Below are 111,901 nucleotides of genomic sequence, written 5' to 3'. Positions count from 1 at the left end.
GTGGAAGAGCGACGCCGCCGGACGCGCCAGCGGTCTGCTGTTCCAGTTCGGCATCGACCTGTTCCGCGCCGCGGCGATGCTCACGGTGCTGTTCTCCGACCTGTCCATCGGCCAGATGCTGGCGGTGTTCAGCTACCTCTGGTTCATGATCGGCCCGGTTGAGCAACTGCTCAGCCTGCAGTACGCCTTCTATGCCGCCGGTGGCGCGCTCACCCGCATCAACGAGCTGCTGGCTCGCGCCGACGAGCCGCAGTACCCGCCGCGTCGCGATCCCTTTGCCGGACGCGACAACGTCGGCATCCAGGTGCGCGGCCTGAGTTTCGCCTATCGCGACGAACGGGTTCTCGACGGCATGGACCTGGATATCGCTCCCGGCGAGAAGGTCGCCATCGTCGGCGCCAGCGGCGGCGGCAAGAGCACCCTGGTGCAACTGTTGCTGGGCCTCTATCAGCCGCAGTCCGGCAGCATCCGCTATGGCGGCGTCGCACTGGAGGAGATCGGCCTGGAGTGCGTGCGCGAGCATGTCGCCGTGGTGCTGCAACATCCGGCGCTGTTCAACGACACGGTGCGCGCCAACCTGACGATGGGCCGCGAGCGCAGCGACGAAGCCTGCTGGCGAGCGCTGGAAGTGGCTCAACTGGCGGATACCATCCGCGCCCTGCCGCAGGGGCTGGACAGCGTGGTCGGGCGTTCCGGCGTGCGCCTATCCGGCGGCCAGCGGCAACGGTTGGCGATCGCTCGCATGGTATTGGCCGAGCCCAGCGTAGTGATCCTCGACGAGGCCACCTCGGCGCTGGACGCTGCCACCGAGTATGCGCTGCACCAGGCGCTTGGACGCTTCCTCGACGGTCGCACCACACTGATCATCGCCCACCGGCTTTCGGCGGTTAAGCAGGCGGACCGAGTGCTGGTGTTCGATGGCGGGCGCATCGCCGAAGACGGCGACCACCAGCAACTGATTGCCGAAGGCGGGCTCTACGCGCGCCTGTATGGCCACCTGCAGCAGAACTGATCAGCCGTATCGGGTGACTTCGAGGAAGGCCACGCAATTGCCCAGGTCGTGGAAGACCCGTGCGCTGCCGATGTCGTTGTAGGGGATGCCCAGCAGCAGATCGAGCAGCGCCGAGTCGCTGCGGTAGTGCGGCCGCCAGTCCAGCAACCCCTCCAGATAAGCGATGTCGGGTATGCCCGGCAGGAAGTTGCTCATCAGCAGACGCCCGCCCGGCTGCAGGCGGGCGAACAGGTTGCGTGTGAGGTCGCGGGCGTCCTGTTCGTCGAGCACCTCATAAAGGCCGGCGGAATAGATCAGGTCGAAGTGGCAGAGTTCGGCGCGACCATAGAACAGGTCATCGAGGCTGCACTTCACCGTCTGGATGCCGAGCGCGGCGTAGCAGGACTCCACCGTCTGCAAGGGCTGAGGCTGGGCATCGAGCGCCAGGAAATCGCGAAACTGCCCGTGCCGCAGGGCGCGCGAAATATCGGCCTCGCGCAGATGTCCGCAGCCCACGCAGAGGATGCGGGCCTGGCCGCCGAGCAGCTCGCAGGTACGGTCGATCTCCCGCGCCAGCAATTGCCGGCGCGAGCGCAATGCCCTGGGCGGGGCTGCCGTGCTGGCATAGCGGAACAGTTCGTCGGTCGGCCCGTCGGGCAGCATGGTGCGCAGCGTGCTGTCGATTCCATACAGGTAGTCGAGCAGCACCGCGTTGCAGGCTCCTTCGCCCATCGGCCGTTCGCGCCGCCGTGGGAAACGGACGACCCGTGGCGATGGCGGCGGTTCGGTGCCGATCCTGGCCAGTTCCATGAGATCGGGAGCGCTGTCCCGGATGCGGCGCAGTTGCCGTTCGAGCTGTTCGATGGCCTGGTTCAGCGAGTCCGGATTCTGTTGCGAGCGATTGTCCATTGCCGTCCACCTGGTATGCCGAATTCGTGGCCGGCCCGCCGGGCCGGTAATCCAGTCACCACGTTAGAGCGGGCAAATGTCCTGGCCATCATCTGAATGGATGATGCTGCTCGTCGGCTCAACGCTGCCCCAGCCGCACCAGCAGGCTCATCAGTTCCGCCTGCCGGTTGGTGCGGGTCTTGCGGAACAGGGCACGCAGTTGGCTGCGCACGGTGTTGATGGACGTGCCCAGTTGCTCGGAGCACTGCTCCGGCGTCAGGCCGCGTACCAGCAGGTCGCCCAGGCGCTGCTCGGCGGGTGTCAGGCCGAACAGGTCGCCGAGCAGGCGACTCTGGCGGTGCGCATCGAGCAGGGCGAGCAACGCCAGTGGGCGCTGGAACGGCTGATTGAAGCGGGCTTCGGCCGGCACCGGGGTGACCAGCAGCTCCAGTGCGCTGCCATCGCCCAGCGACAGCCAGCCGGCTTGCCCCTTGCCCTGGCGCGGAGTGGCCTGGCGCACCAGGGCTTGCAGCCGCGCGTCGTGCTGGCGGCAATGCAGGCGGCCGAATACTTCATGAAAACGCGGTTTCTTCTGCGTCAGTTGCTGCTGGGCAGCCTGGTTGGCGTAGAGCACACGGGTATCGCCGTCCAGCAGCCAGAGCGGTGTGGGATGATGGTCGAGCAGCAGGTCGCGCCGGGCCAGTTCCAGGCGCATGCCACTGACCCGTTCGAACATCCGCGCCGCCCGCACGAGATGCTGGCTGATCCGGCCCAGCAGGGCCTGCTCGGAAGCCTTCGGGTAGCGCGCACCCACGCTGGTGAGCACCGACAGGTAGATGCCGGCGCTGGCCTGTTCGTTGAGCTTGAGGCACGACACGTTGTGCATGCCGTTGGGTAGCTGGAACTCCTGGTAGTACGGGTCGCGGCGGATTTTCTCGGGACCGTATTCAAGCAGGTCGTGATACCAGTGGCCCACCGGGCGCCTGAGCATGAAGCGCTTGCATGGGTCCATGTTGCAGAACTCGCGGTTGTAGGTGTCGATGGCACCGGGATCGCACAGGTTGATCTCACTGGCCAGCGCGCCTTCCTCTGTCTGGTCCCAGAACAGCAGCACGCCCTGTTGCCGACCGGTGGCGTCGATCAGCCCGGAGAGCAGGGGCAGCCAAGCACCCTCGTCGAGTACACACTCATAGGAAAGCCCCAGCAGTTGGTCGTACTGCGCATCCATATCCCGACGAGGCATGGAATTCTCCAGACTTGCAGATTGCACGATTGGCTGAGGTATGGCACATGGCCTTTATTCCTGCAAGCAGTCTGAAGCCCGCGTCGTTGCTGGCCGTTGGTCGGATGTGGCGCTCCCGACGAAAGGCCGGTAAAGGCCGGTGAAGGCACGGTGCTACCAGTGTTTCGCCGTGTGCTGCCGGTTCCCGCCGGCCAGGCGCGATGTCCGGCGGTTTGAGGAATTGTCGTGATCGGCTATGAGTAAAGAATGGGGCGATCGAATGTGTCCCCCCTCGATCACAGCCGGCGCTGTCTGGGGCCAGGGACAAGAAGAAGGAATTCGAAGTACCTTATGGATGCCTTGGGACTTTTGCCTATCCGTCGACGAACCCGAATGCTGCGGCTGGTATGGCCGTTCATGGCGGTGGCGCTGTTGCAGGCGCTGATCGGTGGCGGCAGCCTGTTCATCCTCTCGGGCGTCCGTGCCTACGTCGGTGGCGAAAGCCTCTGGTCGAAAGGCCAGAAGGACGCCATCCACTATCTCCAGCGCTACGGGCAGACCTACGACCCGGAAGACTTCCGGCGCTATCAGACGGCGATTGCCATCCCGCAGGGCGACCGCCTGTTCCGCACGGCCCTCGACCAGAATCCGCCAGACATCGAAACGGCCAGGCGCGGTGCGCTGGCGGGTGGCAACCACCCGGATGACGTCGACAGCCTCATCTGGCTGTACCGCTACTTCCACGAGTACAGCTATTTCGACGAGGCGGTACGGCGCTGGATCGTCGGCGACGCCTACCTCGACCAACTTGAACACCTGGCCGGCGAGATGCACGCGCGCATCCAGGCCGGTGCGGTCAGCGCTGGCGACCTGAGCTACTGGGGCAGCCGCATCCAGGACATCAACGATGGCGTGACGCCGGCGGCGATGGCGTTCTCCGCTGCGCTCGGCGAGGGGTCGCGGGTGCTGATGCGGATACTGCTGGTCGCAAACTGCCTGGTCGGCCTGGCGCTGATCCTGCTGGCGGTGTGGCGCACCCGCAAGCTGCTGCGCCAGCAGCGCGCCTTCGAGAGCGCTCTGGATACCGAAAAGGAGCGCGCCCAGACCACCCTTGCGGCAATCGGCGATGGAGTAGTCACCCTCGATGCCCAGGAGTGCATTGCCTATTTCAATCCGGCCGCAGAACGCATGATCGGCTGGGACAGTGCGATGGCCGTCGGCTTGCCGCTGCGCTCGCTGCTGCGGGTGTTCGACGAGAACAGCCAGGAGGAAGGGTTGCCGCTGCTGGGGCAGATCCTGCGCGGGGAGGTGGATGGCGGCAGTGAGTCGAGCAAGCTGATCCAGCGCCTGGACGGCACTTCCGTCGCGGTGACGCTGATGGGAACACCGATCCATGCCGACGGCCGCGTCGTGGGCGTCGTGCTGGTGATGCACGACATGACCCGCGAGCGTCAGTACATGGCCAGCCTGTCCTGGCAGGCGACCCACGATGCGCTGACCGGCCTGACCAACCGCCGCGAGTTCGAATTCCGCCTCAAGCAGGCGCTGGAGCGCTCGGCGCACATGGATGATCGCCATGCGCTGATGTACCTGGACCTGGACCAGTTCAAGCTGGTCAACGATACCTGTGGGCACGCGGCGGGGGATGAGCTGTTGCGCCAGGTCTGCTCGGTGCTGCAGCAATGCCTGCGCGAAGGCGACACACTCGCGCGGCTGGGGGGCGACGAGTTCGGCATCCTGCTGGAGAACTGCCCGCCGGACATGGCGGAGCAGCTCGGCGAGCGTATCCGCCTGACTGTCCAGAGCCTGCATTTCATCTGGGAGGCCCGCCCGTTCAATATCACCGTCAGCATCGGTGTGGTGCACGTTTCGTCGATGCTGGTTTCGGTGGAAGAGGCACTGCGCTGCGCCGACATGGCCTGCTACATGGCCAAGGAAAAGGGCCGCAACCGCGCCCAGGTGTTCCGTCCGGACGATACTGAGCTGTCCACCCGCGTCGGCGAGATGGCCTGGGTCCAGCGCATTCGCCTGGCGCTGGAAGAGGAGCGCTTCTGTCTGTTCGCGCAATCGATCTACCCGGTCGACCCGCATGCCGACGAGGGCGCCCATGTCGAGCTGCTGCTGCGGCTGAACGACGAGAACGGACGCTTGGTGGCGCCGATCAACTTCATCCCGGCGGCCGAGCGCTACGGGCTGATGCCGGAGATCGACCGCTGGGTGGTCGAGAGCGCGTTCCGCACTCTGGCCGCTCGGGCGGCGGAGGGCGACTACGAGCCGATCCAGACCTGCGCCATCAACCTCTCCGGCGCAACCATCGGCGACGAAACATTCCTCGACTTCCTGCGCGAGATGCAGCCGCGCTACGGTATCGCGCCGGCCAGCATCTGCTTCGAGATCACCGAAACCAGCGCCATCGCCAACCTGGTCAACGCGACGCGCTTCATCCAGGAACTCAAGACCCTGGGCTATCGCTTCTCGCTCGACGACTTCTGTGCCGGCATGTCGTCCTTTGTCTACCTCAAGCATCTGCCGGTGGACTATCTGAAGATCGATGGCAGTTTCATCAAGGACATGCTCGACGACCCCATCGACCGGGCGATGGTCCAGGTGATCAACCAGATCGGTCACGTCATGGGGAAGCGCACGGTGGCGGAGTTCGTCGAGTCGCAGGAAATCCTCGGCGTGCTGCGCGAGATCGGCGTCGACTACGCCCAGGGCTATGGCCTGGCCAGGCCGCAGGCATTCAACCGGAGCTTCCTGCGCGATTCGGCAATGGCGACCGTTGAGTCGAACACAACCTCCGGACGGTGACGCCGCGCGTGGGTAGGGCTAACCTGAGGCCAGTCTTACCGGTGCTTGCATGGATCGACCGGCAACGGAGCCTTGGATGAACGACACCTTTGTTCGTAGTGGGCCGCTCAAGGAACTTTCCAGTTACCCCGTCTGGGCACAACGCCTCGTGCAGGACTGCGAGAGCAGCCGCCTGGCGGTGGTCGGCCATCCCCTCTACGCACGCATGCGTGACGGCCAACTGAGCCGGCAGACCATGCGCGCCTTCCTCATCGGCGGCTGGCAGGTGGTGGAGCAGTTCCCCCTGTACATGTCGCAGAACCTGCTCAAGACGCGCTTCGGGCGAAGCCCCGGGGAAGACATGGCGCGGCGCTGGCTGATGCGCAACATCCGCGTCGAACTCAATCACGCCGACTATTGGTTGCACTGGGCGGAGTCCTACGGAGTGACTCTGGCGGAGCTGAAGGCCCAGTTGGTGCCCGCCGAACTGCATGCTCTAGGGCACTGGTGCTGGCATACCTGCGCCACCGATGCACTGGCGCTGTCGATGGCGGCTACCAACTACGCCATCGAGGGCGCGACGGGCGACTGGTCGGCGATCGTCTGTTCCAGCGATGCCTACGAGCGTTCGCTGCCGGCGGGCTCCCGCAAGGAGGCGATGCGCTGGCTCAAGCTGCATGCCCGCTACGACGATGACCATCCGTGGGAAGCGCTGGAGATCATCTGCACCCTCAGCGGCCCACGGATGACCGCGCCTCGCTGCCTGGAGCTGCGCGAGGCGATCTGCAAGAGCTATGGCTACATGCGCCTGTTCCTCGACTACTGCATGGCGCTGGAGCAGGCGCAGGGCGGTTCGCGGCGGGAGCCGATGCAGGCTGCGGGCTAGCCCGCAGCCGCATGCCTGTCAGGGCAGCAGGATGATCTTCTCGCTGCTCCCTTCGTTGATTTCGTGGTAGCGCTGTACACCTTCGCTCAGCGGTACCTCGCACAGGCCGGAAGGCAGCGGCAGCCTGCCGTCGTCGAACCATTGGCCGAACTGGCGCAGCATCGCCGCGCAGGCGACGGCGTCGTACAGCAGCGAATTCACACCGACGACCGAGCCGCCACGGCGATACAGCGCCAGGGCAGGCAACTGCACGTGTCCGTCCACCGGCGCGGCGATGATCGCGATGCGGCCGAAAGTTGTCAGCGCGCTGACCGCGGCGGGAAGCCAGAAACCGGTGGTATCGAAGATCACCTCGGCGCCGCCGGGGAAGTGCTCTTCCACCTGCGCGGCCAGGGTTTCCGCGCCGCTCAGCAGGAGGGTCGGCACGCCCTGGGCCTGTAACCCTGCCTGGGCCTGCTCGCGCCGCACCGCGCCCAGCACCTGTGCGCCGCGGGCCTTGGCCAGCGAAATGGCGGCGGCGCCAACCGCGCCCAAGCCGATCACCAGCAGGCGGGTGCCCGTGCACACCTGGCTGCGCTCCAGTGCATCCCAGGCAGTGGTGAACGGCACGCCACAACTGGCGGCCTGGGCGAAGCTCATGCGCTCGGGCATCGGCGCCACGCCGCCCATCGGCACGCTCATCAATTGCGCATGGCTGCCGTTGCGGGTGAAGCCCAGGCCCTTGCCGGTGCCCCACACGGATTTTCCGACCAGCTCGGCCGGACCCTTGATCACCACGCCAGCGAAGTCGCGGCCCGGCACGCGGGGCAGGGTGGTGTAGGGGAAACGGCCGAGCACGTTCTTCACATCGCTGGGGTTGAGGCCGGCGGCGCGTACTTCCACCAGCACTTCGCCGGCGGCCGGAATCGGCTCGGCGATGTCGGTGAAGCTCAGGGCGGCGAGGTCGCCGGTACGGTCGAATTGCAGGGCTTTCATGGTGCAGGTCCTGGTGACGTGGGTGAAGAAAGGTTTCAGTGCAGCCAGCGGGTCAGCAGCGGCAGCGCGTTCTCGCCGATCTGCATGCCGAGCAGGCCGACCAGCGCCACCAGCGGGGGGGCCGGCGAGCGGAAGTCGAGGAAGTGATAAGCGAGGCCGACGGCGATGCCGATGGCCAGGGAAATCAGGTAGTTCATGGCACTCTCCGCGGCGCACCCGACGGTGGGAAATGGAGTGCCTGAAGTCTAGGGTGGCGTACCGGCTGGCGCCGGTCATCGACTTCGGAATATCGGACAGATGGCGGGCCGCGCCGGGGCCGCGCAGGCGCTACCGGGCGCAGTACTCCGACGGCGTAACGCCCAGTTCGCGCCGAAACATCTCGCTGAAGCTGCCTGGCTGGTAGCCCAGCGCATGGGCAACGGTGCTCACCGGAACGCCCTCGCTCAACTGCGCCACCGCCGTGGCCAATTGCACCTGGCGGCGCCATTGGGCGAAGCCCATGCCCAGGCTGCGCTGGAGCAGGCGGGCGAGGGTACGCACGCTGGCGCCGGCGTCGGCGGCGTGCTGCTCGAAGGAAATCTCCTGGGACGGCTCGGCCATCACTGCCTGGCACAGGTTCGACAGGCGGCGGTCGGACTCGTCCGGCAGCGGAACCCGCAGCAGCAGGCTGCGCGCTCGCTGCAGCTCCAGCACAGCGAGCCGCGACAGTGCCTGGTAGTAGTCGGTGTCCGGTTCGCTCTCGTGCTCGACCAGATGCAGGATCAGCTCGCGCAACAGGCCGCCCACCTCGAAGGCCTGCACCTGTTCGCCCAGCGAGTCAGCGGTTCCCGGCCGCAGGTAGATGTTGCGCATCTGCAGCTCGCTGACCACACGGATGCCGTGGGGCACGCGCGGCGGCAGCCAGACGGCGCGGTTGGGCGGCACCAGCAGCGCTTCGTGCGGCGTTTCCACCCACATCACCCCGGACATTGCGTACAGCACCTGGCCCCAATCGTGGGAATGCGGCTCGATGTGCAGCCCGCGCGGGTAGCTGCGGGCGAGGGCGCGAAGTGACGCGGTCGTGGCGTCGAAATCCGGAGGTGCGGCGCGGGCCATTGGCGAATTCGGCGAGGAAGATGTCGCGCATGGTAGCTAACCGGAGCGGCCGCTGGCGAGATGCGCCTGCTCGCGCTGGAAGGCTGTCGCACCACCTTGTCATGATTTCTTTACGGTGCGGCGGCTCGCCGCAGGGGGCGTCGGGGCGCGTAAGGATTTCTTGCCGCGCAGCCGGGCCGGGCCGCAGCCGGGCCTCGCCGCAGCGGCTTGTCCGCGGCGCCGCGCAGGGTTGAGATGAAGGCATTCCAGACGCCTGGACGGCCCCGCGCCGAGCCAGCCGATAACGACAAAGAGGAGGCCGGATGAACGCCGTGACCAAGATCGAGCAACACAACCCAATCGGCACCGACGGCTTCGAGTTCGTCGAATTCACCGCCCCCGACGCGCAGGGCATCGAGCAACTGCGCCAGTTGTTCACCGGCATGGGGTTCACCGAGACCGCCAAGCACCGCTCCAAGGAAGTCTTCCTGTTCCAGCAGAACGACATCAACATCGTGCTCAACGGCAGCCCCACCGGTCACGTTCACGAGTTCGCCAGGAAACACGGGCCGAGCGCCTGCGCGATGGCCTTCCGGGTGAAGAATGCAGCGCAGGCCGCCGCCTATGTCGAGTCCCAGGGCGCCAGGCTGGTTGGCAGCCACGCCAACTTCGGCGAGCTGAACATTCCGTGTGTCGAAGGTATCGGCGGCTCGTTGCTATATCTCGTCGACCGCTATGGCGACAAGAGCATCTACGACGTCGACTTCGAGTTCATCGAAGGCCGTACCGCCGGTGACAATGCCGTCGGCCTGCTGTGCATCGACCACCTGACCCATAACGTCAAGCGCGGACAGATGGACGTCTGGTCGGGCTTCTACGAGCGCATCGCCAATTTCCGCGAAATCCGCTACTTCGATATCGAAGGCAAGCTCACCGGCCTGTTCTCCCGCGCCATGACTGCGCCTTGCGGCAAGATCCGCATCCCGATCAACGAGTCGGCGGACGATACCTCGCAGATCGAGGAGTTCATCCGCGAGTACCACGGCGAAGGCATCCAGCACATCGCCCTGACTACCGACGATATCTATGCCACCGTGCGCAAGCTGCGCGCCAACGGCGTGGACTTCATGAGCACCCCGGACACCTACTACGAGAAGGTCGACAGCCGCGTCGCCGGCCACGGCGAACCGCTGGAGCAACTGCGCGAACTGAACATCCTGATCGACGGCGCGCCGGGTGACGACGGTATCCTGCTGCAGATCTTCACCAACACGGTGATCGGCCCGATCTTCTTCGAGATCATCCAGCGCAAGGGCAACCAGGGTTTCGGCGAGGGCAACTTCAAGGCCCTGTTCGAGTCCATCGAGGAAGATCAGATTCGCCGTGGCGTGATCTCCGACAAGTAGCTCGTTTGCCGGGCGGCCGCGCGAGGAGCGTGGCTGCCCCCGGAGTCCGCCATGCTCACCCTGTACTCCTACTGGCGTTCCAGCGCCGCCTACCGCGTGCGCATTGCCCTGGGCCTCAAGGGCCTGGCCTACCGTCAGGTGCCGGTGCACCTGGTGAAGGACGGCGGCCAGCAGCACGCTGCCGACTACAAGGCACTCAACCCGCAGGAACTGGTGCCGTTGCTGGTGGACGGCGATGCGCGCATCGCGCAGTCCCTGGCCATCCTCGAATACCTCGACGAAACCCATCCGCAACCGAGCCTGCTGCCGCGCGATGCGCTGCAGCGTGCCCAGGTTCGTGCGCTGGCCCTGCACATCGCCTGCGACATCCATCCGCTGAACAACCTGCGCGTACTGCAGTACCTCAGCGGCCCGCTGGGCGTGGCGGACGACGCGAAGAACGCCTGGATCCGACACTGGGTCGAAACCGGACTGCACGCGGTGGAACAGGGCGTTGCCGCCTGGACCGGCCCGCTGTCCCTGGGCGAACGCCCCGGTTATTTCGAAGCCTGCCTGGTTCCCCAGTTGTACAACGCGCGGCGCTTCGGCTGCGACCTTTCCGGTTGCCCGCGCCTGCTCGCCATCGCCGCGCGCTGCGAGCCCCTTGAAGCCTTCCAGCAAGCTGCCCCGGAGGTGCAGCCCGACGCCCAGTAAGCTCCGTTCTACCTTGCCCGCACCGCCCAGCCACGAGCCGGGCGGCCGATTCACGTCACAGATAAAAACAACAGGTGACGCATGACGCGTGAAACTCAACACGCAGGCCAGCTCCAGCGGGGCCTGAAGAATCGCCATATCCAGTTGATCGCCCTGGGCGGCGCCATCGGTACCGGGTTGTTCCTGGGCTCCGCCGGTGTACTCAAGTCCGCCGGGCCGTCGATGATCCTTGGCTATGCCATCGCCGGCTTCATTGCCTTCCTGATCATGCGCCAGCTCGGCGAGATGATCGTCGAGGAGCCCGTCGCAGGCTCCTTCAGCCACTTCGCGCACAAGTACTGGGGCGGTTTCGCCGGCTTCCTCTCGGGCTGGAACTGCTGGGTGCTGTACATCCTGGTGGGCATGTCGGAACTCACCGCGGTGGGCAAGTACATCCATTACTGGTGGCCGGACGTGCCGACCTGGGCCAGTGCCGCGCTGTTCTTCGTGGTGGTCAACGCCATCAACCTGTTCAACGTGAAGGCCTTCGGCGAGGCGGAGTTCTGGTTCGCCATCATCAAGGTTGCCGCCATCGTCGGCATGATCGCCCTGGGCTGCTACCTGCTGGCCAGCGGCAGCGGCGGCGAGCAGGCCACGGTCAGCAACCTGTGGGCGCATGGTGGCTTCTTCCCCAATGGCGTCAGCGGGCTGGTGATGGCAATGGCGATCATCATGTTCTCCTTCGGCGGGCTGGAGATGCTCGGTTTCACCGCCGCCGAGGCCGACAGGCCGAAGACCGTGATCCCCAAGGCGATCAACCAGGTCATCTACCGCATCCTCATCTTCTACATCGGCGCCCTCACCGTGCTGCTGTCGCTGACGCCCTGGGACAGCCTGCTGCAAACGCTGAACGCCTCCGGCGACTCCTACAGCGGCAGCCCGTTCGTGCAGATATTCTCGATGATCGGCAGCGGCACCGCGGCTCACGTGCTCAACTTCGTGGTGCTCACTGCCGCGCTCTCGGTCTACAACAGCGGCACCTACTGCAACGGCCGCATGCTGGTGGGCCTGGCGGAGCAGGGCGACGCTCCGCGCGCGCTGGCCAGGGTGGACAGCCGCGGCGTGCCGGTGCGCTCGCTGCTGGTCTCGGCGGCCGTGACCTTCCTTGCCGTGCTGGTGAACTACCTGATCCCGGCGCGCGCGCTGGAGTTGCTGATGTCGCTGGTGGTGGCTGCCCTGGTGATCAACTGGGCGATGATCAGCCTGGCGCACCTGAAGTTCCGTGCACGGATGGATGCGCAGGGCACCCGCACCGCCTTCCGCGCCGTGTGGTATCCGCTGGGCAACTGGCTGTGCCTGGGCTTCGTGCTGTTCATCCTCGGCGTCATGCTGTTCACCCCGGGCATTCAGGTGTCGGTCTATGCGATTCCGCTCTGGCTACTGGTGATGTACGGCTGCTATCGCCTGAAACGCCAGGGCCCGGTCCGTGGCGAGGCAAGGGCGGCCCTGGCGGAGTGAGCTACCCGACTTTATTCCGGGCCGCCCGCGATTGACCGTGTGGCCCCTTACTTCCTAGAGTGTCCGGGCCATTTTTCGTCAGAGGGATACTCATGAAAAAAGCACTTTGGCTGCTCGCTGCCGCCGTGCCCGTGATGCTGGTCGCCTGTGGTGGCGAAGAAAAGAAGGCGCCGCAGGTGGATGCACTGGTCCTGCCTGGCGACGCCAAGCTCGATTCGCGCAGCGTCTCGTACAAGTGCGAGGACGGCCGCAAGATCAGCGTGCAATACCTCAACAAGGGCGACAACAGCCTTGCCGTGGTGCCGGTGACGGATGCCTCCAGCCTGGTCTTCGCCAACGTCATTTCCGCCTCCGGCGCCAAGTACGCCGCCGGCCAGTACGTGTGGTGGACAAAGGGCGAGGACGCCACCTTGTACAAGGACTGGAAGGGTGGCGAGCCAGCAGACGGCGTGGCTTGCAAGGAAAAGTGAACGCTTTGCGCCACGATGAAAAAAGCCCGGCAAGTGCCGGGCTTTTTTCATGAGCGAATGCACGCTCCCGCAGAAACGGCCCCCATTGCGACGTCGAGGCCCTGGCAGGAGCGGACAGATGCAAAGCCCCATCCACAGCAGCACCTGCCAGGGCACGTCCGCAGGACGGGTAGAGCGAAGCTATACCCATCGGGTGCGGTATGTCCGCGTCGATGGTGTGCGCATGCGACCGGCTTCGCCTCCGGCAGGAAACGCTTTCGCAGGCGCGACGCTCACGTCAGAAGGTGAACTCCACGTTCACTGTCGGCGTCGAGGTACGGCTACCGCGTCCGCCGTCCACGCCGAACTTGTTGTGCCAGTACTCGTAGCCCACGCCTAGCCACAGGTTCGGCTGGCGCTTGGCGCCCGGCAGGGTGGCGAACATCAGCGAGGTGCGTATCAGCGTTTCCGGCGCGGTGTCGTTGTCGTTGTAGTCCTCGCCCTTCTCCCCGGTGTAGTTGAGGAAACCCTGGAACTTCGCACCGTGGTTGCCCAACTGGAAAGGCCGCAGCCAGGTCAGGTTGAGCATGTAGGTGGTGTCGAAGGTGTGGTCCGGGTGCTTCACGTTGGGGATGCCGGAGTGATTCTTCTCGCGGTAGTAGAACAGCGACAGGTCGAGCACGCCGGGCCCGTTGAACTTCACCGTGGGGCCGAACACCAGCGCGCGCTTCTTCGCCGAGGCGAGGTTGTTGTTGCGGCTGGCGTCGAAGCCGAAGGTCAGCGCGTGGTCCTTCACCAGGCCTTTGCCTTGCGGCAGGTCGAATACCCGCGAGGCGAACAGTTGGCTGCGGAACACTCCATAGACTTCGCTGCTGCCGTGGTCGGTGCCCTTGCGCGGGTCATCGCTGTCGGACTGCAGCACGTCGAGATGGAAGAAGTTGCTGCCGTAGCGGTAACCATCGGCGTGGCTGAAGCTGAAGATGCGCTTGGTGATGTCGTGGGGGTTGTTCGGGTTGGTGAAACCCTTGCCGTAGCGGAAGCCCAGCGTGTTGCTGGTCCACTCGAACAAACGGTCGTCGTCGGCTTGCGCCAGCCCCAGTGGGGCTGTGATCAGCGCGGCGCCGAGGGCGATCCGGCGGCCGGTGCTCAGGCGGCTGCGGGAGCGTGTTTGAGGGCGGGCGGCATCGATGGCCGCTGGCGCCAACACGGTTGGGAACATGCTGCACCTCGTCTTGTTTTTGTTATGGGGCCGACGTACCGCGGTGTGGGCTGCGGCCGGTGACAGCAGAGGGTTCTAATGGTGAATTGAGGACATTGCAAGAAAAACTTGTACACATATTCGTATACAAAAGTTGATCTGAAAGTCAGGAAAGCGCTCTGCCCGGCAATACGCCGGGGTTTGGCGACAGGCCGGCTGCCGCGCGATATGCTGTGGTCTTTCCGACTTTCACAACGGCCATGCTGCAGATATCCAACACCGTGCAGATTCCCGATGCCGAGATCGAGCTGAACGCCATTCGCGCCCAGGGTGCTGGCGGGCAGAACGTCAACAAGGTGTCGAGCGCCGTGCACCTGCGCTTCGACATCCGTGCCTCGTCGTTGCCGGAGTTCTACAAGGAGCGCCTGCTGGCGCTGAGAGACCAGCGCATCAGCAGCGATGGCGTAGTGGTGATCAAGGCTCAGCAGTACCGCACCCAGGAACAGAACCGCGACGACGCGCTGAACCGCCTGGCGGAATTGATCCGTGGTGTTGCCGCCGTGCAGAAGAAGCGCCGTCCCACCAGGCCGACGTTAGGCTCCAGAACGCGCCGCCTCGACGGCAAGAGCAAGCGCGGCGCGATCAAGGCCGGGCGCGGCAAGGTCGATTACTGAGCCCCGCGAGCCTTGCGCTCGCGCATCCCGGCCATCATCCGTTCGGCATTGGCCTGGCAGTCCATGCCGGCGGGCTTGTTCTCGATCCCGTCGATCACCGCCAGCAACTGCTCGCGGTTCTGTCGCAACTGGCGCTCCATCGCTTCGATTTCCGCCACCTTGCGCCGCAGGCCGGCGAGCAGTTCGTCGTGCCCTCGCTGCTGCGATGGATCGGAGTGGGGCAGCAGGTTGCGGATTTCTTCCAGGCTGAAGCCGGTCTGCTGGGCGCAGCGGATGATCTCCAGCAGGTCGAGGGTTTCCGCCGGATACTCGCGGTAGCCGTTGCTGCCGCGCCGCACCTGGGCGATCAGGCCGCTGGCTTCGTAGAAGCGGATGCGCGAGGGCGCCAGCCCGCTGAGGCTGGCCAGTTCACCGATTTTCATGGAGGGCTCCGAAAGGGGCTTGACCTTAAAGTGAACTTTAAACTTAACCTCGCTGGCACCACAACCACGGAGCCAGCCCATGTCCCCCTTCCAGCCCCTGCGCCTGCCCAACGGCGGCGAAATCCCCAACCGTATCGCCAAGGCCGCCATGGAAGAGAACATGGCCGATGCCGACCAGGCACCCTCGGCGGAACTGCTCCGCCTGTACCGGGCCTGGGCCGATGGCGGCGTTGGCCTGATCCTCAGCGGCAACGTGATGATCGACGGTCGCGCCATGACCGGCCCGGGCGGCGTGGTGCTGGAAAACGAGCGCCACCTGCAGCGCTTCCGCGAATGGGCACGCATCGGCCGTTCCGGCGGCGCACAGTTCTGGCTGCAACTGAACCATCCGGGCCGCCAGGTGCAGACCAACCTCGGCCAGGACGCCATCGCGCCGTCGGTGGTGCCGATGGAAATGGGCAGGTTCTCCAAGTTGTTTGTCGTCGCCCGCGAGATGACCGAAGACGACATCGCCGAGGTGATCCGCCGCTTCGTGCGCGCCGCCACCCTGGCCGAGCAGGCCGGCTTCAGCGGCGTGCAGATCCATGCGGCCCACGGCTACCTGCTCAGCCAGTTCCTTTCGCCCCTGGTCAACAAGCGCCAGGACCGCTGGGGCGGCTCCCTGGAGAACCGTGCGCGGCTGTTGCTGGAGGTGGTACGTGCGGTGCGAGCGGCGGTATCGCCTGGTTTCTGCGTGGGTGTGAAACTCAACTCGGCGGATTTCCAGCGCGGCGGCTTCGACGCCAGTGATGCGCGCCAGGTGGTCGAATGGCTGAACGCCGAGGCGGTCGACCTGGTGGAGCTCTCCGGCGGCAGCTACGAGGCACCGGCGATGCAGGGCGACGCCCGCGATGGCCGCACCCTGGCGCGGGAGGCGTACTTCCTTGAGTTCGCCCGCCAGATGCGCGAGGCCGCGCGGATGCCGCTGATGGTCACTGGCGGAATCCGCCGTCTGCCGGTGGCGCAGCAGGTGCTGGACAGCGGGCTCGATATGGTCGGCATTGGCACCGCCCTGGCGCTGGAGCCGCAACTGGTCCTGCACTGGCAGCGTGGCAGCCAGACCCAGCCGGAGCTGCCGGCGATTCGCTGGCGCTCCAAGCCACTTGCGGCGCTGGCCTACATGGCGCTGGTGAAGCTGCAACTGCACCGCATCGGCGCGCGTCGCACACCCAACCCACAGGCTTCGCCGCTGCGCACGCTGGTCATGGAGCAGTGGCGCACGTTGCGCCGGGCAAGGCAGTACCGGCGCTGGGCGGCGAGGCAGGCGGACTGACAAGTCGTCACCGATCGATTTCGTGGAGTGGCCTGGGCGATCTGCTCGTCGCTCCAGCGGGGGACGTGCCAGGCGGCGGGGCGGTGGCGAGGGGCATCCATGTCGATCTCGCGCGGATAGAGGCGCCGGCCTTGGTTGATGGGCTCACCGTCGCCGGTTCAGCGCTCGAAGCGGCAGCCGAGCCGCCCCAGCCCGTCGATCTCCAGCTCGAACTCATCACCCGGCGCAACGTGCGACATCGGCGCCAGCGCGCCGCACAGCAGCACGTCGCCGGCCTTCAGTGGCGCCCCAAGGCGTGCCATGCGCCGGGCCAGCCAGAGGGCGACGTCGAGCATCGCCGAGAGGGTCGTCTGGGTTGGCGGGAAGGCCGGTGCGCCGTTGCGTTGCAGTTGCACGCCCAGCCCACGGCCTTCCAGTTCTTCCAGCGGCAGTGGTCGTTCGCCGGTGAGGTAGAGGCCGGCGCAGAGGTTGTCGGCGACCGAGTCGAGCAGGCCGATCTGCCAGTTGGCCACCGCAGTGTCATTGATCTCGATGGCCGGGACTGCGCCGTCGAGGCAGGCGCGCAGGGTGGCCAGGTCCGGCTCGCCGGGGGGCAGGTCGCGGCCGACCAGCAGGGCGATCTCCGCCTCGATGCGCGGCTGCAACAGGCGCTCACGGGCGATGCTGGCGCCGGGCGGGCAGCGCAGGTCGGCGAGCAGGCGGCCATACACCGCTTCGCCGACCTTCAGCGCGGCCTGCATCATCGGCGAGATCAGCCCGGCCTTGGCGCCCGCCAGTCGCTGGCCGGCTGCCAGGGCCAGGTCGATGCCCAGCGCTTGCACTCGGTAGGCGTCGTCCAGGTCGACGAGGCCATAGTGGGCCGCCGGGGCGGCGATGGGCGTTCGGCTGGCCCGCGCGTTAGCCAGGGCGCGGGCGGCGTCGTGGAATCTGTCGTCGTTCATGGCGCGGTTCCTCAGCGGCTCGGTACGTCGCCGACCACCGTGGTGCGGAACATCTCGCGGCGCATGCCGTGGTAGTCCGATACCGGGTAGTGCCAGGTGCTGCGGTTATCCCAGATCGCCAGGGTGCCACGGGTCCAGCGCATACGGCAGGTGAAGGCCGGCTGGGTGGCGATGCTGAACAGGTAGTCGAGCAGCGGCTGCGATTCGGCGGGGCGCATGCCCTTGATGCCGCTGGTGTAGGCCGGGTTGACGAAGAGGATTTTCTTGCCGGTTTCCGGGTGGCGGATCACCAGCGGGTGGGAACGCACTTCGCCGTCGTGACTGCCGTAGCGCACCGCCATGTTCTCCATCAGGTCGTTGTGCTTGGCTTCGGCGCCGTAGGCACGTTCCGGGCTGTGGATGGCGTCGAGGCTTTCCAGTTGCGCGCGCAGCTTGGGCGACAGCCATTCGTAGGCCAGCGCCAGGTTGGCGTAGAGGGTGTCGCCGCCGAACGGCGGAATGTCATGGCCATAGAGCAGCGTGAAGGCCGGCGGCCGTTCCTGGAACGACCAGTCGGTGTGCCAGGCGCCGCCGAACACCACCGGCGTGCGCTCGTTGGCTTCCTTCACCACCCGCACCACATGTGGATGGCCGGGCATGCCTTCGACATAGGGCTCGCGGCCGAATTCGCCCAGGCGCAGGGTGATGGCTTCGAGGTCTTCCACGCTCAGCGACTGGTCGCGGATGAACAGCACCTTGTGCGCCAGCAGGGCCTGGCGCAGCTCGGCGAAACCGTCCTCGCCCAGCTTGGTCAGATCGACGCCGGTGACGTCAGCGCCGATGGCGCCGGTGGCGGGGACGATGCTGAAGGAGCGGTAGTCCGCCGCGCGGTTCTGGCTTGGCAAGGCATAGAAGAACTCGAACATGGGGGAAGCCTCTTGTGGGTGTTATTGGCCATTCAAGGATGGTCAGCGCGCCCGCTTTCTTCCATGATGATTTCCGCCAAAAATTGATCTTTTCCGCCAACGAATTCCACCAGGAGCCTGCGATGGATTGGCGTCAGGTCCGTGAGGTCACCGGGGTCCGCTATCTGCTCGAAACCGCCAGCGATGCGGGGCTGACGCCGGAGGAGTGCCTGGTCGGCAGCGCCATTGCCGTGGCCGACCTGCAGTCGCGCACGCTACGCATCCAGGCGTGGCAGGAGCTGGCGGTGATCCGCAACGTGCTGCAGCGCATCGGCGGCCCCGGCCTCGGCCTTGCCGCCGGCCAGCGCTACCACCTGACGTCTCTCGGCCATCTGGGCTTCACCATGCTTGCCAGCCGTACGCTGCAGGAGGCGTTCGAGACGTTCGGGCGCTTTCAGAGCCTGGCGCTGACCCTCTGCCCGGTGAGCAGCGAAGCGGAGCCGCGCGGCGTCTGGCTGATCTACGACGACACTGTGCTGCCCGAGGATGCCCGGCCCTTCGTGGTGGAGCGTGGCATCGCCGGCTGCCTGCAATTGTCGCGGGAGTTGCTGCAGCGGCCAGTGCGGCCGCTGGCGATCGAACTGAAGGCGACGGCCCCGGATGGCGTCGAGGCGTTCCGCGAGCTGTTCGCGCAGGTCCCGCGCTTCGCCGCACCGCGCAACGCCATGCTGTTCGCCACCGATGATCTGCTGGCAGCGCTGCCGCAGGCGCATATCAGCGCCCGTGACAGCGGTGAACAACTCTGCGAGCAGTTGTGCAACGAGCTATCGCTGACCCTTGCCGCCACCCCGACCGCACGCCTGGTGCAGCAACTGCTGCTGCGCGAGCCCGCCAGCCTGCTGGGCGCCAGCACCGTAGCCGGCCGCCTGGGGCTTTCGGAACGCACCCTGCAGCGCCGCCTGGCAGAGGAGGGGCAGAGCATGCAGGCGCTCAACGACGGCATCCGGCAGCGCCTAGCCGAACGCCTGCTGCGGGAGTCGCGCATGGATCTGCACGAAGTCGCGCAATGCCTTGGCTACGCCGAGGCGGCGAGTTTTTCCCGCGCATTCCAGCGCTGGACCGGGCAGTCGCCGGGGCGCTGGAAGCGGCATGCGGGATCGTTGCCGGCGAACTGAGTGCAAGCTTCGTCAGTAATCAGGCGCAGGCAAAAAAAGACCGGCGCACTGGCCGGTCGAGTGGGAAGAAAGCTGCGTCAGCGGCAGACGCTGGCGATGGCTGCCGCCAGGTCGCCCAGGCGATTGGCGTCCAGCCCTGCGACGTTGGCGCGGCCGCTGCCGACCATGTACACACTGTGCTCTTCGCGCAGGCGGCGCACCTGTTCGGGGGTGAGGCCGGTGTAGGAGAACATGCCGCGCTGGATGGCGATGTGCGCGAAGCGTTCGGCCAGGCCGTGGGGGCGCAGCGCCTCCACCAGGTCCAGGCGCAGCCCGGCGATGCGTGCGCGCATGGCGTCGAGTTCTTCCAGCCAGAGTGTCTTGAGGTCCGAGTCGCCGAGGATGGTGGCGACCACTTCGGCGCCGTGGGCCGGCGGAGTGGACCACAGGTTGCGGGCCATCAGTGCCAGTTGGCTGCGCACATCGGTGAGCTTGGCGGCGCTGCCGGCGCATACGATCAGCGCGCCGACACGGTCGCGGTAGAGGCCGAAGTTCTTCGAGCAGGAGCTGGTGATCAGCACTTCCGAAAGGCTGTCGGCGAACAGGCGCACGGCACGGGCGTCTTCCTCCAGGCCGTCGCCCAGGCCCTGGTAGGCGAAGTCGAGCAGCGGCAGCAGTTCGCGGCGGCGCACCACGTCGAGCACGCGTTGCCAGTCGTTGTAGGCCAGGTCGAAGCCGGTGGGGTTGTGGCAGCAGGCGTGCAGCAGCACTACGTCGCCACGAGGCACGCGCTCCAGGGCATCGAGCATGGTTTCGACGTCCAGGCGGTTGTCGGCGTCGACGTAGGGGTAGTGCGAAACGCGCACGCCGGCGGCGGCGAACAGGCTTTCGTGGATCGGCCAGGTCGGGTCGCTCAGCCAGATGCTCCTGCCGGGCAGGCAGCGGGCGATGAAGTCCGCCGCCAGGCGCAGTGCGCCGGTGCCGCCGGGTGTCTGGGTGGCGTCGGCGCGCTGGCTGGCCAGCAGCCGCGAGTCGGTGCCCAGCACCACTTCGCACAGCCGTGCGGCGAACAGTGCGTCACCGTGGCCGCCGACATAGCTCTTGGTGGTTTCACTCTCCACCAGGCGCTGCTCGGCGAGCTTCACCGCGCGCGGGATCGGTGTCAGGCCCTGGGCATCCTTGTAGACGCCCACGCCAAGGTCGAGCCGCGCCGGGTTCGGGTCGGCGCGATAGGCGTCGAGCAGGCCGAGGATCGGGTCGCCCGGCACACGGTTGACCTTGGAGAAATGACTCATTTGCGTCCCTCTGCCTTTGCCGCCAGTTCGTCGGTGCGGGCGGCCATGATGAAGTCGTTGCGGTGCAGGCCCTTCAACTCATGGCTCCACCAGGTGACGGTGACCTTGCCCCATTGGGTCAGCAGGTCGGGGTGGTGGCCTTCTTCCTCGGCGATGGCGCCCACGGCGTTGGTGAAGGCCAGGGCGTGGCGGAAGTTCCTGAACAGGAATACGCGCTCCAGCTCCATGTGGCCGTCACGTACCTCGATGTTCCAGTCGGGAATCTGGCGGATCAGTGTCGCCAGCTCTTCTTCGGAGACGTGCGGGGCGTCGGCGCGGCAGGCTTCGCAGTGGGCTTGGTTGAGAGCGGTCATGGGATTCTCCTGGTCGGGTCGTAGGAGCGGGCTCGTGAACCATCTTACGTTCGATGGCGAGCCCGATCCTAGGTACAGATTGGGGGTATTTGCAGCAGATCAGGCTGCTTGCCGGGGCGGGAATTTGGGGGCATGCAGGCCCAGGCGCATGGCTTCCCGGACCAGCGCCATGATGTCCTGGTGCGCCAGTTCGAACAGGCGCTTGAGTTCCGGCAGGACGAAGTACAGCGGTTGCAGGATGTCGATGCGATATGGTGTGCGCATCGCTTCCAGCGGGTCGAAGCTCTGGTGTTCGGGCGTATCGGAGAGGCTGTAGACGGTTTCCTTGGGCGAGGAAAGGATGCCGCCGCCATAGATGCGCAGGCCCTGCGAGGTATCGAGCAGGCCGAATTCGATGGTCATCCAGTAGAGGCGGGCGAGGAACACGCGCTCTTCCTTGCTGGCGGCCAGGCCGAGCTTGCCGTAGGTGTGGGTGAATTCGGCGAACCACGGATTGGTGAGCAGTGGGCAGTGGCCGAATATCTCGTGGAAGATGTCCGGCTCCTGCAGGTAGTCCAGCTCTTCCGGGGTGCGGATGAAGGTGGCCACCGGGAACTGCTGGCTGGCCAGCAGTTCGAAGAAGGTCTGGAAGGGGATCAGCGCTGGCACCCGCGCCACGCGCCAGCCTGTGCTGGACTGGAGGACCCTGTTGATCTCGTCCAGTTGCGGAATGCGGTCGTGCGGCAGGCCGAGCTGGTCGATGCCATCCAGGTACTCCTGGCATGCGCGGCCCTCGATCACTTTCAACTGGCGGGTGATCAGCGTGTTCCAGACCTGGTGCTCGGCTTCCGGGTAATGGATGAAACCGTTCTCGTCAGGTTGGCGGGCCACGTACTGCGTTGTCTTCATGGAGCCTCCGGCATCGGGCTTTGTTGTTCTGATGACCAACAATTAGCGCGAGTCGTGCCGCTGGACAGCCCCCGCATGGAAGCCTGGCGAACCTGCGCGGGCCTGATTTCGTAAAGAATTGATTACGCTTTTGCGGGTTATCGCTTCTTGTTGGCTTGAAGATGCGTCCTTGTGTCACATATTCTTGACGGAAATTTCCGGCCGCCTTGCGAAAGAAGGCCGCCGGAGCGCCCACCAGAACCACAATCACGGGCTCCCCATGCGCATAAAAGTGCACTGCCAGAATCGCGTCGGTATCCTGCGCGACATCCTCAATCTGCTGGTCGACTACGGCATCAACGTCAATCGCGGCGAGGTCGGCGGCGAGCAGGGCAACGCCATCTACCTGCTTTGTCCGAATCTCATCAATCTTCAGTTCCAGTCGCTCAAGCCCAAGCTCGAAGCAGTGCCCGGAGTGTTCGGCGTCAAGCGCGTCGGTCTGATGCCCAGCGAGCGTCGCCACCTGGAGCTGAATGCGCTGCTGGCGGCGCTGGAGTTCCCGGTGCTGTCCATCGATATGGCCGGGCAGATCGTCGCCGGCAACCGGGCGGCGGCGCAGTTGCTTGGCGTGCGCGTCGACGAGGTGCCAGGTATCCCGCTGTCGCGCTATGTCGAAGACCTCGACCTGCCGGAACTGGTGCGGGCCAACAAGGCGCGCATCAACGGCCTGCGGGTGAAGGTGAAGGGCGACGTATTCCTCGCCGACATCGCCCCGCTGCAGACCGAGCACGATGAAAGCGAGGCGCTGGCCGGTGCCGTGCTGACGCTGCACCGCGCCGACCGTGTCGGCGAACGCATCTACAACGTGCGGCGCCTGGAGCTGCGCGGCTTCGACAGTATCTTCCAGAGCTCGCGGGTGATGGCCGCCGTGGTGCGCGAGGCACGGCGCATGGCGCCCCTGGATGCGCCGCTGCTGATCGAGGGAGAGACCGGCACCGGCAAGGAACTGCTGGCCCGCGCCTGCCACCTGGCCAGCCCGCGCGGACAGTCGCCGTTCATGGCGCTGAACTGCGCCGGCCTGCCCGAGTCGATGGCCGAGACCGAGCTGTTCGGCTACGGTCCCGGCGCTTTCGAGGGCGCGCGCCCGGAAGGCAAGCTCGGGCTGCTGGAACTGACCGCCGGCGGCACGCTATTCCTCGATGGCGTCGGTGAGATGAGCCCGCGCCTGCAGGCCAAGCTGCTGCGCTTCCTGCAGGATGGCTGTTTCCGTCGGGTGGGCAGCGACGAGGAGGTGTATCTCGACGTGCGGGTGATCTGCGCCACCCAGGTCGATCTTTCCGAGCTTTGCGCCAAGGGCGAATTCCGCCAGGACCTCTATCACCGCCTGAACGTGCTGTCGCTGCATATCCCGCCGCTGCGCGAATGCCTCGATGGCCTGGAGCCGCTGGTCGAACACTTCCTTGACCAGGCCAGCCGGCAGATCGGCTGCCCGCTGCCCAGGCTGCTGCCGCAAGCCCTGGACCGCCTGGGCCGCTACCATTGGCCGGGCAATGTGCGGCAACTGGAGAACGTGCTGTTCCAGGCGGTTTCGCTGTGCGAGGGGGGCACCATCAAGCCCGAGCACATCCGCCTGCCGGACTACGGCGCACCGCACCCGTTGGGTGACTTCTCCCTTGAAGGCGGGCTGGACGTCATTGTCGGCCGCTTCGAGAAGGCCGTGCTGGAGCGCCTCTACCGCGAGCACCCGAGCAGCCGCCAGTTGGGCAAGCGCCTGGGAGTTTCGCACACCACCATTGCCAACAAGCTGCGCCAGCACGGCCTGGGGCAGAACGACGAGTCCTGATCTGGCGCCAGTTTCGCGGGCCTCCACGTTCACGCTCGGCGGTTTCGCCAAATGACTGGCGGGCTGTATGAGATTTGTACAGTTTTCTGGCGCTGGGCTATGTTGAGTCGTGGAGGTTCCGTCGATCGAACAGGGCTGATTCCCCGGCGGGGACGCGTAGGCAGTCACGCACAGCCCGGTGCATCCGGTCGGTCGGCCAGTGCCGAGTGGTTCGCTCGTCCCGTGGCCGGCAAGGGAAAGGGAGTAACCTCCAGCCCGAGTGCGGTTGTCCTGTTGGCGTGCGAGAGGCGATGGACCCGGCCCTGGCATGCGTAGCGACGCTCCCTGCCTGAGCCTTGAGGCATTGTTAACGGTCGGCCCGAGGTGTCGGGAGGGGCCATGGACAACAAGGACTCAGGGAGCAACTTCGCCCTCTGGATACCGGGCGGAGCGGTCATTCTCAGCCTGGTCGTTTCCACCTTCGCGCTGACTCGCGCGCCTTTTCTCGAACCTCGTCCTGTCGGCGGGCAATTCCAGGCACAGATGCCGATCGAGGCGCGGCTGTGGCAAGACCCGTTCGACGCGCTGGAGCGATATCGCAAGAAGCTCAAGGAGTCGCGCGAGCTCAACGGCGATGATCAGAAGATTGATCTGTGCACGAGCCAGGTGGCCCCTGAGCTTGTGACGCCCGGTACCAGGGTAATGGTCGCAGTGCTCGAAGGCGGTCCCTATGCCGATGAGGTAGAGCTGCGCCGCCGGGTGCGCTATGCGGTGCTGGCGGGATTCAAGAATGCGCACCTGGTGCCGGAGGACGAGCAGCACATTCGTTGCCTGAAACCTGAGCAAAAGCTGCCCGCCAGCGCCATGCGCGAGGAGATTCCCTACGAGTCGCTGGTTTCCAATCCGCTGGACCCGCCCAGGAATCTCATGGGCCAGCCACGGCCGAACGAGCGGACACTGCTGTTCTGGGTCAAGCAGGAGTACCTGGAGCCTGACCCGCTGGTACGGCTGCAGGACTTGCGTGGTTACCTCGCCAGGCAGGTATCGCCCGACGGGACGCAGGCCGAGCCGATGAAGGTCATCGGCCCGTCGACCTCTTCGCTGTTGCAGCAGATGTACCTGAATGCCCGTGACCGGAAGTACGCGGACCTCGAAATCTATTCGCCGCTGGCTACGGCCGAACGCAACCTTCTGCTGTGCGGCAAGGTAGTCCCAAGCCGCGAAATGAGGCGCTTGGGCTGCACTTCCCCGGTGGACAACAAGGCGACGCTCGAACAGGTGAACGAAAACATGAAGTTGCTGCGCACCGTCAGCGACGATGGACGTCTTTCCTCCCTGTTGCTGGACGAACTGCGCCTGCGCCATGTCGATCCGGTCAATGGCGTGCAGTGCAGCCGAGGGGTGTCGCTGCGCAGCGGCACCGAATGCCAGGCCGCCAATGCATTGTACGGCGGTGGGCGCATTGCGCTGATCTCGGAGTGGGACAGCTACTATTCGCGGGCATTGACCGAGAGCTTCAGGGCGCGGGTCGTGGACCGCGCACGGCTGAATGGCGAAGACCGCGACATGGTTGACGACTGGGTGTTGCGCTTCAGCTACCTGCGCGGCATCGATGGCCGCCTGCCGGAACAGGCCGGCAAGGCGCCCGACAAGGCGCCGGCCACGCCGGACAAGTCGACGAGCCAGGTGCACGGTGCGCTGGAAAGCGCCGATGGCGACACGCAGCTCGACTATCTGCGACGCCTGGCCGATCACATTGCCAGGCTGGACGAGAACTACCGGCGCAATGGCGAATACGGCATCAGCGCGATCGGTGTTCTGGGCACCGACGCCTACGACAAGCTGCTGGTGCTGCAGGCGCTCAAGGGACGCTTGCCGAACAAGCTGTATTTCTCCACCGACCTGGACGCGCGAATGCTGCAGGCCGGCCAGACGGAAACCACCCGCAATCTGGTCCTGGCTTCACCCTACGGCCTGACCCTGACCCAGGCGTTGCAGCAGGATGTACCGCCGTTCCGCGACAGCTTGCAGAGCGCAGTGTTCGTCGCGGTGCTGGCGGCGCTGTCCGAACGGGATTTCGCCTACAAGCAGGCGAAGTTCGATCCATCCGGGGCCAGTTTGTTGTCGCCGGGCATCTACGAAATCGGTGCCAGCGGGTTCATTCCCCTGGCAAGCAGGCTCCGCGCCGCGCGGGGGGCTTATTGCGAAGCGCCGAGGTCGCGGCGTTCCTGGGCGGCGGGCGAGGGCTTGCCGGCGAAGACGCAGGACATCATGGCCCTGTCCTGCCTGCAGGATGCGCCGCCACCGCCTTATCCACAGATCACCGATGCGCTGCAGGGGCGCCTGGATGCGGTGATGTCAATGTGGCGCGGCGGCTGGCTGGTTCTGCTGGTGGCTGCCCTGATGCTGTTCCTGGGCTGGTGGTGGGTCGACGAGTTGCAGGACCGCAAGCACCGCCGCAGTGAGCTGCCGGGCTGGGTGCGCCGGTTGCCGCTGGCCTTCTATCTGGTGGCGGGCCTGTTCGCCTGGGTGGCAGCCCTGCAATGGCGCGTACAACTGATCTGGATAACCTTCGTGCTGATCCTCCTGGGGCTGCTGACCGCGCAACTGATCAGGCGTCATCGCGAGATGGAGTCGGACGATCCGAAGACCAGGCCGGTCCCGGGCGGGCTGTTCGACTCGTCGATCTACTACCTGGCGCTGCCTTCGGTGATCTTCGTGCTGACCCTGCTCTGGGGCTATCAGTCCAGGCAGATGCTGACCGAGAACGGGCTGGGCGAGCCGATGTTCCTCTTCGAGGGCATCAGCGCCTGGCCGACGATGGCGCTGCGCGTACTGGCCCTGCTGATTTCCATCTCCGCCCTGGCATGGGGCTGGCGCTGCCTGCGGCTCAATCGCCAGGAGATCGAGCGTGAGTACTGCCTGGTACACGCGCCGGGGCTCTGGAGCCGCTTCCCGGCGTGGCGGGCGAAGAAGTCCAAGGGGCCCTGGCTCAGGCGCTTTGGCGCCTACCTGCTGCTGGTGCTGTTCCCTCTCTCGGCGCAAAGCCTGAAAAGCTTGCCGCCCGTGCCGCTCAGCCAGGGTTCGTACCCGGGAAGCGATGGCCGGCCCTTCATCGACCTGCAGGCGTTCTGGCGCGAGCACTGCCTGGGTGGAGCGTTCGGCGCCCGATTGCTGAGGGCGGCGCTGGCGACGTGGATATTCGCCGCGGCGACAGGCGTGCTCTACGTGCTCTGGCCGCTGGACGGCATGCCCATCCGCGGCGAACTGCTGGTAGGCAAGACGCCCTGGATGCTGCCCGTGCTGGCATTCCAGCTCCTGGTGTTCTGGGTGGTGGACGCCAACTGGCTGCTCAGCCGGTTCATCCGCCAGTTGATCAACCACCATGCGAAGTGGCCGTACGAATTGGAGAGGCAGCACCAGCAAATCTTCGGCGTGCCACGTCACGCCTGCATCGACGACTGGGTGGACATCAACCTGATCGCCCGTCGGACCGCCGCCGTCAGCCGCCTGATCTATGCGCCAACGGTGGTCCTGCTGATCCTGATCGCCTCGCGCAGCAGCCTCTTCGACAACTGGCCGACGCCGCCGGGCCTGGTGATTTCCTTTGTGCTGACCGGCCTGATTCTGTTCTTCTCTGCCCTGGGCTTGCGGCGCGCGGCTGAGAAAGCGCGCGCCCAGGCGTTGCAGCACTTCGATTCGTACCTGCTGCGCGAGAACAGGAACAACCCGGAGTATTCGAAGTTCGAGGCGATCCGTGCGCATATCGCCGGGCTGAAGACAGGCGCCTTCTCCCGCTATTCGGAGGAACCGCTGGTTCGCGCGCTGTTGCTGTCACTGACCGGCATCGGCGGTTCAATCATTGTCGACGCGCTGAACTTCGCCAAGTTCTAGCTCTGTGCGATGGGCTACCAGGTCTTCGGCCGGTAGCCCTTCACGCAGGCGCGGACGTCGTCGTCGATCACGTTGCCGGGCTTGATGCACTCGGACAGCCGGCGCGGGCTGTCGCTGTAGCGGGAGGCCGCCGGAGCGTGGCTGGTGCCTTCCGGGGCCAGGCCCAGGCGGCTTTGCAGCAGTATCCAGCGCTCCTGCAGCCAGTGCTGGCCGGCGGGGTTGCGCCAGAGCGCCGTGCCGGCGCCGATCAGCAGCGCCAGGACCAGCAGCCACGGCAACGGCTTGAGCAACGCCCGCCAGTCGCGGCGGGGCGGCTGTTCGGGGGGAGGCTGGTTCTGGTTCCTGACCTGTTGCCAGTACCAGTCGCGGTCTTTTTCGCTCATGTCGTTTCGTCCGGATGCCGATGCGCGCAGCGTAGCGGGAAGCACTGGCGGCGGCGAGCAGCGATCAGCGGTCCTTGTGACCGACATCGCGCGCCACCATAGTGGGTTCATGACTTCCACCTCGCTTCCCGCCCGCGTTCGCGGCGACGTGCTGGCTGCCTTCCATCCGGCGGTGGCCACGTGGTTCCGCGCGCATTTCGCCGCGCCCACCGAGGCGCAGACGCAGGCGTGGCCGTCGATCCAGGCCGGCGACTCGACCCTGGTGGCCGCGCCTACCGGCTCGGGCAAGACGCTCACGGCCTTTCTCGCCGCCATCGACGCGCTGGTGCGCGAGGGACTGGCCAACGGTGGCGAGTTGCCGGACCGCACCACCGTGGTCTATGTCTCGCCGCTCAAGGCGCTGTCCAACGACATCCGCATCAACCTCGAAGAACCGCTGGCCGGCATCCGCGCGGCGCTGCGCGAGCAGGGGTTGCCTGAAGTAGACATCCGCACCGCCGTACGCACCGGCGACACCACTTCCGGCGAGCGCGAGGCGATGCGCCGGCGGGTGCCGCATATCCTGGTTACCACGCCTGAATCGCTGTACGTACTGCTCGGCTCCGATTCCGGGCGCGCCATGCTGGCCGGCGCGCGCAGCGTGATCGTCGATGAAATCCACGCGCTGGCGTCGAGCAAGCGCGGCAGCCACCTGGCGTTGTCCCTGGAACGCCTGCAGGCATTGTGCGACTCGCCGCTGGTGCGCATCGGCCTGTCCGCCACGCAAAAACCCATCGAGGCGGTGGCGGCATTCCTGGTCGGTCGGCACGCTGCCTGCCGCATTGTCGATATAGGCTACAGCCGCCAGCGCGACCTGAACCTTGAAGTGCCACCGGCGCCGCTGGAGGCGGTGATGTCCCACGACGTCTGGGACAAGGTCTACGACCGCCTGGCCGAACTGGCCGGCGAGCACCGCACCACACTGGTGTTCGTCAACACCCGGCGACAGGCCGAACGCGTTACCCGGCACCTGGCCGAGCGCATCGGCGCCGGCTGGGTGGCGGCGCACCACGGCAGCCTTTCCAAGGAGTTGCGTCTGGGGGCCGAGCGACGGCTCAAGGCCGGCCAGTTGCGGGTGCTGGTGGCCACCGCTTCGCTGGAGCTGGGTATCGATATCGGTGACGTGGAGCTGGTTTGCCAGCTCGGCTCGCCGCGCTCCATCGCCGCCTTCCTGCAACGCGTCGGACGCTCCGGGCACAGCGTCGGCGGGACGCCCAAGGGGCGCCTGTTCCCAGCTTCGCGTGACGATCTGGTGGAATGTGTGGCGCTGCTCGACAGCGTGCGCCGTGACGAACTGGACGCGCTGGTGATCCCGCATGCGCCGCTGGATGTGCTGGCGCAGCAGATCGTCGCTGAAGTGGCCTGCCGGGAATGGCAGGAAGACGCACTGTTCGAGCTGTTGTGCGCCGCGCAGCCCTATGCCGACCTTGGCCGCGAGCGCTTCGACGCCCTGCTGCGCACGCTCGCCGAAGGCTACCCCAGCCGCAACGGCCAGCGCGGCGCCTACCTGCACCGCGATGCCGTGCACCAGCGCCTGCGCGGCCGCCGTGGGGCGAGGCTGACCGCGGTGACGTCCGGCGGCACTATCCCCGATGCCGGCGACTACGCCGTGCTGCTGGAACCGCAGGGGCTGGCCGTGGGCACGGTGAACGAAGACTTTGCCGTGGAGAGCCTGGCCGGCGATGTGTTCCAGCTCGGCAACATCTCCTATCGCATCCTGCGCATCGAGCCAGGCCGGGTGCGCGTCGAGGATGCCCAGGGGCAGCCGCCGAACATTCCGTTCTGGCTCGGCGAGGCGCCGGGGCGCAGCGACGAGCTGTCGTTCAGCGTGGCGCGCCTTCGCGAACGTCTGGATGAGCTGCTGGCGCAGGGCGAGGGCGATGCGGAACCGCTGGCGCGGGCCATCGGCTGGCTGCACGACGAGCTCGCCCTGGATGACGGCGCTGCCCGCCAACTGGTGGAATACCTGGCACGCGCCCGCCATGCCCTGGGCGCGCTGCCGACCCAGCGGACGCTGATCCTCGAACGCTTCTTCGATGAATCCGGCGGCATGCAACTGGTCATCCATTCGCCGTTCGGCAGCCGCATCAACCGCGCCTGGGGCCTGGCCCTGCGCAAGCGTTTCTGCCGGACCTTCAACTTCGAGCTGCAGGCCGCGGCCACCGAGAACGCGATCATTCTCTCCCTGTCCACCAGCCACAGCTTCCCGCTGGACGAAGTGTGGCGCTATCTGCATTCCAACAGTGCCGAGCATGTGCTGATCCAGGCGCTGCTCGATGCACCGTTGTTCGGCGTGCGCTGGCGCTGGAACGCCACCACGGCGCTCGCCCTGCCGCGTTATGCCGGCGGGCGCAAGGTCGCCCCGCAGTTGCAGCGCATGCGCAGCGAGGACCTGTTGGCCTCGGTGTTCCCCGACCAGGTGGCGTGCCTGGAGAACATCGTCGGCGAGCGCGAGATTCCCGATCATCCGCTAGTGGCGCAAACCCTCGACGACTGCCTGCACGAAGCGATGGACTGCGAGGGCTGGCTGGCCCTGCTGCGGCGGATGGAGCGCGGCGAGGTGACGCTGCTGGCGCGCGATCTGCCGGCACCGTCGCCGCTGGCGGCAGAGGTACTGTCGGCCAGCCCCTACGCCTTCCTCGACGATGCACCGCTGGAGGAGCGCCGTACCCAGGCGGTGCAGAGCCGCCGCTGGACCGACCCGGAAAGCGCCGACGACCTCGGGGCGCTGGATGTCGAGGCCATTGCGGCGGTGCGTGCCGAAGCCTGGCCGCAAGCCCGTGACGCAGACGAGATGCACGAGGCCCTGAGCGCTCTGGGTTGCATTCGCGAGGCCGAGACGCAGGCCAACGAAGGTTGGCCGTTGCTGCTCAAGTCGCTGGCCAGAGCGGGGCGGGCGACACGTCTGGAACTGCCCGGCGGCGCGGTCTGGGTCGCGGCGGAACGCTTCTGCCAGTGGCGCGCGCTGCACCCGCAGGCGGTGGCGAAGCCTGCGCTCGATCTGCCGGCAGCGTTGCGCGAGGACTGCGCGGCCGACGAGGCGCTGGTCGATCTGGTGCGTGCCCGTCTGACCGGCTTCGGTCCGCGCCTGCAGCGCGAGTTGGCCGATGACCTGGGCATCTCCGGCACCGATGCCGGTTTCGCCCTGGCCAGCCTGGAGCGCGAAGGCTATGTGCTGCGTGGGCGCTTCACGCCCGGCACTGGCGAAGAGGAATGGTGTGAGCGGCACCTGCTGGCGCGTATCCACCGCTATACGGTCAAGCGCCTGCGGCGGGAGATCGAGCCGGTGCAGCGCGCCGATTTCATGCGCTTTCTGTTCGACTGGCAACGGGTTTCCGCCAGCGGTCGGGTGCGCGGGGCCGAATCCCTGGCTGGCGTGCTCAGCCAGCTCGAAGGCTTCCAGGCCGCCGCCGTTGCATGGGAGAGCGACATCCTGCCGAGCCGCGTGGCGGACTACGGGATCAACTGGCTGGACGATCTGTGCCGGGCTGGCCGCATCGTCTGGGCCCGTTTGCCGGGACGTGGTGCGTCTCGTGGCCGTGGCGGCCCGCTGAAAAGCACGCCGATCGTGCTGCTGCCGCGTGCGCAGATGGGTCTGTGGGGCGCGTTGGCGACAGCCCAGGCGGATGACGAGCTGTCGGCCAAGGCGAACAAGGTGCTGGATGTGCTCAGGGAGCACGGCGCGACATTCTTCGACGAACTGGCCAGCGATGCGCATCTGCTGCGTACCGAGCTGGAGAGTGTGCTGGGCGAGCTGGTGGCGGCGGGGCGGGTGAATGCCGACAGCTTCGCCGGCCTGCGCGCGCTGCTGATGCCGGCGGTCCGGCGTCAACCACAGCGCCGCTCGCGCACGCCGCTGTTCGGCATGGCCGACGCCGGACGCTGGGCATTGCTGCGGCGCACGGCGCTGGAGCCGGGGGCACGGCTGCTGGCGGAAACCCTGGAACACATCGCCATGACGCTGCTGCGCCGCTACGGCGTGGTCTGCTGGCGGCTGCTCGACCGCGAGGCCGACTGGCTGCCGCCGTGGCGCGATCTGCTGCGCGTCTACCACCGCCTGGAGGCGCGGGGCGAGATTCGCGGTGGGCGTTTCGTCGCCGGGCTTACCGGTGAGCAGTTCGCCTTGCCGGAGGCGGTCGGTCTGCTGCGCGAAGTGCGCCGGAGGGACGCGGGTGGGGAGTGGCTGGTGGTATCGGCGGTGGACCCGCTGAACCTCACCGGCACGCTGCTGCCCGGACGCAAGGTGCCGGCGCTGGCCGGCAATCGGGTGCTCTACCGCGACGGCGTGCCGGTGGGCGCGCTGATTTCCGGCGAGGTGGAGCTGCTGGCCGAGCTGGCGCCGGAAGACCAGGCGCGGGCTCGGGAACTGCTGATCCGCCGGTAGGCTCGGTGCGGCTGGCATACACTCAGCAGCACGGAAATATTTCCTGCGAGGGTGTGATGTCGTCCCGCGAGCCGTCGAGCTTTCCTAGCCTGTTGCGTCAGTGGTGGTTCCTGCCGCTGCTGGCGCTCGCCCTGTACCTGCGGCTGCATGAACTGACCGCTTCGGCCATCTGGGGCGACGAGAGCTCCAGCCTGATCCTTGCCCAGTATTCGCCGTTGCAGTTGTGGCGCCACGCTGCCCACGACGTGCATCCGCCGCTGTATTTTCTGCTCCTGCATGTGTGGGTGCAGGTGCTGGGCGACGGCATCCTCTCGCTGCGTCTGCTGAGCGCGCTGTTCGGTGTTCTGGCTGTGTCGCTTGGCGCCTGGCTGGCATGGCGGCTCGCCAGCCGCCGCGCGGCCTTTCTCGCCATGCTGTTGCTGGCGCTGCTGCCCACGGCGGTGCGCTACAGCCAGGAAGTGCGTATGTATTCGCTGTTGGGGTGCTGGTTGCTGGCGGCGACCCTGGCATTGCTGTACTGGCTGGAGGGTGGGCGGCGTCGCTATCTGGCGGTCTATGTGCTGCTGATGGCGGCGGCGTTCTACACCCATTACTTCACCGTGCTGGGCCTGCTGGTGCATTGGCTCTGGCTGGCTTCTCTGGCGGACAGCCCGCTGCGGCGGCGCGACTGGTGGCTGGCCAATCTGGCCATCGGCGTGTTGGTCCTGCCCTGGCTGCCGGGGCTGCTCGATCTGCTTGGCCATATGCGCGTACTGGTGGCCGGTGGCGATGTCGGCTGGCAGCCGCCGGTCGATGCGCTGTCGCTGCCCTCGATGCTCTGGCAATGGCTGGCGCAGTCCGACGGCAACGAGCTGCCCTGGCCGGTGCTGCTCGGCCTGCCGATGTTGCTGCTGGCGGCGACGCTGCTGGTGCTGCTGCGCGATCGCAGTCGCCTGCGCAGCGGCGTGCTGCTGGCACTATATTGCGGCTTGCCGTTGCTGTTGCTGTATGGCGTGTCGTTCCTCTCGCCAGTATTCGTCGAGCGCTACCTGACGGCCTTCGCCCTGGGCCTGCCGCTGCTGCTGGCGGTGGCGCTGGACCGCCTGCTGGCGTCGCGCCGCGCGCTGGGCGCGGCCATGCTGGTGACGTTGCTGGGGCTGGAGTGCGTGGGCCTGGGGCAGACGTTCGCGGCTGACCCGAACGAGCAGTTCGACGGCATGGTGGCCTACGTGAACGCGCATTACCGCCACGGCGACCGCGTGGTGGTGGACGATATCCTCTGGTACCTGACATTCCGCTACTACAACCGCACCGGCAGCGAGCCGCTGCTGTACACCGCGCCGGCGGCGGACGGTTCGTCCGGGCGCCCGGGACGTTATGGCTTCGGTTCGCTGATCGACGACCGCCGGCATGTTTTCGTCGATCACCTGGCCGACCTGCCGCAGGACGATGGCCGCGTCTGGCTGGTGATGAGCCGCTACAACGACGACGAGATTCCCGATGTGCCCGCCAGTTGGCGGCGCGTGGCCCGGCATGCCGGCGGGGAGGTGCAGGCGATGCTCTTCGAGCGCACGACGCAGCGTAGCGCCGCGCGCTGAAGGCTGCACCGGTCGTTACTGGCGGTCAGAAGCGGATGCGGCCGGTGAAGGCGTCCTTGAGCATCACCCAGTCGCCCATCAGCGACCACAGCGGATACTTGAAGGTGGCCGGGCGGTTCTTCTCGAACACGAAATGGCCGACCCAGGCGAAGCCGTAGCCGGCCAGCGGCATGGCCAGCAGCCACAGCCAGTGCCCGCTGGCGATGGCGTAGGCGAGTATGCCCAGCACCAGCAGGCTGCCGACGTAGTGCAGACGGCGGCAGACAGCATTGCTGTGTTCCTGCAGGTAGTAGGGGTAGAACTCGGCGAAGCTCTGGAAACGATCGGCGCTCTGGGTGCTCATGGCGCACCTCCTGTTGTTGTGATGGCGCCAGTTTAGGCCGGAGCCTTCGGACTTGCGGATGACATAGGGTGCCAGTTTAGTATCCGCGTGTGCCGCATCGTTGGCGCCGGCCATCACCATAACCAGAAGAATCGAGCATGCCTGAGCGTACAACCCTGTCGAGCTGGGTGCGGGGGATCGTCCACTCCCTGGAAATGGAGGGCCTGGACTGCCGGGCTCTGTTCACCGAGCTCGGGCTGGATTTCGCCGCCCTCGACGATCCCGATGCGCGTTTTGCGCAGGACTCCATAAGCCGGCTGTGGAACCGTGCGGTGGAGTTGTCCGGCAATCCCGCCATTGGCCTGAATATCGCACGAGTGCATACGCCGGCGTTTCCGGTGGTGGGCTATGCACTGATGTCCAGCCGCAACCTGGGCGAAGGCTTCGAGCGCCTGGAGCGCTACCAGCGGATCATCGCCGAGGGCGCCGACCTGACTTTCCGCCGCCTGCCCGAAGGCTGCCTGTACAGCCTCACCGTGCACGGCGACCGCGTGCCGGTGCCACGGCAGAGCGCCGAGTGCTCGCTGGCCAGCCTGATCGCCATGCTGCGCTGGATCACCGGCCGCCCGATCCAGCCGCTGGAAGTGCGCCTTGCCGGCGAGCCGCCGGCCGATGCCGCGCCTTACCGCGAACTGTTCCAGGCGCCGCTGAGCTTCGGCCACACGCACTGCGCCATGCTGTTTTCCCACGAGGACATGAGCGCACCGCTGCCCACCGCCAACGAGGAGTTGGCGCGCCTGCACGACCGTTTCGCCGGGGAGTACCTGGCGCGCTTCGTCAGCAGCCGATTCAGCCACCAGACGCGCCAGGTACTGTGCCGCCTGCTGCCCCAGGGCGAGCCGAAGCGCGAGGGCGTGGCGCAGGCGCTGCATCTGTCCGAACGCACCTTGCAGCGCCGTTTGCAGGAAGAGGGGACCAGCTACCAGCAGCTACTCGACGACACCCGCCGCGATCTGGCCGAACAGTACCTCGCCACGCCGCGCATGACGCTGCTGGAAATCGCCTACCTGCTGGGGTTCTCCGAACCGAGCAACTTCTTCCGTGCCTTCCGCCGCTGGTTCGGCATGACGCCAGGAGAGTACCGGGACGGGCTCTGAAGCGCAGGGCGGTGTTAGCTGCGCACGGGCGTAGCCGTTACGGCGGATGGGATGATGGCGCGTGCATCCTGCCAGTGTGGCCGCAAGGGCAATCAATGCCGCCAGAACGCCGGGGTGAAGAGCACCAGCACGGTGATGATTTCCAGGCGACCGAACAGCATGCCGGCGCACAGCAGCCACTTGGCGGCGTCCGGCAGGGAGGCGAAGTTGCCCGACGGGCCGATGATCGGCCCCATGCCGGGGCCTACGCCGGCCACGGTGCTGGCCGCGCCGGTCAGTGCGGTCATCCAGTCCAGCCCCAGGAACGACAGGCCCAGCGCCAGTACGCCGACGGTGGCGCCGAAGAAGAACGAGAAAGTCAGGATCGAACGCACGATTTCTTCGTCGAGGCGGTGGCCGTTGTAGCTCTGCTTGATCACTGCGCGCGGATGGATCAACTGGTAGAGACTGGCGCGCAGCAGGGTGAAGGCGACCTGGAAGCGGAAAATCTTGATGCCGCCGGCGGTGGAGCCGGAGCAGCCGCCGATGAAGCCCAGGTAGAAGAACAGCATGATCGAGAAATGGCCCCAGAGGCTGTAGTCGCCCAGGGCGAAGCCGGTGGTGGTGACCACCGAGGTGACGTTCACCGCGACGATGCGGAAGGCGTCGAACCAGGACAGGTCGGAGTTCACCGAGTACCAGGTGCCCATCACCAGCCAGGTGAACAGCAGCAGGCCAAGGAAACCGTGGACCTGGTGGTCCTTGAGCAGCGCCTTGCGATGGCCGCGCAGGGTAGCTACGTAGAGCACGAACGGGATGCTGCCCAGGATCATGATCACCACCGCGACCCAGTGCACGGCGGGCTGGTGCCACTTGGCCAGCGATTGGTCGGAAGTGGAGAAACCACCGGTTGAGATCGCCGACATGGCGTGGTTGACCGCGTCGAACAGGCCCATACCTGCCCACCAGAGGGCGAGCGCGCCAAGGATGGTTATGCCGACGTACACCCCGACGATGTACTTGGCCACCATGTGCGAGCGCGGCATGACCTTGTCGGAGCGGTCGGAGGATTCGGTCTGGAACAGGCGCATGCCGCCGATGCGCAGCATCGGCAGGATCGCTACCGCCATTGCGATGAAGCCGATGCCGCCCAGCCAGTGCAGCAGCGAGCGCCAGATCAGGATGCCAGGCGACATGCTGTCCAGGCCGCTGAGAACGGTGGAGCCGGTAGCGGTGATGCCGGACATGCTCTCGAAGATGGCGTCGGTGAAGCTGATGTGCCGGGCGAACATGAACGGCAGCGAAGAAAAGAAGCAGACGATCACCCAGCTCGACACGGTGAGCATGTACATGTCCCGTGGGCGCAGGTGCACCTGGTCCGGGCGCCCGGGGATGACCATGCCCAGCCCGCAGGTGAAGGTGATGATGGCGGACCAGATGAACGGATGCAGTTCGTTGGCGCGGCCGTAGTACAGCAGAGTGGCCATCGGGGCCAACATGGCGACCGCCAGGGTGATCACGAAGATGCCGATGATGAAACCAAGAGTACGTAATGTCGGCAGGGCCATGCGGCGGCGCTCAGCTATCGTGGAACCGGCCATTCTACCTGCCGTCGGGCAAGTGTAAACCGAGTGAATTCGCCCTCTTCACAAGTCATGCGGGATGGATAGAATCTTGCTTCGCCCGCCGGCGCTCGCCGGTTTCTCTGGTGCAATCGCATCCATGTCCCAAGACAATCCGTGTTTGAACTGCGGCGCCTGCTGTGCGCATTTTCGTGTGTCCTTCTATTTTGGCGAGTGCCAGTCCTCCGGTGGTGTAGTACCGGATGATCAGGTCGTCCAGGTCAGCCCCCATAGGGTCGCCATGCGTGGCACCGAGGTTCGCCCGGTGCGCTGCGTGGGCCTGCTCGGCGAGGTTGGCTGCGGTGTGCGCTGCACGATGTACGAGCAGCGTTCCTCGACCTGTCGGGAGTTCGAGGCGTCCTGGGTCAATGGCCAGCACAATCCCAACTGCGATGCCGCCCGTGCCGCCTATGGCCTGCCACCGCTGACGCCGCCGTTGCAGCCGACCCTGTCGCCGGGCCGGGCGGCCTGACGCTTCGCCAGCTCGTTGGGCAAATGCGAAAACTTTGCGTCTACAATGGCGGCTTTCGATTTTGTCTGGAGGTGGCCGATGAAGGCTCTCGACGCGTTGCAGAACCGTGTGTCCCACGCTCGCCTGGGGGAACCGGCGCCGTCTGCCGAACAGTTGGACCGCCTGTTCCGCGCCGCCCTGCGTGCGCCGGATCACGGCCAGTTGCGTCCGTGGCGGTTCCTGACGGTGGAGGGCGATGCGCGGGAGCGCCTGGGTGACCTGTTCGCCCGCGCGTTGCAGGCCGAGCAGCCCGACGCTACGCCGGAGGCCTTGGCCAAGGCGCGCGCGATGCCGCTGCGGGCGCCGATGCTGATCGTCGCCGTAGCGCGGCTGCAGGACCACCCCAAGGTGCCGGAAATCGAGCAGTGGCTGGCGGCCGGCTGCGCCGCCTATGGCATCGTCCAGGCGGCGTATGTCGAGGGGTTGGGGGCGATGTGGCGTACTGGCGCGATGGCCTTCGACCCGTTCGTGCGCCAGGGGCTGGGGTTGGCCGCCAACGAGCGGATCGTCGGCTTCATCTATCTGGGCACGCCGGTCGGCGAGCTTCGTCGTCCGGCGCCGCTCGATCCGGCCGGATTCGTCAGCGCCTGGCGGGGCTGAGCGGCAAGCCCAGGCGAATCTTCCAGCCTTTGCCGTGAGCCCGCCAGAGCAGGCGCCCGCCCTGCCAGGCGGCAAGGCGCTGGGCCGGACGCAGCGCGTCCGGTAGCCAGGCCCGCGCGAGCGGGTCGTGTCCACGCAGGTCTACTCGCAGAAGCCCGCGCGCGGAGCTGAGCAGCAGTTCCAGTGCGGCGTCGGGCTGCCGTTCCAGTGCGGCCTGCAGCAGGGCGTCCAGCGCGCCGTGCAATGCCTCGGGCCAACTTTCCAGCGGCCAGGTGCCGGTGGCTGGCAGGCTCAGGCGCAGGCCGGGCCAGTGTCGCCGCCACTGCGCGGCCAGACGCGCCAGTTCCACGGCCAGCACGAGGCTTTGCGGATCGTCCTGCGGCATGCCGAATTGCAACGCGGCAGACGGCAGGGGAGCGCCGGGAGGCGGGATAACCAGGGCAGGAAGGCTCATGGTGACTCTCCGTAAAGACGTGCCGTTCAGCCGATCTGCCGGTGCATCGGCAGATCGATGCTGGCCAGGAAGCCGCCGTCCGGGTGGTTGCCCAGGCGCAGCCTGCCGCCGTGGCGCTCGATCGCGCGGCGGGCGATGGCCAGGCCCAGGCCGTGGCCAGGACTGCTCTGGTTGGGCGCGCGGAAGAACGGTTCGCCCAGGTGTGCCAGGTGCTCTTCGCTGGCGCCAGGGCCGTGGTCCCGGATATCGATGTGCAGGCGCTCGCCATCGGGGCGGGCGCGGATTTCCAGCGGCTTGTCGGCGGGGTTGAAGCGCAGGGCATTGCGCAGCAGATTGTCCAGCGCTCGTTCGAGCATGTCCTGCCAGCCGTCCAGGCCCAGCTCCGGCGAGACATCCAGCGTGATGTGCTGTTCCGGGCCGAGCAACTGGGCGTCGCCACGCAGGCGTTCGAGCAACGGCAACAGCTCGATGCGGCTGGCCGGCCCTGGGTCGGCATCGAGGCGGGCCAGGGCGAGGATTTCGCCGATCAGCGCTTCCAGGCGGTCGCATTCCTGCTCCAGGCGCGGCCACATGGCCGCACGCTGCTCCGGCTCTGCGCGTTCGGCCAGGGCCAGGGCGATGCGCAGGCGCGCCAGTGGCGAGCGCAGTTCGTGGGATACGTCGCGCAGCAATTGGCGCTGGCTGCCGATCAATCGCTGCAGGCGCGCACCCATGCGGTTGAAGTCGCGGGCCAGTACGCCCAACTCGTCGCCGCGGCGCGACAGGCGGGCGAGGCTGTCCTGCTGGTAGCTGGTCTGGCCAAGGTCATGCACGGCACGGCGCAGGCGGTTCAGCGGGCGGGTGATGGACAGCGTCAGCAGCAGGCTGAAGACGGTCAGCACCACCAGTGCGATACCCAGTGCGCTGAGCGGCCACAGCAGGCTGCCGCGGTGCCAGGCCTGCAGCGCGGGATGAGGGATACGGTAGATGAACAGGTAAGTCTGCTCGGTGCGGCTGCTGGTGTATTCCTGGCTCAACTGGCGCCAGGGGAAACGCGGCAGGCTTTCGCGGTCGAAACCGCCGTGGGGGCGCGGCGGGCGCGGCAGGTAGGTACCGTTGACCAGTCGCTGGCCGCTTTCGTCGAGCACCTGCACGGACAGCTCGTACTGTTGCCGGCGGGTGTCTAGCAGGCTCTGTGCGGCTTCGGGCCCCCTGGTTTCGTAGAGCACGGTCCATTGCCGGGCGAGATCGTGCAGGCCGGGGTAGCGGGCGATGATCCAGGTATCCTGGTTGAGCGCGCGGCCCAGCAGGATCGACAGTCCTGCCACCAGCAGCAGGGCGAGCCAGAAGGCGGCGAGGATCCGCCAGAAGAGTGAACGCATGGTCTTCCTGTTCAGCCGCATGGTGTGTCCGTGTCGGGGCGTCGCCTGGGCCTGTTCAGGGCCTGCCGGAGCTTGCTCGGATTGCGCCTGGCGAGCCTGTTGGACGGGCCCTTACGGCAAGACGCCGGGATAACCCGGCGTCTTGCCCTCGGTGAGCGATCAGTTGGTCTTGGCGCCATCTTTCTGGGCTTTCCAGTTCTGGAATTCAGCCCATTCGGCCTTGCGCTGTTCGCGTTGCTTCTTCAGCTCGTCGAACTTCTTCTGCTGGTCGGGCGTCAGGATGCCGCGGATGCTGCTGTCGGCCTTGTCACGATTGGCCTTCAGCTCTTCCTGCATGGCCTTGCGATCGGCTTCGGGCAGCTTGTTCCAGTATTTTTCGGTGATCTCGCGGCGATCCTTCATGGATTCGCCCATCACCTTGCCAACCTGCTGGCGCTGTTCCGGGGTCAGGTTGAGCTCGCGGAACGGGCCACCGTGCTCGCCTCGCATCATGCCGTGGCCGTGGTCTTTCATGAACGGGGCCGGCGGCGGAGCGTCGGTCGGCGCGGGAGTGGCCGCCAGTGCGACGGTCGGCAGGGCGGCGGCGATCAGCAGGGCGGTCAGGGGCTTGCGCATGGTATTTCTCCTTTCAGGGACCGGTCGTTACCGGATGTGCCCAGTCTAGGGTCGGCAAGGTCAAGGGCGGTCAGTCACAGGTAAAGCTTCGGTAAAGATTGCGTGAGGCGCTTGCCGATGCGACCGCCGGAGCGGCGCAACCCGTCAGGGTGCGTAGAAGTAGCCGCGGCCGCGCAGGGCGAGGATGCGTGGCCGCCCGTCGGGATGGCCGCCGAGCTTCTTGCGCAGGTTGCTGACGTGCATGTCGAGGCTGCGGTCGTACAGCGTCAGCTTGCGGCCCAGTGCGAGCTGCGCCAGGGCCTGTTTTTCCAGCGGTTCGCCGGGTTGGCGCAGCAGGGCTTCGAGGATGCGGCTTTCGGACAGGGTCAGGCTGATTTCCTGGCTGCCGATGCTGGCGACTCCGCGCGCGAGATTCAGTGCGAGGTCGCCCAGTTCGAGATGGGCGCTGGGTTGCGCCGGGTGGCTGCGGCGCAGGACGGCACGCAGGCGGGCGGTGAGTTCGCGCGGGTCGCAGGGTTTGGCCAGGTAGTCGTCCGCGCCCAGCTCCAGGCCGAGTATGCGATCCAGCGGCTCGCCACGGGCCGATAGCATCAGCACCGGCAGGTCCGGATGTTCGCCGCGCAGTTGCTTGAGCAGTTCCAGCCCGCTGCCGTCGGGGAGCATCACGTCGAGCACCACGGCGTCCGGGGCGCGGCTGGCCAGTGCTACGCGGGCCTCGGCGCCGTCGTGGGCGGCGCGAATGCTGAAGCCTTCCTGGACCAGCCAGGTGCTCAGCAGTTCGCAGAGTTCGCGGTCGTCGTCGATCAGCAGCAGTTCACTCATGGAGACGCTTCTTTCAGTTGATCCATTCGCGGCGTTGCCGGCGGCGGCTGCCGCGGCCCAGCGCACCGAGGATGAAGGCCAGCAGGGCAGTGCCGCCGCCGGCGACATACCAGGTCTGCTGTTCGGTCAGCAGGCGTGGCGGCTGTTCTGCCCGGGCCTCGCGCAATTGCAGCTTCAGTCGCTGGTTTTCCTGGCGCAGGTGGCTGATGACCGCTTCGTCCTGGCTGTTGTCGGGGCTGGCAAGTTGGGCAGCCAGCGTATTGCGCTGCTGCTCGCTTTCGGCCAGGCGCCGTTCGAGGTCGGCCAGCGACTGGGCGACGTCAGCCGCGGATTCGACAGCGGCGGCTTGCGGCTGTTCCGCGGCCGGCTCTTCGGCGAAGGCGGCCAGCGGCAGGGTGAGGAAGGCAAGCAGGGGCAGACGGTGCATCGGGACTCCTTGTTCGATGATGTACCGCCGTCCACAGCCATCCCGGCGGTGCACGGCTGCGATTCCCCGCGAACGTCCCTGACGCGGGGCTGCTACGGAATGGAGGTCAGGGCAGGACTTTCTTGAATGGCTTGACCACGACTTCGGCATAGACGCCGGCGGCGCGGTACGGGTCGGCGTCGGCCCAGGCCTGGGCGGCGGCCAGCGACTCGAATTCGGCGACGATCAGGCTGCCGGTGAAGCCGGCGGCGCCCGGGTCGTTGCTGTCGATGGCCGGGTGCGGGCCGGCAAGGACCAGGCGGCCTTCTTCCTTCAGTTGCTCCAGACGGGCGATGTGCGCCGGACGGGCGGCCAGGCGGCGTTCTTGGGAGGCGGTGATATCACGGGCGATGATCGCGTAGAGCATGTCAGTCCTTGGGCTTTTCGCCGGTTGGCTCGTCGTGCATGTGGCGGGCCAGGAACACGCCCTGGCCGATCAGGAACAGCAGGGTCATGCCCAGGCTGCCGAACACCTTGAAGTCCACCCAGATGCTCTGGAAGGTGAAGGCGACGTACAACTGGACAAAGCCGCAGATCAGGAAGAACAGCACCCAGGCGACGTTGAGCTTCGCCCAGAGGTTATCGTTGAGCTGCACGGCGTGGCCCATGATCCGCTGGATCAACGGGCGGTCGCCGATGAAGTGGCTGCCGGCGAAAGCCACGGCGAATACCCAGTTGACCACCGGGGCCTTCCACTTGAGAACGGCCTCCTGGTGGAAGGCGAGGGTCAGGCTGCCGAACACCAGGCAGGCGCCGAGGGTTAGCCACTGCGACTTGTCCAGTTTGCGCTGGGCGATGAGCAGTGCGCCGTAGACCACGATCGAGGAGGCGATCAGCATCGCCGTCGCGCAGTAGATCGGCTCGAACGCGCGGCCGGCGAATTGCACCTCCGCCGGGGCGAGCTTGTAGACGATGAAGAACAGAATGAGGGGAATGAAATCGATGAATTGCTTCATTACGGCAGCCAGAGCCTGGTAGAGCCGGCATAATACCAACCTCGGGATGAACTGAAAGCCTCATCCGCCCAACGCTGCCTCGCGTCATGGTTTCAATGGATTACCGTGGGAGCGGGCGCACATAAGCGTCTATACAGAAAGTAGCCGTCTCCCTTCCTACGGAACACCGCATGCGAGTCGATCTGCACTGCCATAGCACCGCGTCCGACGGACTTCTCAGCCCGACGGCGCTGGTCGAGCGTGCCCACGGGCGCGGCGTGCAGGTGTTGGCGCTGACCGACCACGACACCCTCGACGGGCTTCCCGAAGCGCGCGATGCCGCGCATCGGCTGGGCCTGGAACTGGTCGACGGCGTCGAACTGTCGTGCACCTGGGGCGGTGCGACGATCCATGTGCTGGGCTATGGTTTCGATCCGCAGGCGGAACCTCTGGTCAAGTCCCTGGACGACTTGCACCGTGGCCGCTGGGCCCGCGCCGAAGAGATCGGCCGGCGCCTGGAGGCCAAGGGTATGCCGGGCGCGTTCGAAGGGGCGCGGGCCGTGCAGCGCGAGCTGGGCGACAGCGAGAATGCGCCGGCGCGCCCGCATTTCGCCGAATACCTGCTGCGCCAGGGCTATGTCCGCGACCGTGCCGAGGCGTTCCGCAAGTGGCTGGGCGCCGGCAAGCTGGGCGATGTCAAACAGCACTGGCCGAGCCTGGCCGAGACGGTCGGAACCCTGCGCGAGGCGCGCGCCTGGATCAGCCTGGCGCATCCTTACCAATACGATTTCACCCGCACCAAGCGACGCAAGCTGGTCGCCGATTTCATTGCCGCTGGCGGCCACGCTCTCGAAGTGGTCAATGGCCCGCAGCCGGCCGAACAGGTCGGGGTGCTCAGCATCCTGGTCCGCGAGTTCGGCCTCATGGTCACGGCCGGCAGCGACTTCCACGGCCCCAGCGACTGGTCGGAGCTGGGGCTGTATCGTGCGGTGCCGGACGATCTGCCGCCGCTCTGGCCGCGTTTCGCCAGTGCGGACAACGCCCTCGGGAACAAGGAGACTCCATGAGCCAGTTCTTTCAAGTCCACCCGGAAAACCCCCAACTGCGCCTGATCAAGCAGGCGGTGGAGATCGTCAGGCAGGGCGGCGTGATCGCTTATCCAACCGATTCCTCCTATGCCCTGGGATGCCGGATCGGCGAAAAGTCGGCGGTGGAACGCATCCGCCGCCTGCGCCAACTGGACGACAAGCACAACTTCACCCTGGTCTGCCGCGACCTCTCCGAGCTGGGGCTCTACGCGAAGGTCGACACCGGCCTGTTCCGCCTGCTCAAGGCGCACACCCCCGGCCCCTACACCTTCATTCTCAACGCCACCCGCGAGGTGCCGAGGATGTTGCTGCACCCCAAGCGCCGCACCATCGGCCTGCGCGTGCCGAGCTGCCCTATCGCCCTGGCGCTGCTGGAAGAGCTGGGTGAGCCGTTGATGAGCGTCAGCCTGATCCTGCCGGGGCAGACCGAGCCGCTGAACGACCCCTACGAGATGCGCGACCTGCTGGAGCACCAGGTAGACCTGATCATCGATGGCGGCTACGGCGGTGGCGAGGCTTCCACCGTGATCGCCCTGACCGATGAGGACCCCGTGGTAGTGCGGGTTGGTTGCGGTGATCCCGAGCCGTTCATGGTCAACGCCTGAGGGCGGGCACCTATACTGCGCACTTCGTTCCCGATTCCGCGAGGTTGATCTTTGGCCAGCGTCGATTCCCAGCGCCGTGTGCTTTCCGGCATGCGCCCCACAGGGCGCCTGTACCTGGGTCACTATCACGGCGTGCTGCAGAACTGGGTGAAGCTGCAGCACGAATACGAGTGCTTTTTTTCCATCGTCGACTGGCATGCACTGACTACCGAGTACGACGATACCGGCGGCATCCGCCAGCACGTGCGTGACATGGCCATCGACTGGCTCGCGGTGGGTGTCAGCCCCAGCGCATCGACGATGTTCATCCAGTCCCAGGTGCCCGAGCACGCCGAACTGCATCTGCTGCTGTCGATGATCTGCCCGCTGTCGTGGCTGGAGCGGGTGCCGACCTACAAAGAACTGCAGGAAAAGCTCAGCCACAAGGACCTTTCCACCTACGGCTTCCTCGGCTACCCGTTGTTGCAGGCGGCGGACATCCTGATCTATCGCGCAGGGCTGGTGCCGGTGGGGTCCGATCAGTTCGCCCACGTCGAGTTCAGCCGCGAGATCGCCCGGCGCTTCAACCACCTCTACGGCGGTGAGGACGACTTCGAGGAGCGGGTGCAGACCGCCATTTCCCGCCTGGGCAAGAAGACCGGCAAGCTCTACACCAGCCTGCGCCGCACCTGGCAGGAACAGGGCGATGGCGAAGCGCTGGAGACCGCGCGGGCCCTGCTCAAGGAACAGCAGAGCCTGACCCTGGGCGACCGCGAGCGGCTGTTCGGCTACCTCGAGGGCAGCAGCAGGCTGTTGCTGCCCGAGCCGCAGACCCTCACCAGCCACGAGCCGAAGATGCCCGGCCTGGACGGGCAGAAGATGTCCAAGTCCCACGGCAACACTATCGTTCTGCGCGACAGCCCGGCAGAGGTGGAGGAAAAGATTTCCCGCATGCCTACCGATCCTGCGCGGGTGCATCGCAATGACCCGGGCGACCCGGCGCGCTGCCCGGTGTGGCAGTGGCACCTTATCTACTCCGATGAAGGTTGCCGGAACTGGGTGCAGGAAGGCTGCCGCAGCGCGGGCATCGGCTGCCTGGACTGCAAGCGGCCGCTGATCGCGTCGATCCAGCAGGAGCTGGCGCCGATTCAGGAGCGCGCGCTGGACTACGAAGACAACCCGGAGCTGGTGCGCAGCATCCTCGCCGAAGGCTCCGAGCGCGCCCGCGAGGCGGCGCGCGAGACGCTGGTGGAAGTGCGCCAGGCGATGGGGCTGACCTACCGCTGAGCGGCATCGAACCTTCGCAGGATGGGCGAGCGAAGCACGGTCCATCCTGCGGGGTGCTCGGCAGCGGATGCTGTGACCGCCCCATTTCTTCCGCCAAAAGCCCCTCGCGCCACCGGCAAAAGCAGGGATAATGCCGACTTCGAACCCCCAGAGCCTGACGAGTGGCCGATGAGTGACCTGACCGAGCCGCAAGCCCCTTCCGCCGCCCCTGAATACCAGGTGCCGGTGCAATTGGCGCTGGTCTATGGCGAGGCCGTAACCGAGCTGCCGCAGGACCTGTACATCCCGCCGGACGCGCTGGAGGTCTTCCTTGACGCCTTCGAAGGTCCGCTCGACCTGCTGCTCTACCTGATCCGCAAGCAGAACATCGACATCCTCGACATCCCCGTGGCGGAGATTACCCGCCAGTACATGGGCTACGTCGAGCTGATGAAGTCGGTGCGCCTGGAGCTGGCCGCCGAATACCTGGTGATGGCTGCCATGCTCGCCGAGATCAAGTCGCGCATGCTGCTGCCGCGCTCGGCGGGGGCCGAGGAGGAGGAGGACGACCCGCGCGCCGAGCTGATCCGCCGCCTGCAGGAGTACGAGCGCTTCAAGAAAGCCGCCGAGGACCTCGACGAACTGCCGCGCCTGGGCCGCGACTACGTGGTGCCCACCGTCGCCGCGCCGGATGCGCGGGCGCGCCGGCTGCTGCCGGAAGTGGACATGCAGGAGCTGATGCTGTGCATGGCCGAGGTGCTGCGCCGGGCCGATCTGTTCGAAAGCCACCAGGTCACGCGTGAGATGCTCTCCACTCGCGAGCGCATGAGTGAAATTCTCGAACGGCTGAAGGGCGAAGGCTTTGTGCCATTCATCACACTGTTCCGCGTGGAAGAGGGCAAGCTCGGCGTCGTGGTGACCTTCATGGCCGTCCTCGAACTGGTCAAGGAGCAACTGGTGGAGCTGGTGCAGAACGCTGCCTTCGCACCGATCCACGTGCGTGCCCGGACCGAGACGACGGAGGGCGCGCCGTCCGTCGAAACCCTACAGGACGAGGGCGAGGGCGCCTTCGAACCACAGGAAGTGCCGCCGCCGGAGCCGACCTTCGATGACCTTGACGATCCGACCTGAGCAACCCGGCGATCACGCCGCCGTCGATTCCCTGCTGCGCGCGGCCTTTGCCGATCACCCGCACAGCCGGCAGACCGAGCACCTGCTGGTGAGCGCCCTGCGCGAGGAAGGCGCGCTCAGCCTCGCGCTGGTGGCCGAAGAGGCGGGGGAAGTGCTTGGCTACCTGGCTGCGTCGCCAGTGACCATCGACGGCGCCTATCTCGGCTGGCTGGGCCTGGGCCCGTTGGCCGTCCTGCCGGCGCGGCAACGCGCAGGTATCGGCAGCGCACTGGCCGAGGCCTGCCTGCGGCGCCTGCGCGCCGACGGCGTGGCCGGCTGTGTTCTGGTGGGCGATCCGGCTTACTATGCGCGCTTCGGTTTCGTCGTCGACGACACCCTGGTATTTCCCGGCATACCCGCCCAGTACTGCCAGGCCCTGCGTCTCCAGCCGCAGGCCGTGGCGGTGCGCGGCGAGGTAGCCTTCCACCCGGCCTTCACCCGTTTCGGCTGACCCATAGAGCGACTCGATGAATCTTTCCGACCCTCAAGAACTGGCGACCCTGCTCGAAGGCATCCTCCTGGCTGCCGGCAAGCCCTTGTCGCTGGAACGCCTGGGCGAACTGTTCGAGGAAGCCGAGCGCCCCGAGCCGCAGCAATTCCGCGATGCGCTGGCGGTGCTGTCGCTGTCGTGCGCGGGCCGTTCCTTCGAGTTGAAGGAAGTGGCCACCGGCTACCGTCTGCAGATTCGCGAGAAGCTCGCGCCCTGGGTTGGCCGGTTGTGGGAAGAACGCCCGCAGCGCTACTCCCGTGCGCTGCTGGAGACCTTGGCGCTGATCGCCTACCGCCAGCCCATCACCCGTGGCGAAATCGAGGAGATTCGTGGCGTCGCGGTGAACACCCAGATCGTCAAGACGCTGATGGAGCGCGAGTGGATCCGCATCGTTGGCTACCGCGAAGTGCCTGGCCGCCCGGCCATGCTCGCCACCACCCGCACCTTCCTCGACTACTTCAACCTGAAAAGCCTGGAAGAGCTGCCGCCGCTGGCCGAACTGAAGCTGATGGAGCCCGAGCCGCAGCCGATTCTCGAAGACATGGCGCCGGTTTCGCGCATTCCCGGTCCCGAAGAGTACGACGAGGACTATGTGCCGCCGTCGCTGCAAGCGCTGGCCGACCAGGCCTTGCGCGATGCCGGCGAGGAGCCGGAGCCAGCGCCGCCGGAAGAGAAACCGGAGGAGACCAGCTTCCGCAGCCTGCTCGCCGAACTGGACGAGATGGAGTCGGGTCTGAAGACCGACTTCGACGATCTCATCGACCTGCCGCCAGCGGACGACGAGGACAGCGGCGTGGATGCCGATTTCAGCGGTGTGTTCGGCCTGCCCGAAGTGCCGCCGGAGGAGCCTGTCATCCAGCCGGAAGCCAGCGAGCCACCCGCGCCAGCGGCTGCTGAGGCGGAGGAGGCGTGGGACGAGGAGCGTGCACTGGCCGAGGCGATGCGTGAGGAAATGGAGTCCATCGCCCGTGAGCGTGATCACTGAGACGACTTCCGTAAACGCATCCAGTCGTTCGGTGATTGACTTCCGACCTCCGCGAGACGACCTTATGTGCCGCGTCGAGGCGCGCTGGCGGGGAAACCCGGGGAAAACGTCGGCAAAAGCCTCCGCAACCGGTATCGATATTCCAACCTTCTGCAGCGGACTGGCGCCTGACGCCGGTTGCTGAGTGCCCATATGAAAAGAACTCCAATCAGCCGTATCTGCTGGCTCGGCCTCCTGTTGGGCCTGAACAGCACTTTGCTCTCCGCCGCCGAAGGCCCCGCCGTGCCGTTGCCCGGCCAGTCGAAGGACGCCTTCATCGATAGCCTGATGCAGCGCATGACGCTGGAAGAGAAGATCGGCCAACTGCGCCTGGTCAGCGTCGGTCCGGATCATCCCAAGCCGGTACTGCTGAAGGAGATTGCCGCCGGCACCACCGGCGCGGTGTTCAACACTGTTGTCCGCCCGGGCATTCGCGATCTGCAGGACGCGGCCATGAAGAGCCGCCTGAAGATCCCGCTGTTCTTCGCCTATGACGTGGTCCACGGCCATCGCACCGTATTCCCCATCGGCCTGGGCCTGGCGGCTAGCTGGGATCTCGAATCGATCGAGCGCAGCGCCCGCGTCTCGGCCATCGAGGCCAGCGCCGACGGCCTCAACCTGACCTATTCGCCCACCGTCGATATCGCCCGCGATCCGCGCTGGGGCCGTGTTTCCGAAGGCTTCGGCGAAGACGCCTGGCTGACCGGCAAGGTCGCCGCGGCGGTGGTCCGGGGCTACCAGGGCAAGGGCCTGGACCAGCCGGAAACCATCATGGCCGGGGTCAAGCACTTCGCCCTGTACGGCGCGGGCGAAGGCGGCCGCGATTACAACACCGTCGACATGAGCCCGCAGCGCATGTTCCAGGACTACCTGCCGCCGTACCGCGCGGCCATCGATGCCGGCGCTGGCGCGGTGATGGTGTCGCTGAACAGCATCAACGGCGTGCCTGCCACCGCCAACAAGTGGCTGCTGCAGGACCTGCTGCGCGGCCAGTGGGGCTACAAGGGCCTGACCCTGAGCGACCACGGCGCGGTGCTCGAACTGATCAAGCACGGCGTGGCCGCCAACGAGCGCGATGCCACGCGCCTGGCGATCAACGCCGGCGTTGAAATGAACATGAACGACGATCTCTACGGCAAGCACATGCCCGAGCTGCTCAAGGCCGGGCTTATCAGCCAGGATGAGATCGAGCGCGCCTGCCGCGACGTGCTTGCCGCCAAGTGGGACATGGGCCTGTTCAAGGATCCGTACCGCTACCTGCAGGGCGCGGACCCGGTGGACACCGATGCGGAGGATCGCCTGCATCGCGCCGACGCCCGCGAAGTTGCACGCAAAGGCATGGTACTGCTGAAGAACGACAACGGCGTGCTGCCGCTCAAGCGCGATGGCGTGATCGCCCTGATCGGCCCGCTGGCCGACAGCAAGCGCGACGTGATGGGCAGTTGGTCCGCTGCTGGCAAGGCGTTCCAGGCCGTGACCGTGCTCGAAGGCATGGGCGCCGCGACCCGTGGCCACGCAGCGCTGCTCTACGCCAAGGGCGCCAACGTCACCGACGATGCGGAGATCGTCAAATACCTCAACGAGTACGACCAGGACGTCAAGGTCGACAAGCGCAGCCCGAAGGAAATGATCGACGAAGCCGTCGAAAAGGCCCGCCAGGCTGACGTAGTGGTAGCGGTGGTCGGCGAGTCCCAGGGCATGGCCCACGAGGCGTCGAGCAAGACCAATCTGCACATCGCGCAGAGCCAGATCGAGCTGCTCAAGGCGCTCAAGGCGACCGGCAAGCCGCTGGTGCTGGTGCTGATGAATGGCCGCCCGCTGGACCTGCGCTGGGAGAGCGAGAACGCCGATGCCATCCTGGAAACCTGGTTCAGCGGCACCGAGGGCGGCAACGCCATCGCCGATGTCCTGTTCGGCGACTACAATCCGTCCGGCAAGCTGACCATGACCTTCCCTCGCTCGGTTGGCCAGGTGCCTATCTACTACAACCACCTGAACACCGGCCGCCCGTTCGACCACGAGCACCCGAACAAGTACACCTCGCGTTACTTCGATTCGGAGAACGGTCCGCTGTATCCGTTTGGTTTCGGCCTGAGCTACACCGACTTCAGCGTGTCCGACGTGAAGATGTCGGCTGACAAGCTGAAGAAGGGTGAGCAGCTCACCGCCAGCGTGACCGTGAAGAACACCGGCAAGCTGGCCGGCGAGACCGTGGTACAGCTCTACCTGCGCGACGTTGCCGCCTCCATCAGCCGCCCGGTGAAGGAGCTCAAGGGCTTCAGCAAGATCATGCTCAAACCGGGCGAGTCGAAAGTCGTGGAGTTCCCGATCCGCGAGGAAGACCTGCGCTTCTACGACAGCCAGTTGCGCTACGCTTCCGAGCCGGGCGAGTTCAAGGTCTATGTCGGCCTGGATTCGGACAACGTGAAGGAGCAGAGCTTTACGCTGCTCTAAATGTCACTCGCTGCTTAAAACGAGAACGCCACGGCTGGAACAGTCGTGGCGTTTTTCTTTCAGGCGGCTCTTGCTGCCTTTCGCCCTCTGATCCCGATCAACCGGCGCATCGCGCCCTGCGCCAGCATTGCCAGCAGCGCCGCCTCGGCGAAGCTCGGCAGAATCTCATTGTCCGGCAGCCTCAGCGCCAGCCACAGGCAGAACGCGGCGAAGGCCGGCCGCCCGGTGACCATGCCGCGCAGCAGGGCGATGACGAAACCGGCGCCGTGCAGTCGTTGCGATGACACGCACAGGACGATGGACAGCAGCGGGAAAACCGCCAGCAGCCCGCTCCAGTTCGGCCCTGCCCAGCCGGCGAGGGCGGTCACCGCGAGGGTCAGCACGGCGCCGACGAGCATGCGCAGGGCCAGTTCGAAGCGACTCAGCGAGGCGCCCGTAGCCGTTATCCCGGCGCGGGGCATGAACAGGTGGCTGGTCAGCGTGCCCAGCCCTGCCGCCATCAGTGCCCAGGCGGCGGCTGACGAAACGGGGTGGACGGGAAGTTGCGTCAGTGCCCAGGCAGCGATCAGCCAGGCGAGCGTCGCGCCGGTCAGCGCCAACGGCCAGCGATGATTCCGGCACAGCCAGGCATAGGTGAAGTTGAAGGTTTCCGAGGCGAAGATCGCCGCCAGCGCCAGCAGTGCGGCCTGGGCGCCGAAACTGCGGCCGTACTCCACGGTGATCAGGTAAAGAATCGGCCCGGCGATGGCCGGCAGGGCAGCGAGACAGCCGGCCACTGCCGGTCCCCACCAGCGCCCGGCGAGGGACACCAGCAGCAGGAACAGCGGAACCAGGGTGAGCTTGAGGGCGAACATGCGGCGCGGTCGGAGTGCGTGAAGGGCGGATTCTAGCGTGTCGATTGGCCGCGTCGATGGCGCCGATGGGGAAATCGAGTTGGACCTTGGCGCCGAGCGGGTGTCCATTGTGTAGGCCCACTGATATTCACCCCTGTCAGAGAGGAAGCGCGTGAAGAGTCCATGTATCAAGGTCTGTGAGTTCGAAGAGGGCGTTTGCCTCGGTTGTGGCCGCAGCCGCCATGAGATCAAGGCGTGGAAGCACGAAGATCACCTGGGGCAACAGGCGATCCTCGCCGAAGCGGACATGCGCCTGCTGGTACTGGAGGCACAGGGGAAAAGGCTTTACCGTTAGTTCGCGCCAGCGGGCGATCCTACGACTTCGACGCATACGCTGCTTTGGCGGGTGCATCGCCGAGGGCCCGAAAACGTCAGCCCTGCGCCAGGTGCAGGGCCTGCGCCGTATCCAGCATGCGGTTGGAGAATGCCCATTCGTTGTCGTACCAGGCCATCACCTTCACCATCCGGCCATTCACCCGGGTATGGCTGGCGTCGAACACCGCCGAATGCGGGTTGTGGTTGAAGTCCACCGACACCAGCGGCTGGCGGTTGTAGCCGAGGATCGGCGAGGCTTGGCTGGCGCGTTCGAACAGTGCGTTGACCTCCTCGGCGGAGGTGTCGCGGCCGACCTGCACGGTGAGGTCCACCAGCGATACATTGATCACCGGTACCCGCACCGCCAGCCCGGTGAGCTTGCCGGCCAGTTTGGGGAGCACCAGCCCGACCGCTTCGGCGGCGCCGGTCTTCGTCGGGATCATTGACTGGGTTGCCGAACGCGCCCGGTATGGATCGCTGTGGCAGGCGTCGGAGAGGCTCTGGTCGTTGGTATAGGCGTGGATGGTGGTCATCAGCCCGTGTTCGATGCCCAGCTCACGCTGCAGCACCTGGGCGACCGGCGCCAGGCAGTTGGTAGTGCAGGAGGCATTGGAGATGATCTGGTGCTCGGGCCGCAGGATGTCTTGGTTGACGCCGAATACCACCGTGGCGTCCAGGCCTTTGCCCGGCGCGGAGACGATCACCTTGCGCGCTCCCGCCTGCAGGTGTGCGGCGGCCTTCTCGCGGGATGTGAAGTGTCCGCTGCATTCAAGGACGATATCGACCTCCAGCGCTTTCCACGGCAACTCCGCAGGGTTGCGAATGGCCGTGACGGCAATGCTGTCGCCCTCTACCCTGAGGGTCTCGGCGTCATGCTCGACCGAGCCGTGGAAGTGGCCGTGAACGCTGTCGTACTGGAAGAGATGGGCGTTGATCGCGGCGTCGCCAAGATCATTGATCGCCACCACCTGGAGGTGTTTGCGGTACGTGCCCGAGTACAGGGCGCGGAGGATGTTCCGACCGATGCGGCCGAAGCCGTTGATCGCCAGGCGAATAGTCATGAAGGTCGTCTCTTTTCTTGTGTCGTGGTAAAAATAATTAAATTTCCACTTTACAGAAAAGCAAGCGCCATTTAATCGAAGATTATGTTGTAAAAATAACAACTGTTAGTCTGTAGGAGAATGCCGCCATGCACCCGCGCGTGCTTGAAGTCACCCAGCGTATCCAGGCCCGTAGCGCGACCACCCGGCAGCGCTACCTGGATCTGGTCCAGGCAGCCGCCAGCAAAGGGCCGCATCGCGGCACGCTGCCTTGTGGCAACCTCGCCCACGGCGTGGCAGCGTGCGGCGAATCCGACAAGCAGGCGCTGCGCCTGATGAACCAGGCCAACGTGGCTATCGTTTCCGCCTACAACGACATGCTCTCGGCGCACCAGCCGCTGGAGCGCTTTCCAGAGCTGATCAAGGACGCCCTGCGGCAGATCGGCTCGGTTGGCCAGTTCGCCGGCGGCGTGCCGGCCATGTGCGACGGTGTGACTCAGGGCGAGCCGGGAATGGAGCTGTCCCTCGCCAGCCGTGACGTGATTGCCATGAGTACCGCCATCGCGCTGTCGCACAACATGTTCGACGCCGCGCTGTGTCTGGGCGTATGCGACAAGATCGTGCCCGGTCTGCTGATCGGTGCGCTGCGCTTTGGCCACCTGCCGGTGGTGTTCGTCCCCGCCGGGCCGATGCCCACCGGTATTTCCAACAAGGAAAAGGCCGCGGTGCGCCAGTTGTTCGCCGAGGGCAAGGCCACCCGCGAGGAGTTGCTCGCGTCGGAGATGGCGTCCTACCACGCACCGGGCACCTGCACGTTCTATGGCACCGCCAACACCAACCAGTTGCTGGTGGAAGTGATGGGCCTGCATCTGCCGGGCGCTTCCTTCGTCAACCCGAATACCTCGCTGCGCGACGAACTGACCCGCGAAGCCGCACGCCAGGCCAGCCGGCTTACGCCGGAAAACGGCCAGTACGTGCCGATGGCGAAAATCGTCGACGAGCGGGCGATGGTCAACGCTGTGGTGGCGCTGCTCGCCACCGGCGGCTCGACCAACCATACCCTGCACCTGCTGGCCATCGCCCAGGCCGCCGGCATCCAGTTGAACTGGCAGGACATGGCGGATCTGTCCGAAGTGGTGCCGACGCTGGCGCGCATCTATCCGAACGGCCAGGCGGACATCAATCACTTCCAGGCGGCGGGCGGTATGTCCTTCCTGATCCGCCAACTTCTCGATGGCGGCCTGCTGCACGAGGACGTCGACACCGTGGTCGGCAAGGGGCTGCGGCGATATGTGCAGGAGCCGTTCCTCGATGCTGGCAGGCTGGTCTGGCGCGACGGCCCGGCAGCGAGCCTGGACGAGAGCATCCTGCGCCCGCTGGACCGCCCGTTCTCCCCCGAAGGCGGGCTGAGGCTGATGGAAGGCAATCTCGGGCGCGGGGTGATGAAAGTCTCCGCCGTGGCGCCGGAACACCAGGTCGTCGAGGCGCCGGTGCGCATCTTCCACGACCAGGCCAGCCTGGCTGCCGCCTTCAAGGCCGGCGAACTGGAACGCGATCTGGTCGCCGTGGTGCGCTTCCAGGGACCGCGTGCCAATGGCATGCCGGAGCTGCACAAGCTCACGCCGTTCCTCGGCGTATTGCAGGATCGGGGGTTCAAGGTGGCGCTGGTCACCGATGGCCGTATGTCCGGTGCATCCGGCAAGGTTCCCGCGGCGATCCATGTTTCCCCTGAAGCGCTCAACGGCGGCCCGCTGGCCAGGCTGCGCGACGGCGACATCGTGCGCGTGGATGGCACCACCGGTGAGCTGCGGGTGCTGGTGGACGCGGCGCAATGGGATGCCCGCCCGCTAGTCGAGACGCCGGCCATCGACGGCCAGGGCATGGGCCGCGAGCTGTTCGCCTTCATGCGCCAGGCTTTCAGCCCGGCGGAGCAGGGCGCCTGCAGTTTCACCGCCGAGCTTAACGGGTCGCGCTGAACAGACCCGCGGGACGTGGCGCAGGCCGTGTCCCTCGGGGCGATTTGCGGCGATGTCCTATGCTGGCATGAGTCCGGTTTCCAATCTTCAGGCGCGCTTCGTCATGAATTCCAGCAACGCGCAGAGCGGTTTCGCCCTAGTCGGCGATATCGGCGGCACCAACGCTCGCTTCGCCTTGTGGCGCGGTGAGGTTCTCGAATCTATCCAGGTCCTGGCCTGCGCCGATTACCCGCGCCCGGAAGACGCCGTGCGCGACTACCTGCTGCGTGTCGGAGAGCCGCTGGCCGGGGTTCGCAATGTCTGCCTGGCGTGCGCCGGGCCAGTGGGCGCTGGGGATTTCCGTTTCACCAACAATCACTGGGTGATCCGCCGCGATGCGTTCCGCGCCGAGTTGGGTCTGAGCCATCTGCTGCTGGTCAATGACTTCAGCACGATGGCCTGGGCAGCTTCGCGGCTGTCGGATGAGCATCGTGTACAGGTACGACCAGGTCGGGTGCTGGATGACCGGGCAAGGTTGATCATCGGGCCGGGCACCGGGCTTGGTGTCGGCAGCCTGATGCCGTTGCCTGGCGGGGGCTGGGAGGTGTTGCCCTGCGAGGGCGGGCACGTCGATCTGCCGGTGACTTCCGAGCGTGATTTCGCCATCTGGCAACTGCTGCGCGAGAAGTACGGCCATGTGTCGGCGGAGCGTGTGCTCTCTGGCAGCGGCCTGGAAAATCTCTATCGCATGAGCTGCCAGCTCGATGGCGTCGAGGCGCGCTGTGCCAGCGCCGCCGAGATCGGCGAGCGCGCGCTGGCCGGTGATGCGTATGCCGACGCGGTGCTGGAGCACTTTTTCCTCTGGCTGGCGCGGGTTGCCGGCAACGCCGTGCTGACGGTGGGGGCGCTGGGTGGTGTGTTTATCACCGGTGGCATTGTTCCGCGCTTTCTGGAGCGCTTCCAGCGCAGCGGGTTTTCCTCGGCATTCGCAGCGCGCGGCAAGACCAGCGGTCCGTATCTCGACCAGGTGCCTGTGTGGGTGATGACCGCCGAGCATCCCGGACTGTTCGGTGCCGGCGTGGCGTTGGAGCAGGCCCTCAAGAACGAGTCCTGAGGCTGAAGTGACGGAGCCCGCCTTGAGCTTTTCATTGGCGCGGGCGCTGCGCGTGGCTAGGCTTTGCGAGTAGAATCGCGGCTTTTCCATCGCATGTAGTGAAACTACAGACGTCTTTTCGCCCCGGAGTGTCCGGGCAGGGATTGGATCAGGACATCCGGATAATGCTCGAACACCCGCTGCAGCGCTTCTTTCATTCCATGCGGGCCAAGCGCCCCTTCGACTGGGTGCGCTTCCAGCGTCGCGACCTGTTGCTGATCGATCATCCACTGTGCCAGGCGGTTTTCAGTCGCCAGGGCGCGCAACTCCTGCATTTCCAGCCGCGCGGAGAGCGGCCGCTGCTGTGGTGTTCCAGCCAGTGGCCGAGTCTGAGCACCGCGCCGGTACGTGGCGGCATTCCGGTCTGCTGGCCTTGGTTCGGCAGCCACCCGGTCGAGGCTGACTGGCCGCAGCACGGCTGGGCCCGGCAGCGCGAGTGGCGCATGCTCGATGCCTGGGCGGACGACACCAGGGTGGTGGTGAGCTGGCAACTGGATATCGAGGACTGGCACGTGCGCCTGGAAGCGCGCCTGGGGCAGGATCTGGATATCGAGCTTTCCAGCTACCACGAAGACGACAGCGATTGCCTGTTCAGTTTTGCCCTGCAGCCGTACTGGCGGGTGGGTTCGCTGCGCCGCTCGATGGTGCACGGCATGGAGCTGGACGGTAAGGCCAGCGGCCTGCCCAATACCTGGGCACCGCACGGAGCGGTCAAGCAGGTGCTGTACAACACCGGTTCCCTGGTGCTGGAGGACGCCGGCTGGCAGCGGCGCCTGCGGATCGACAAGAACGCCAGCGCCGGCAGTGTGATCTGGCATCCCGGCAGCCGTGCGGTGGAGCAGGTCGAGCCGGGCGAAGCGGAACGCTTCCTGTGCATCGGCGCCGCCGGCTATCGCGCTGGCGGGCTGATCCTCGCGCAGGGCGAACGGATGTTGCTGAACCTGCGGGCGGGGCTGGTCTGATCGGGCCAGCCTTATGTTCTCAGCGGTCCTCGTCGAGCGGGTAGCGCGTCGGCAGCAGGCTTTCCTTGATCCGCCGCAGGTGCGGCTGGAAGTCCACGCCACGGCGCAGCGTCACGCCGGTGGCGAGCACATCGAGCACCGTGAGCTGGATGATCCGCGAGGTCATCGGCATATAGATGTCGGTGTCCTCGGGCAGCGGGATGTCCAGGCTCAGTGTGCTGGCGCGGGCGAGCGGGGAGCCGGCGGCGGTCAGGCCAAGCACCGAAGCGCCGTTCTGCCGCGCGAGATGCGCGACTTCCACCAGTTCGCGGGTGCGCCCTGTGTAGGAAATCACCACGAAAAGGTCGCCGGTGTGGGCCACCGAGGCAATCATGCGCTGCATCAGCACGTCACTGTGGGCTGACACCGCCAGGTTGAAGCGGAAGAACTTGTGCTGGGCGTCCAGCGCCACGGAACTCGACGCGCCGAGGCCGAAGAAGTGGATCTGCCGGGCCTGGATCATGAGGTCCACGGCGCGGTCGATTACTTTGGGGGCGAGTTGCTTGTAGGCACTGTCCAGCGAGGCGATGGTGCTGCTGAAAATCTTCCGGGTGTATGCCTCGGGGCCGTCGTCGTCGGCCACCGCCTGGGTGACGAAGGCGGCGCCGCTGGCCAGGCTCTGCGCGAGCTGGATCTTCAGCTCCGGATAACCGCTCATGTCGAAGGAGCGGCAGAAGCGATTCACCGTCGGTTCGCTGACACTGGCGGCCTGGGCCAGCGCGGCAATACTGAAACGCGTGGCCTGCTGGGGATCGCGCAGGATCACTTCGGCAACCTTGCGTTCGGCCTTGTTCAATTCATCCAGGCGGCCCTTGATCTGCTCCAGCAGGTTCTTCATCCGTGCTCCTCAGGTAATCGACGGTTGACCGGGTAGAGCCGGTCAGCGGCGCTATCCTAACTTTCAGGCCCGCAAGCGACCAACTACCGCGCAGTATGGGAAAAACATGTTGTTTAATTACTACATTTTTGTCTTAATTGCGGCGTATTTGGCTAACTATCGTTTAAAATTTGGTTGGTAACAACAAATGCCGGAAGTCCGCGTTCTGCCTTGTACCCTCGCGCTGTTCGGTGCGCTGGGCGATCTCGCCTTGCGCAAGCTGCTGCCGGCGCTGTACCAGCTCGATCGCGAGAGCCTGCTGCATGGCGATACCCGTATCCTTGCCCTGGCCCGCGATGAAGGTGCCGGTGAGGCCCCGCTGGCGGTCATCGAGCGGCGCCTGCGCCAGGCGGTGCCGGCGGGCGAATGGGATGAGTCGGTGTGGGGGCGTTTCCATGCGCGCCTGACCCCCATGAGCATGGATTTCCTCGACGCCGGCGCCTATGCGGCGCTGGCCGGGCGGGTCGATGGCGAACAGCCGCTGGTGGCCTATTTCGCCACTGCCGCCTCTGTGTTCGGCGGCATCTGCGCGAACCTGGCCGCAGTCGGGCTTGCCGAGCGTACCCGCGTGGTGCTGGAAAAGCCCATCGGCCATGACCTGGAGTCATCGCGCGCGGTGAATGATGCCGTGGCGCGTTTCTTCCCGGAAAACCGCATCTACCGGATCGACCACTATCTGGGCAAGGAGACGGTGCAGAACCTTATCGCGCTGCGCTTCGCCAACAGCCTGTTCGAAACCCAGTGGAATCAGAATCATATTTCCCACGTGGAAATCACCGTGGCCGAGAAGGTCGGCATCGAAGGCCGCTGGGGCTATTTCGACAAAGCCGGCCAATTGCGCGACATGGTGCAGAACCACCTGTTGCAGTTGCTCTGCCTGATCGCGATGGACCCGCCCAGCGACCTCACCGCTGACAGCATCCGCGATGAGAAGGTCAAGGTACTGCGCGCGCTGGAGCCGATCGCGCCGGAGCAACTGGCGACTCGCGTGGTACGTGGGCAGTACACCGCCGGCTTCATCGACGGCAAGGCGGTGCCCGGCTATCTCGCCGAGGAGAACGCCAACCCCAACAGCGATGCGGAAACCTTCGTCGCGTTGCGGGTGGATATCCGCAACTGGCGCTGGTCCGGGGTGCCGTTCTATCTGCGCACCGGCAAGCGCATGCCGCAGAAGCTGTCGCAGATCGTCATCCACTTCAAGGAGCCGCCGCACTACATCTTCGCGCCGGAGCAGCGTTCGTTGATCAGCAACCGCCTGATCATCCGCCTGCAGCCGGACGAGGGTATCTCCCTGCAGGTGATGACCAAGGACCAGGGCCTGGGCAAGGGCATGCAGTTGCGCACCGGCCCGCTGCAACTGAATTTCTCCGAAACCTTCCAGACCGCTCGTACCCCGGATGCCTATGAGCGATTGCTGCTGGAGGTCATGCAAGGCAACCAGTACCTGTTCGTGCGCAAGGACGAGGTGGAGTTCGCCTGGAAGTGGTGCGACCACCTGATCGCCGGCTGGGGGCGTCTGGGCGAGGAGCCCAAGCCATACCCGGCGGGGACCTGGGGACCACAGGCGGCCGTAGCTCTTATCGCCCGTGACGGGAAGGACTGGTATGGCGATCTTTGAACCGAAATTGATGGAAGGCATGGCCTGGAAAACCTGGAATAGTCCCGCCGAGCAGGCGAAGGGGCTGGCCGACGCGGTAGCGGACGCGCTGCGCGAGGCTCTGATCGAACGTGGCCGTGCGCTGCTGGTGGTATCTGGCGGGCGCAGCCCGGCGGCATTTCTCGAAGCGCTGAGTGGCGCGCTGCTGGACTGGTCGAACGTGGCCGTGAGCCTGGCTGACGAGCGCTGGGTGCCGGAGTCGCACCCCGACAGCAACGCCGGCCTGTTGCGCCGCCATCTGTTCAAGGGGGCGGCCGCCAAGGCGCGTTTCATTGGCCTGTACCAGCCGGCCGCATCGCTGGAGGAGGCTGCGGACAAGGCCGATCAGTTCCTCGGCGAGCTCGCGTTGCCCATCGACGTGCTGGTGCTGGGCATGGGCGACGACGGCCACACTGCCTCGCTGTTTCCGAGCAGCCCGGGGCTGGTGGAGGCGCTCGATCCTTCCAGCCCGCGCCGCTGCCTGCCGATGTGGGCGCCGGCGGTTCCGCACCAGCGCCTGACCCTGACCCGCGCTGTGTTGCAGAACGCGCGGGTACAACTGCTGGCCATCCAGGGGGAAGCCAAGCTGGCCACCCTGAGCCAGGCCCTCAGCGATAACGATGAACTGCGCATGCCGGTCAGCGCGTTTCTTCGTTTACCTCTTTCGATCCATTGGTGCCCCTGAGGCGCGGAGTTACGCGATGTCCGAACAGCACATCCAGCAGATCGATGCCCTGGCGCGGCGTGCGCGCATCCTGCCGGTGATCACTATTGACCGCGAAGCGGACATCCTGCCCCTTGCGGATGCGCTCGCCGCCGGTGGTATCACTGTGCTGGAGGTTACGTTGCGGACGCCGTTCGGACTGACCGCCATCCGCCAGTTGAGCGCGGAGCGGCCGGAGCTGCTGGTGGGGGCCGGTACAGTGATCGACCCGCTGACCTTCCGTCAGGCGGAGGAGGCCGGGGCGAAGTTCATCGTCACGCCGGGCTGCACCGACGAACTCCTGCAGTACGCAGTCACTCGCCCGGTGCCGCTGCTGCCGGGAGTGGCCACCGCTTCGGAGATCATGGCGGCCTATCGCTATGGGCTGAGGCGTTTCAAGCTGTTCCCGGCCAAGGTGTGCGGTGGCGTGGATGCGCTCAAGTCGTTCGCCGGCCCGTTCCCGGATGCGCGCTTTTGCCCAACCGGTGGCGTCGGCCCGGACAATCTGAACGATTACCAGCGCTTGCCCAATGTGATGTGCGCAGGCGGTAGCTGGATGCTGCCCAAGGCTGCCCTCGATAGCGGCGACTGGGCCACGGTCGAACGCCTGAGCCGCGAGGCGCTTGCGTTGCTCGATACACACTGAGCTGTCCTGGTTTGGACATGCCCGGCCTGTGCGCCGGGCTTTTTTATGGGCGCGTTGCGGTACCGGGCCGCGCGCGCTCCATCCAGGACAAGGCCCGCCGCTGCTTCCTGTGCCGGTAGCGGCGAGGTCTCAGTCGACTCCGACGAAACCGCCGGTCTGGTGCCGCCACAGCCGCGCATACAGCCCGCCGCGGGCCAGCAGTTCGGCATGGCTGCCGCTCTCAACGATGCGGCCGTGCTCCAGCACCACCAGGCGGTCCATGCGCGCGATGGTGGAGAGGCGGTGGGCGATGGCGATCACCGTCTTGCCCTGCATCAGGGTCTCCAGGCTTTCCTGGATCGCCGCCTCGACTTCCGAGTCCAGCGCCGAAGTTGCCTCGTCGAGGATCAGCACGGGGGCGTCCTTGAGCAGCACGCGAGTGATCGCAATGCGCTGGCGCTGGCCGCCGGACAGCTTCACGCCGCGCTCGCCGACATGGGCGTCGAGGCCGTGGCGGCCCTCGGCATCACTGAGCTGCGGGATGAACTCCGAGGCGCGTGCCTTGTGGATGGCGTCCTGCAGTTCCGCTTCGCTGGCGTCGGGGCGGCCATACAGCAGGTTGGCGCGGATAGAGCGGTGCAGCAGGGATGTGTCCTGGGTGACCATGCCGATCTGGGCGCGCAGGCTTTCCTGGGTCACGCCGGCGATGTCCTGGCCGTCGATCAGGATGCGCCCGCCTTCGAGGTCGTAGAGGCGCAGCAGCAGGTTCACCAGGGTCGATTTGCCGGCGCCCGACGGCCCGACCAGGCCGATCTTCTCGCCGGGGTGCACCACCAGGTCGAGGCCATCGATCAGGCCGCCGCCCTTGCCGTAGCTGAAGGAGACCTGTTCGAAGCGTACTTCGCCCTGGCTGACCTGCAGTGGCTTGGCGTCGGAGCGGTCGTTGACCTGGCGGGGCAGGGCGATGGTCTGCATGCCGTCCTGCACCTGGCCGACATTCTCGAAGATGCCTCCGACAACCCACATGATCCACCCGGACATGTTGTTGATGCGGATGACCAGGCCAGTGGCCAGGGCGATCGCGCCTACCGAGATGAGCGACTGGGTCCACAGCCATAGCGCGAGGCCGGTGGTGCCTGCGATCAGCATGCCGTTGAAGATGGTGATGGTGACGTCCATCGAGGTCACGACGCGCCCGGCGCGCTGGGCCTTGCGGGTCTGGTCGTCGATTGCCTCGCGGGCGTAGTCCTCTTCCTGGCGGGTGTGGGCGAACAGCTTGAGGGTGGTGATGTTGGTGTAACCGTCGACGATGCGACCCATGAGCCTGGAGCGTGAGTCCGAGGCGGCCACCGAGCGGCTCTTTACCTGCGGAACGAAATAGGCCAGCGCGCCGACATAGCCGATCACCCACAGCACCAGCGGGACCATCAGGCGCCAGTCGGCCTCGGCGAACAGCACCAGTGCGCTGATGGTGTAGATCACCACGTGCCAGATGGCGTCCACGACCTGTACTGCGGAGTCGCGCAGTGAGTTGCCGGTCTGCATGATCCGCTGGGCGATGCGCCCGGCGAAGTCGTTCTGGAAGAAGCCGAGGCTCTGCTTGAGCACGTAGCGGTGGTTCTGCCAGCGGATCAGGTTGGTCATGCTGGGGTTGATGCTCTGGTGCACCAGCATGTCATGCAGGCCGTTGAACAGCGGACGCAGGATCAGCGCCACTACGGCCATCCATGCCAGTTCCGGGCCGTGCAGTGTGAAGAACTGCGCAGGGGGAGAGCCCTGGGCGAGGTCGACGATGCGGCCCAGGTAGCTGAACAGCGCGACTTCGATCAGGGCGACGATCAGGCCGACTACCAGCAGGGCGGAGAACACCGGCCAGACCTGGCGCAGGTAGTAGACGTAGAAGCGAATGACGTCGGAGGGAGGCATACGCTCGGGGACGTCGCGGAAGGGGTCGATCAAACGCTCGAAACGACGATAAAGCATGATTGTTCTCGGGTTGGTAGCGGGGCCGTCCTGGCCCCGCCGAACATGGCCTCCGTCAGGCGTGTGCGCGGAAAATCACAGGCGCTTGGCGGAGAGAATGACCACCGGGGTGGCCGGTACGTCCTGGAACATGCCGCGGTTGCCGGTTTTCACCTGGGCGATCTGGTCGACCACGCCCATGCCGCGCACGACCTTGCCGAACACTGCGTAGCCAAAGTCGCGGGAGCCGTGGTTGAGGAAGTCGTTGCCAGTCAGGTTGATGAAGAACTGGCTGGTGGCCGAATCCACGGCACTGGTGCGAGCCATGGCCAGGGTGCCGCGCTCGTTGAGCAGGCCGTTGTCGGCTTCGTTCTTGATCGGCGCCTGGGTGTCCTTCTGGGTCATGTTCTCGGTGAAGCCACCGCCCTGAACCATGAAGTTCGGGATCACGCGGTGGAAAATGGTGCCGTTGTAGAAGCCGCTGTCGACATAGGAGAGGTAGTTCTTCACCGAGATCGGCGCCTTGTCGGCGTAGAGCTCGATTTCGATTTCGCCCAGGCTGGTGTTGAGCAGAACGTGGGGCTTGTTGGTGTCCGCGGCAAGCACCGAGCTTGCGAGGACCAGGGAGCAGGCGGCGAGCAGGAAGCGTTTGAACAGAGTCATTTGGCGAATGTTTCCGTTGGGTTCTAGGAGTGGTCTACCTGCTCGAGGAAGTCGAGCAGAGTGGAGTTGAATCGTTCTGGCTGGTCCAGTGGCGTGGCGTGGCGCGAGTCCTCGATTACCACCAGGCGGGCGTTGGGCATACGCCCGACATACGCCTGCTTGAGCGATATCGGGGTGTAGTCGCGGTCGGCGCTGATCACCAGCGTGGGACAGGTTATGCGCGCCAGGCGTTCCTGCACACCCCAGCCGATGATGGCATGCAGGCTGGAAAGGTAAGCGCGTTTGTCGTTCTGCGGCCAGCGTTGCTGGATCTTGTGGCGCAGTTCCGCCTGCTCGGGCTTGGGGAACAGCAGCTTGCCCAGTGCCTTGCCTACGGTGTCCAGGCCGAGCACATGGGCGAGGAACAGGCGCCGCGCGACTTCCATATATTCGCGCAGTGTCCGGGGTTTCACTTCCGGGGCGCTATTGACGATGGTGAGGCTGTCGAGGCGTTCCGGCCAGCGGGTGGCCAGTTCGAAGCCGATCATCCCGCCCATGCTGATGCCGACCAGGTGAACCCGGCCCAGGTGCAGGTGATCGAGCAGAGCCATCACGTCTTCGGCGAATGCGGCGATGCTGTAGCGCTCGCGCGGTTTGTCCGACTGGCCGTGGCCGCGCACGTCGAGGGCGATCACCCGATGGCGCTTCTCCAGCTCCGGCACCTGGAACTCCCAGTCGCGGGCGCTGGAACCCAGGCCGTGCACCAGCACCACCGGGGTGCCGAAGCCGCTCTCCTCGTAATGCAGGCGGTGACCGGCGTGATCGAAGAAGGGCATCTGCGGCTCCTTGTTCCCCTGGGCGCTCAGGCCTGGCTCTGGGGGGCGGCGAAGTGGGCATCCAGCGGTACGCTGGCAAAGGTGGTCAGCAGTTCGACGAGGATCTGCGTGGCCGGGCCGAGCGGCTTTTCCTTGTTCGGGTATAGGTAGAAACGACTCTCCCGCACTCCGCCCTGGTTCAGCGGCAGCGGCTTGAGAAGGCCGTCCTTGAGCTCGCGCTCGATCATGTGCCGCGGCAGCCAGGCGAAGCCCAGGCCGTTGCTGACGAAGGTGGTGGCGGTGGCGAGGCTGCCCACGGTCCAGCGCTGCTCGGCGCCTAGCCATCCGACGTCGCGCGGTTGCAGCCGGCCGGAATCGCGGATGACCACTTGCATCTGGGTTTCCAGATCCTGGTGGGTGACATCCCGTTGCAGGCGATGCAGCGGATGGTCGGGATGGGCGACGGCGACGAAGTCGACGATGGACAGATCCGCACCGAGGTGGCCGGGGATATTCAGGCCGCTGATGGCAAGATCGGCATGCCCCTGCACCAGTGCTTCTTCCACGCCGGAAAGCACTTCCTCGCGCAGTAGTACGCGGCACCCTCGGCTTTGCGGCATGAAAGCGGAGAGGGCGCGAACCAGGCGCACGGTAGGGTAGGCAGCGTCCACCACCAGGCGCACCTCCGGCTCCCAGCCCTGCTCCATGTGGTGGGCCAGCTCTTCAAGTTGGCCGGCGGACTTGACCAGTTGCCGCGAGCGTCGCAGCAGCACCTCGCCGGCTTCAGTGAGCACGGCCTTGCGCCCGTCGATGCGCAGCAGCGGGACCCCAAGCTGCTCCTGCATTCGCGCCACGGTATAGCTGATCGACGACTGCGAACGGTGCATGGCTTCTGCCGCCTGGGCGAAGCCGCCGTGATCGACTACGGCCTGCAGGGTTCTCCACTGATCCAGGGTAACGCGGGGCGCTTTCATCCTCGCCTCCTCTTGTCTAATCTGGCGGTCCGGAAAAGACCAACAAGAGACCGCCATGAAAAAAATCGTCTGTGCCGTACTGGCCTTGCTGCCGTTGACTGCCCTGGCTTACCCCATCGAGGTCGAGAAATCGCTCAATGGCACCGAGGTCAGTTATGACACCCAGGACATCGGTGACCAGATGGGCGCGATCCTGTTGCGCAACAATGGCCAGCAGTCGGTCACCTGTACCGCGGTGTTCGTCAACGGGCCGGAAACCCCGCATGTGCGCAAGGCGAGCATGGCGCCAGGCAAGGAGGCCAACCTGACCTCCAGTTTCAGTCGTGCTGTCATCAAGCTGCGCATCAAGCTCACGTGCAAGCCGGGCTCGTGACGGGAGTTTCACCTCTCCAAGACTAGAAGCAGTCCGGTTAAAAATCAATTTATTCGATAATTGGTAGCGATTATTTCCGCTTTTTTATCGACTTATTCATCCCTAGGATTTACTCCATCGCCCAGTTATGACCGATGGAGGTCGAATCCATGTCCCGCGTCCTGGTTATCGAAAGCAGCGCCCGCCAGCAAGGCTCGGTATCCCGCCAACTGACCCGAGAATTCATCGCGCAGTGGCAGGCCGCTCATCCGGCCGATGAGATTCAGGTGCGTGACCTGGCCGTCGAGCAGGTGCCGCACCTGGATGCGGACCTCCTGGGTGGCTGGCTGAAGCCTGAGCAGGAACAGTCCGATACCGAGCGTGCGGCCCTGCAGCGTTCCAACCTGCTGACCGCCGAACTGCAGGCGGCCGACGTGCTGGTCCTGGCAGCGCCGATGTACAACTTCGCCATTCCCAGCACCCTAAAATCATGGCTGGACCATGTGCTGCGCGCTGGCATCACCTTCAAATACACCGAAACCGGCCCGCAGGGCTTGCTCAGCGGCAAGCGCGCGTTCGTGCTGACCAGCCGGGGCGGCGTCTACGCCGGTGGCGCGCTGGATCATCAGGAACCCTATCTGCGCCAGGCGCTGGGCTTCGTGGGGATTCATGACGTCACCTTCATTCACGCCGAGGGTCTGAACATGGGGGCCGAATTCGCGGAGAAGGGCCTGAGCAAGGCCAAGGCGCAGCTCGCCGCCGTGGCCTGATCCATTTTCCCTTTCGCACCCTCTCGCTCCTGGGTGCGACCCCGGCCGACCTCCATCCCCGGAGGCCGGCCGTTTTTTATTGTCCGTGGGGCATCCCGGCGCTCTTTGCGGGGAAAAATCACATCGCTCCCTTTCAGGCTGTTCAAAGCCTGACCAGCGTGCTAAAAGAACCTTGAGCTGATCTAGCCGCTTGAAAAAGAAGGGAAAACCATGACCAAGTCGGAGTTGATCGAGAGAATCGTCACCCATCAGGGGCAGCTTTCCGCAAAGGATGTGGAACTGGCGATCAAGACCATGCTTGAGCAAATGTCCCAGGCTCTGGCGACGGGGGATCGCATTGAAATTCGTGGGTTCGGCAGTTTCTCGCTGCATTACCGGGCCCCGCGCGTAGGGCGCAATCCGAAAACCGGCGAGTCCGTGCGCCTGGACGGCAAGTTCGTCCCGCACTTCAAGCCCGGCAAGGAGCTGCGCGACCGCGTCAACGAGCCCGAGTGATCCCGGGACATCCGTTTTGAAGGAGTTTCCATGCTTCGGGTAACGCGCTTCCTGTTGATCCTGGCGCTGGTGGTGCTGGCCGCCGTGGTGGTGGTCTTCGTCCTGGAAAACCTCCAGCCCGTACAACTCACTTTCCTCGGCTGGCAGTCGCCGCAATGGCCGCTGGTGCTGTTCATTTCCCTGGCATTCATCGCTGGTGGCCTGATCGGGTTGCTGCTGAGTGTTCCCTTCCGCGCCCGAGCGCGTGTCCGCATCGCTGGAATGCACTCCGAGCTCACTCGCTTCCGCAAGGAGAACGACGCGCTGCGTGACAAGTCGCTGACGGACCATGCCTAGCGTTATTGCCACGCTGTTCTTCTTCTGCGCCCTGGCCATCGGCTGGTGGATGGGGCGTCGCTCGCGTCTGAAACCCTCGCCGATGGGGGAGAGCAAAGACCTCCGGACGCGCATCCACAGCATGCACAACCTGCTTGAGCGTCACTCCGACGATGCGTTGGAGAGCCTTTCCCAGGGGTTGGTCGTCAGTCCTGAAACGCTGGAAAGCCATCTGCACGTCGGCAACCTGTTCCGCCGCCGGGGCGACATCGAAAAAGCCATTCACATTCACCAGGACCTCCTGGGGCGAGCTGGTGAAGACGCCACGCTGGTGTCGCAGGTCCGTCTCGAGCTGGCGCGGGATTTCATCGCCGGCGGCCTGCTCGGAAGCGCCGAAGAGCTGCTGGATGAGCTGGTCCATCTGCAGGGCGAGCCGATCTCGCTCGAGGCGCTGGATGAGCAGCGCCTGATCTGCGAGCGGGAAAAGGACTGGCCGCGCGCCATCGAGCTGGCTGCCCGTCTGGTGCCCAGCAGGCCGGAGCTGAGCGCAGCGTTGGCGAATTATTACTGCGAGCTGGCTCAGGACAAGGGCCGAACTGGCGATCGCAGCGCCATGCAGGAGTTGCTGCGCGAGGCGTGCCGTGTCGATCGTCATTGCGTCCGGGCGATGCTGATGCGGCTGGACTGTGAGTTGTGGCGCCATGACCATCCGGCGGCAATCGCCACGATGGGCGAGCTGGCGCGGGACGCCAAGGCATTCGTCGGCGAGATCGTTCCGCTGCTGCGGCGCTACGATGCCCTCGGGGTGCCGGTGGTGAGTGAGTTCCTGCGGGGCCTGGCGGAGTCCGAGGAGGTGCCGCCGGTGATTCTGGCGGTGCTGGCGGAAACCGAGGATGACGAGGTTGCCAGGCAGTGGCGCGACAGTCTGTTGCAGCGTGTCGAGCAGCATCCATCGTGGCAGGGCATAGGCGAATATCTGGATGTTGCCGGCCGTGATGACAAAAAACTCACTGTCATCGAAAAAATCGCTCCAATTATCATCGGCTTATATAGGACAATGCCGCGCTATCGCTGCGGCAAGTGCGGTTTCGCCGGGCGGGAGCTTCACTGGCAGTGCCCGAGCTGCCATGCATGGAATGCGCTGCGGCCGGTCATCTCGCCCCTCTAAGCGCGATTTTGCTCGACAACATGGATGGCGCCGCTGGCGTCAGGTTCTCAGGTGCTGGATTGAACGTTTTACTGACGGGCGCGACGGGGTTTGTCGGTCGAGGCGTCCTGGCGCGCTTGTGCGCGGAGCCAGGATTGCGGACTCGCGTAGCTGTGCGACGGATGCCCGAAGAATTGCCTGCGGGCGTCGATTGCGTGCGTATCGAACGTCTTAGCATCGACCAGGACTGGGGCGATGCGCTTAAGGACATCGATGTGGTCATTCACGCGGCCGCGCGAGTGCATGTCATGGAGGAGCGCGCGGCGGACCCGCTGGCTGAGTTCCGCGCCGCCAATGTCGAGGCGACTCGTCACCTGGCCCGGCAGGCAGTGGCGGCAGGCGTGAAGCGCTTTGTCTACCTCAGTTCGATCAAGGTGAATGGAGAGGAGACCGAGCCGGGACATCCCTATCGCGCCGACTCGCCTGCCCAACCCCGGGACCCCTATGGCCAGTCCAAGCTGGAAGCCGAGCGCGCTCTGTTCGATATCGCCGGCGAAACCGGCCTGGAAGTGGTGGTGGTGCGTCCGCCGCTGGTTTATGGCCCGGGCGTCAAGGCAAACTTCGCCAGCCTGATGGGCGCGCTGCAACGACGCTTGCCGCTGCCGTTCGCCGCCATCGACAACCGCCGCAGCCTGGTCGCCCGTGACAATCTGGCGGATCTGCTGTTGCTCTGTTCGCGTCATCCCGCTGCGGCTGGACGGGTATTTCTGGTCAGCGACGATCGGGATCTCTCCACCGCACAGCTTTGCCGGGAGTTGAGCGTGGCGCTGGCGGTGCGTCCGCGCTTGCTGCCGATCCCCCCCTTCATGCTGCGCCTCCTGGGCTTGCTGACCGGTCGCGGCCGGCAGATCCAGCGGTTGCTCGGCTCGCTGCAGGTGGACATTTCCGCAACCCGACAGATCCTGGGCTGGGTGCCTCCGGTCTCCACCGAGCAGGCATTGCGGGAAACGGCGCCCTGGTACAGGGAGCGACGCGGTCAATGAGTATGCTGGCATTGCTGGCAGCGACCTTCCTGGCATCCTGGGGCATGACCTGGGGGGTGCGGCGCTATGCGCTGGCGCGCAGCATCATGGATATCCCCAATTCCCGGAGCTCGCACCAGATTCCGACGCCGCGGGGTGGTGGCGTGGCGATCGTGCTGGGTTTTCTCGTTTGCCTGGCCGCCGCGGCCTTGCTGGGCGGAGTGGACTCTCTCAGTCTGGTGGCCCTGCTGCCGGCCGGAGCCTGGATTGCGGCCATAGGATTTGTCGACGATCACCGGCATATTCCAGCCCGTTGGCGGCTGCTCGGCCATTTCCTCGGCGCCGCCTGGCTGCTCTATTGGCTGGGCGGCCTGCCTGCGCTGCCGATGCCCTGGGGGATGCTGGATCTGGGTGTGCTGGGCGAACTGCTGGCACTGGTATTCCTGGTCTGGCTGCTCAATCTCTACAATTTCATGGATGGCATAGACGGCATTGCAAGCCTGGAAGCCATCTGTGTGTGCATGGCGGGCGCGCTGTGCTACTGGCTGGTCGGTGCTGCCACCATGACCTGGCTGCCGCTGATTCTGGCGATGGCAACCGCAGGTTTCCTGCTCTGGAACTTCCCGCCGGCGCGCATCTTCATGGGCGATGCGGGGAGTGGTTTCCTCGGCCTGGTGCTGGGTGGCATGGCGTTACAGGCTGGCTGGATCGCGCCGCAGCTGATCTGGTGCTGGCTGATTCTGCTCGGAGTGTTCGTGGTCGATGCGAGCTATACGCTGATCCACCGGCTGATTCGCGGTGAGCGGGTCTACGAGGCACATCGAAGTCATGCGTACCAGCGCGCATCGCGGCGATATGGCAGCCATCTACGTGTTTCGCTTGCAGTTACCGGTATCAACCTGTGCTGGTTGATGCCGCTGGCGATTTTGGTCAGTCTGGGCTGGCTTTCCGGTCTGCTGGCACTGATTGTGGCCTATGCTCCATTGGTGCTTGTCGTAGCTCGTCTGGGTGCAGGTCGTCCGGATGATCAGGGTGTGAGCTGAACTCCATTGGAAATGGTGGTCAATGTAGCGGAGAAGAGCGCGTTTTCTCCGCACTCTATGAAGGACAAGCGCGAATGCTCCGAGAACGCCTGCTAAGGCTTCCGCGACGGTACAAGCGACTTTTGCAAGTCGCCACTGACATCATTCTGGTCTGGTTTTCGCTCTGGCTGGCGTTCATCGTTCGCCTGGGTACCGACGACCTTCTGTATCCAGTGCGTGTGCATGGCTGGCTGTTCGCGGCTGCGCCGTTGGTGGCGGTTCCGTTGTTCATCCGTTTCGGCATGTACCGTGCCGTCATGCGCTACCTGGGTAACGACGCGCTGATCGCGATCTGGAAGGCGGTGACGCTCTCGGCGTTGCTGCTCTCCCTGGTAGTGTACTGGAACCGCTCGGTGACCGAGGCCGTCCCGCGCTCCCTGGTGTTGAACTATTGGTGGCTCAGCCTGCTGATGCTGGGAGGCCTGCGCCTGGCCATGCGGCAGTACTTCATGGGCGATTGGTACAGCGCCGTGCAGTCGGTGCCGTTCTTCAATCGCCAGGACGGGTTGCCGAAGGTTGCCGTCTATGGCGCTGGTTCAGCGGGCAATCAGTTGGTCGCGGCCTTGCGTCTGGGGCGCGCCATGCGCCCGGTGGCGTTCATCGATGATGACGACGAGATCGTCAACCGAATCATCGCCGGCTTGCGTGTCTACAAGCCCAAGCATCTCCAGCAGATGATCGAGGAGACCGGTGCTCAGGAGGTGCTACTGGCGATTCCGTCCGCCTCGCGCGCTCGTCGCCGGGAAATCCTGGGCCTGCTGGAGCCGTATCCGCTGCATGTGCGCAGTGTTCCGGGCTTCATCGATCTGGCCAACGGCCGGGTGCGGGTGGATGACATTCAGGAAGTCGACATCGCCGACCTTCTCGGGCGCGATGCCGTCGAGCCGCGCAAGGAGCTGTTCGAGCACTGTATTCGCGGCCAGGCGGTGATGGTTACAGGAGCGGGTGGTTCGATCGGTTCCGAACTGTGCCGGCAGATCCTCGGCTCGGCACCCACGGCTCTCGTCCTGTTCGAGCACAGTGAGTACAACCTCTATCGCGTGCATCAGGAACTGGACATGCGCATCAAGCGCGAGTCCCTGCCGGTTCAACTGGTGCCGATTCTCGGCTCGGTGCGCAGTCCCGAACGCCTGTTGGAAGTGATGCGTACCTGGAAGGTGGCGACGGTCTATCACGCCGCCGCCTACAAGCATGTGCCCATCGTCGAGCACAATATTTCCGAGGGGGTGCTCAACAACGTCCTGGGTACGCTGCACACCGCGCAGGTCGCGGTTCAGGCGGGCGTGCAGAATTTCGTGCTGATCTCCACCGACAAGGCCGTGAGGCCCACGAATGTGATGGGCAGTACCAAGCGTCTGGCAGAGATGATCCTGCAGGCCTTGAGCCAGGAGTCGGCTCCCGTGCTGTTTGGCGACCGTACCGGGGTGCATCAGGTCAACAAGACGCGTTTCACGATGGTGCGCTTCGGCAATGTGCTGGGTTCCTCCGGCTCGGTGATTCCGCTGTTCCGTGAGCAGATCAAGCGTGGCGGGCCGGTGACGGTGACGCATCCGGGAATCACCCGCTATTTCATGACCATTCCCGAGGCGGCTCAGTTGGTGATCCAGGCTGGCTCGATGGGGCGTGGCGGTGACGTGTTCGTGCTGGACATGGGGCAGCCGGTGAAGATTCTCGAACTGGCGGAGCGGATGATTCACCTGTCTGGTCTGAGTGTGCGTTCGGAGCGGACGCCGCATGGCGATATCTCCATCGAGTTCAGTGGACTGCGCCCGGGGGAGAAACTGTACGAAGAATTGCTGATCGGCGATGACGTCAGTGCCACGGAACACCCGATGATCATGAAGGCCAACGAGGAACTGATGCCCTGGGAGGGCTTCAAGCTGGTGCTGGCCGATCTGCTCAAGGCGGTCGACCAGGGCAACTTTGCACGGGTACGGCAACTGCTGCGCGAGACAGTGAACGGTTACTGCCCGGAGGGCGACATCGTCGATCTCATCCATCAACAGCGGCGAATGGAGCCATGACCGACCTGCGTTAGCAGGTAGTTTGGTGTTCACTTCTGTTTCCGGTGTCAGTCTTTTCCGTGAGTCTTGTCAGTCTCCTCGGGAAATGTCTCCAGCTCTCAAATTGGGGCTTTTCGGCCTCGCTCCGAACGATAAGGTTGGCTGGCGGGTGCAATTCGTGCCCGCCTCGATCTGTTCGAAAATCAAGGAGCGATACATGAAAAAGATCCTTACTTCCGCTGCATGCGCAATCCTGCTGACCACGCTGACGTTCAGTGGCGCTGCCAACAGTGCCGCGAAGAGCGAAGCGCCGGCCAAGCCGGTCGCAATGGAGTCAGCCAAGCCGGCGGCGCAGTCGGGCGCCGATCAGATGGCTGCGGTCAATATCAACACTGCCGATGCCCAGGAGTTGCAGGCGTCTCTCAAGGGGGTAGGCAAGGTGAAGGCCGAGGCAATCGTCGAATACAGGAAGGCCAATGGCCCGTTCACCTCGGTGGATCAACTGCTGGAGGTAAAAGGGATTGGCAAGGCGACCCTGGAGCGCAATCGCGACAGGATTACGCTGTAGATATCCATCCTGAGACACAGGAAGCCGGTCCATGACCGGCTTCTTCGTTTTCATCATCCGATGTCGTGACGGGCTGTGGCGGCTACGCGGGAGGCAGAAGATAGAAGCTCCTGGCGCTTTGGATGGTGGACTCCACGGCGTCAGCCGAACGCGCGTCAGCGCGGCCCCGAAGGGGGAATCACCTGGGACATGGTCCCTGGAGAGAGTCCAGCGGCACAAAGAAAAAGCCCCCGGCGTGTGCCGAGGGCTTTGAATTTGGCTCCGCGACCTGGACTCGAACCAGGGACCCAATGATTAACAGTCATTTGCTCTACCGACTGAGCTATCGCGGAACAACGGGGCGTATCTTACTGATTAAAAAGGGGAAGTCAACATTCTGAATGTGCCTTCCCCTCAAAATTGTTACAGAACCTGGGTGATGGCGCGAGTAACGGTGTCCAGGTTGCCATTGTTCAGCGCTGCAACGCAGATGCGGCCAGTGCCTACCGCGTAGATGCCGAACTCGTCCTTCAGGCGCTCCACCTGCTCGGCGGTCAGGCCGGAGTAGGAGAACATGCCGCGCTGCTGGGCAACGAAGCCGAAGTCGCGCTTGGCGCCCTGGGCGGCCAGTTGGGCAACCATTGCTTCGCGCATGGTGCGGATCCGGCCACGCATTTCGCCCAGCTCGTCTTCCCACATGGCGCGCAGTTCCGGGCTGTTGAGCACGGAGGCAACGACGCTGGCGCCGTGGGTCGGCGGGTTGGAGTAGTTGGTGCGGATCACGCGCTTGACCTGGGACAGGACACGGCCGGACTCCTCGCGGCTGTTGGTCACGACCGACAGTGCGCCAACACGTTCGCCATACAGCGAGAACGATTTGGAGAAGGAGCTGGAAACGAAGAAGTTCAGGCCCGACTTGGCGAACAGGCGCACTGCTGCGGCGTCTTCGTCGATGCCGTCGCCGAAGCCTTGGTAGGCGATGTCGAGGAACGGCACGTGGCCCTTGGCCTTGAGCACATCGAGAACCTGTCTCCAGTCGTCCATGCTCAGGTCGACACCGGTGGGGTTGTGGCAGCAGGCATGCAGCACGACGATGGACTGCGACGGCAGGGCGTTCAGGTCTTCCAGCAGGCCGGCGCGGTTCACGCCGTGGGTGGCTGCGTCGTAGTAGCGGTAGTTCTGCACCGGGAAGCCAGCGGCTTCGAACAGGGCGCGGTGGTTTTCCCAGCTCGGGTCGCTGATGGCGACGGTGGCGTTGGGCAGCAGGCGCTTGAGGAAGTCGGCGCCAGTCTTCAAGGCGCCAGTGCCGCCGACAGCCTGGGTAGTGACTACACGGCCTTCGGCCAGCAGTTCGGAATCAGCGCCGAACAGCAGTTTCTGCACGCCCTGGTCGTAGGCAGCGATGCCTTCGATCGGCAGATATCCGCGCGGGGCATGGGCCTCGATGCGGGCTTTCTCCGCGGCCTGTACGGCGCGCAGCAACGGGAGACGACCTTCCTCGTTGTAGTACACACCCACGCCCAGGTTGATCTTGCCCGGACGGGTATCGGCGTTGAAGGCTTCGTTCAGGCCCAGGATGGGGTCGCGGGGGGCCATTTCGACAGCGGAGAACAGACTCATTTTGGCAGCAGCTCTAAGGCGGGAGTGAAGTGCAATTGCATCCCACCGCTCACGGCGCTGGGGGATGCGTCGACGGGCCGGTATTATATAGCCCTCAGTGGCAGGCGGCGAGTTGATCGCGCATGCTTTCGACTGGTAAGACGCTTTAGCCACCGAAGCGTCACACGCCAACGCGAGGTTCTCATGTCGTTATTCCAGCTCGATTCGCGCTTCAAGCCCGCCGGCGATCAGCCAGAAGCCATCCGACAAATGGTGGAAGGTTTGGAAGCAGGCCTGTCGCACCAGACATTGCTGGGGGTTACCGGCTCCGGCAAGACCTTCAGCATCGCCAACGTCATTGCCCAGGTACAGCGGCCGACCATGATCCTGGCGCCGAACAAGACCCTGGCTGCGCAGCTCTACGGCGAGTTCAAGACATTCTTCCCGAACAACGCGGTGGAGTATTTCGTTTCCTACTACGACTACTACCAGCCCGAGGCCTATGTACCGTCCTCCGATACCTATATCGAGAAGGATTCTTCGATCAACGATCACATCGAGCAGATGCGGCTTTCGGCGACCAAAGCGTTGCTGGAGCGCGAAGACGCCATCATCGTCTGTACCGTCTCGTCGATTTATGGTCTTGGCGACCCGGCGTCCTACCTGAAAATGGTGCTGCACCTGGATCGCGGCGACAAAATGGACCAGCGTGAGCTGCTGCGCCGTCTGACCAGCCTGCAGTACACCCGCAATGATATGGATTTCGCCCGTGCTACCTTCCGAGTGCGTGGCGATGTGATCGACATCTTCCCGGCGGAGTCGGACCTCGAAGCGATTCGCGTCGAGCTGTTCGATGACGAGGTGGAAAACATCGCGGCGTTCGACCCGCTCACTGGCGAAGTCATCACCAAGCTGCCGCGTTTCACGTTCTATCCCAAGAGCCACTACGTCACGCCGCGCGAGACGCTGCTCGAAGCGGTCGAGCACATCAAGGCCGAGTTGAAGGTGCGCCTGGAATACCTGCGCAACAACAACAAGCTGGTGGAGGCCCAGCGGCTGGAACAGCGCACCCGCTTCGATCTGGAAATGATCCTTGAGCTGGGCTACTGCAACGGCATCGAGAACTACTCGCGCTACCTCTCCGGGCGCGGTCCCGGTGAGCCGCCGCCGACGTTGTACGACTACCTGCCGGCCAACTCGCTTCTGGTGATCGACGAATCCCACGTCAGCGTTCCCCAGGTTGGCGCCATGTACAAGGGTGACCGTTCACGCAAGGAAACCCTGGTGGAATACGGCTTCCGCCTGCCCTCGGCGCTGGACAACCGCCCGCTGCGCTTCGAGGAGTGGGAGGCTATTAGCCCGCAGACCATCTTCGTTTCCGCGACGCCCGGCCCTTATGAAGAGCAGCACGCCGGCCGTGTGATCGAGCAGGTGGTGCGTCCCACCGGTCTGGTTGATCCGGAAGTGGAAATCCGTCCGGCGACCACTCAGGTGGACGATCTGCTCTCGGAAATCCGCAAGCGCGTGGAAGTTGATCAGCGCGTGCTGGTCACGACCCTGACCAAGCGCATGGCCGAGGACCTCACGGACTACCTGGGTGACCACGACGTGCGGGTCCGCTATCTGCACTCGGACATCGATACCGTCGAGCGGGTCGAGATCATCCGCGACCTGCGGGCTGGTGCCTTCGACGTGCTGGTTGGCATCAACCTGCTGCGTGAGGGCCTGGACATGCCCGAAGTGGCTCTGGTGGCGATCCTCGATGCGGATAAGGAGGGCTTCCTGCGTTCGGAGCGCTCGCTTATCCAGACGATCGGCCGCGCTGCGCGTAACCTGCATGGAAAGGCGATTCTCTATGCCGACAACATTACCGGCTCGATGCAGCGGGCGATCAGCGAGACTGAGCGGCGCCGAACCAAGCAACTGGAGTTCAACGCCAAGCACGGCATCGTGCCCAAGGGTGTGAAGAAGGACATCAAGGACATCCTCGAGGGCGCCGTGGTGCCTGGTGCCAAGGGCAAGCGCCGGAGTCTGGCGAAGGTGGCGGAAGAGAGCGGGAGTTATGAGAGCGAACTGCGTACGCCGGAGGAGGTCGCCAAGCGTATCAAGCAGTTGGAAGAGCGCATGTACCAGTTGGCCCGAGATCTGGAGTTCGAGGCGGCGGCGAGTGTGCGCGACGAGATCGGCAAGCTGCGCGACCGAATGGTGTCACTGGGCTGATTCTGTGCCCGCACAGGGGAGCTGGGCGCTCAGTGCGCCCCGGCTCCCGCTCCAGCACCCATACCTGCCGGCAGCGGACGGGTGAGCAGGACTGCCACCATGCTGACCGCCAGGACGATGCCGATGGCATGGAATGCGTCGTTATAGGCCATGATCGCCGCTTGCTGGTGGACGATTTCGCTGATCTTGCCCAGCGCCGCCTGCTGCGTACCCAACTGCGAAGTGAGCTGTGCCAGGCGCTCATCCACCGCGCCGTTCACTGGCACCACGGCTTCGCGCAGATAGTCGTAGTAGACCTTGGCGCGGCTATCCAGAAGGGTCGCCAGCAGTGCGATGCCGATGGCGCCGCCAAGGTTGCGCAGGATGTTGAACAGACTGGAAGCCGAGCCTGCGTCCTGTGGCTGCAGGTAAACCGTGGCGATCAGCGAGATGGTGACCATCACCATCGGCTGGCCGAGCGCGCGCAATAGCTGGATCTGGTTGAACTGCGGGCCGGCGAAGTCCGGGTTGAGCACGCCGGAGCAGAAACTGGCCAGGCCGAACAGGCCGAAGCCCAGGGCGCAGAGCAGGCGCGGTTCGATGATCTTCATCAGCTTCGGAATCAGCGGGATGAGGAAGAGCTGTGGTACACCCATCCACATGATCACCTCACCGATCTGCATGGCGTTGTAGCCCTGGATCTGTGCCAGGTACAGCGGCAGCACGTAGATCGAGCCGTACAGCCCCATGCCCAGACCGATGCTGGATATGCTCGACAGCCCGAAGTTGCGGTTACGCAGGATGCCCAGGTTGATCAGCGGGTTGGGGCGTGAGGTCTGCAGGATCACGAACAGGATCAGGCTTACCAGTGCGATGCTGCCGAGGCTGACGATCAGGCTGGATTCCAGCCAGTCTTTGCGGTGGCCTTCTTCCAGGAACACCTGCAGGCAGCCCAGGCCGATGGCCATCGTGACGATGCCAGCGTAGTCGGTGCTCTTGAGCAGTTCCCAGTGTGGTGGCTTCTTCTCCAGGCCATAGAGCAGGCCGGCGATCATCAGCAGGCCTGGCGGGATGTTGATGTAGAAGATGTATTCCCAGCCGAAGTTTTCGGTCAGCCAGCCGCCCAGGGTTGGGCCAATCGACGGCGCGAAGGTGGCGGTGATGGCGAACAACGCCATGCCCTTGGGGCGATGGTGTTCCGGCAGTTTGATCAGTGCCAGGGTGAAGGCTAGTGGGATCAGCGCGCCGCCGGTGAAACCCTGCATGGCGCGGAACACGATCATGCTCTCCAGGTTCCAGGCGAACGAGCAGAGCAGCGAGGAGAACAGGAAGCCGACGGAGATCATCCAGGCCAGTCGGCGTGCTGAGAGCAACTGCACCAGCCAGGCGGTGAGCGGGATCATGATGATTTCCGCCACCAGATAGGAAGTGGAAATCCACGAGCCTTCCTCCAGGGTGGCGGCCAGCGCGCCCTGGATGTCTTTCAGTGAGGAGTTGGTGATCTGGATGTCGAGGACCGCCATGAAGGCGCCGAGCATGGCGCTGAATACGGCGATCCAGTCGCGGCGAGTCGGTTCCCCGACCGGCCGCACCAGGGCATCAGCGCTCACGCAGGGCGACCTCGGCCTCGACCGACATGCCGGGGCGGATCAGGCCCTTGAGCGGATTGTCATCGGTGAAAGTGATCTTCACCGGGATGCGCTGTACCACCTTGGTGAAGTTGCCGGTGGCGTTGTCGGGCGGCAGCAGGCTGAACTGCGCGCCGGAAGCGGCGAACAGGCTCTGCACCTGGCCATCGATAGGGGTGTCGGGGAACGAGTCGAATACCAGGCGCGCTTTCTGGCCCGGACGCATACGGCCGATCTGGGTTTCCTTGAAGTTCGCCTGGATCCAGATGCCGTCGTCGGGAACCAGTGACAGCAATTGGGTCCCGACCTGCACATACTGGCCGATGCGCGCATTGCGCTGGCCGATCAGACCGCTCACCGGGGCGCGGATTTCGGTGCGCGCCAGGTTGATCTCGGCCTGTGCGACGTCGGCGCGGGCGCCTTCGATCTGGGCCTGCAGGCGCTGGATATCAGTAGCCAGGGTATCGCGCTGGATGTGCTGGGCCTGCAGATCGGCACGGGCTTTGGCAACCTGGGAGCGCGCCACATTGGAATCGGCGGTCAGTGTTGTGACGCGCTCTTCCGAAACGTAGCCGGGCTTGCGCAGCGCCTGGGCGCGGCTGAGGTCAACTTCCGCCCGGCCGAGGGTGGCCTGGCTGGCGTTCACATCGGCCTCGCTGGCCGCGATCATGCTCGATTGACCCTTGAGCTTGCTGCGCGCCTGCGCCAGCTCTGCCTCGCGGGTGGCAAGGGTGGCCCTGGCGCGATCAAGCGCCAGTTTGAAATCGTCGGCTTCCAGCTTGACCAGCAACTGGCCTTTCTCGACGTGCTGGTTATCCTGCACCAGCACCTCATCAATGCGGGCGCCGAGCTGGCTGGCGATGCGCGTTATCTCGCCCTGGACATAGGCATTGTCGGTGGCTTCGACGAAGCGGCCGACGAAGTACCAGCGCGCGAGGACGGCGAGGGCGATCACCGCAAGGATGACGAAGAAGATGGTCAGGCGACGTTGCAGTTGGGCTGGCATAGGTAAACGAGCGTTTGGTCGGCAGAAAAATGTTTGCCAATGTAACAGTGTTCCGTGGCAGCACGTAGCCGCTACACTTCGGAAACTTTGTTGCTTATAGGGAACAATCATGGGGCTGGATGATGCGCTGATCTTTACCCGCGTGGTCGAGCTGCACAGTTTCACCCAGGCGGCGCAGAGCCTGGGCATGCAGAAGTCCACGGTCAGCCGGCGCATTGTCCTGCTCGAAGAGCGCCTCGGGGTCCGGCTGATCAATCGCACGACCCGCAAGTTGCGCCTTACCGAAGTCGGCCAGGCCTACTACGATCGCTGCCGGCAGATCATGCACGACTTCGCCGAAGCCGAGCAGGCGGTGATGCAGTTGCAGCAGGCGCCATCGGGGCTCTTGCGGATCACGGCGCCGATCGAGTTCGGGCAGATGTACCTGGCGAAGGTGCTCGGCGACTTCATGGGGCTGTACCCGCAGATCACTGCCGAAGTCGAGCTCACCTCGCGAGCGGTCGACCCGCTGGAGGAGGGGGTGGACATCGTCATCATGGTGGGCCAGCCGGAAGACTCAACGCTGATCGCACGGCGCATGCTGCTTACCAATCGCTGCCTGTGCGCCAGTCCGGAGTACCTCAGGCTGCATGGTCATCCGCACCAGGTCGAGGAACTCGCCGGCCATCGTGCCGTGTTGCTCCAGGCCGATTCCCAGCGCTACTGGCCGCTGCGTGGCGAAACCATCCCCTGCCACCGGGTGCTGTCGTGTAACAACATTACCTTCGCCCGCGAGGCAGTGCTGGCCGGCGCGGGTATTGCGTCGCTGCCGGAGCTGATCGTCGACGAGCAACTGGCCAATGGCAGCCTGGTGCGCCTGCTGCCGCAGGTACAACTGCCGGTTGGTGAACTGTATGCGGTCTATCCGTCGCGGCGCTTCCAGGCGATGAAGGTCAAGGCATTCCTCGACTTCCTGATCCACAACCTTCCGACCGATGCGGAGCGTTGGCTGGAGCCGGGGGCGGCCCGCCTGATAACATCCCGTCCATGAGCGCGTGTCCCGGCGCGCTGTCCTCACCGTTTCACATGAGAGCCTTCATGACCACAGTCCGCACCCGTATCGCGCCGTCCCCCACCGGCGACCCGCACGTCGGCACCGCGTATATCGCGCTGTTCAACCTCTGCTTTGCCCGCCAGCACGGCGGTCAGTTCATTCTGCGTATCGAGGATACCGACCAGGTGCGCTCGACCCGCGAATCTGAACAGCAGATCTTCGACGCGCTGCGCTGGCTGGGGATCGAGTGGGATGAAGGCCCGGATGTCGGTGGCCCGCATGGCCCGTATCGCCAGAGCGAGCGTGGCGCCATCTACAAGCAGTACTGCGACGAGCTGGTGGAGAAAGGGCATGCCTTCCCCTGCTTCTGCTCCGCCGAGCGTCTCGACGCAGTACGCGCCGAGCAGCAGGCGCGCAAGGAAACCCCGCGCTACGACGGCCACTGCATGCATCTGCCCAGGGTGGAGTCTGCCAGGCGCATCGCCGCCGGCGAATCCCATGTGGTGCGCATGAAGGTGCCGACCGAGGGCGTCTGCGTGGTACCGGACATGCTTCGCGGCAACGTGGAAATCCCGTGGGACCGCATGGACATGCAGGTGCTGATGAAGGCCGACGGGCTGCCCACCTACTTCCTGGCCAATGTGGTCGACGATCACCTGATGGGCATCACCCACGTCCTGCGTGGTGAAGAGTGGCTGCCCTCGGCGCCCAAGCTGATCAAGTTGTACGAGTACTTTGGCTGGGAGCAGCCGGTGCTCTGCTACATGCCGCTGCTGCGCAACCCGGACAAGAGCAAGCTCTCCAAGCGCAAGAACCCCACCTCCATCACCTTCTACGAACGCATGGGCCTGTTGCCCCAGGCGTTGCTGAACTACCTCGGCCGGATGGGCTGGTCCATGCCCGACGAGCGCGAGAAGTTCAGCCTGGCGGAAATGATCGAGCACTTCGATTTGTCGCGCGTGTCGCTGGGCGGCCCGATCTTCGATATCGAGAAACTCTCCTGGCTTAACGGCCAGTGGATTCGCGAGTTGTCCGTCGAGGACTTTGCGAAGGAAGTGCAGAAGTGGGCGCTCAACCCCGAGTACCTGATGAAGATCGCGCCACATGTGCAAGGTCGTGTGGAGAACTTCAGTCAGATCGCACCGCTGGCCGGTTTCTTCTTCAGCGGCGGTGTGCAGTTGGACGCCAAGCTGTTCGAGCACAAGAAGCTCGATGCAACCCAGGTGCGCCAGATTCTGCAATTGGTGTTGTGGAAGCTCGAAGCGCTGCGCCAGTGGGAGAAGGAGCGGATCACCTCGACCATCCAGGCCGTGGCCGAGCATCTGGGCCTGAAGCTGCGCGATGTGATGCCGCTGATGTTCCCGGCGATCACTGGGCAGGCCAGTTCGGTATCGGTGCTGGATGCGATGGAAATCCTCGGTGCCGACCTGTCGCGCTACCGTTTGCGCCAGGCGCTGGAACTGCTGGGCGGGGCTTCGAAGAAGGAAGCCAAGGAGTGGGAAAAGATCCGCGACGCCATTGGCAGCTAAGGCTGAAGCGTCCTACAGTGGAATCACGACCCGCCTAGTGCGGGTCGTTTTCTCTGTAGGGGAGGGTAAGTGATTGTTCTTGCGGTAAAATTTTTTCACCTCCAGTGAAAAATTCTGTTGACAGGGTGGCGGGTCGCTCTTAAGATGCGCCCCGTTCTCGCGACGAACACCACGGGGCGAGACGATCCAGCGGTACTTTGGGGCTATAGCTCAGCTGGGAGAGCGCTTGCATGGCATGCAAGAGGTCGACGGTTCGATCCCGTCTAGCTCCACCAAATTACCAGTAGGTCTTGTCTGTCCTGGCAAGACTGAAATCGAAGGTTTGCGTCCCCTTCGTCTAGTGGCCTAGGACACCGCCCTTTCACGGCGGTAACAGGGGTTCGAGTCCCCTAGGGGACGCCACTTATCCAGCGACGATGTGTTCGCATCGTCAGCCAGAGTCATCTGGGGCTATAGCTCAGCTGGGAGAGCGCTTGCATGGCATGCAAGAGGTCGACGGTTCGATCCCGTCTAGCTCCACCAAATTCCCGTTCGGGATGAAGCCAGAATCCGCCAGAGCGGATTTCTTCGAAGGATATGTCCCCTTCGTCTAGTGGCCTAGGACACCGCCCTTTCACGGCGGTAACAGGGGTTCGAGTCCCCTAGGGGACGCCATTTTTACCGCTCTGCGGTGCCTATAGGGCCACTCAGTTTTCGAGTGGCCCTTTTGTTTTTCTGCCCCTGAAGAATCCCCCCGACCAGCGGTCGTGCTTTCGGCTTGCCGAAATTTATTATGGGAATAATATTCTGTTCATAATATTTTGGAGCGCTGACATGAGCGACAAGAAAGCCCAGACCCGCGAACGCATTCTTTCCTCCGCTACCAGCGCGCTGCTCAAGCGTGGTCCTGTCGACCCCAGCGTGGGTGAGGTGATGGCGGCGGCGGGGCTGACGGTCGGTGGCTTCTATGCGCACTTCGAAAGCAAGGACGCGATGATGCTCGAAGCTTTCCGCGAACTGCTGGCCAGGCGCCGTGCCGGTCTGAAGACTTTCGACCCGGCCCTTTCTTTCGCCGAGCGCCGGGCATTGGCAGCGGCCTTCTACCTCTCGCGCAAACACCGTGACAGCGAGAGCGACGGCTGCCCCATTCCCAGCTCGTTGAGCGAGGTGGCGCACTTGCCGGATGGTTTCCGCGATGCGCTGGTCGAGCACGTCGAACTGATGGTGGCGGACCTCGCGGGGCGTCCGGAAGAGATCGATGCCGTGTTGAGCGATATGGCTCTGATGATTGGCGGACTGGCCCTGGCTCGTGCCCTCGGGACGAGCGACCTGTCCGATCGTGTCCTGCGTGCCGCGAAGAAGGCGGTGATCTGAGGAGGTGCTGGAATGAGCAGCCTGGCCTGGGTTAGAGGTATCAATGCCACTCTGGGGCGAATCGCTCCGCAGTGGGCCGCCGACCGCATGCGCGAGGTGTTCATGACGCCTCGGGAACATCCGCCGCGCGATTGGGAATTGCCGTTGCTGGCCAGTTCCGAGCGGATCACTCTGCGTTTCGGCCTCTCAGCACTGCGCTGGGGCGACGGCCCGGCGGTGCTGCTGATGCACGGCTGGGAAGGTAGGCCGACCCAGTTCGCGGCACTGATCGAGAACCTGGTCGGCGCCGGCTACGGCGTGGTGGCTCTGGACGGCCCGGCTCATGGCCGCTCACCTGGTCTTGAGGCCGATCCGGTGCTGTTCGCCCGCGCCTTGCTGGAGGCGGCCGCCGAGCTGCCGCCGCTGCGGGCCGTGATCGGTCACTCGATGGGTGGCGCCAGTGCCTTGCTGGCGACCCAGATGGGGTTGCGGACCGATGCCCTGGTGACGATCTCCGCCCCCGCCAAGGTGATCTCGGTGCTACGCAGATTCGCCGATTTTGTCGGCCTGCCGCCGGAAGCGCGCTCGCGCTTCATTCGCAGGGTTGAGCGTCAGGCGGGCATGCCAGTCAAGCAGCTCGACGTCGCGCGCTACCAGTTGAGTATTCCGGGATTGGTGGTGCATGCCGACGATGATCCGAAGGTGCCGGTCAGCGAGGCGCAGGCAATCCATACGAGCTGGGCGAATAGCCGGCTGCTGCGTCTTCCGGCTGGCGGGCACCATCGCCTGCTGTCCGATTCGGCGTTGAGCGAGGCCGTCCTTGAGCTGCTGGAAAATGCCGAGCAGCCGATGGTATTCGCCTTGGCGTCCTGAGCGGCAAACCTTTGTCGAGACGGCGGTCCTGGACCGCCGTTTTCGTTGCCCGGCTGTACTCTGCGGGTCGTCAGTGCCGGCGGGGTGGCGTAGACTGCCGGGCACCCCGGAGCGCGAACCTGGCGCACGGTCGGTGGTTGAATTGGGGGGTGAAATGAGTCTGTCGATGGATTGGGTGCTGCAGCAGGCGCGCCCGGTAATGCCGGTTCTGGTGATCGATGACGTGGCGCTGGCGGCTGACTTGGCTCGGGCGCTATTCGCTGGCGGCGTGCGGGTGATGGAAATCACCTTGCGAACCCCGCAAGCCCTGGATGCGCTGGTGGAAATCCGCCGCGAGCTGCCCGAGGCGATTCTTGGCGCCGGCACCCTGATTCACACCGAACAGTTCCAGGAAGCGCGCGACGCCGGTGCCCAGTTCGCTGTCAGTCCGGGTTGCACGCCACGCCTGGTAGCGGCTGCTGAAGACGCGAAGATGCCCTTCCTGCCAGGCGTGATGACGCCGTCCGAGGTGCTGGTGGCGCTGGAGTACGGTTACCGTTCGCTGAAGCTGTTCCCGGCCAACGGCACCGGTGCGGTGAAGATGCTCAAGAGCCTGAAGGGGCCGTTCACCGGAATTCGTTTCTGCCCGACCGGGGGGATCACCCAGGAAAATCTGCTCAACGTCCTCAGGCTGCCCAATGTTGCCTGTGTGGGCGGCACCTGGATCGCACCGCCCAGCCTGGTACGCGCCCGCGCCTGGGACCAGATCACTCAACTGGCCATCGAAGCACGCGATCTGGCCGCAAGCCTGGAGCACTCCGCATGAGTTGGCAGCTACCCGATCCCTTTGTCATCGATATCGAGGTCAAGCCCGAGGATATCGACGGTCTGGGGCATGCCAACAATGCGGTCTACGTCAGTTGGCTGGAGCGTTGTGCCTGGCGCCATTCGCAGAGCCTGGGGCTGGATCTGGCCGAGTATCGCCGGCTGGACCGGGCGATGGCCGTGGTGCGCCATGAGATCGACTACCTGGCCGCCGCCTATGAGGGCGACCAGTTGCAGTTGGGCACCTGGATCGTCGAGTCTGATCAGCGCCTGCGGATGACCCGGCACTTCCAACTGATGCGGCCTTCGGATGCCTCGACCCTGCTGCGCGCACAGACCACGTTCGTCTGCATCGAGCTCTCCAGTGGCCGGCCCAAGCGCATGCCGGCTGAGTTCATCGAGGGTTACGGCAGGGCGTTGCTGCCCGCCGAGCGTGCGTGATTCATCGCGTCGCGCTTTTCCCGGCGCGGCGCATTCCCTACAATCCGCGGCCCCGCAATTGCCCGAGGCTCGCCTTTCGTGCAGATCGCCCTGGCCCCGATGGAGGGGCTGGTTGATGACATCCTCCGCGATGTGCTGACCCGCGTCGGCGGCATCGACTGGTGCGTCACCGAATTCATTCGTATCAATGACCGACTGCTGCCGCCGTCGGCGTTCCTGGCGCTCGCCCCGGAACTGGCGCACGGCAGCCGCACGCGCGTCGGCGTGCCGATGCGCGTGCAACTGCTCGGCTCCGACCCGCAGTGCCTGGCGGAGAACGCCGTGCAGGCGTGCGAGCTGGGCGCCCCTGTGATCGACCTGAACTTCGGCTGTCCGGCCAAGACGGTGAATCGCTCCCGTGGTGGTGCGGTGCTGCTCAAGGAGCCGGAGTTGATGTTCACCATCATCGAGACCGTGCGTCGTGCGGTGCCTGCGCACATTCCAGTGACCTCGAAGATGCGCCTGGGCTACGACAGCCCGGATGGCGCCATCGACTGTGCCCGCGCCCTGGCCGACGCCGGTTCGGCGCACGTTGTGGTGCATGCGCGGACCAAGGTGGACGGCTACAAGCCGCCGGCGCACTGGGAGTGGGTGGCGAAGGTGGCCGAGGCGGTGAAGGTGCCGGTGTTCGCCAATGGCGAGGTGTGGACACTGGATGATTACCACCGTTGCCGTTCGGTCAGCGGTGTAGCGGACATCATGCTGGGACGTGGGCTGGTTTCGCGCCCGGACCTGGCTCGGCAGATCGCCGCCTGGCGCGATGGCCGCGAAATCGTGCCGATGCCCTGGTCCGAGGTGCGCGTGCTGCTCGATGATTTCTGGCGCCAGGCGCGGCACAAGCTGGCACCGCGCTATGCGCCGGGCCGGTTGAAACAGTGGCTGGGCATGCTGACCCGCAGCTACCCGGAAGCGCTGGAGCTGTTCGCCCAGGTGCGCCGCGAGCACGATTGCGAGCTGATCGACCAGTTGATGCGGGTCGAGATCGACGAAGCGGCCTGAGTCGCGGGTGGCGTTGCTGCAGGAGCGACTCTATCGAATGGTCCGCAGGATGGAGCCGCAGCGATAGCCATCGAGCGTCGCAAGAACCTGTCGATGAGTGCCGCAGCTTCGTCCATTACAGCTGGATTCAATAGGGCAACGTTCAGCGTCCGCCGCTGACGTCGATGAAGCTGCCCGTGCAGTAGCTGGACTCGTCCGACGCCAGGAACAGGATCGCCCGCGCTACTTCCTCCGCTTCGCCGCCGCGGCCGAGCGGAATCGCTGATTGCAGGCGTTCGACTCGTCCCGGTTCGCCGCCGCTGGCGTGTATCTCGGTCTTGATCAACCCGGGGCGCACGGCGTTGACCCGAATGCCGTCGCCTGCCACCTCCTTCGCCAGGCCGATGGTCATGCTGTCCACCGCGCCTTTGGCGGCTGCGTAGTCGATATACTCGTTGGGTGAGCCCAGGCGCGAGGCCATCGATGACACGTTGACGATGCTTCCGCCGCTGCCGCCATGACGGTGCGTCATGCGCTTGATCGCCTCGCGGCAGCAGAGGAACGTGCCGGTCACGTTCACCGCGAAGACTCGCAGTAGGCGGCTCGTGTCCATTTCCTCCAGGCGCATCTGGCGCTCCAGGATGCCGGCGTTGTTCACCAGTACATCGAGGCGCCCAAAGGTCTCGTCGAGTTCCCGGAACAGCCGCAACACCTCGTCCTCGTTCGCAACGTCGGCGGCGAACGCCTGTGCGCTGCCGCCCGCCGCGCGAATTCGCGCTACGAGCGCCTCGGCGGCTTCGCGTTCGCGGCGGTAATTGATCGCCACGCGGTAGCCGCGTTCCGCAGCGAGGAGGGCGGTGGCGGCACCGATGCCGCGGCTGGCACCGGTGATCAGCATGACATTGGCCATGAGGAGCTCCTGGATCGTGGTGGGACTTGAAATGGATTCCGCCATCCCAATCTATGTTCCTGCGGGAGGCCGAAGACGGGTCCCGCACCGGAGTACTGAAGACAGGCTCCAGAAAAAACTTGCTGATTATTCAGGAGATTCGCCATGAGTAATGTCCTTTCCCTCGCCCCTCTGTTCCGCCAGTCCGTAGGCTTCGACCGCTTCAACGACCTGTTCGAGTCCGCGCTGCGCAGCGAGAGCGGCAGTTCCTACCCACCCTACAACGTCGAAAAGCATGGTGACGACCAGTACCGCATCGTCATCGCCGCCGCCGGCCTGCAGGAAGACGATCTGGAGCTGCAAGTGGAGCGCGGTGTGCTGACCGTCAACGGCGGCAAGCGCGAGAAGGCTTCCGAGAGTGTGACCTACTTGCACCAGGGTATCGCCCAGCGTGCGTTCAAGCTGTCGTTCCGCCTGGCTGACCATATCGAGGTCCAGGGCGCTTCGTTGAAGAACGGCCTGCTGAACATTGAACTGGTGCGTATCGTTCCGGAAGAGGCCAAGCCCAAGCGGATCGCCATCAACGGCCAGCGTCCGGCGCTGGAAGGTTGATAGCCACTGCAATGAAAAGGGCGCCTCAGGGCGCCCTTTTCGTTTTTCCGTCTGGTAACAGGGCGACGAAGTCGTCGAACGGAACGGGGCGACTGAACAGATAGCCCTGGTAGGTGTGGCAGCCCTGTTCTTCCAGCAGTGCCAGTTGCTCCGGTGTTTCCACTCCTTCGGCAATCAGTTCGAGGCCGAGGCTGTGACCCATCGCGATGATGGCGCGGACGATTTCGGCATCGTTGCTGTCGTTGGGTGCATCGCGCACGAAGCTCTGGTCGATCTTCAGGCTATCCACCGGCAGGCGCTTGAGGTAGGTGAGCGATGAATAGCCGGTACCGAAGTCGTCCATCGCGAAGTGCACGCCGGCCTGGCGCAGGCGCAGCATCCGCGCGATGGTGTCGTCCAGTTGCTGGATGACGATGCCTTCGGTGATCTCCAGCTTTAGCAGGCTGGCGGGCAACCCTGCCTTGTGCAGACTCTCCAGCACGCGTTCGACGAAGTCGTTCTGGCGGAACTGGCGGGGGCTGATATTCACGCTCAGGCTGAATTCGTCGACGGCGATCCGACCCTCCGCCAGCAGGCGGGCGCAGGTGCGGCAGGCTTCCTCGATCACCCAGTGGCCTACCTCGATGATCAGCCCGCTGTCTTCCAGCACGCGAATGAAGCTGGCGGGCGACTGCGGCCCTTGCGTGGGGTGCTCCCAGCGCAGCAGTGCTTCCGCGCCGATGATGCGTGAGCCGCGGGAATCGATCTGCGGCTGGTAGTGCAGGCTGAACTCGCGGCGGGCGATGGCCATGCGCAGGCCGCTCTCCAGGCGCAGGCGTTCGCTGGCGGCCTTCTGCATCGAGGCGTGGAACAGTTGCACGGTATTGCGTCCGGCATCCTTGGCACGGTACATCGCGATGTCGGCGCGCTTGAGCAGGTCTTCGGGCGTCGCGCCGTCGTCGGGGATCAGTGCGATGCCGATGCTCGGGGTTATCTGCAGGCGGTGGCCGTCGAGCAGCATCGGCTCGGCCAGCAGATCGCGCAGTTTCTCCGCCAGTTGGCGGACCTGGCGCGCGGTCTCCATGCGGCTTCCGTCGATACCGGTGAGCAACACCACGAACTCGTCGCCGCCAAGCCGCGCCACGGTATCTTCCTGGCGCACGCTGGCTTCCAGGCGCGCCGTGACCATCTGCAGGATGGCATCGCCTACCGAATGGCCCAGCGAGTCGTTGATATGCTTGAAATGGTCCAGGTCGAGGAACATCAGCGCGCCTCGCAGGTTGTGGCGCTGCAGCAGTGCGATCTGCTGCTTGAGTCGATCCATCAACAGGGCGCGGTTGGGCAAGTCGGTGAGGGCATCGTGGTACGCCAGGTGCTGAATACGGGCCTCCGCCGCGCGCAGTTCGCTGGTATCGCGTGCGGTCAGTAGCAGGCAGTCAAGGCCGCCCAGTTCGATCTGTTCGACCGAGACGTCCACCGTCTTGATCGTGCCGTCGCGGTGACGTCCGCGCATTTCCAGGTGGTGCACGAAGCCGTCGCGTTTCAGCGCGGCGATCATGTTTAGGCGTTCCTCGGGGTCGGCCCAGATGTTGATGCTCACCGAGGTCTGGCCGATTACCTCTTCTGGCCGGTAGCCAGTGAGGCGGTGGAATCCCTCGTTGACCTCGATGTAGCGACCGCTATCGCGCTCGGTAATGGTGATCGCGTCCGGGCTGGAGTGGAATGCCTTGTAGAACTTCTCCTGGCTGGCCTTGAGATCGGCCTCCGATTGCAGGCGCCGGGTGACGTCGCGGAAGGTGGAGAGAATGCACAGTTGCCGGTCGACCCAGATCAGCCGGCTGGCGACGGTACAGGTAATGGTCTGTTCGTCGCGGGTGAGAAACTGTACTTCGACGTTCTGCAGCGAGTGGTCGCGCATCAGTTGCTCGAACAGCCGTTCGCGCAGGCCGTGGTCTGCCCAGAACGTCAGTTGATGCGAGGAGCGGCCAATGACCTCTTCGGCCTGCCAGCCGAAAGTACTGCAGAAACTCGGGTTGACCTCGATGAATTCGCCGTCGCGCACTCGCGAGACGCAAATAGGGTCGGGACTGCCCTGGAACAGGCTGGCGAATTTCTCTTCGGAGGCCTCCAGGCTGCGCTCGCGCAGGACCTGCTCGGTTATGTCGAGCAGCGTGCCGGCCATGCGCAGCGGCTGTCCGTCGGTGTCTCGGTAGAGGCGGGCGCGGCTTTCCAGATAGCGCACCTCGCCGGAGCCGAGCTGTGCGCGGTAGGTGAACTGATAGTCGTTTTCCGGGCCCTTGGTCAGACGCGCGTACGCCTGGCGCATGCGCCTGCGGTCGGCTTCGTCGACACAGGCGAAGAACTCACCGAAGGGGCCATGGAAGTCGCGTGCCGGCAGCTCGTGGAGTACCGCGGCGCGGATCGAGCCAAAGAGCATGCCGCTGGGAATATGCCAGTCCCAGATGCCCAGTTGGGCGGAGTCCAGCGCCAGGTCGAGGCGTTCCTGGCTGTCGCGCAGTGCCTGTTCCTGAGCGCGCAGCCGGGTGATGTCGCGGATGGTGAGGACCAGGCATACCTGGCCGCGCAGCTCGATCTGGCAGCCGTAGACGTGTGCGCTGCGTTCGTCGCCGGAGCGGGTGAGCAGGGTGACTTCGAAACCATCGATTCGCTGCGTGGCGGCGATGGTGTCGAGCATCCGCTGGCGATCATCCTGGTTGCGCCAGATTCCGAGTTGCAGTGAGGTGCGGCCAATGGCCTCTTCGCGGCTCCAGCCGAAGCGTTCGGTGAAACTGGTGTTGATCTCGCGGAAGCGGCCGGTGTCGCGATCGGTGATGACCATCGCGTCGGGGCCGGTATGGAAGGCCTTGGCGAACTGATCCTGTCCGTCGTTCTCGGGTAGGGACGAGGAGGAGTATCGGGTCATGCGTCGCTCCCCGGAATGAAGCCGAGACGACTCGGAAGGCAGTCGCGAAACAGCGTGCGGACGGGCATTCGGGCCCCTTGTTCTTCTAGTTATGCCAGAACAATAGAGGTTACGCCGCGACGGGCGCAAGCCCGGCCGCCTGGGCGTCCAGCAGGGCCATGAACGCCCGTGCCGCATTGGATAGCGTGCGTTCGGTGTGCAGGATGTAACCCAGTTCGCGAGTGAGCTGGATGTCCTGCAGCGGCAGGCGTACCACGCTGTCGTCGAGCATGGTGCGCGGCAGCACGCTCCAGGCCAGGCCGATGGAAACCATCATCTTGATCGTCTCCATATAGTTGGTGCTCATGCCTATGTTCGGCGTCAGCCCCTCCGCTTCGAACATTCGCCGCACGATGTGGTGGGTGAAGGTGTTGCCGCCGGGAAATACTGCTGGGTGCCGGGCTACGTCGGCGAGGAAGACCGGTCCCTGCATGGCAAGGGGGTGCTCGGGGGCGGCGACGAAGTCCAGCGGATCGTCCCATACCGGCACGGCGCGAACGGGCTCCGCGGTTTCCGGCGCGAGGGTGATCACTGCCAGTTCGGCGCGGCCGTGCAGAATTTCTTCGTAAGCTACTTCCGAGTCGCAGAACTGAATGTCGAGCGCCACCTGCGGGTGTGCCTTGGTGAAAGCGCGCAACAGTGGCGGCAGGCGATGCAGGCCGATGTGATGGCTGGTGGCGAGCACCAGCCGGCCACTGACTTCGCCATTGAGATTGGTCAGGGCGCGGCGCGTGTCATCCAGCACGTTGAGAATCTGGTAGGCGCGCGGGAGTAGCGCGCGGCCGGCTTCGGTCAGGGTCACTTCGCGGCCGACACGGTCGAACAGACGCACCCCGAGCTGGCTTTCCAGGGCTGCGATGCGTTTGCTTACGGCGGGCTGGGTCAGATGCAGGCGCTCGCCTGCTTCGGAGAAGCTGCCGGACTCGGCAATGGCGAGGAAAGTGTTCAGGCTGGTCAGGTCCATGACGGCTCCGTACTGCGGCAGGAAGTGGTGCTCGACTCTTATATCGCACTCGTATTCCTGTTGGGAATCCTTTGAATAAAAAATATGAATTTGAGTTATTCGGTTGCAACCCATAGCATCAGCCACACAAGCCCTAGGGGCATAGAAAGACGCTGATGAGGACTCTCTGATGGCTGGCAAGACGCTCTACGACAAACTCTGGGAAATGCACGAGGTCAAGCGCCGTGACGATGGCTCGTCGCTGATCTACATCGATCGCCACATCCTGCACGAAGTGACTTCGCCGCAAGCCTTCGAAGGTCTGCGTCTGGCCGGTCGCAAGCCGTGGCGTATCGACGCGAACATCGCGACGCCCGATCACAACGTGCCGACCACCCAGGCCGAGCGAAAGGGCGGCATCGATGCCATCGCTGACGAGGTGTCGCGCATCCAGGTCCAGACACTGGACGAGAACTGTGACGACTTCGGTATCCTCGAATTCAAGATGAACGACGTCCGCCAGGGCATCGTCCATGTGGTTGGCCCGGAGCAGGGCGCAACCCTGCCGGGCATGACCGTGGTTTGCGGTGACTCGCATACCTCGACTCACGGTGCGTTCGGTGCGCTGGCCCACGGCATCGGCACTTCCGAGGTGGAGCACGTGCTCGCCACCCAGTGCCTGGTCGCCAAGAAGATGAAGAACATGCAGGTTCGCGTGGAAGGCAAGCTGCCCTTTGGCGTGACCGCAAAGGACATCGTGCTGGCAGTGATCGGCAAGATCGGTACCGCCGGCGGCAACGGCCACGCCCTGGAGTTCGCCGGCAGCGCCATCCGCGACCTGTCGATGGAAGGCCGCATGACCATCTGCAACATGTCCATCGAAGCCGGTGCGCGTGTCGGCATGGTCGCCTGCGACGACAAGACCCTCGCTTACGTGAAAGGCCGCCCGTTCGCGCCCCAGGGCAGCGACTGGGACAAGGCCGTGGAAGCCTGGAGCAATCTGGTCTCCGACGCCGATGCGCACTTCGACACGATCGTCGAGCTGCGTGCCGAGGACATCAAGCCGCAGGTCAGTTGGGGCACTTCCCCGGAAATGGTCCTGGCCGTCGACCAGAACGTGCCGGACCCGGCCGTGGAAACCGACCCGGTCAAGCGCGACTCCATCGTCCGCGCGCTCAAGTACATGGGTCTGAATGCCAATCAGGCGATCACCGATATCCAGCTCGATCGCGTGTTCATCGGATCCTGCACCAACTCGCGCATCGAAGACCTGCGCGCCGCCGCTGCCGTGGCCAAGGGCCGCAAGGTCGCCGCCACCGTCAAGCAGGCGCTGGTGGTGCCGGGCTCGGGGCTGGTCAAGGTCCAGGCGGAACAGGAAGGCCTGGACAAGATCTTCATCGAAGCCGGCTTCGAATGGCGTGAACCGGGCTGTTCCATGTGCCTGGCGATGAACCCGGACCGCCTGGAGAGCGGCGAGCATTGCGCGTCCACCTCCAACCGCAACTTCGAAGGCCGCCAGGGCGCTGGTGGCCGTACCCACCTGGTGAGCCCGGCGATGGCTGCCGCGGCTGCAGTGACCGGTCGTTTCATCGACGTACGTGAATTGATGCAGGCCTGAGGAGACCCGAGATGAAAGCATTCACCCAGCACACCGGTCTCGTCGCACCGCTCGACCGCGCCAATGTCGACACCGACCAGATCATCCCCAAGCAATTCCTCAAGTCGATCAAGCGCACCGGCTTCGGCCCGAACCTGTTCGACGAGTGGCGCTACCTCGACGTGGGCCAGCCCAACCAGGACAACTCCAAGCGCCCGGTGAACAAGGACTTCGTCCTCAACTTTCCGCGCTACCAGGGTGCCAGCGTGCTGCTGGCCCGTGAGAACTTCGGTTGCGGTTCTTCCCGCGAGCACGCGCCGTGGGCGCTGGACGAGTACGGTTTCCGCACCGTGATCGCACCGAGCTTCGCCGACATCTTCTTCAACAACAGCTTCAAGAACGGCCTGCTGCCGATCATCCTGAAGGATGAAGAAGTGGACGAGCTGTTCCAGCAGTGCGAAGCCACCGAGGGTTACCAACTGACCGTTGACCTCGCTGCGCAGACCGTGACCCGTCCGGATGGCAAACAGTACCGCTTCGAAGTGGATGCGTTCCGCAAGCACTGCCTGCTCAATGGCTTGGATGACATCGGCCTGACCCTGCAGGACGCCGATTCCATTCGCAACTTCGAAACCGGCTACAAGCAACGCCAACCCTGGTTGTTCCGCGACGCCTGATCGGCGTCGCGCCGCCACTGAAGGAGAATGTCATGACCGAAAGTCGCCACGAGCAAGTGGTTCAGCGCCAGTTCGGTGCACAGGCCAATGCCTACCTGACCAGCGCTGTTCACTCCCAGGGTGAAGAATTCGCCCAACTGCGCGAGCGACTGTCGGCGACTACCGGTGCGCGCGTTCTGGACCTTGGTTGCGGGGCAGGGCACGTGAGCTTCAACGTTGCGCCGCTGGCCGGCGAAGTGGTGGCTTACGACCTGTCCCAGCAAATGCTCGACGTGGTGGCCTCGGCCGCCGCCGAGCGCGGCCTGGGCAACATCTCCACGCGTTGTGGCGTTGCCGAGCGCCTGCCGTTCGAGGATGGCGAGTTCGATTTCGTCTTCAGCCGCTATTCCGCACATCACTGGCGGGACGTCGGCCAGGCGCTGCGCGAAGTGCGCCGGGTGCTCAAGCCGGGTGGTGCGGCCTGCTTCATCGATGTCGCAGCGCCAGGCTTGCCGTTGCTGGACACCCATCTGCAGACTGTCGAAGTCTTGCGTGATACCAGTCATGTGCGCGATTACTCCCCGTCGGAGTGGGCGCGCCTGGTCGGCGAAGCAGGGCTTGCGGTGACTGCCGCCAAGCGCCAGCGCCTGCGCCTGGAGTTCACCTCATGGGTCGAGCGCATGCGCACCCCGGAAGTGATGCGCCAGGCCATTCGTGCCCTGCAGCTTTCGGTGGGCGACGAGGTGCGCGAGTATTTCGAGATCGACGCCGAGGGTTCTTTCAGCACCGACGTGCTGGTGCTCTGGGTCGAACGCTGAGATCAGTCTTTTGATCGCTCCGGGTGGCTTGGGCCGCTCGGAGCGTTACGTTTTTTGCCAAGCGACTTTTAAAAGTGAGCAGAGAAATGAGCAAACAGATTCTGGTTCTTCCTGGCGACGGTATCGGCCCGGAAATCATGGCCGAGGCGGTCAAGGTCCTGGAACTGGCCAACGACAAGTTCGAGCTGGGCTTCGAGCTGAACCACGATGTAATCGGCGGCGCCGCCATCGACAAGCACGGCGTGCCGCTGGCCGACGAGACCCTGGAGCGCGCGCGCAACTCCGACGCAGTGCTGCTGGGTGCCGTTGGTGGGCCGAAGTGGGACAAGATCGAGCGTGATATCCGTCCGGAGCGCGGTCTGCTGAAAATCCGCTCGCAACTGGGCCTGTTCGCCAACCTGCGCCCGGCGATTCTCTATCCGCAACTGGCCGATGCTTCCAGCCTGAAGCCCGAAGTGGTCGCCGGCCTGGACATCCTCATCGTTCGCGAACTGACGGGCGGCATCTACTTCGGCCAGCCGCGCGAACAGCGCATTCTGGAGAATGGCGAGCGCCAGGCCTACGATACCCTGCCGTATAGCGAGAGCGAGATCCGTCGCATTGCTCGCGTCGGCTTTGACATGGCCCGTGTGCGCAACAAGAAGCTGTGCTCGGTGGACAAGGCAAACGTCCTGGCTTCCAGCCAACTGTGGCGCGAAGTGGTCGAGGAAGTCGCCAAGGACTACCCGGACATCGAGCTGTCGCACATGTATGTCGACAACGCCGCCATGCAACTGGTGCGCGCACCGAAGCAGTTCGATGTGATGGTCACCGACAATATGTTCGGCGACATCCTGTCGGACGAGGCTTCCATGCTCACCGGTTCCATCGGCATGCTGCCGTCCGCTTCCCTCGATGCCAACAACAAGGGCATGTACGAGCCGTGCCACGGCTCAGCGCCGGACATCGCAGGCCAGGGCATCGCCAACCCGCTGGCGACCATCCTCTCGGTGTCGATGATGCTGCGTTACACCTTCAACCAGGGCGCCGCTGCCGACGCCATCGAGAAGGCTGTCAGCCTGGTGCTCGACCAGGGGCTGCGCACCGGTGATATCTGGTCCGAAGGCTGCAAGAAAGTCGGAACCCGCGAAATGGGCGATGCGGTAGTCGCCGCGCTGCGGAATCTGTAATCTCTCCGGTTCGCTCGCTCCCGGCCTTTCGTGGCAGAGCGGGAGCGACGGCCCTCTAAATATATGAAGGTGTAGTAGCGATGAAGCGTGTAGGTCTGATCGGTTGGCGTGGCATGGTGGGTTCGGTGCTCATGCAGCGGATGCTGGAAGAGCGGGACTTCGACCTGATCGAGCCGGTGTTCTTCACCACCTCCAATGTCGGTGGCGAAGGCCCGTCCATTGGCAAGGACATTGCCACCCTGAAAGACGCCTACAGCATCGAGGAACTGAAAACCCTCGACGTCATCCTGACCTGCCAGGGCGGCGACTACACCAGCGAAGTATTCCCCAAGCTGCGCGAAGCCGGCTGGCAGGGCTACTGGATCGACGCCGCTTCCAGCCTGCGCATGCAGGATGACGCGGTGATCGTCCTCGATCCGGTGAACCGCAAGGTCATCGACACTGCACTGGACTCCGGCACCAGGAACTATATCGGTGGCAACTGCACCGTCAGCCTGATGCTGATGGCGCTGGGCGGGCTGTTCGAAGCCGGTCTGGTCGAGTGGATGAGCGCCATGACCTACCAGGCGGCCTCCGGTGCCGGCGCGCAGAACATGCGTGAGCTGATCAAGCAGATGGGCGCGATCAACGCAGCCGTTGCCGACGACCTGGCCAACCCGGCCAGCGCTATTCTCGACATCGACCGCAAGGTCGCCGAGGCGATTCGCAGCGAAGCCCTGCCGACCGAGAACTTCGGTGCTCCGCTGGCCGGCAGCCTGATTCCGTGGATCGACAAGGAACTGCCCAATGGCCAAAGCCGCGAAGAGTGGAAAGGCCAGGCGGAAACCAACAAGATTCTCGGCCGCTTCAAGAACCCGATTCCGGTGGACGGCATCTGCGTGCGTATCGGCGCCATGCGTTGCCACAGCCAGGCGCTGACCATCAAGCTGAACAAGGATGTGCCGATGGCCGATATCGAAGGCCTGATCAGCCAGCACAATCCCTGGGTCAAGCTGGTTCCCAACCAGCGTGAGGTCAGCATGCGCGAACTGACTCCCGCCGCAGTCACCGGTACCCTGAGCGTTCCGGTCGGCCGTCTGCGCAAGCTCAACATGGGCTCGCAATACCTGGGTGCGTTCACCGTCGGCGATCAGTTGCTCTGGGGCGCTGCCGAGCCGCTGCGCCGTATGTTGCGTATCCTGCTGGAGCGTTGATTCTCCCTCGTTGTACCTGCGACGCCGGCCTTGAGCCGGCGTCGTGCTTTCTGTGGCAAGTGATCTCCTGCACAAATGCGCTCGAAGCCTGGCGCATTGCCGTGATTTGGCGGCGGTTTCGAAGTTTTCTGTGACGGACCCGGAAATGCAGCGGAGAACCAGTCGCTATCCTCGCAGCCCGTCCCATTGGGATAGTTTTCGACGCGCCCTTTCGCGTCGGCCATTCGAATACTGCAGCGGGGGAGAGGATGTCTCGGTTTCACGGATTCTTGTTGGCGGCGGCTATTGCCTCGGCCTTCATGCCTGGCGTTTCCAGTGCGTTGGAACTGGGGGAAATCTCGTCCAGGGCTTCGCTCGGCCAGACCCTGTCGGCGAATATCGAACTTCGCGGTGTCGGCGATCTGACCTCGGACGATGTAGTGGTCAGCCTCGCATCGCAACAGGACTTCGAGCGCCTGGGGGTGGATCGCAACCAGGTGGTGATCGGCCTGCGCTTCAGCTCCGATGTTGGCAAGAATGGCCGGGGCGTCATCCATGTGAGTTCCTCGCGGCCAATCCAGGAGCCCTACGTCAATTTCGTACTGCAGGTAGTGTGGCCCCAGGGACGCCTGGTGCGGGAGTTCACGCTGCTGCTCGACCCGCCGAGCTATGTCGCCACGCCGGTCTCTCCGCCCAAATCGTCCGCCACCGTGCCGGTATCCGTTGCGTCTCGCCAGCTCTCGCCTGCGCCCGTCGCCGCCTCTGCGGACACCTATCGCATCCAGCGCAACGATGCATTGTGGGACATCGCCTCGCGCAATCGCCCGTCGTCCGGTGTCTCGGTAATGCAGACGATGGCGGCAATCCAGCAACTGAACCCCGATGCCTTCGTCGATGGTAACGTGAATCGGCTGAAGGTCGGCCAGGTGTTGCGCCTTCCGGACGAGCAGCAGGCGCGTGCACAGACCCATGCTCAGGCGGTTGCGCGGATCGAATCACAGAACGGCCAGTGGAATGCCCGTCGCCAGGCCGCGTTGCCACAGGGGCGGCAGATGGATGCGACGAAGAAGAGCGAGGCGGGGTTCGCGCCTGTTAGCGCCGAGTCGCGTGACAATCTGCGCCTGGTGTCCGGAAGCAGGACCAGCGTGAAAGACAAGGCCGACGCCGAGCAGTTGGCTGTCTTGCAGGAAGGGCTGGACAGCGCGCGCCGCGAGGGCGAGGAAATGCGCAGCCGGATAGCCGATCTGCAAAGCCAGATGGAAAAACTCAACAAGCTGGTTGAGTTGAAGGATGCCCAGATTGCGGGCCTGATCGCCCGACTGGCTGAACAGGACAAAGCAGGCAAGCCCGCTGCGGGTAACGAGGATAAGTCTGCCTCCGCGGCAACCAGGGGCGAGCCGGTCGTGGCCGCACAATCGGCGGAAGCGGCACCGCAACACTAAGTGCCTGCGGCGATAGGCGGCGGGGCGCTCGATTGCCTCGTCGCTGGGGGGGAAGTAAAGTGCTGCGCAGTTTTCCCCACCTGAGATCGCGAGACACTGGATGCCTGAAACCATCGACATCGCCGTAGTAGGTGCCACCGGACTTGTTGGCGAGGCACTGGTCGAGCTGCTGCAAGAGCGAGATTTTCCCGTAGGCACCCTGTATCTCCTGGCCACCGGTGAGTCCGCCGGCAAGTCCGTTGCATTCCGGGGCCGCAATCTCCGCGTTGGCAATCTCTCCGACTTTGACTTCGCCAAGGTCCGCCTGGCGTTTCTTTCGACCACTGCGGATGTCGCGCAGGCCTCTGCCGAGCAGGCGATGGCCGCGGGTTGCAGTGTGATCGATCTCAGTGGTGCATCCCAGGGCGCCGGTGGGCTGCCCGTGCTGCCGGCAGCCAACGCTGAACTGCTGGCGCAGCCGAGTCTGCCGGTGCGTATCTCTGCGCCCTGTGCGCCTGCGGCGGAAGTTGCCGAAGTGCTCGCCGCTTTGCGAAACGTGCTCAAGGTTCGTCAGTTGAGCGTCACCGCCTGCCTTTCTGCATCGGTCCTTGGGCGTGAAGGCGTTCAGGAGTTGGCGCGGCAAACCGCAGAGCTGCTCAATGCGCGTCCGCTGGAGCCGAAACTGGTCGATCGGCAATATGCCTTCAATATGCTTGCCCAGGTTGGGGCGGTGGATGAGCAGGGCTATTCGGCGTTAGAGCGGCGTATGGCGCGCGAACTTTCCGCGCTGTTCCCTGCGCTGCGCGAAGGCTTGAGTGTCACCTGTTCCCTGGCGCCGGTTTTCTTCGGCGATGTGCTGATGCTGTCGTTGAAAACGGAAGGCCCCGTTTCGCTTGAGGCGGTGCGGGCTGCGCTGGAGGCTTCCGAGGGGATCGAGCAGCTCGAAGACGATTACCCGACTGTCATCGGCGATGCGCTTGGGCAGGATACGCTGTATGTCGGACGCCTTCGTACAGGTCTGACCGATTCGTGCGAACTGAATTTGTGGATTGCGTCAGATAATGTGAGAAAAGGCGCAGCGCTAAATGCTGTGAACTTGGCCGAATTGTTGATAAAACACTATCTGTAAAAGATACTTACCGAATATTTGAAGAAGTATTCTAGCTTGGCAATACTGGCTGGGTCCGGCGCTGACAGGGGGCATCCTGCTGTGAAAGCAGCAGGTATCGTGGGCAGCGACCACCCGATAGACATCGCTCTAATCCAGAAAAAAGCTATTAAAACAAGGGATTAAATTATGGTCCGGCTTCGTAAACTGGTGCAGGCAATCGCGGCTGCTTCGGCATTGACCACGGGCATGGCGCATGCACTGGGGTTGGGGGACATCCACCTGCGCTCGGCACTGAACCAGCCGCTGGATGCCGAAATCGACCTCGTCGAAGTTCGTGACCTGGCCTCGGGAGAGGTGATTCCCAAGCTTGCTTCGCCGGAAGAGTTCAATAAGGCGGGCGTCGATCGCCAGTACTTCCTCACCGGCCTCAAGTTCACCCCGATCATCAAACCGAACGGCAAGAGTGTCATCCGCGTGACCTCGGATCGCCCGGTTCAGGAACCCTACCTGAACTTCCTGGTCGAGGTCCTCTGGCCGAATGGCCGGTTGCTGCGCGAATACACCATTCTTCTCGATCCGCCTCTTTATTCCCCGCAGACCGCTGCTGCCGCCGCTCCCCGAGCTCCGGTCGCTGCACCTGCGCCGGCAGCCCGCCAACCGTATCCGGCCGCGCCGCGCCAGGCTTCCGCACCAGCACCGCGTCCGGCTGCGCCCGCTTCCACCCCGGTATCGCGCCGCCTGGAAGGTGGCGAGTACCGCACCAACTCACGCGATACCCTCTGGGAAATTGCCGCTCGCGCCCGTCCGAACGGCAGCGTTTCGGTCCAGCAGACCATGCTGGCAATCCAGGATCTCAACCCCGACGCTTTCCTTGGCGGCAATATCAACCGTCTGAAGAGTGGTCAGGTGCTGCGTCTGCCTGATGCCGAACAGATCAAGTCCCGCTCCCAGGCCGACGCCGTTACCGAGGTCAACCAGCAGTACACTGCCTGGCGGGAAGGCCGCAGCTTGCCCACCGGAGGGGCCCGCCAGTTGGATGCCACTCAGCGCGCCAGCGCAGGTGCGGCTCCCGCCGAGGCCGAGGCCAAGGACAACCTGCGTCTGGTCTCCGGCGAGAACGGCAAGGCCGCCAAGGGTGGCGACAAGGGCAGCAAGGATGGCAAGGCCATTTCCGAGAAGCTCGCTGTTACCAAGGAAAGTCTGGATGCCACTCGCCGTGAGAACGACGAGCTGCAAAGCCGCATGACCGACCTGCAAAGCCAGATGGAGAAGTTGCAGAAGCTCATTGAGCTCAAGGACGCTCAATTGGCGAAGCTGCAGAACGACCTGGGCAATGCGCCGCAAGGTGCTGCTCCTGCAGGCGATGCTTCCGTGGCTGCCCCTGCCCAGCCTGCTGCCACCGAACAGTCCGCCGCACCGGCGCAGCCTGTCGAGCCCGAGGCGAATGCAGCGCCAGCTCCCGCTCCTGCCCCGCAGCCGGCACCTGAGACTCCCAAGCCGGTCGAGGCCGCGAAAGCGCCGACCCCCGCTCCGGTCGAGCAGGCAGAGCCGAGTATCGTCGACGAAATTCTGGCCAACCCTGTATGGCTGGGTGCAATTGCTGGTAGCGCCTTGCTGGCGCTGCTGGTCGTCCTGATGGTGATTTCCCGTCGCAAGGCTGCCAGGGAGCAGGAGCAACTGGAGGCCGAGGCTGCCGTGTCCGAGCCTGGCCTGGAGGATGATCTCGATCTGGGCGGTTCCGATCTGGATTCCTTCGACGTTCCGCAGGCTGCAGAAGTGGCCGCGCCGGCCCAGGCCGCGCCCGAGCGCGTCGCCGCCCAGACAAGCGATGCGCTTGGCGAGGCGGATATCTACATTGCCTATGGTCGCTTCAACCAGGCGGCCGAGTTGCTGCAGGGCGCGATTTACGATGAACCGCAGCGTTCCGATCTGCGTCTCAAGCTGATGGAGGTCTATGCCGAAATCGGTGATCGCGAAGGCTTTGCACGCCAGGAGAACGAACTGCGGGAAATCGGTGGCGCCGACAGCCAGGTCGAGCAGTTGAAGTCCCGCTATCCGGGCATGGTTGCCTTGGCGGCAGTCGGTGCGGCGGGGGCGGCAGCCGTCGCGGACCACGATCTCGACAGCTTCAGTCTCGACGATCTGACCCTGGATTCTCCTGCTCCGGCAGCCGCTGCGGCAGAGCCTGCCCCGCAGGCTGGCGATCTGGACGATGCGTTTGACCTGGCTCTGGATGATCTTGATCTCGGTGGGGACAAGCCTGCCGCCCCGGCCGAGAGTAAGGACGAGGATCTGTCGCTGACTGGCTTCGATCTGGACGACGATCTTTCCTTCGATGCCCCCGCAGCGGCGAAGGCCGGCGACGATTTCGCCTTCGACCTCGATCTGGGTGAAGAGTCGGTAGCCAAGCCTGCCGAGGTGTCCCTGTCCGATGATCTGGCGGACTTTGCCCTGGACCTGGATAAGGATCAGCCGGCAAGCGCCGAAGATGATTTCCTGCTCGGCCTGGAAGACGACACTGCGTCGTTGTCCGGCGTCAGCGCGGAAGAGTTTTCCTTCGACAAGGAAGACAAGCCGGTGCAACCGATTGCCGACCTGCCGGATGACTTCGATCTGTCCCTGCCGGGTGACGAGCCGGGGGCGGCCAGGGCCGACGACAGCTTCGCCGCTCAGTTGGACGAAGTGAGCGCCGAGCTGGATCGCCTGGCTGGCGATGTTGACGAGCCGAAAGTCGCTCCGCCGGCGTCGAATGACGTCTTTTCGGCGGTTGAGCCAGGTGCCGCCAACACCGCTGTCGATGCGGATGAGGAGGATGAGTTCGACTTCCTCTCGGGGGCTGACGAGGCTGCGACCAAGCTGGATCTGGCCCGGGCCTACATCGATATGGGCGATACCGAAGGCGCCCGCGACATCCTCGACGAAGTGCTCGCCGAGGGTAATGACAACCAGCAGCAGGAAGCGCGTGAACTGCTCGGGCGTATCGCCTGAGCCGGAAGGCTCCCAATAGATGATTGAAGCAGTACCCCAAGCGGCAGCCGAAGTGGCTGCCGCTGGCGTTTCCAGGATTGCCCTGGGCGTCGAATATAAAGGCGCGCGCTATCGTGGCTGGCAGCGCCAGGAAGACGGTGTGCCGTCGGTGCAGGCAGCGCTGGAGAAAGCGTTGTCGAAGGTGGCCGACGGGCCGGTGTCGGTGAGCTGCGCAGGGCGTACGGACGCCGCCGTGCACGCCAGCGGCCAGGTGGTGCATTTCGACACCACTGTCGAGCGGCCGCTGAAAGCGTGGATGATGGGCGGGAATGCCAATCTGCCGGCGGACATCAGCGTGACCTGGGCGAAAGTGATGCCTGCACATTTCCATGCCCGTTTCTCCGCAATGGCGCGGCGCTATCGCTACGTGATCTACAACGACCCCATCCGTCCTGCGCATCTGGCCGAGGAAGTCACCTGGAATCACCGTCCGCTGGATGCTTCGCGCATGCGTGCTGCCGCTGCGTCGCTGGTCGGCACTCATGACTTCACGTCGTTCCGTGCCGTGCAGTGCCAGGCCAAGTCGCCGGTGAAGACCGTGCATCATCTCGAAGTGATCGAGCATGGCAGGTTCATCGTGCTGGATATCCGCGCGAACGCGTTCCTGCATCACATGGTGCGCAATTTCGCCGGCGTGCTGATGACGATTGGCGCCGGTGAGCGCCCGGTCGAATGGGCTTCTGAAGTCCTGGCCGCATGCGATCGCCGTGCCGGTGGGGTCACTGCGCATCCATACGGTCTGTACCTTGTGCGAGTGGAGTATCCGGAGGAGTTCGAGTTGCCCCAGCGTTATCTCGGGCCACATTTCCTTTCAAGTTTGCCGGATATCCTTGGCTGACGATGCCGGGGGCATTTGCTACCATCGATCGATTGATTTTCGCCTGATACTGGAAGGTTTCTGCATCTTGTCCGCCGTTCGCATCAAAATCTGCGGTATCACCCGTGTCGAGGATGCTCTTGCCGCCGCTGAGGCGGGAGCAGACGCCATTGGTCTGGTGTTCTATGGCAAAAGCCCGCGTGCGGTGAGCATCCATCAGGCGCGGGCGATCATTGCCGCGTTGCCGCCGTTCGTGAGTGTCGTTGGGCTGTTCGTCAATGCCAGTCGCTGCGAACTGGGTGAGATCCTCGATGCGGTACAACTGGATTTGTTGCAGTTCCACGGTGATGAAACGCCCGAGGCGTGCTCGGGGTATGGCCGCCCATATATCAAGGCGCTGCGGGTGAAGGCGGGCGACGATATCGCCGCACGTATCTCGCAGTACCCGGAAGCCAGGGGTTTTCTCTTGGATACCTATGTGGAAGGCGTGCCCGGCGGAACCGGACAGGCGTTCGACTGGTCGTTGATTCCTGAGGGGCTTCAGCGTCCGATCATCCTCGCGGGCGGGTTGACGCCGACTAACGTAGGCGACGCCATTTCCCGGGTTCGTCCCTATGCCGTCGACGTCAGTGGTGGTGTGGAAACCAGCAAGGGCATCAAGGATGCGGAGAAGGTCCGTGCCTTCATCGCTCAGTGCCGGTCGGCTGAGTGAAGCGAAAGCTTCATGTGACGGCGAAGCGTCTGCCGCCGTCCACTACCCAATCGCTGCCTGGCGGCGCTGGGTTCGGTCGGAGTTCGGCTCCGGCTTCCCGTATCGGATGGTGTATTCGTGGTGACGCTCCTGGCGGCACCTGGTTTTCGAGGGTTCCTGGCCTTATCGCCGGAGCCGCGACGATGAATTTGCTCAAGGACGCGCGCGGGGCTTCGGGCCGCTGAGCGCGTCCTGCCCCTGCACTGGAGAACGAGAGCATGAGCAACTGGCTGGTAGACAAGCTGATCCCTTCCATCATGCGTTCCGAGGCGAAGAAGAGCTCGGTTCCGGAAGGTCTGTGGCACAAGTGCCCTTCCTGCGAGGCGGTGCTGTACCGCCCCGAGCTGGAAAAGACTCTCGATGTCTGCCCGAAGTGCGATCACCACATGCGCATTGGAGCTCGTGCCCGTCTGGATATCTTCCTGGACGAGGATGGCCGTGAGGAGCTTGGTGCCGAGCTCGAGCCGGTGGATCGCCTGAAATTCCGTGACAGCAAGAAGTACAAGGACCGCCTGAGCGCCGCGCAGAAAGACACCGGCGAGAAGGATGCTCTGATTTCCATGAGCGGCAAGCTGATGGGGATGCCCGTCGTTGCCAGTGCGTTCGAGTTCTCCTTCATGGGCGGTTCGATGGGTTCCATCGTTGGCGAGCGCTTCGTCCGCGCCGCGAACTATGCGCTGGAAAACCGTTGCCCGATGATCTGCTTCTCCGCCTCCGGCGGTGCGCGCATGCAGGAGGCACTGATCTCCCTGATGCAGATGGCCAAGACGTCCGCTGCGCTGGCGCGTCTGCGCGAAGAGGGTATTCCGTTCATCTCCGTACTGACCGATCCGGTCTATGGTGGCGTTTCCGCCAGCCTGGCGATGCTCGGCGATGTGATCGTTGGTGAGCCGCGTGCGCTGATTGGCTTCGCAGGCCCGCGCGTGATCGAGCAGACCGTGCGCGAGAAATTGCCGGAAGGCTTCCAGCGCAGTGAGTTCCTGCTGGAGCACGGCGCCATCGACATGATCGTCCACCGTTCCGAAATGCGTCCGCGGCTGGCCAAGCTGCTGGCCAAGTTCACCCATACTCCAAGTACCGCGCTCGCAGGATGACCCAACGTACCCTTGCCGACTGGCTCCGCTATCTCGAACAGCTCCATCCCACCGCAATCGACATGGGGCTGGACCGCTCCCGCGAGGTAGCCGGCCGGCTTGGGTTGGGGCGCCCGGCGCCCCGTGTGGTGACTGTCACCGGCACCAATGGCAAGGGTTCCACCTGCGCATTTCTCGCCTCCATGCTCTGCGCGCAGGGCCTGAGCGTTGGCGTATATAGCTCGCCGCACCTGCTGCGTTACAACGAGCGCGTGCTGATCGATGGCCAGGAAGCCAGCGACGCAGCGCTCTGTGAGGCATTCTCCGCCGTCGAGGCGGCGCGCGGTGAAACTTCCCTGACCTATTTCGAAATGGGTACCCTGGCAGCTTTCTGGCTGTTCGAGCGTGCCGGCCTGGATGCCGTGGTGCTGGAGGTTGGCCTGGGCGGTCGGCTGGATGCGGTGAACCTGGTGGACTCGGACGTTGCCGTGGTCACCAGCATCGGCCTGGATCACTCCGATTGGCTGGGCAATACCCGCGAAAGTGTGGCGTTCGAGAAGGCCGGCATCTTCCGCTCCGGCAAGCCCGCGGTCTGCGGCGACCTGGAGCCGCCGGCGCCGTTGCTTGAGTGCGCGCGAGAGCTGGGTGCTCCGCTCTTGTTGCGTGGACGTGATTTCGATCTGGCGATAGGTGAGGGCGAGTGGCATTGGCGTGGGTGTTCGGCGACTGGTGAGGCGCTGGCGCTGCATGATCTTCCGCTGCTCGATCTGCCGATGGAGAACGCCGCGCTGGCGTTGCAGGTCTATGCCCTGCTGGATCTGCCGTGGCAGGCGGAGCACCTGGCTGGCGCGCTGCAACGAACCCGCGTAACCGGTCGTCTGGATCGCAGGTCGTTGCTCCACAATGGCGAGGAGCGCCATCTGCTGCTCGATGTCGGACATAATCCCCATGCGGCGGCATACCTGGCCGGCCGCTTGTGTTCGGCTCCGCCGAAGGGCATTCGCCGCGCGGTGTTCGGCCTGTTGGCCGACAAGGATCTGGAGGGTGTACTGGAACCCTTGCTCGGCTTGGTGCAGGATTGGGCCGTCGCGCCGCTGCCAACCGCTCGAAGCCGTCCGGCGGAAGAGTTGGCGGCGGCCTTGCGTGCCCGCGGTGCGCAGGTCAGTCGCCATGCGGACATCGCCGCCGCGCTCGACGCGCAGTGCAATGACGCTGCAGCGGACGACGAAATTCTGGTGTTCGGTTCGTTCTACAGCGTGGCGGATGCCCTGGAGTGGCTCGCCAAGGCTGCTCGATAAGCGGTTAACGATAAGGGGAGTGATCATGGCCTTGCTCGATAAGGGGCTCAAGCAGCGGGTTGTCGGAGCGCTGGTGCTGTTGGCGCTTGCGGTCATCTTCCTGCCGATGCTGTTCTCCCGCGAGGACGAGATGCGTCAGGTCGTGGTCGAGGCGCCGGTGATGCCCAAGCCGCCAGCCATGCCCAGTGTCGAGGTGCAGCCCACCGAAGTGCCGGAGCCCCAGGCCGACGAAGCGGATACCGCCGTGCAGCCGGAGGTCGCTCCGGCACCGGCAGTTCCAGCCGCCCCCGTCGCCAGCGCTCCCGTGCAGGCAGCGCCACAGCCGGTCGCTCCCGCGCCCAAGCCAGTCGTGCCGGCGCAACAGGCCAGCGCAGCACCGGCGGCACCGGCTCCCGCTCAGCGCCTGGATGCCAACAATCTGCCGGTCAGTTGGTCGGTGCAGTTGGCGAGCCTGTCCAACCGCGCCCGCGCCGACGAGTTGCAGAAGTCCCTTCGTAGCCAGGGCTACAACGCCTATGTGCGTAGCTTCGACGGCATGAACCGGGTGTTCGTCGGGCCGGTGGTGGAGCGTGCCGAGGCAGAGCGCTTGCGCGACCAGTTGGGCAAGCAGCAGAAGCTCAATGGTTTCGTCGTGCGCTTCCAGCCGGAGCGCGGCTGAGTCTTCTCGTTAGGCGCAATCAATCAGCCCCATCTCAAACTGGGGCTCCGCTAAATCGAAGGCCTCTGCTAAAATGCGGGGCCTTTCCGTTTCTGGGCCGCAACGTGGCATTTACCTGGGTCGATTGGACGATGATCGGCATCATCGTCATTTCCAGCCTGATCAGCTTGAGCCGAGGTTTCGTCAAGGAAGCCCTGTCGCTGGTTACCTGGATCGTGGCCGGTGCAGTCGCCTGGATGTTCGGCGGCGCACTGGCCGAGCATCTCGCGCCCTACATTCAGTTGCCCTCCGGGCGCGTCATCGCCGCCTGCGCCATTCTTTTCGTCGTCACGCTGTTGCTGGGTGCGCTCGTCAATTTTCTCATCAGCGAGCTGGTGCGTGTGACCGGAATGTCCGGCACCGACCGTGTGCTCGGCATGGTGTTCGGCGGTGCCCGTGGCGTATTGCTGGTAGTGCTGCTGGTCGGCCTGCTGAGTCTGGCGCCGGTGCAACAGGACCCGTGGTGGCAGCAGTCGGTGCTGCTGCCGCACTTCCTGATCGTCGCCGATTGGTCGAAGAACTTCATTCTGACGTTTGCCGGGCACTGGATGTCCGGCGCGAGCCTGACTCCGCCAGCCGGAGCAGGTAGTTTGCTGCCGGCCCAGTGATGGGCAGGCCGGGCGGCGGGAAGTCGTCGCCCATCACGGCGGATCCGTTGGATACTGCCGAAATCCGGATTGTTTTAGCCTGAAACCAACTAGGGGTTGCGTCGCATGTGTGGCATCGTCGGTATCGTGGGCAAGTCGAACGTCAATCAGGCGCTCTATGACGCGCTCACCGTTCTCCAGCATCGTGGCCAGGACGCTGCGGGGATCGTCACCTGTCAGGACGACCGGCTGTACCTGCGCAAGGACAACGGCCTGGTCCGTGACGTCTTCCAGCAGCGTCACATGCAGCGCCTGGTCGGGAAGATCGGCATCGGTCACGTCCGTTATCCCACTGCCGGCAGCTCCAGTTCCGCCGAGGCGCAGCCGTTCTACGTGAACTCGCCCTATGGCATCACCCTGGCGCACAACGGCAACCTCACCAACGTCGAGCAGTTGGCCAAGGAAATCTACGAGTCCGACCTGCGCCATGTGAACACCAATTCCGACTCGGAAGTGCTGCTCAACGTGTTCGCCCATGAACTGGCGGTGCGCAACAAGCTGCAGCCCACCGAGGAAGACGTCTTCGCCGCCGTGGCTGGCGTGCATGCCCGCTGCGTTGGTGGTTATGCGGTGGTGGCGATGATCACCGGCTACGGCATCGTCGGCTTCCGCGATCCGCACGCGATCCGCCCGATTGTCTTCGGCCAGCGCCATACCGAGAACGGCGTGGAGTACATGATCGCCTCCGAAAGCGTGGCGCTGGATGTTCTCGGATTCACCCTGATCCGCGACCTCGCGCCGGGCGAGGCGGTGTACATCACCGAGGACGGCAAGCTCTACACTCGCCAGTGCGCGGCCAATCCGCAGTACTCGCCGTGCATCTTCGAGCACGTTTACCTGGCTCGCCCCGACTCCATCATGGACGGCATCTCGGTCTACAAGGCACGCCTGCGCATGGGTGAGAAGCTGGCCGACAAGATACTCCGCGAGCGTCCGGACCACGACATCGACGTGGTCATCCCGATCCCTGATACCAGCCGCACCGCAGCACTGGAACTGGCCAACCGCCTGGGCGTGAAGTTCCGCGAAGGCTTCGTGAAGAACCGCTACATCGGCCGTACCTTCATCATGCCCGGCCAAGCTGCGCGCAAGAAGTCGGTACGCCAGAAGCTCAACGCCATCGAACTGGAGTTCCGCGGCAAGAACGTGATGCTGGTGGACGACTCCATCGTTCGCGGCACGACCTGCAAGCAGATCATCCAGATGGCCCGCGAGGCCGGCGCGAAGAATGTCTACTTCTGCTCCGCAGCACCGGCGGTGCGCTATCCCAACGTCTACGGCATCGACATGCCGAGTGCTCACGAGTTGATCGCCCACAACCGCAGCACCGAAGAAGTCGGCGAGCTGATCGGCGCGGATTGGCTGATCTACCAGGACCTGCAGGACCTGATCGAATCCACCGAGGGCGGCAAGATCAAGATCGAACACTTCGACTGCGCCGTGTTCAACGGTGAATATGTCACCGGCGACGTCGACGAAGCCTATCTGGACAAGATCGAGCAGGCGCGCAACGACGCGACCAAGACCAAGACGAGCGCCGTCAGCGCCATCATCGATCTGTACAACGACTAAGGAGAGCAGGCATGGCTCAGGATTGGGAAGCCGGCCGGCTGGACAGCGACCTGGAGGGTGTCGGATTCGACACTCTGGCGGTGCGTGCCGGCCAGCGTCGCACCCCGGAAGGTGAGCATGGCGAGGGCCTGTTCACGACTTCCAGCTACGTATTCCGCAGCGCCGCCGATGCGGCCGCGCGTTTTGCCGGCGAAGTGCCTGGCAACGTGTATTCGCGCTACACAAACCCCACGGTGCGCACTTTCGAAGAGCGCATTGCCGCGCTGGAAGGCGCCGAGCAGGCGGTGGCCACCTCCACGGGCATGTCGGCGATCCTCTCGCTGGTGATGAGCCTGTGCAGTGCCGGTGACCACGTGCTGGTTTCGCGCAGCGTATTCGGCTCTACCATCAGCCTGTTCGAGAAGTACTTCAAGCGCTTTGGCATCGAGGTGGATTACCCACCCCTCAGCGACCTGAAAGCCTGGGAAGCGGCCTGCAAGCCCAACACCAAGCTGTTCTTCGTCGAATCGCCGTCCAACCCGCTGGCGGAGCTGGTGGACATCGCTGCACTGGCGGAGATTGCCCACGCCCGTGGTGCGCTGCTGGCGGTGGACAACTGCTTCTGCACTCCGGCGCTGCAGCAGCCGCTGAAGCTGGGCGCGGACGTGGTGATCCATTCGGCCACCAAGTACATCGACGGTCAGGGCCGCACGATGGGCGGCGTAGTGGCCGGTCGTCGCGCTCAGATGGAGGCCGTTGTCGGTTTCCTTCGTACCGCTGGCCCGACCCTCAGTCCGTTCAACGCCTGGGTGTTCATCAAGGGCCTGGAAACACTGCGCGTGCGCATGCAGGCCCACAGCGCGTCGGCACAGCAGGTCGCGCAGTGGCTGGAACAGCAGCCGGGGATCGAGCGCGTGCACTATGCCGGATTGGCCAGCCATCCGCAGCACGAGCTGGCCAAACGTCAGCAGAAGGGCTTCGGTGCTGTGGTGAGTTTCGAGGTGAAGGGTGACAAGGCTGCCGCCTGGCGCTTCATCGATGCAACCCGGATGATCTCCATCACCACTAACCTGGGCGATACCAAGACCACCATCGCTCACCCCGCGACTACCTCGCACGGCCGTCTTTCGCCGCAGGAGCGCGAGAACGCCGGCATCCGTGACAACCTGATCCGCGTTGCCGTGGGTCTGGAAGATGTCGATGACATCAAGACCGATCTGGCGCGGGGTCTGGCTGCGCTGTGAGTACTGCGGATATCTTCGGCAACGGCCGCGTCGCTCTGGTAACGGGGGCTGCGCGCGGCATCGGGCTCGGCGTGGGCGCCTGGCTGATCGCCGAGGGCTGGCAGGTGGTGCTGGCGGACATCGATCGCGAGCGCGGGCCGAAGGTGGCCGAGGCGCTTGGCGAACGCGCCAGTTTCATTGCTCTGGACGTCGCCAGCGAAGTGCAGGTGGCGGCAGCGATCGCCGAGGTGATCGGCCACTACGGTCGCCTCGACGCCCTGGTGAGCAATGCCGCTATCGCGCGCCCGCACGGCACTCCGCTGGAAAGCCTGGCGCTGAACGAGTGGACTCGCACTCTCGCCGTCAATCTTACCGGGCCGATGCTGCTGGCCAAGCATTGCGCGCCATATCTGCGTGCGCACAACGGCAGCATCGTGAACATCGCATCGACCCGCGCGCACCAGTCCGAACCTCACTCCGAGGCTTATGCGGCGAGCAAGGGCGGGTTGCTGTCTTTGACTCATGCGCTGGCCAGCAGCCTTGGGCCGGAGATCCGGGTCAATGCCGTGTCTCCAGGCTGGATCGATGCCCGCGACCTGCGCGAGCGTAACGCCGAGCCGCTGACCGAGCTGGATCACGACCAGCATCTGGTTGGCCGGGTTGGAACGGTGGAGGACATCGCGGCGGCAGTGTCCTGGCTGATCGGTGACAGT

The 111,901-nt window shown here is 64.8% G+C and carries 101 protein-coding genes and 5 tRNA genes (2 of these 106 cut by a window edge); 70 read left to right on the top strand and 36 right to left on the bottom strand.

The window, feature by feature from the left end; all coding sequences use genetic code 11:
• Window positions 1-1,012: the 3' portion of an ABC transporter ATP-binding protein gene (locus tag OU419_RS20550; RefSeq protein WP_254474655.1), read on the top strand. It extends 782 nt beyond the left edge of the window; 1,012 of the gene's 1,794 nt are visible here — the last part of the coding sequence; its start codon lies beyond the left edge, outside the window; the stop codon is at window positions 1,010-1,012.
• Here the strand turns inward: OU419_RS20550 and OU419_RS20545 are convergent, their stop codons facing one another.
• Together OU419_RS20545 and OU419_RS20540 are read right to left on the bottom strand one after the other, a co-directional pair.
• On the bottom strand, window positions 1,013-1,900 hold the full coding sequence (locus tag OU419_RS20545; protein WP_254474657.1) for a class I SAM-dependent methyltransferase: 888 nt from the start codon (window positions 1,898-1,900) through the stop codon (window positions 1,013-1,015).
• Window positions 1,901-2,018: 118 nt separating this feature from the next.
• Window positions 2,019-3,122: a PAS domain-containing protein gene (locus tag OU419_RS20540; protein WP_254474659.1), complete on the bottom strand. Its 1,104-nt coding sequence runs from the start codon at window positions 3,120-3,122 to the stop codon at window positions 2,019-2,021.
• A gap of 372 nt (window positions 3,123-3,494) precedes the next feature.
• Here OU419_RS20540 and OU419_RS20535 point away from each other — a divergent pair, with 372 nt between their 5' ends.
• A complete protein-coding gene (locus OU419_RS20535) occupies window positions 3,495-5,912 on the top strand; it encodes an EAL domain-containing protein (protein WP_254474661.1) in 2,418 nt (805 codons plus the stop codon).
• Between the two features lie 76 nt (window positions 5,913-5,988).
• Window positions 5,989-6,777 carry a TenA family transcriptional regulator gene (locus tag OU419_RS20530; protein WP_254474663.1) on the top strand — a complete coding sequence of 263 codons (789 nt, stop codon included), beginning with the start codon at window positions 5,989-5,991 and terminating at the stop codon, window positions 6,775-6,777.
• A gap of 18 nt (window positions 6,778-6,795) precedes the next feature.
• On the opposite strand, the gene OU419_RS20525 is transcribed toward OU419_RS20530, so the two are convergent.
• The 3 genes from OU419_RS20525 to OU419_RS20515 form a co-directional block, all read right to left on the bottom strand.
• A complete protein-coding gene (locus tag OU419_RS20525) occupies window positions 6,796-7,752 on the bottom strand; it encodes a quinone oxidoreductase family protein (protein ID WP_254474666.1) in 957 nt (318 codons plus the stop codon).
• A 35-nt stretch (window positions 7,753-7,787) separates the two neighbouring features.
• Window positions 7,788-7,949, bottom strand: a complete 162-nt coding sequence (locus tag OU419_RS20520) for a DUF1427 family protein (RefSeq protein WP_254474668.1) — start codon at window positions 7,947-7,949, stop codon at window positions 7,788-7,790.
• Between the two features lie 130 nt (window positions 7,950-8,079).
• Window positions 8,080-8,847, bottom strand: a complete 768-nt coding sequence (locus OU419_RS20515; RefSeq protein WP_254474670.1) for an AraC family transcriptional regulator — start codon at window positions 8,845-8,847, stop codon at window positions 8,080-8,082.
• Between the two features lie 302 nt (window positions 8,848-9,149).
• Between OU419_RS20515 and hppD the strand changes: the two genes are divergently transcribed.
• From hppD to OU419_RS20495, 4 genes are all read left to right on the top strand, one after another.
• Window positions 9,150-10,232 carry a 4-hydroxyphenylpyruvate dioxygenase gene (gene hppD, locus OU419_RS20510; protein WP_254474672.1) on the top strand — a complete coding sequence of 361 codons (1,083 nt, stop codon included), beginning with the start codon at window positions 9,150-9,152 and terminating at the stop codon, window positions 10,230-10,232.
• Between the two features lie 51 nt (window positions 10,233-10,283).
• Window positions 10,284-10,925, top strand: a complete 642-nt coding sequence (gene maiA / locus OU419_RS20505; RefSeq protein ID WP_254474673.1) for a maleylacetoacetate isomerase — start codon at window positions 10,284-10,286, stop codon at window positions 10,923-10,925.
• 81 nt (window positions 10,926-11,006) lie between these two features.
• The gene (locus tag OU419_RS20500; protein ID WP_254474674.1) at window positions 11,007-12,422 is read left to right on the top strand and encodes an amino acid permease; all 1,416 of its coding nucleotides are present in this window, start codon (window positions 11,007-11,009) and stop codon (window positions 12,420-12,422) included.
• A 92-nt stretch (window positions 12,423-12,514) separates the two neighbouring features.
• Entirely contained in the window at window positions 12,515-12,892 is a 378-nt protein-coding gene (locus OU419_RS20495) for an MliC family protein (RefSeq protein ID WP_254474675.1), read from the top strand.
• A gap of 277 nt (window positions 12,893-13,169) precedes the next feature.
• Here OU419_RS20495 and OU419_RS20490 read toward each other — a convergent pair whose 3' ends face one another.
• Entirely contained in the window at window positions 13,170-14,090 is a 921-nt protein-coding gene (locus OU419_RS20490; protein WP_254474676.1) for a nucleoside-binding protein, read from the bottom strand.
• 239 nt (window positions 14,091-14,329) lie between these two features.
• Here OU419_RS20490 and arfB point away from each other — a divergent pair, with 239 nt between their 5' ends.
• The gene (arfB, locus tag OU419_RS20485; RefSeq protein ID WP_254474678.1) at window positions 14,330-14,743 is read left to right on the top strand and encodes an alternative ribosome rescue aminoacyl-tRNA hydrolase ArfB; all 414 of its coding nucleotides are present in this window, start codon (window positions 14,330-14,332) and stop codon (window positions 14,741-14,743) included.
• Here the strand turns inward: arfB and OU419_RS20480 are convergent.
• Window positions 14,737-15,165 (bottom strand): MerR family transcriptional regulator, encoded by a 429-nt coding sequence (locus tag OU419_RS20480; RefSeq protein ID WP_254474681.1) that lies wholly within the window; start codon window positions 15,163-15,165, stop codon window positions 14,737-14,739. The two genes, arfB and OU419_RS20480, sit on opposite strands and share 7 nt — an antisense overlap.
• Window positions 15,166-15,244: 79 nt before the next feature.
• Here OU419_RS20480 and OU419_RS20475 point away from each other — a divergent pair, with 79 nt between their 5' ends.
• Complete coding sequence (locus OU419_RS20475) at window positions 15,245-16,477, top strand: NADH:flavin oxidoreductase/NADH oxidase family protein (RefSeq protein ID WP_254474683.1); 1,233 nt, start codon at window positions 15,245-15,247, stop codon at window positions 16,475-16,477.
• Between the two features lie 158 nt (window positions 16,478-16,635).
• Here OU419_RS20475 and OU419_RS20470 read toward each other — a convergent pair whose 3' ends face one another.
• Both OU419_RS20470 and OU419_RS20465 read right to left on the bottom strand, forming a co-directional pair.
• On the bottom strand, window positions 16,636-17,418 hold the full coding sequence (locus OU419_RS20470) for a 2-keto-4-pentenoate hydratase (RefSeq protein WP_254474685.1): 783 nt from the start codon (window positions 17,416-17,418) through the stop codon (window positions 16,636-16,638).
• A gap of 11 nt (window positions 17,419-17,429) precedes the next feature.
• On the bottom strand, window positions 17,430-18,323 hold the full coding sequence (locus tag OU419_RS20465) for a TauD/TfdA dioxygenase family protein (RefSeq protein ID WP_254474687.1): 894 nt from the start codon (window positions 18,321-18,323) through the stop codon (window positions 17,430-17,432).
• Window positions 18,324-18,445: 122 nt separating this feature from the next.
• On the opposite strand from OU419_RS20465, the gene OU419_RS20460 reads away from it, so the two are divergent.
• The gene (locus tag OU419_RS20460; RefSeq protein WP_254474689.1) at window positions 18,446-19,477 is read left to right on the top strand and encodes an AraC family transcriptional regulator; all 1,032 of its coding nucleotides are present in this window, start codon (window positions 18,446-18,448) and stop codon (window positions 19,475-19,477) included.
• Window positions 19,478-19,554: 77 nt separating this feature from the next.
• On the opposite strand, the gene OU419_RS20455 is transcribed toward OU419_RS20460, so the two are convergent.
• The 3 genes from OU419_RS20455 to phhA form a co-directional block, all read right to left on the bottom strand.
• Entirely contained in the window at window positions 19,555-20,751 is a 1,197-nt protein-coding gene (locus tag OU419_RS20455; protein WP_254474691.1) for an amino acid aminotransferase, read from the bottom strand.
• The gene (locus tag OU419_RS20450; RefSeq protein ID WP_254474693.1) at window positions 20,748-21,104 is read right to left on the bottom strand and encodes a 4a-hydroxytetrahydrobiopterin dehydratase; all 357 of its coding nucleotides are present in this window, start codon (window positions 21,102-21,104) and stop codon (window positions 20,748-20,750) included. Before OU419_RS20450 ends, OU419_RS20455 begins: the two co-directional genes overlap by 4 nt.
• Window positions 21,105-21,203: 99 nt before the next feature.
• Window positions 21,204-21,992, bottom strand: coding sequence for a phenylalanine 4-monooxygenase (phhA, locus tag OU419_RS20445; protein ID WP_254474694.1), 789 nt, complete (start codon window positions 21,990-21,992; stop codon window positions 21,204-21,206).
• Window positions 21,993-22,251: 259 nt separating this feature from the next.
• Here phhA and OU419_RS20440 point away from each other — a divergent pair, with 259 nt between their 5' ends.
• Window positions 22,252-23,814 carry a sigma-54-dependent transcriptional regulator gene (locus OU419_RS20440; RefSeq protein WP_254474695.1) on the top strand — a complete coding sequence of 521 codons (1,563 nt, stop codon included), beginning with the start codon at window positions 22,252-22,254 and terminating at the stop codon, window positions 23,812-23,814.
• Window positions 23,815-24,192: 378 nt separating this feature from the next.
• The gene (locus OU419_RS20435; RefSeq protein ID WP_254474696.1) at window positions 24,193-27,687 is read left to right on the top strand and encodes a hypothetical protein; all 3,495 of its coding nucleotides are present in this window, start codon (window positions 24,193-24,195) and stop codon (window positions 27,685-27,687) included.
• Window positions 27,688-27,701: 14 nt separating this feature from the next.
• Here OU419_RS20435 and OU419_RS20430 read toward each other — a convergent pair whose 3' ends face one another.
• On the bottom strand, window positions 27,702-28,070 hold the full coding sequence (locus OU419_RS20430; RefSeq protein WP_254474697.1) for a hypothetical protein: 369 nt from the start codon (window positions 28,068-28,070) through the stop codon (window positions 27,702-27,704).
• A gap of 109 nt (window positions 28,071-28,179) precedes the next feature.
• On the opposite strand from OU419_RS20430, the gene OU419_RS20425 reads away from it, so the two are divergent.
• On the top strand, window positions 28,180-32,493 hold the full coding sequence (locus OU419_RS20425) for a DEAD/DEAH box helicase (protein WP_254474698.1): 4,314 nt from the start codon (window positions 28,180-28,182) through the stop codon (window positions 32,491-32,493).
• Window positions 32,494-32,549: 56 nt separating this feature from the next.
• Window positions 32,550-34,070, top strand: coding sequence for a glycosyltransferase family 39 protein (locus tag OU419_RS20420; RefSeq protein ID WP_254474699.1), 1,521 nt, complete (start codon window positions 32,550-32,552; stop codon window positions 34,068-34,070).
• 25 nt (window positions 34,071-34,095) lie between these two features.
• Here the strand turns inward: OU419_RS20420 and OU419_RS20415 are convergent, their stop codons facing one another.
• Window positions 34,096-34,413: an Mpo1-like protein gene (locus OU419_RS20415; RefSeq protein ID WP_254474700.1), complete on the bottom strand. Its 318-nt coding sequence runs from the start codon at window positions 34,411-34,413 to the stop codon at window positions 34,096-34,098.
• Between the two features lie 137 nt (window positions 34,414-34,550).
• Between OU419_RS20415 and OU419_RS20410 the strand changes: the two genes are divergently transcribed.
• Complete coding sequence (locus OU419_RS20410; protein WP_254474701.1) at window positions 34,551-35,549, top strand: AraC family transcriptional regulator; 999 nt, start codon at window positions 34,551-34,553, stop codon at window positions 35,547-35,549.
• 92 nt (window positions 35,550-35,641) lie between these two features.
• On the opposite strand, the gene OU419_RS20405 is transcribed toward OU419_RS20410, so the two are convergent.
• A complete protein-coding gene (locus OU419_RS20405) occupies window positions 35,642-37,096 on the bottom strand; it encodes a TrkH family potassium uptake protein (protein ID WP_254474702.1) in 1,455 nt (484 codons plus the stop codon).
• Between the two features lie 154 nt (window positions 37,097-37,250).
• On the opposite strand from OU419_RS20405, the gene OU419_RS20400 reads away from it, so the two are divergent.
• Both OU419_RS20400 and OU419_RS20395 read left to right on the top strand, forming a co-directional pair.
• Window positions 37,251-37,622: a YkgJ family cysteine cluster protein gene (locus OU419_RS20400; protein ID WP_254474704.1), complete on the top strand. Its 372-nt coding sequence runs from the start codon at window positions 37,251-37,253 to the stop codon at window positions 37,620-37,622.
• Window positions 37,623-37,700: 78 nt separating this feature from the next.
• Complete coding sequence (locus OU419_RS20395; protein WP_254474706.1) at window positions 37,701-38,261, top strand: nitroreductase family protein; 561 nt, start codon at window positions 37,701-37,703, stop codon at window positions 38,259-38,261.
• On the opposite strand, the gene OU419_RS20390 is transcribed toward OU419_RS20395, so the two are convergent.
• The 7 genes from OU419_RS20390 to OU419_RS20360 all read right to left on the bottom strand — a co-directional run bounded on the left by OU419_RS20390 (window position 38,242) and on the right by OU419_RS20360 (window position 42,935).
• A complete protein-coding gene (locus tag OU419_RS20390) occupies window positions 38,242-38,715 on the bottom strand; it encodes a hypothetical protein (protein ID WP_254474708.1) in 474 nt (157 codons plus the stop codon). The genes OU419_RS20395 and OU419_RS20390 overlap by 20 nt on opposite strands.
• Window positions 38,716-38,741: 26 nt before the next feature.
• Entirely contained in the window at window positions 38,742-40,076 is a 1,335-nt protein-coding gene (locus tag OU419_RS20385; RefSeq protein ID WP_254474711.1) for a sensor histidine kinase, read from the bottom strand.
• A gap of 159 nt (window positions 40,077-40,235) precedes the next feature.
• Complete coding sequence (locus tag OU419_RS20380; protein WP_254474713.1) at window positions 40,236-40,691, bottom strand: Spy/CpxP family protein refolding chaperone; 456 nt, start codon at window positions 40,689-40,691, stop codon at window positions 40,236-40,238.
• A gap of 144 nt (window positions 40,692-40,835) precedes the next feature.
• The gene (locus OU419_RS20375; protein ID WP_254474715.1) at window positions 40,836-41,513 is read right to left on the bottom strand and encodes a response regulator transcription factor; all 678 of its coding nucleotides are present in this window, start codon (window positions 41,511-41,513) and stop codon (window positions 40,836-40,838) included.
• Window positions 41,514-41,526: 13 nt separating this feature from the next.
• Window positions 41,527-41,940, bottom strand: coding sequence for a translation initiation factor 2 (IF-2, GTPase) (locus OU419_RS20370; protein WP_254474718.1), 414 nt, complete (start codon window positions 41,938-41,940; stop codon window positions 41,527-41,529).
• Between the two features lie 106 nt (window positions 41,941-42,046).
• A complete protein-coding gene (locus OU419_RS20365) occupies window positions 42,047-42,346 on the bottom strand; it encodes a YciI family protein (protein ID WP_254474720.1) in 300 nt (99 codons plus the stop codon).
• 1 nt (window position 42,347) lies between these two features.
• A complete protein-coding gene (locus OU419_RS20360; protein ID WP_254474721.1) occupies window positions 42,348-42,935 on the bottom strand; it encodes a septation protein A in 588 nt (195 codons plus the stop codon).
• 170 nt (window positions 42,936-43,105) lie between these two features.
• Between OU419_RS20360 and OU419_RS20355 the strand changes: the two genes are divergently transcribed.
• From OU419_RS20355 to bglX, 7 genes are all read left to right on the top strand, one after another.
• Window positions 43,106-43,981, top strand: a complete 876-nt coding sequence (locus OU419_RS20355; RefSeq protein WP_254474723.1) for a PHP domain-containing protein — start codon at window positions 43,106-43,108, stop codon at window positions 43,979-43,981.
• The gene (locus OU419_RS20350) at window positions 43,978-44,607 is read left to right on the top strand and encodes an L-threonylcarbamoyladenylate synthase (RefSeq protein WP_254474725.1); all 630 of its coding nucleotides are present in this window, start codon (window positions 43,978-43,980) and stop codon (window positions 44,605-44,607) included. Before OU419_RS20355 ends, OU419_RS20350 begins: the two co-directional genes overlap by 4 nt.
• A gap of 51 nt (window positions 44,608-44,658) precedes the next feature.
• The gene (locus OU419_RS20345; RefSeq protein WP_254474727.1) at window positions 44,659-45,873 is read left to right on the top strand and encodes a tryptophan--tRNA ligase; all 1,215 of its coding nucleotides are present in this window, start codon (window positions 44,659-44,661) and stop codon (window positions 45,871-45,873) included.
• 297 nt (window positions 45,874-46,170) lie between these two features.
• On the top strand, window positions 46,171-46,983 hold the full coding sequence (locus OU419_RS20340) for a segregation and condensation protein A (protein ID WP_254475116.1): 813 nt from the start codon (window positions 46,171-46,173) through the stop codon (window positions 46,981-46,983).
• Window positions 46,961-47,473: a GNAT family N-acetyltransferase gene (locus tag OU419_RS20335; RefSeq protein WP_254474729.1), complete on the top strand. Its 513-nt coding sequence runs from the start codon at window positions 46,961-46,963 to the stop codon at window positions 47,471-47,473. Before OU419_RS20340 ends, OU419_RS20335 begins: the two co-directional genes overlap by 23 nt.
• A 16-nt stretch (window positions 47,474-47,489) precedes the next feature.
• Window positions 47,490-48,497, top strand: a complete 1,008-nt coding sequence (gene scpB / locus OU419_RS20330; RefSeq protein WP_254474731.1) for an SMC-Scp complex subunit ScpB — start codon at window positions 47,490-47,492, stop codon at window positions 48,495-48,497.
• A gap of 207 nt (window positions 48,498-48,704) precedes the next feature.
• Entirely contained in the window at window positions 48,705-50,990 is a 2,286-nt protein-coding gene (bglX, locus tag OU419_RS20325) for a beta-glucosidase BglX (protein WP_254475118.1), read from the top strand.
• A gap of 59 nt (window positions 50,991-51,049) precedes the next feature.
• On the opposite strand, the gene OU419_RS20320 is transcribed toward bglX, so the two are convergent.
• The gene (locus tag OU419_RS20320; RefSeq protein WP_254474733.1) at window positions 51,050-51,844 is read right to left on the bottom strand and encodes a hypothetical protein; all 795 of its coding nucleotides are present in this window, start codon (window positions 51,842-51,844) and stop codon (window positions 51,050-51,052) included.
• 151 nt (window positions 51,845-51,995) lie between these two features.
• Between OU419_RS20320 and OU419_RS20315 the strand changes: the two genes are divergently transcribed.
• Window positions 51,996-52,178 carry a DUF1289 domain-containing protein gene (locus tag OU419_RS20315; protein ID WP_254474735.1) on the top strand — a complete coding sequence of 61 codons (183 nt, stop codon included), beginning with the start codon at window positions 51,996-51,998 and terminating at the stop codon, window positions 52,176-52,178.
• A gap of 76 nt (window positions 52,179-52,254) precedes the next feature.
• Here OU419_RS20315 and gap read toward each other — a convergent pair whose 3' ends face one another.
• Window positions 52,255-53,259, bottom strand: coding sequence for a type I glyceraldehyde-3-phosphate dehydrogenase (gene gap / locus OU419_RS20310; protein WP_254474738.1), 1,005 nt, complete (start codon window positions 53,257-53,259; stop codon window positions 52,255-52,257).
• Window positions 53,260-53,387: 128 nt separating this feature from the next.
• On the opposite strand from gap, the gene edd reads away from it, so the two are divergent.
• From edd to OU419_RS20295, 3 genes are all read left to right on the top strand, one after another.
• A complete protein-coding gene (edd, locus tag OU419_RS20305; RefSeq protein ID WP_254474740.1) occupies window positions 53,388-55,214 on the top strand; it encodes a phosphogluconate dehydratase in 1,827 nt (608 codons plus the stop codon).
• A gap of 103 nt (window positions 55,215-55,317) precedes the next feature.
• Window positions 55,318-56,307 carry a glucokinase gene (locus tag OU419_RS20300; RefSeq protein ID WP_254474742.1) on the top strand — a complete coding sequence of 330 codons (990 nt, stop codon included), beginning with the start codon at window positions 55,318-55,320 and terminating at the stop codon, window positions 56,305-56,307.
• 164 nt (window positions 56,308-56,471) lie between these two features.
• A complete protein-coding gene (locus OU419_RS20295) occupies window positions 56,472-57,308 on the top strand; it encodes an aldose epimerase family protein (protein WP_254474744.1) in 837 nt (278 codons plus the stop codon).
• A 19-nt stretch (window positions 57,309-57,327) separates the two neighbouring features.
• Here OU419_RS20295 and OU419_RS20290 read toward each other — a convergent pair whose 3' ends face one another.
• Window positions 57,328-58,185, bottom strand: a complete 858-nt coding sequence (locus OU419_RS20290; RefSeq protein WP_254474745.1) for a MurR/RpiR family transcriptional regulator — start codon at window positions 58,183-58,185, stop codon at window positions 57,328-57,330.
• A 187-nt stretch (window positions 58,186-58,372) separates the two neighbouring features.
• On the opposite strand from OU419_RS20290, the gene zwf reads away from it, so the two are divergent.
• Genes zwf through OU419_RS20275 form a run of 3 tightly spaced genes read left to right on the top strand, consistent with a single transcriptional unit; the run spans window position 58,373 to window position 61,209 of the window.
• Entirely contained in the window at window positions 58,373-59,842 is a 1,470-nt protein-coding gene (zwf, locus tag OU419_RS20285; protein ID WP_254474747.1) for a glucose-6-phosphate dehydrogenase, read from the top strand.
• A complete protein-coding gene (gene pgl / locus OU419_RS20280) occupies window positions 59,829-60,545 on the top strand; it encodes a 6-phosphogluconolactonase (protein ID WP_254474749.1) in 717 nt (238 codons plus the stop codon). The genes zwf and pgl overlap by 14 nt, the downstream gene beginning before the upstream one ends.
• A gap of 16 nt (window positions 60,546-60,561) precedes the next feature.
• On the top strand, window positions 60,562-61,209 hold the full coding sequence (locus OU419_RS20275) for a bifunctional 4-hydroxy-2-oxoglutarate aldolase/2-dehydro-3-deoxy-phosphogluconate aldolase (protein ID WP_254474751.1): 648 nt from the start codon (window positions 60,562-60,564) through the stop codon (window positions 61,207-61,209).
• A gap of 129 nt (window positions 61,210-61,338) precedes the next feature.
• On the opposite strand, the gene OU419_RS20270 is transcribed toward OU419_RS20275, so the two are convergent.
• From OU419_RS20270 to OU419_RS20255, 4 genes are all read right to left on the bottom strand, one after another.
• Window positions 61,339-63,171 (bottom strand): ABC transporter ATP-binding protein, encoded by a 1,833-nt coding sequence (locus OU419_RS20270; protein WP_254474753.1) that lies wholly within the window; start codon window positions 63,169-63,171, stop codon window positions 61,339-61,341.
• A gap of 75 nt (window positions 63,172-63,246) precedes the next feature.
• Window positions 63,247-63,807 carry a peptidylprolyl isomerase gene (locus OU419_RS20265; protein ID WP_254475120.1) on the bottom strand — a complete coding sequence of 187 codons (561 nt, stop codon included), beginning with the start codon at window positions 63,805-63,807 and terminating at the stop codon, window positions 63,247-63,249.
• Between the two features lie 29 nt (window positions 63,808-63,836).
• Entirely contained in the window at window positions 63,837-64,628 is a 792-nt protein-coding gene (locus OU419_RS20260; protein WP_254474755.1) for an alpha/beta fold hydrolase, read from the bottom strand.
• 26 nt (window positions 64,629-64,654) lie between these two features.
• Window positions 64,655-65,581: a LysR family transcriptional regulator gene (locus OU419_RS20255; RefSeq protein ID WP_254474758.1), complete on the bottom strand. Its 927-nt coding sequence runs from the start codon at window positions 65,579-65,581 to the stop codon at window positions 64,655-64,657.
• A 55-nt stretch (window positions 65,582-65,636) separates the two neighbouring features.
• On the opposite strand from OU419_RS20255, the gene OU419_RS20250 reads away from it, so the two are divergent.
• The 9 genes from OU419_RS20250 to OU419_RS20210 all read left to right on the top strand — a co-directional run bounded on the left by OU419_RS20250 (window position 65,637) and on the right by OU419_RS20210 (window position 73,335).
• Window positions 65,637-65,954, top strand: a complete 318-nt coding sequence (locus tag OU419_RS20250; RefSeq protein ID WP_254474760.1) for a 3-phosphoglycerate kinase — start codon at window positions 65,637-65,639, stop codon at window positions 65,952-65,954.
• A 149-nt stretch (window positions 65,955-66,103) separates the two neighbouring features.
• A complete protein-coding gene (locus tag OU419_RS20245; RefSeq protein ID WP_254474762.1) occupies window positions 66,104-66,703 on the top strand; it encodes an FMN-dependent NADH-azoreductase in 600 nt (199 codons plus the stop codon).
• A 210-nt stretch (window positions 66,704-66,913) separates the two neighbouring features.
• Complete coding sequence (gene ihfB / locus OU419_RS20240) at window positions 66,914-67,198, top strand: integration host factor subunit beta (RefSeq protein ID WP_003091441.1); 285 nt, start codon at window positions 66,914-66,916, stop codon at window positions 67,196-67,198.
• Window positions 67,199-67,228: 30 nt separating this feature from the next.
• Window positions 67,229-67,534: a LapA family protein gene (locus OU419_RS20235; protein WP_254474764.1), complete on the top strand. Its 306-nt coding sequence runs from the start codon at window positions 67,229-67,231 to the stop codon at window positions 67,532-67,534.
• A gap of 121 nt (window positions 67,535-67,655) precedes the next feature.
• Window positions 67,656-68,681 carry a tetratricopeptide repeat protein gene (locus OU419_RS20230; RefSeq protein ID WP_254474765.1) on the top strand — a complete coding sequence of 342 codons (1,026 nt, stop codon included), beginning with the start codon at window positions 67,656-67,658 and terminating at the stop codon, window positions 68,679-68,681.
• 59 nt (window positions 68,682-68,740) lie between these two features.
• Complete coding sequence (locus OU419_RS20225) at window positions 68,741-69,703, top strand: UDP-glucose 4-epimerase family protein (protein ID WP_254475122.1); 963 nt, start codon at window positions 68,741-68,743, stop codon at window positions 69,701-69,703.
• Window positions 69,700-70,725 (top strand): MraY family glycosyltransferase, encoded by a 1,026-nt coding sequence (locus OU419_RS20220; protein ID WP_254474767.1) that lies wholly within the window; start codon window positions 69,700-69,702, stop codon window positions 70,723-70,725. The genes OU419_RS20225 and OU419_RS20220 overlap by 4 nt, the downstream gene beginning before the upstream one ends.
• Before the next feature lie 74 nt (window positions 70,726-70,799).
• The gene (locus OU419_RS20215) at window positions 70,800-72,788 is read left to right on the top strand and encodes a polysaccharide biosynthesis protein (protein ID WP_254474769.1); all 1,989 of its coding nucleotides are present in this window, start codon (window positions 70,800-70,802) and stop codon (window positions 72,786-72,788) included.
• Window positions 72,789-72,984: 196 nt separating this feature from the next.
• Entirely contained in the window at window positions 72,985-73,335 is a 351-nt protein-coding gene (locus OU419_RS20210; protein ID WP_254474779.1) for a ComEA family DNA-binding protein, read from the top strand.
• A gap of 256 nt (window positions 73,336-73,591) precedes the next feature.
• Here the strand turns inward: OU419_RS20210 and OU419_RS20205 are convergent.
• Together OU419_RS20205 and OU419_RS20200 are read right to left on the bottom strand one after the other, a co-directional pair.
• A tRNA-Asn gene (locus OU419_RS20205) sits at window positions 73,592-73,667 on the bottom strand.
• Between the two features lie 70 nt (window positions 73,668-73,737).
• Window positions 73,738-74,934, bottom strand: a complete 1,197-nt coding sequence (locus tag OU419_RS20200) for an amino acid aminotransferase (protein ID WP_254474781.1) — start codon at window positions 74,932-74,934, stop codon at window positions 73,738-73,740.
• Between the two features lie 183 nt (window positions 74,935-75,117).
• Here OU419_RS20200 and uvrB point away from each other — a divergent pair, with 183 nt between their 5' ends.
• Complete coding sequence (gene uvrB / locus OU419_RS20195) at window positions 75,118-77,133, top strand: excinuclease ABC subunit UvrB (RefSeq protein ID WP_254474783.1); 2,016 nt, start codon at window positions 75,118-75,120, stop codon at window positions 77,131-77,133.
• 29 nt (window positions 77,134-77,162) lie between these two features.
• Here the strand turns inward: uvrB and OU419_RS20190 are convergent, their stop codons facing one another.
• Both OU419_RS20190 and OU419_RS20185 read right to left on the bottom strand, forming a co-directional pair.
• A complete protein-coding gene (locus OU419_RS20190) occupies window positions 77,163-78,650 on the bottom strand; it encodes an MDR family MFS transporter (RefSeq protein ID WP_254475124.1) in 1,488 nt (495 codons plus the stop codon).
• Window positions 78,651-78,711: 61 nt separating this feature from the next.
• A complete protein-coding gene (locus OU419_RS20185) occupies window positions 78,712-79,746 on the bottom strand; it encodes an HlyD family secretion protein (protein ID WP_254474785.1) in 1,035 nt (344 codons plus the stop codon).
• A 109-nt stretch (window positions 79,747-79,855) separates the two neighbouring features.
• On the opposite strand from OU419_RS20185, the gene OU419_RS20180 reads away from it, so the two are divergent.
• The 11 genes from OU419_RS20180 to OU419_RS20130 all read left to right on the top strand — a co-directional run bounded on the left by OU419_RS20180 (window position 79,856) and on the right by OU419_RS20130 (window position 86,796).
• Window positions 79,856-80,776 (top strand): LysR family transcriptional regulator, encoded by a 921-nt coding sequence (locus OU419_RS20180; RefSeq protein ID WP_254474787.1) that lies wholly within the window; start codon window positions 79,856-79,858, stop codon window positions 80,774-80,776.
• A 47-nt stretch (window positions 80,777-80,823) separates the two neighbouring features.
• On the top strand, window positions 80,824-82,308 hold the full coding sequence (gltX, locus tag OU419_RS20175) for a glutamate--tRNA ligase (RefSeq protein ID WP_254474789.1): 1,485 nt from the start codon (window positions 80,824-80,826) through the stop codon (window positions 82,306-82,308).
• Between the two features lie 199 nt (window positions 82,309-82,507).
• Window positions 82,508-82,583: transfer RNA gene (locus OU419_RS20170), tRNA-Ala, on the top strand.
• Window positions 82,584-82,634: 51 nt separating this feature from the next.
• A tRNA-Glu gene (locus OU419_RS20165) sits at window positions 82,635-82,710 on the top strand.
• Between the two features lie 44 nt (window positions 82,711-82,754).
• Window positions 82,755-82,830, top strand: a tRNA-Ala gene (locus OU419_RS20160).
• A 56-nt stretch (window positions 82,831-82,886) separates the two neighbouring features.
• Window positions 82,887-82,962: transfer RNA gene (locus OU419_RS20155), tRNA-Glu, on the top strand.
• Window positions 82,963-83,121: 159 nt separating this feature from the next.
• On the top strand, window positions 83,122-83,661 hold the full coding sequence (locus OU419_RS20150; RefSeq protein WP_254474790.1) for a TetR/AcrR family transcriptional regulator: 540 nt from the start codon (window positions 83,122-83,124) through the stop codon (window positions 83,659-83,661).
• A gap of 12 nt (window positions 83,662-83,673) precedes the next feature.
• Window positions 83,674-84,513: an alpha/beta fold hydrolase gene (locus tag OU419_RS20145; protein ID WP_254474791.1), complete on the top strand. Its 840-nt coding sequence runs from the start codon at window positions 83,674-83,676 to the stop codon at window positions 84,511-84,513.
• Window positions 84,514-84,667: 154 nt separating this feature from the next.
• Window positions 84,668-85,318 carry a bifunctional 4-hydroxy-2-oxoglutarate aldolase/2-dehydro-3-deoxy-phosphogluconate aldolase gene (locus tag OU419_RS20140; RefSeq protein WP_254474792.1) on the top strand — a complete coding sequence of 217 codons (651 nt, stop codon included), beginning with the start codon at window positions 84,668-84,670 and terminating at the stop codon, window positions 85,316-85,318.
• Window positions 85,315-85,758: an acyl-CoA thioesterase gene (locus OU419_RS20135; protein ID WP_254474793.1), complete on the top strand. Its 444-nt coding sequence runs from the start codon at window positions 85,315-85,317 to the stop codon at window positions 85,756-85,758. Before OU419_RS20140 ends, OU419_RS20135 begins: the two co-directional genes overlap by 4 nt.
• Before the next feature lie 78 nt (window positions 85,759-85,836).
• Complete coding sequence (locus OU419_RS20130) at window positions 85,837-86,796, top strand: tRNA dihydrouridine synthase (protein ID WP_254474794.1); 960 nt, start codon at window positions 85,837-85,839, stop codon at window positions 86,794-86,796.
• A gap of 142 nt (window positions 86,797-86,938) precedes the next feature.
• On the opposite strand, the gene OU419_RS20125 is transcribed toward OU419_RS20130, so the two are convergent.
• Complete coding sequence (locus tag OU419_RS20125; RefSeq protein WP_254474795.1) at window positions 86,939-87,685, bottom strand: SDR family oxidoreductase; 747 nt, start codon at window positions 87,683-87,685, stop codon at window positions 86,939-86,941.
• Window positions 87,686-87,829: 144 nt separating this feature from the next.
• Here OU419_RS20125 and OU419_RS20120 point away from each other — a divergent pair, with 144 nt between their 5' ends.
• Complete coding sequence (locus OU419_RS20120) at window positions 87,830-88,276, top strand: Hsp20 family protein (protein WP_254474796.1); 447 nt, start codon at window positions 87,830-87,832, stop codon at window positions 88,274-88,276.
• Window positions 88,277-88,301: 25 nt separating this feature from the next.
• Here OU419_RS20120 and OU419_RS20115 read toward each other — a convergent pair whose 3' ends face one another.
• On the bottom strand, window positions 88,302-91,178 hold the full coding sequence (locus tag OU419_RS20115; protein ID WP_254474798.1) for a sensor domain-containing protein: 2,877 nt from the start codon (window positions 91,176-91,178) through the stop codon (window positions 88,302-88,304).
• A gap of 109 nt (window positions 91,179-91,287) precedes the next feature.
• A complete protein-coding gene (locus OU419_RS20110) occupies window positions 91,288-92,181 on the bottom strand; it encodes a LysR family transcriptional regulator (protein ID WP_254474800.1) in 894 nt (297 codons plus the stop codon).
• 169 nt (window positions 92,182-92,350) lie between these two features.
• Here OU419_RS20110 and leuC point away from each other — a divergent pair, with 169 nt between their 5' ends.
• The 17 genes from leuC to OU419_RS20025 form a co-directional block, all read left to right on the top strand.
• Window positions 92,351-93,778: a 3-isopropylmalate dehydratase large subunit gene (gene leuC / locus OU419_RS20105; protein WP_254474802.1), complete on the top strand. Its 1,428-nt coding sequence runs from the start codon at window positions 92,351-92,353 to the stop codon at window positions 93,776-93,778.
• Window positions 93,779-93,789: 11 nt separating this feature from the next.
• Window positions 93,790-94,434: a 3-isopropylmalate dehydratase small subunit gene (leuD, locus tag OU419_RS20100; RefSeq protein ID WP_254474804.1), complete on the top strand. Its 645-nt coding sequence runs from the start codon at window positions 93,790-93,792 to the stop codon at window positions 94,432-94,434.
• Window positions 94,435-94,466: 32 nt separating this feature from the next.
• Window positions 94,467-95,231, top strand: coding sequence for a class I SAM-dependent methyltransferase (locus OU419_RS20095; RefSeq protein ID WP_254474806.1), 765 nt, complete (start codon window positions 94,467-94,469; stop codon window positions 95,229-95,231).
• A gap of 86 nt (window positions 95,232-95,317) precedes the next feature.
• Window positions 95,318-96,400, top strand: a complete 1,083-nt coding sequence (gene leuB / locus OU419_RS20090) for a 3-isopropylmalate dehydrogenase (RefSeq protein WP_254474808.1) — start codon at window positions 95,318-95,320, stop codon at window positions 96,398-96,400.
• Between the two features lie 80 nt (window positions 96,401-96,480).
• The gene (asd, locus tag OU419_RS20085; protein WP_254474810.1) at window positions 96,481-97,593 is read left to right on the top strand and encodes an aspartate-semialdehyde dehydrogenase; all 1,113 of its coding nucleotides are present in this window, start codon (window positions 96,481-96,483) and stop codon (window positions 97,591-97,593) included.
• Between the two features lie 272 nt (window positions 97,594-97,865).
• Window positions 97,866-99,014 (top strand): type IV pilus assembly protein FimV, encoded by a 1,149-nt coding sequence (locus tag OU419_RS20080; RefSeq protein ID WP_254474812.1) that lies wholly within the window; start codon window positions 97,866-97,868, stop codon window positions 99,012-99,014.
• Window positions 99,015-99,114: 100 nt separating this feature from the next.
• Window positions 99,115-100,122 (top strand): aspartate-semialdehyde dehydrogenase, encoded by a 1,008-nt coding sequence (locus OU419_RS20075; RefSeq protein WP_254474813.1) that lies wholly within the window; start codon window positions 99,115-99,117, stop codon window positions 100,120-100,122.
• A 168-nt stretch (window positions 100,123-100,290) separates the two neighbouring features.
• Window positions 100,291-103,092: a FimV/HubP family polar landmark protein gene (locus tag OU419_RS20070; protein WP_254474814.1), complete on the top strand. Its 2,802-nt coding sequence runs from the start codon at window positions 100,291-100,293 to the stop codon at window positions 103,090-103,092.
• A 19-nt stretch (window positions 103,093-103,111) separates the two neighbouring features.
• Window positions 103,112-103,969 carry a tRNA pseudouridine(38-40) synthase TruA gene (gene truA, locus OU419_RS20065; protein WP_254474815.1) on the top strand — a complete coding sequence of 286 codons (858 nt, stop codon included), beginning with the start codon at window positions 103,112-103,114 and terminating at the stop codon, window positions 103,967-103,969.
• Between the two features lie 67 nt (window positions 103,970-104,036).
• Window positions 104,037-104,660, top strand: a complete 624-nt coding sequence (locus tag OU419_RS20060) for a phosphoribosylanthranilate isomerase (protein ID WP_254475126.1) — start codon at window positions 104,037-104,039, stop codon at window positions 104,658-104,660.
• 257 nt (window positions 104,661-104,917) lie between these two features.
• Entirely contained in the window at window positions 104,918-105,793 is an 876-nt protein-coding gene (accD, locus tag OU419_RS20055) for an acetyl-CoA carboxylase, carboxyltransferase subunit beta (protein WP_254474816.1), read from the top strand.
• Complete coding sequence (folC, locus tag OU419_RS20050; RefSeq protein ID WP_254474817.1) at window positions 105,790-107,070, top strand: bifunctional tetrahydrofolate synthase/dihydrofolate synthase; 1,281 nt, start codon at window positions 105,790-105,792, stop codon at window positions 107,068-107,070. The genes accD and folC overlap by 4 nt, the downstream gene beginning before the upstream one ends.
• A gap of 25 nt (window positions 107,071-107,095) precedes the next feature.
• A complete protein-coding gene (locus OU419_RS20045) occupies window positions 107,096-107,728 on the top strand; it encodes an SPOR domain-containing protein (protein WP_254474819.1) in 633 nt (210 codons plus the stop codon).
• A 104-nt stretch (window positions 107,729-107,832) separates the two neighbouring features.
• Window positions 107,833-108,375 (top strand): CvpA family protein, encoded by a 543-nt coding sequence (locus tag OU419_RS20040; protein ID WP_254474821.1) that lies wholly within the window; start codon window positions 107,833-107,835, stop codon window positions 108,373-108,375.
• Window positions 108,376-108,480: 105 nt separating this feature from the next.
• Window positions 108,481-109,986, top strand: coding sequence for an amidophosphoribosyltransferase (purF, locus tag OU419_RS20035; protein WP_254474823.1), 1,506 nt, complete (start codon window positions 108,481-108,483; stop codon window positions 109,984-109,986).
• Between the two features lie 11 nt (window positions 109,987-109,997).
• On the top strand, window positions 109,998-111,209 hold the full coding sequence (locus OU419_RS20030) for an O-succinylhomoserine sulfhydrylase (protein ID WP_254474825.1): 1,212 nt from the start codon (window positions 109,998-110,000) through the stop codon (window positions 111,207-111,209).
• On the top strand, window positions 111,206-111,901 hold the 5' portion of the coding sequence (locus OU419_RS20025) for an SDR family oxidoreductase (RefSeq protein ID WP_254474827.1). The gene runs 72 nt beyond the window's last position; 696 of the gene's 768 nt are visible here — the first part of the coding sequence; it begins with the start codon at window positions 111,206-111,208; its stop codon lies off the right edge, out of view. The genes OU419_RS20030 and OU419_RS20025 overlap by 4 nt, the downstream gene beginning before the upstream one ends.

This window comes from Pseudomonas triclosanedens (genome assembly GCF_026686735.1).
GTDB lineage: Bacteria > Pseudomonadota > Gammaproteobacteria > Pseudomonadales > Pseudomonadaceae > Pseudomonas > Pseudomonas triclosanedens.
Note: the sequence above shows the minus strand (reverse complement) of the source record. Positions and strands in the feature narration are given on the sequence as shown.

What these genes read in the sequence shown, in the direction of transcription:
- OU419_RS20545 (WP_254474657.1), bottom strand. Translation starts at nt 1,900, where the DNA reads ATGGACAATCGCTCGCAACAGAATCCGGACTCGCTGAACCAGGCCATC.
- OU419_RS20540 (WP_254474659.1), bottom strand. Translation starts at nt 3,122, where the DNA reads ATGCCTCGTCGGGATATGGATGCGCAGTACGACCAACTGCTGGGGCTT.
- OU419_RS20535 (WP_254474661.1), top strand. Translation starts at nt 3,495, where the DNA reads ATGCTGCGGCTGGTATGGCCGTTCATGGCGGTGGCGCTGTTGCAGGCG.
- OU419_RS20530 (WP_254474663.1), top strand. Translation starts at nt 5,989, where the DNA reads ATGAACGACACCTTTGTTCGTAGTGGGCCGCTCAAGGAACTTTCCAGT.
- OU419_RS20525 (WP_254474666.1), bottom strand. Translation starts at nt 7,752, where the DNA reads ATGAAAGCCCTGCAATTCGACCGTACCGGCGACCTCGCCGCCCTGAGC.
- OU419_RS20520 (WP_254474668.1), bottom strand. Translation starts at nt 7,949, where the DNA reads ATGAACTACCTGATTTCCCTGGCCATCGGCATCGCCGTCGGCCTCGCT.
- OU419_RS20515 (WP_254474670.1), bottom strand. Translation starts at nt 8,847, where the DNA reads ATGGCCCGCGCCGCACCTCCGGATTTCGACGCCACGACCGCGTCACTT.
- hppD (WP_254474672.1), top strand. Translation starts at nt 9,150, where the DNA reads ATGAACGCCGTGACCAAGATCGAGCAACACAACCCAATCGGCACCGAC.
- maiA (WP_254474673.1), top strand. Translation starts at nt 10,284, where the DNA reads ATGCTCACCCTGTACTCCTACTGGCGTTCCAGCGCCGCCTACCGCGTG.
- OU419_RS20500 (WP_254474674.1), top strand. Translation starts at nt 11,007, where the DNA reads ATGACGCGTGAAACTCAACACGCAGGCCAGCTCCAGCGGGGCCTGAAG.
- OU419_RS20495 (WP_254474675.1), top strand. Translation starts at nt 12,515, where the DNA reads ATGAAAAAAGCACTTTGGCTGCTCGCTGCCGCCGTGCCCGTGATGCTG.
- OU419_RS20490 (WP_254474676.1), bottom strand. Translation starts at nt 14,090, where the DNA reads ATGTTCCCAACCGTGTTGGCGCCAGCGGCCATCGATGCCGCCCGCCCT.
- arfB (WP_254474678.1), top strand. Translation starts at nt 14,330, where the DNA reads ATGCTGCAGATATCCAACACCGTGCAGATTCCCGATGCCGAGATCGAG.
- OU419_RS20480 (WP_254474681.1), bottom strand. Translation starts at nt 15,165, where the DNA reads ATGAAAATCGGTGAACTGGCCAGCCTCAGCGGGCTGGCGCCCTCGCGC.
- OU419_RS20475 (WP_254474683.1), top strand. Translation starts at nt 15,245, where the DNA reads ATGTCCCCCTTCCAGCCCCTGCGCCTGCCCAACGGCGGCGAAATCCCC.
- OU419_RS20470 (WP_254474685.1), bottom strand. Translation starts at nt 17,418, where the DNA reads ATGAACGACGACAGATTCCACGACGCCGCCCGCGCCCTGGCTAACGCG.
- OU419_RS20465 (WP_254474687.1), bottom strand. Translation starts at nt 18,323, where the DNA reads ATGTTCGAGTTCTTCTATGCCTTGCCAAGCCAGAACCGCGCGGCGGAC.
- OU419_RS20460 (WP_254474689.1), top strand. Translation starts at nt 18,446, where the DNA reads ATGGATTGGCGTCAGGTCCGTGAGGTCACCGGGGTCCGCTATCTGCTC.
- OU419_RS20455 (WP_254474691.1), bottom strand. Translation starts at nt 20,751, where the DNA reads ATGAGTCATTTCTCCAAGGTCAACCGTGTGCCGGGCGACCCGATCCTC.
- OU419_RS20450 (WP_254474693.1), bottom strand. Translation starts at nt 21,104, where the DNA reads ATGACCGCTCTCAACCAAGCCCACTGCGAAGCCTGCCGCGCCGACGCC.
- phhA (WP_254474694.1), bottom strand. Translation starts at nt 21,992, where the DNA reads ATGAAGACAACGCAGTACGTGGCCCGCCAACCTGACGAGAACGGTTTC.
- OU419_RS20440 (WP_254474695.1), top strand. Translation starts at nt 22,252, where the DNA reads ATGCGCATAAAAGTGCACTGCCAGAATCGCGTCGGTATCCTGCGCGAC.
- OU419_RS20435 (WP_254474696.1), top strand. Translation starts at nt 24,193, where the DNA reads ATGGACAACAAGGACTCAGGGAGCAACTTCGCCCTCTGGATACCGGGC.
- OU419_RS20430 (WP_254474697.1), bottom strand. Translation starts at nt 28,070, where the DNA reads ATGAGCGAAAAAGACCGCGACTGGTACTGGCAACAGGTCAGGAACCAG.
- OU419_RS20425 (WP_254474698.1), top strand. Translation starts at nt 28,180, where the DNA reads ATGACTTCCACCTCGCTTCCCGCCCGCGTTCGCGGCGACGTGCTGGCT.
- OU419_RS20420 (WP_254474699.1), top strand. Translation starts at nt 32,550, where the DNA reads ATGTCGTCCCGCGAGCCGTCGAGCTTTCCTAGCCTGTTGCGTCAGTGG.
- OU419_RS20415 (WP_254474700.1), bottom strand. Translation starts at nt 34,413, where the DNA reads ATGAGCACCCAGAGCGCCGATCGTTTCCAGAGCTTCGCCGAGTTCTAC.
- OU419_RS20410 (WP_254474701.1), top strand. Translation starts at nt 34,551, where the DNA reads ATGCCTGAGCGTACAACCCTGTCGAGCTGGGTGCGGGGGATCGTCCAC.
- OU419_RS20405 (WP_254474702.1), bottom strand. Translation starts at nt 37,096, where the DNA reads ATGGCCCTGCCGACATTACGTACTCTTGGTTTCATCATCGGCATCTTC.
- OU419_RS20400 (WP_254474704.1), top strand. Translation starts at nt 37,251, where the DNA reads ATGTCCCAAGACAATCCGTGTTTGAACTGCGGCGCCTGCTGTGCGCAT.
- OU419_RS20395 (WP_254474706.1), top strand. Translation starts at nt 37,701, where the DNA reads ATGAAGGCTCTCGACGCGTTGCAGAACCGTGTGTCCCACGCTCGCCTG.
- OU419_RS20390 (WP_254474708.1), bottom strand. Translation starts at nt 38,715, where the DNA reads ATGAGCCTTCCTGCCCTGGTTATCCCGCCTCCCGGCGCTCCCCTGCCG.
- OU419_RS20385 (WP_254474711.1), bottom strand. Translation starts at nt 40,076, where the DNA reads ATGCGTTCACTCTTCTGGCGGATCCTCGCCGCCTTCTGGCTCGCCCTG.
- OU419_RS20380 (WP_254474713.1), bottom strand. Translation starts at nt 40,691, where the DNA reads ATGCGCAAGCCCCTGACCGCCCTGCTGATCGCCGCCGCCCTGCCGACC.
- OU419_RS20375 (WP_254474715.1), bottom strand. Translation starts at nt 41,513, where the DNA reads ATGAGTGAACTGCTGCTGATCGACGACGACCGCGAACTCTGCGAACTG.
- OU419_RS20370 (WP_254474718.1), bottom strand. Translation starts at nt 41,940, where the DNA reads ATGCACCGTCTGCCCCTGCTTGCCTTCCTCACCCTGCCGCTGGCCGCC.
- OU419_RS20365 (WP_254474720.1), bottom strand. Translation starts at nt 42,346, where the DNA reads ATGCTCTACGCGATCATCGCCCGTGATATCACCGCCTCCCAAGAACGC.
- OU419_RS20360 (WP_254474721.1), bottom strand. Translation starts at nt 42,935, where the DNA reads ATGAAGCAATTCATCGATTTCATTCCCCTCATTCTGTTCTTCATCGTC.
- OU419_RS20355 (WP_254474723.1), top strand. Translation starts at nt 43,106, where the DNA reads ATGCGAGTCGATCTGCACTGCCATAGCACCGCGTCCGACGGACTTCTC.
- OU419_RS20350 (WP_254474725.1), top strand. Translation starts at nt 43,978, where the DNA reads ATGAGCCAGTTCTTTCAAGTCCACCCGGAAAACCCCCAACTGCGCCTG.
- OU419_RS20335 (WP_254474729.1), top strand. Translation starts at nt 46,961, where the DNA reads ATGACCTTGACGATCCGACCTGAGCAACCCGGCGATCACGCCGCCGTC.
- scpB (WP_254474731.1), top strand. Translation starts at nt 47,490, where the DNA reads ATGAATCTTTCCGACCCTCAAGAACTGGCGACCCTGCTCGAAGGCATC.
- OU419_RS20320 (WP_254474733.1), bottom strand. Translation starts at nt 51,844, where the DNA reads ATGTTCGCCCTCAAGCTCACCCTGGTTCCGCTGTTCCTGCTGCTGGTG.
- gap (WP_254474738.1), bottom strand. Translation starts at nt 53,259, where the DNA reads ATGACTATTCGCCTGGCGATCAACGGCTTCGGCCGCATCGGTCGGAAC.
- edd (WP_254474740.1), top strand. Translation starts at nt 53,388, where the DNA reads ATGCACCCGCGCGTGCTTGAAGTCACCCAGCGTATCCAGGCCCGTAGC.
- OU419_RS20300 (WP_254474742.1), top strand. Translation starts at nt 55,318, where the DNA reads ATGAATTCCAGCAACGCGCAGAGCGGTTTCGCCCTAGTCGGCGATATC.
- OU419_RS20295 (WP_254474744.1), top strand. Translation starts at nt 56,472, where the DNA reads ATGCTCGAACACCCGCTGCAGCGCTTCTTTCATTCCATGCGGGCCAAG.
- OU419_RS20290 (WP_254474745.1), bottom strand. Translation starts at nt 58,185, where the DNA reads ATGAAGAACCTGCTGGAGCAGATCAAGGGCCGCCTGGATGAATTGAAC.
- zwf (WP_254474747.1), top strand. Translation starts at nt 58,373, where the DNA reads ATGCCGGAAGTCCGCGTTCTGCCTTGTACCCTCGCGCTGTTCGGTGCG.
- pgl (WP_254474749.1), top strand. Translation starts at nt 59,829, where the DNA reads ATGGCGATCTTTGAACCGAAATTGATGGAAGGCATGGCCTGGAAAACC.
- OU419_RS20275 (WP_254474751.1), top strand. Translation starts at nt 60,562, where the DNA reads ATGTCCGAACAGCACATCCAGCAGATCGATGCCCTGGCGCGGCGTGCG.
- OU419_RS20270 (WP_254474753.1), bottom strand. Translation starts at nt 63,171, where the DNA reads ATGCTTTATCGTCGTTTCGAGCGTTTGATCGACCCCTTCCGCGACGTC.
- OU419_RS20260 (WP_254474755.1), bottom strand. Translation starts at nt 64,628, where the DNA reads ATGCCCTTCTTCGATCACGCCGGTCACCGCCTGCATTACGAGGAGAGC.
- OU419_RS20255 (WP_254474758.1), bottom strand. Translation starts at nt 65,581, where the DNA reads ATGAAAGCGCCCCGCGTTACCCTGGATCAGTGGAGAACCCTGCAGGCC.
- OU419_RS20250 (WP_254474760.1), top strand. Translation starts at nt 65,637, where the DNA reads ATGAAAAAAATCGTCTGTGCCGTACTGGCCTTGCTGCCGTTGACTGCC.
- OU419_RS20245 (WP_254474762.1), top strand. Translation starts at nt 66,104, where the DNA reads ATGTCCCGCGTCCTGGTTATCGAAAGCAGCGCCCGCCAGCAAGGCTCG.
- ihfB (WP_003091441.1), top strand. Translation starts at nt 66,914, where the DNA reads ATGACCAAGTCGGAGTTGATCGAGAGAATCGTCACCCATCAGGGGCAG.
- OU419_RS20235 (WP_254474764.1), top strand. Translation starts at nt 67,229, where the DNA reads ATGCTTCGGGTAACGCGCTTCCTGTTGATCCTGGCGCTGGTGGTGCTG.
- OU419_RS20230 (WP_254474765.1), top strand. Translation starts at nt 67,656, where the DNA reads ATGCACAACCTGCTTGAGCGTCACTCCGACGATGCGTTGGAGAGCCTT.
- OU419_RS20220 (WP_254474767.1), top strand. Translation starts at nt 69,700, where the DNA reads ATGAGTATGCTGGCATTGCTGGCAGCGACCTTCCTGGCATCCTGGGGC.
- OU419_RS20215 (WP_254474769.1), top strand. Translation starts at nt 70,800, where the DNA reads ATGCTCCGAGAACGCCTGCTAAGGCTTCCGCGACGGTACAAGCGACTT.
- OU419_RS20210 (WP_254474779.1), top strand. Translation starts at nt 72,985, where the DNA reads ATGAAAAAGATCCTTACTTCCGCTGCATGCGCAATCCTGCTGACCACG.
- OU419_RS20200 (WP_254474781.1), bottom strand. Translation starts at nt 74,934, where the DNA reads ATGAGTCTGTTCTCCGCTGTCGAAATGGCCCCCCGCGACCCCATCCTG.
- uvrB (WP_254474783.1), top strand. Translation starts at nt 75,118, where the DNA reads ATGTCGTTATTCCAGCTCGATTCGCGCTTCAAGCCCGCCGGCGATCAG.
- OU419_RS20190 (WP_254475124.1), bottom strand. Translation starts at nt 78,650, where the DNA reads ATGCTCGGCGCCTTCATGGCGGTCCTCGACATCCAGATCACCAACTCC.
- OU419_RS20185 (WP_254474785.1), bottom strand. Translation starts at nt 79,746, where the DNA reads ATGCCAGCCCAACTGCAACGTCGCCTGACCATCTTCTTCGTCATCCTT.
- OU419_RS20180 (WP_254474787.1), top strand. Translation starts at nt 79,856, where the DNA reads ATGGGGCTGGATGATGCGCTGATCTTTACCCGCGTGGTCGAGCTGCAC.
- gltX (WP_254474789.1), top strand. Translation starts at nt 80,824, where the DNA reads ATGACCACAGTCCGCACCCGTATCGCGCCGTCCCCCACCGGCGACCCG.
- OU419_RS20150 (WP_254474790.1), top strand. Translation starts at nt 83,122, where the DNA reads ATGAGCGACAAGAAAGCCCAGACCCGCGAACGCATTCTTTCCTCCGCT.
- OU419_RS20145 (WP_254474791.1), top strand. Translation starts at nt 83,674, where the DNA reads ATGAGCAGCCTGGCCTGGGTTAGAGGTATCAATGCCACTCTGGGGCGA.
- OU419_RS20140 (WP_254474792.1), top strand. Translation starts at nt 84,668, where the DNA reads ATGAGTCTGTCGATGGATTGGGTGCTGCAGCAGGCGCGCCCGGTAATG.
- OU419_RS20135 (WP_254474793.1), top strand. Translation starts at nt 85,315, where the DNA reads ATGAGTTGGCAGCTACCCGATCCCTTTGTCATCGATATCGAGGTCAAG.
- OU419_RS20125 (WP_254474795.1), bottom strand. Translation starts at nt 87,685, where the DNA reads ATGGCCAATGTCATGCTGATCACCGGTGCCAGCCGCGGCATCGGTGCC.
- OU419_RS20120 (WP_254474796.1), top strand. Translation starts at nt 87,830, where the DNA reads ATGAGTAATGTCCTTTCCCTCGCCCCTCTGTTCCGCCAGTCCGTAGGC.
- OU419_RS20115 (WP_254474798.1), bottom strand. Translation starts at nt 91,178, where the DNA reads ATGACCCGATACTCCTCCTCGTCCCTACCCGAGAACGACGGACAGGAT.
- OU419_RS20110 (WP_254474800.1), bottom strand. Translation starts at nt 92,181, where the DNA reads ATGGACCTGACCAGCCTGAACACTTTCCTCGCCATTGCCGAGTCCGGC.
- leuC (WP_254474802.1), top strand. Translation starts at nt 92,351, where the DNA reads ATGGCTGGCAAGACGCTCTACGACAAACTCTGGGAAATGCACGAGGTC.
- leuD (WP_254474804.1), top strand. Translation starts at nt 93,790, where the DNA reads ATGAAAGCATTCACCCAGCACACCGGTCTCGTCGCACCGCTCGACCGC.
- OU419_RS20095 (WP_254474806.1), top strand. Translation starts at nt 94,467, where the DNA reads ATGACCGAAAGTCGCCACGAGCAAGTGGTTCAGCGCCAGTTCGGTGCA.
- leuB (WP_254474808.1), top strand. Translation starts at nt 95,318, where the DNA reads ATGAGCAAACAGATTCTGGTTCTTCCTGGCGACGGTATCGGCCCGGAA.
- asd (WP_254474810.1), top strand. Translation starts at nt 96,481, where the DNA reads ATGAAGCGTGTAGGTCTGATCGGTTGGCGTGGCATGGTGGGTTCGGTG.
- OU419_RS20075 (WP_254474813.1), top strand. Translation starts at nt 99,115, where the DNA reads ATGCCTGAAACCATCGACATCGCCGTAGTAGGTGCCACCGGACTTGTT.
- OU419_RS20070 (WP_254474814.1), top strand. Translation starts at nt 100,291, where the DNA reads ATGGTCCGGCTTCGTAAACTGGTGCAGGCAATCGCGGCTGCTTCGGCA.
- truA (WP_254474815.1), top strand. Translation starts at nt 103,112, where the DNA reads ATGATTGAAGCAGTACCCCAAGCGGCAGCCGAAGTGGCTGCCGCTGGC.
- accD (WP_254474816.1), top strand. Translation starts at nt 104,918, where the DNA reads ATGAGCAACTGGCTGGTAGACAAGCTGATCCCTTCCATCATGCGTTCC.
- folC (WP_254474817.1), top strand. Translation starts at nt 105,790, where the DNA reads ATGACCCAACGTACCCTTGCCGACTGGCTCCGCTATCTCGAACAGCTC.
- OU419_RS20045 (WP_254474819.1), top strand. Translation starts at nt 107,096, where the DNA reads ATGGCCTTGCTCGATAAGGGGCTCAAGCAGCGGGTTGTCGGAGCGCTG.
- purF (WP_254474823.1), top strand. Translation starts at nt 108,481, where the DNA reads ATGTGTGGCATCGTCGGTATCGTGGGCAAGTCGAACGTCAATCAGGCG.
- OU419_RS20030 (WP_254474825.1), top strand. Translation starts at nt 109,998, where the DNA reads ATGGCTCAGGATTGGGAAGCCGGCCGGCTGGACAGCGACCTGGAGGGT.